Source organism: Geodermatophilus sp. SYSU D00758 (genome assembly GCF_054049955.1).
The window spans coordinates 1-112555 of the sequence record NZ_JBJGYK010000016.1; the positions used below are offsets into that span (position 1 = coordinate 1).

The following is a 112555-nucleotide window of genomic DNA, read 5'->3' on the forward strand; positions in this document are numbered from 1 at the left end:
CGCCACCGGCCACCACGGCCCCGCCACCGGCCACCACGGCCCCGCCACCGGCCACCACGGCCCCGCCACCGGCCACCACGGCCCCGCCACCGGCCACCACGGCCCCGCCACCGGCCACCACGGCCCCGCCACCGGCCACCACGGCCCCACCCGCGACCGAGACACCGGCGGAGACGGAGACACCGGCCACCACCGAGACACCGGCGGAGACCACCGCCCCGACCGGCACCCCCTGACCCGACGGGGCGCGCCTCCGGGCCGGGGACCCGCTCAGCGGCTGCGGTAGAGGCGGGTCGTGACGGGGAGGAACACCGCGGCCAGCCCCGCGGCGACCGCGAGGGACACGGCGACGGCCGTGCCGTCCGGCGTGCCGTCGACCAGGGACCGGGTCGCGGTGACCAGCACCGAGATCGGGTTGACGTCGACGAACGCCCGCAGCGGCCCGGGCAGCGTCGCCGGGTCGACGAAGACGTTCGACAGGAAGGTCAGCGGGAAGAGCGCGGTGAAGCCGGCGTTGAGCACCGCGTTGGGCGCCCGCAGGAGCAGACCCATCACCGTGAAGACCCAGGACAGGCCGAACGAGAAGACCACCACCAGCCCGAGGGCGGCCAGCGCGCCGGGCAGGCCGCCGTCCGGCCGCCAGCCCAGGACGAACCCCAGCACCAGGATGACCGTGCCGGCGATGACGTAGCGGACGCTGTCGCCGAGCAGCGCGCCCAGCAGCGGGGCCGGCCGCCACACCGGCAGCGAGCGGAACCGGTCGACGACCCCCTTGGTGAGGTCGGTGTTCAGCGTGACGCCCGAGTAGACGGTGGTGAAGAGCACCGACATGACGAGGATCCCCGGCAGCACGTACTGCAGGTACGCGCTGGTGGACCCGGCGATGGCGCCGCCGAACAGGTAGGTGAACATCAGCACGAACATCACCGGCGTCAGCGTGACGTCGAGCAACTGCTCGGGCACGTGCCTGATCTTCAGGATGCCGCGCCAGCCGAAGGTCAACGCGGTGGCCAGCCGGCCCGGCCGCGGCGGTCGCGGCGTCGAGGCGATGGCCCTCCGGACGGCGACGGTGTCCGTGGTGCCGGACGCGGCACTGGTGGCGGTCACGACGGCTGCTCCTCGGGGACGGGGGCCGCGTCGGCGGCCAGGTGGCCGGTGAGGGCCAGGAAGACCTCGTCCAGGCTCGGCCGGTCGAGGGAGAAGTCGGCGAGGGCCACCCCCGCCCGGGCCAGCTCCGCGACCCCGGCGGCGGCCCGGCCGGCGTCCTCGCAGGCGGCCGACAGGGCGGCGCCGTCCGGCTCCAGCACCACCGGGCCCACCGCCTGCTCGAGCACCCGGGCCGCCTCGGCGCGCTGCGCGGGGTCGATGAGCCGCACGTGCAGCGACCCGTTCCCGACCGAGGCCCGCAGCTGGCCGGGGGTGCCCTCGGCGATCACCCGGCCGCGGTCGATGACCACGAGGCCGTCGGCGAGCTGGTCGGCCTCCTCGAGGTACTGCGTGCAGAGCAGGATGGTCGCGCCCTCGGCGACCAGCGCGCGGGCGATCTCCCAGACCTGGGTGCGCGAGCGCGGGTCCAGGCCGGTGGTGGGCTCGTCGAGGAACAGCAGGGGCGGGGTCACCACCAGGCTGGCCGCGATGTCGAGCCGGCGGCGCATCCCGCCCGAGTAGTTCTTCACCAGCCGCCCGGCGGCCCCGCCGATGCCGAAGGCCTCGAGCAGCTCGTCGGCGCGGGCCCGCGCGGCGGCCCGGCCCAGACCGAGCAGCCGGGCGATCAGCACCAGGTTCTCCCTGCCGGTGAGCTCCTCGTCGACCGAGGCGAGCTGGCCGGTCAGGCTGATCGCGCCGCGGACGGCGTCGGCCTCGCCGACCACGTCGTGGCCGAGCACGCGCGCGCTGCCGGCGTCGGGCCGCAGCAGCGTCGCCAGCATGCGGATGGTGGTCGTCTTCCCGGCGCCGTTGGGGCCGAGGACGCCGTAGACCGTCTGGGCCGGCACCGCGAGATCCACGCCGTCGACGGCCCGGGTGGCACCGAAGGCCTTGACCAGCCCGGTGGCCTCGATGGCGAGATCACGTGGCACGGGGCATCCCCTCCTCGGCAGGGCCGTAGCGTCCTGCGACCCCCCGACAGAATCTGCGCGCCCGGGTGCCGGCACCGCCACCGGATTTCCGGCGGCCGTCCCCGGGACACGACACGTCCGTGCATCGTCTGCAAACTTGCATCGTGTGCAAGATCGAGGCACCATGCTCCCGTGACGAGCGGGCTCCGGGAGCGCAAGAAGGCCGCGACCCGCGACGCGCTGCACCGGGCGGCCCTCGAGCTGGTCGCCGACCGGGGGCTCGACGGCGTGTCGGTGGACGACGTCGCCGCACGCGCCGGCGTCTCCCCCCGCACGTTCTTCAACTACTTCCCGTCCAAGGACGACGCGGTGCTGGGCCTGGACCCGGCCGCGCCGGCGCGGCTGGCCGCGGCCTTCACCGCACGACCCGCCGCGGAGTCACCCCTGCAGGCCATGCGCGCCGTCCAGCGGGAGCAGGCCCTCGAAATGGCCGCCGACCCCGACGTCTGGCCCCTGCGCCTGCGGGTGGTCGAGGCCTCCGCCGTGCTCGTCGGCCGGCTGTCGGCCGGGTTCGCGGCGGCGGAGCGCGCCATGGCCGCCGCGATCGCCGAGCGCACGGGCACCGAGGCGAGCACCGACCTCTACCCGGGCCTGCTGGCCGCCACCTCGTCGGCCGTCATGCGCACCGCGCTGCACCGCTGGTTCTGCGGCGGGTTCCGCGAGCCGCTGACCGACCTGGTCGACGAGGCCTGGGACGTGCTGGCCGGGGGCCTGCCCGCTCCGCCGCGCTGAGCCGCACCTCCCCCGATCCCGGGCCGGACGACGTCGTCCGCCCGCCGCGCCCCGTGCCCGACCCTCCCGAGGAGACCTGCGTGTCCACCGCCGTCCCCGCGCCACCCGGCGCGGCCCCGCTCGTGCTCACCCGCCGGCGGATCAACGTCATCTTCTCCGCCCTGCTGGCCGGCATGCTCGTGGCCAGCCTCGACCAGACGATCGTCTCCACCGCGATGCCGACGGTCGTCGGCGAGCTGGGCGGGGTCTCGCACATGGCCTGGGTGACCACGGCCTACCTGCTCGCGAGCACCCTGGTCATGCCGGTCTACGGCAAGTTCGGCGACATCTGGGGACGGCGCAACCTGTTCCTCGTCGCGATCGCGCTGTTCACCGTGGCCAGCCTGGGCGCGGCGCTGGCCCCCGACTTCACCTGGTTCGTGGTCTGGCGCGGGATCCAGGGCCTGGGCGGCGGCGGGATGATGATCCTGTCGCAGGCGATCATCGCCGACATCGTCCCCGCCCGGGAGCGGGCCCGGTACATGGGGCCGATCGGGGCGCTGTTCGGGCTCTCGGCCGTCGCCGGGCCGCTGGTGGGCGGGTTCTTCACCGACTCGGCCTCCCTCGGCTGGGAGTGGTGCTTCTGGATCAACCTGCCGATCGGCGTCGCCGCCTTCGTCATCGGCTGGTTCGCCCTCACCCTGCCGCGGAAGCGGAACACCGGGCGGCTCGACTACCCGGGCATCGCGCTCCTGTCGGCGGCGACCACGTCCCTGGTGCTGTTCAGCGACCTCGGCGGCAGCGACGGCTGGAGCGAGCCGCGCACGCTCGCGCTGCTGGCCGGCTTCGTCGTCTCGGCCACGCTGTTCGTGCTCGTGGAACTGCGCGCCGAGCAGCCGATCATCCCGATGACGCTGTTCGGCAACCGCACCTTCGTCATCACCACGGCCCTCGGCGCGGCGGTCGGGCTCGGCATGTTCTCGGCGATCGCGTTCATGCCGACGTTCCTGCAGATGGCCTCGGGCATGTCCGCGGCCGGGTCCGGGCTGCTGATGACGCCGATGGTCGCCGGGATCATCGTCACCATCCAGGGGTCGGCCGGCGTCATCGTGCGCACCGGCCGGTACAAGGCCTTCATCGTGACCGGGGTGCTGGTCATCGGGGCCACGACGGCCTGGATGACGACCCTCTCCGGCGGGACGTCGCTGTGGACGGTCGGCGTCATGTTCTTCTGCCTGGGCGCCGGGCTCGGGCTGATCATGCAGAACGTCGTCCTGGCCGCCCAGAACGCGGTCGCGGCCGGGGGCATCGGCGCGGCCACCGCCACGAACAACTACTTCCGCGAGGTGGGCGCGACGCTGGGCGTCGCCGTCTTCGGCACGCTGTTCACCAGCCGGCTGGCCGAGAACCTCACCGGCGCGCTCACCGCGAACGGCGAGCAGGCCGTCGCCGCGGGCATCACCTCACCGGACACCCTCGTGCCCTCGGCGGTCGAGGCGGCCGGCGAGCCGCTGCGCAGCGCGATCGTCGACGCCTACGCCGGCGCGCTGGCCCCCGTGTTCGGCTACCTGCTGCCGTTCCTGGCGGTCGCGCTGCTGCTCGCCCTGGTGCTGCGGGAGCTCCCGCTCTCCGACGTGGCCGGGATGGTGGCCCGGGGCGAGGCGGTGGACGGCACCACCGCTCCGACCGCGAGCCCGGCCGCGGTGGACGGGGTGGACCGGGTCGTCGCGCTCGAGGACGGGCGCGGTCCCGACCGGGACGACGACCCGCGGGGAGCCGGCGTCCCCGCGTAGGACGCCGTCCGGCGCCGGCCCGGGACCCCACCGGTCCCGGGCCCGGGCCGCCGGCCGAGCCTCCACCCGCAGGCCCCGGCCGCGACGATGCTCACGAGCAGCAGCACGGCGGCCCACAGCCGCGGGTCGCCGTGGTCCAGCTGCGCCCGGTAGCGGGCCAGGACGGCCAGCTCCAGGGCGCCGAAGACGGCGTAGGCCGCCGCCGGCCCCCGCAGCCGGGCGAGATCCCGCTCGCGGACCACGAGGGCGGCGGCCACCCCGAAGGCCAGCAACCACGACCCGACCACCTGCGCGGACAGCGGCGTGAGGTCCCACGGCAGCACCCCGGTCACCAGCGTGGTGTGGTGGTGCTCCCCGAGCCCGCCGACGAACAGCACCGCACCGGCCGCGCCCAGGACCGCGCCCTGCACGGCGACGGCCCGGGCGAGCCAGGCCGGCATCGGCCGGACGACCGCGCCCGGCGCGGCGGCCCCGCTCCCCCGCCGGACGGCCTCGCTGCCCTGCCGGACGGTCACGGCCAGGCAGGCCACCGGGACGGCGAGGTAGACCCCCAGCCACAGCCACGCGGCGAACCGCGCGACCGGCCCGCCGTCGGCCAGGCTGAGCCGGTGGGCGTGGTGCACCGAAGCGCCCAGCACCAGGGCGGTGAAGACCCCGACGGTGAGCACGGTGACCCGGACCCGGTCCCACGACCGTTCCCGCAGCGCCACGGCCGACAGCAGGCAGCCCGCGGCGTAGGCCGCCCCCAGGAAGGCCGCCGTCATCTGCATGTGGATGGGCCAGGCGAACTCCTCGTGCGCCTGCGCCGGCCGCAGCAGCAGGGCGACGACGGCGAGCGCGGTCAGCCCGACGAAGGCCCCCAGCAGGACCCGGGTGCCGGCGAGCACCCCCACCCGCTCCGGGGTCGACGCCGCCGGCCGGGACGGCGCGGCGCACGGGCAGGCTGGAGTCATGGACGACCTCCGGACGACGCCGCCCGCCGGTCGCGGCGGGCACCCGGCCCCCCGGCCGGGTCGCCCGTGAGCGTGCCGCGGTCCGTGGCGGCGGTCATGACCAGAACTGACCATCTTCGGCGGCCGGCACACGGCAGCGCGCTGTCCCGAGGCGGCCGGCGAAGCACCGGCCCGGCCGACCCGCGCTCCCGCGGGGCGCAGCCGCTCGGTGGCGCCCCCGGTCGACGCGCCGGGGCGCGGCCGAGCTCGACCTCCACGCCGGGGTCGATCACACGTGGCTCGGGGTGACCGACGCGGCGCGCCAGGCGGTCGACCGCACGCTCGACGTCCGGCGCCGCCGCCTCGGCCTGCCCCGCCCACGGAGGGAGGACGTCGACCGGTGAGGGACCTACCGGACCGGCGAGCCGGTCCGTAGCCTGCGCCCAGCGGTCCCCGCGCGCCGTCGGGGCCCGTGACCGGGGGCACCCCCGTCCGCGCCGCGGGCCTGGGAGCATCGAGGCGGGGGTGCACGTGTCCCGGCCCGGCCGGTGGGGCACCCTCGCACCGGCGGCGGGAGAGGAACCCCGCGCCGGCTCGACAGTGCAGGAGTGGACGAGGGACATGCCGCAGGGCACCGTGAAGTGGTTCGACGCAGGCAAGGGGTTCGGTTTCATCGAGCCCGATGACGGTGGAGCCGACGTGTTCGTGCACTTCTCCGCCATCGCCGACACCGGGGGCTACCGCAGCCTCGACGAGGGGCAGCGGGTGGAGTACGAGGCCAGCCAGGGCCAGCGCGGCCCGCAGGCGGACACCGTCCGGCCGACCGGTGAGGCGCCGGCCCGCCCGGCCGGCGGCCGCGACCGCGGGCAGGGCGGCGGCTCCGGGGGCGGGACCACCGGCACCGTGTCCTGGTTCAACGCCGAGAAGGGCTTCGGCTTCATCACCCCGGACGACGGCGGACCCGATGTCTTCGTGCACTTCTCCGCCATCGCCGACACCGGCGGCTACCGCTCGCTCGACGAGGGCCAGGCCGTGCAGTACGAGGCCACCCAGGGCCAGCGCGGCCCGCAGGCCGAGAACGTCCGGCCGCTCGGCGGCGGCTCGGGCGGCGGCTACGGCGGGCGCGACAGCGGCTCGCGCGGCGGCTACGGCGGCGGCCGGGACTCCGGCGGCTACGGCGGCGGCCCGCGCGGCGGTGCCCGGCGCCCGGCCCCGCGCGGCGGCGGCGACCGCGTCGGCGGCACGGTGAAGTGGTTCAACGCCGAGAAGGGCTTCGGCTTCATCTCCCCGGACGACGGTGGGGACGACGTCTTCGTGCACTTCTCCGCCATCGCCGACACCGGCGGCTACCGCTCGCTCGACGAGGGCCAGCGGGTCTCCTTCAGCCCGGCCCAGGGGCAGCGCGGCGTGCAGGCGGAGGCCGTCGAGCCGGAGTGACGGCCTGACCGGGGGCCGGCCCCGACCCGGCCCCGTCACGTCGCGGCAACGGCGGCGGAACGGGGCCGGGTCACGCTGGGGGCAGGTGGTCGACGGCGGGCGGACTGGGAGGGCGCGTTCCGGGGTAGGGACGCACCACCTCAGGGACGTCGGCCTCAGCCACCGGCCCCGTACCCCGCCGGAAGGCAACCATGACCGCTCACGCCCCCCTCCCCGACCTCGACCGCTCGATCCTGGACGCGTTCCGCGCCCTGGCCGACCTCCGCCGCCGCTTCGACTCCGCGCCGTGCGGCGAGGACGCCCTGGCCTGCGAGGTCGCCGAGGCCAGGGTCAACGAGCTGCTCGACCTCCGGTGGTCGCTCCGCCGCGCGCCCGAGGCCGAGCTCGCCGCCCCGGCCGCCTGAGCTCCGCCGCGCGGCTCCCGCACCCCGCCCGTCCGCCCGGCTGCCGCGCCCCGCCCGTCCGCCCGCCTCCCCGCTCTGCCAGGGTCTGGCGGGGACGGGAGGTCGGCGGGTGGCGGAGCGGGGTTTCCGGGCGGGTCTGCGGGACGGCGCACCCTACGGGGGCGCGGTGTTCGTGCTGGCCGTCTCCTTCGGGGTGGTGGCCACCGACCTCGGCATGCCCCCGCCGGCGGCGGTGGTGATGTCCGCGGTCGTGTACTCGGCCTCGGGCCAGCTCGCCGCGATCGGCATCGTCGGTGCCGGCGGCGGGCTCATGGCGGCCGCCGGCGCCGCGGCGCTGGTCAGCTCGCGGTTCCTGCCGATGGGGCTGGCGCTCGGTCCCTCGCTGCGGGGCAGCCGGGCCCGGCGGGCGCTGGAGGGCCAGGCGACCGTGGACGCCTCGTGGGCCATGGCCGCCCGCGGCGACGGGACCTTCGACCGCGAGTACCTGTTCGGGCACTCCGCGGCGCAGTACGTGCTCTGGGTCCTCGGGACCGTCCTCGGCGTCGTCGTCCCGGCCTCGGTCGACGTGCGGGTGCTCGGCCTCGACGTGGTCTTCCCCGCCTTCTTCCTGGCGATCCTCGCCGGAGAGGTGCGCGACCGGCTGCGCCTGGCGGTGGCCCTCGCCGGAGCGGCGATCGCGCTGGCCCTGGTCCCGGTCGCCGCACCCGGGCTGCCCGTGCTCGCGGCCAGTGCGGCGGCGCTGGCCGGGCTGCGGAGGGCCCGGTGACCGCGGGGACGGCGTGGCTGCTGGTGTTGCTCTGCGCGGTCGTGCTGGTCACCATCCGGGGGGCCGGCCCGGCGCTGACCGGGGCGCGGCAGCTGCCGCCGGCCGCCGTCCGCGTCGTCGTGCTGCTGTCGTCGGCGCTGCTCGCGGCGCTGGTGGTGACCGCGGCCCTGGCCGACGGCAGCGAGTGGCGCATCGGGGCCGACACCGCCGGTGTCGCGACGGCCGGGGTGCTGCTCTGGCGGCGGGCACACGTGCTGGTCGCCGTCCTCGCCGCCGTGCTCGTGACCGCCGGGCTGCGCGCCCTCGGCGTCGACTGACCGAGGGCCCCGCGGCTGTCGGGTGATGTGCGGTCCGGGCGCGGATCCGACGAACGCTGCGCCACGAGCGCACACCGCCGCCGGCCGGGGCCGGGGCGGGAGCCGGCTCAGGCCTCCGGCGTGCGCACCGAGGGGTGGGGCACCGGCCGGACCTCCCGCGCGCTGTCGAGCCGGTGCCCGCCGTCGCACACGAGCGCGAGGTGGACCGGCTCACCGCAGTCGCGGTGGCGCAGCTCCAACGGGGCCACGCCGTCCTCGGCGAGGTAGCGGTCGCCCCACTCCATGAGCGCGACGAGGGCCGGGTAGAGGTCGACGCCCTTGCGGGTGAGCCGGTACTCGTGGCGCTGGCGCTCCCCCTCGGCCTGGTAGGGCACCCGCCGGAGCAGCCCCTGGTCGACGAGGGTGGCCAGCCGGTCGGTGAGGACCGCCCGCGGCGCACCCAGGGTGCGCTGCAGGTCGGCGAACCGGCGGACGCCGAGGAAGGCCTCGCGCAGCACGAGGAGGCTCCACTTCTCCCCCACGATCGCCAGGGTGCCGGCGACCGAGCACCGGGACCGGTCCCACCGCGCCTCGCTCATGCCCCCAGTCTACGACGCTGAGTTCACTTGACGAACTCACTCGACCGGGGCAGGGTTCATCTCACGAACCCAGGAGGTCGGGATGGACATCGCGGTGGCGACCAGGCCGGTGCGACCCGAGGACGCCGAGCCCTTCCGGCGGTTGTGGGGGCGGCTCTCGCCCGACACGGTGTACCGCCGCTTCCACGCCCCGCTGCGCTGCCTGCCGGCGGGCTGGCTGCACCGGCTGGTGCACGTCGACCACGACCGCCGCGAGGCCCTCGTCGCGGTCGTCGGTGGGGAGGTCGTCGGGGTGGCCCGCTACGACCGCTCGCCCGCCGACCCGGCCACCGCCGACCTGGCGGTGGTGGTGGAGGACGCCTGGCAGGGCGTCGGGGTGGGCCGCCAGCTGCTCGCCGAGCTGACCGACCTCGCCGCCCGCCGCGGCATCGCCACCCTGACCGCCAGCATCCAGGCGGACAACGAGCGCGCCCTGGGCCTGGCCCGGCGGCTGCTGCCCGCCGCCTCCCTCACCCCCGACGACGGGGTCCAGGCCCTGCGCAGCCCCGCCGTCCGCAGCACCGCACCCACCCCGGCGCCGACGCCCGTCGGTGCCTGACCCGGAGGTCCGACCATGTCCCGCCTGCGCACCACCCTCAGCGCCCACCGCCGCGACCGCGCCCGGCTCCGCGAGGAGCGGGCCCTCGAGCGCTTGGCGGCCACCGCGCCGACCCTGGAGTCCGCCCACGAGCTGCGCACCCTCGCCACCCGCCGCTGAGCGCGGCGGGCCCACCCCGCGGGGCCGGGCGCGAGCGCCGCGGCCGGCCACCGCGGCCGGCCACCGCGGCCGGCGACCGCGGCCGGCGACCGCGGCCGGCTACCGGGGCCGGCGCAGCTCCCGGTAGACCCGCGCGAGGTCGGGCAGCTGGAAGTGCGCGTTCAGCCCGCTCGGGTTGGGCGCCACCCACGTCTCGGCCCCGCCGACCCGCTCCGGCTGCCGGCCGAGCACCGCCCGCGGCCGGCCGAAGCCGGTCCGGTACGCGGTGATGCCCAGCACCGCCAGCACGCGCGGGCGCCAGGTCCGCACCAGCAGCTCGAGCAGCTCGGCGCCCTCGGCCAGCTCGGCCGGGGTCAGCTCGGCCGCGGTGCGGGTCGGCCGGGCGACCAGGTTGGTGACCCCCAGCCCGTAGCGCGGCAGCTCGGCGTCCTCCTCGGGTGCCAGCCGCCGCGGGGTCAGCCCGGCCAGGTGCAGCGCGGGCCAGAAGCGGTTGCCCGGCCGGGCGAAGTGGTGCCCCACCTCGGCCGAGCGCAGCGAGGGGTTGATGCCGCAGAAGAGGACGTCGAGGTCCGGCGCCACGATGTCGCGCAGTGGCTTGCCCGGGACGCTCACCCGCGCGCCGTCACCGCCGCCACCACGGCGGGCGCGACCGCCTCGGCGACGCGCTGCAGCTCCTCGTCGGTCCGGTCCTGCACCGGGTGCGGCACCAGGACCACCGGCGCCGGGAAGCCGAGCGACTCCCCCTGCACCCGGGCGGCCTCGGCGAAGACCTCGCTGGCGAGGAACACCCCCACCACGCCGCGGGCCTCGAGGTCGGCGATGTCGTGCACACTGCACGACGTGCACGAGCCCTAGTCGGCCAGTGCCTCGATGACCACCTCGCACCGCTCGGCGATCTCCTGCCGCAGGTCCACCGGCGCCGGCCGGGCGAAGGTGGGCTTGCGGAAGCGCAGCACCCGCGCGCCCTCGCGCTCCAGCAGCTCGGCCAGCCGGTCGAGGACGACGTCGCCGCGGGCCTTGGAGATGTCCAGCAGCCCCACCGTCCGGCCCGCCAGCCCGTCGGGCCGCGGCAGCAGCTGCCGGGACGCCGGCGCCCGCTCGCCGGTCGGGTCGAGGACCGTCCTCATGTCCGTACCTCCCTGGTCACGGGCGCGCTGCCCGACGTCCCGGACACCCAGCCGCCGATGACCGCGCTGAACAGCCCGGCGTCCCCGCCGGCGTGCGCCACCAGCAGCCCGCCGGGCCGGAACTTCGGCAGCTCGTCGGCGCCCGCCCCGGCCGGCATCCCCTCGGCCATGCCCCCGGCCCCGCGCACCAGCTCGCCGACCGGCAGGGTGAGCAGCTGCTCCAGCTCGCCCACCAGGCGGGGGCGGTCCCAGCCGGCCTCGCGGAACAGCCGGCCGTGCTCCGGGGAGACCACCAGCAGCGCGTCGAAGGCCAGCACCAGCTTGGGGTGGGCGACCGTCCGCAGGCAGGCGGCGAAGGTGCGGGCCAGCGACCCCGGGTCCCGGCTGAGCTGGTCGACGACCGGCTGGACCCCGGCGCCGGCGAACACGGTGACCGCGTCGCCGGGCACCCCGAGGTCGGCGGCCAGCGGGGCGAACGGGCTGCCCTCCTCGCGCTCGGCGAAGCAGAAGGTGTACTTGCCGGGGTTGCCCAGCGTCGCGCGGTCCACCTCGCCGGGCCGGCCGCCGCCGACGTTGCGGACGACGAGCTGCAGCGCCCGCCCGATCGTGGCGTTGGCCCGGTTGCCCTGCCCGAGGGCGTTCACCCCGCTGTTCATGCCGATCCGCCGGGCGACCCGGCCGTTGACGACGACGACGGGGCCGGAGAAGTAGGTGGTGGCCAGCAGCCCGTGCAGGGCGAACTCCTCGGCGCACGCGGCCTCCACCGCGGCGAGCACCACCGGCAGGTACTCCGGGCGGCACCCGGCCATCACCGCGTTGACCGCGACCTTCTCGACGGTGCACGGGACCTGGTCGGGCGGGACGACGGCCACCACCTCGCCCGGGTCCCGCGACGTGCCGCGCAGCATCGCCAGCACCCGCTCCGGGGTCGGCGGGACGACGGGCAGCCCGTCGGTCCAGCCGCGGGCGAAGGCCGCCTCGTGCTCGTCCTCCCGGTCGGCGAGCTCCACCCGCCGGCTGGCCAGGCCGTCGCCGTAGCGCGCCTCGAGCGCGTCCACCCGGTCGGGGTCCACCGACAGGGACCCGCAGCCGGGCCGGTGCTCGGGCAGCCCCGGGCCCAGCCCGGTCACCCCGGTGAGCTCCTCCCACTGGGGCCGGCTCCAGCCGACCACCCGGGCCGTCTCGGCGCCGCCCTCGACGCGCAGCAGGGTCGGGACGGTCTCCACCCCCAGCCGCCAGGACAGCTCCAGCGAGGTGTCGTCACCGGGGAACCAGCCCGGGTCGTCCTGGCACCAGACGGCGGCGCCCAGGTCGCGCAGCACCGGCTCGACCAGCACGCACGTCGGGCAGTCGCGCTTGACCACGGCGACCAGACCGTCGGGCAGCTGCACGGGCCGACGCTAGCGCCCGGGACCGGTCGCGCACGACCCGCCCCGGGAGGTCTTCCGCCGCGCGCCCCGCGCGGCCAGGGTCGGTGGATGACCGTCGACGAGCGACTGCGCGAGCTGGGCATCGAGCTGCCCGGGCCGATGGCCCCCGGGGGCACCTACCGGCCGGTCGCCCGCGCCGGGGACCTGCTGTTCGTGTCCGGCCAGGGCCCGGTCCTGCCCGACGGGGGCCTGGTCACCGGGAAGGTGGGCCCGGGCGGGCTGGGCCTGGACGCCGCGCGGGGAGCGGCCCGCCTCACGGGGCTGCAGGTCCTCGCCGTGCTGCGCGCCGAGCTGGGCGACCTCGACCGGGTCGTGCAGGTGGTCAAGCTGCTCGGCATGGTGAACAGCGCCCCGGGCTTCACCGCGACCCCCGCGGTGATCGACGGCTGCTCGGACCTGCTGGTCGAGGTCCTCGGCGACGCCGGCCGGGGCGCCCGCTCGGCGGTGGGCGTGGCCGCGCTGCCCTTCGACATCGCCGTGGAGGTCGAGGCCGTCGTCCTCGTGCGCTGACCGCGGCACGCGGTGGTTGGCTACGGGTATGGACGACGCCGTTCTCGCCCAGCTCATCGACGCCCTGCCCGCGGGCACGGTCCTCACCGAACCCGACCTCACCGAGTCCTACCGGAACGACTGGACCCGCTCCCCCGCCGCCGGCCGCCCGGCGGCCGTGGTCCGGGCCGGCTCGGCCGCCGACGTGCAGGCCGCGGTGCGCTGGGCCGCCGAGCACCGGGTCCCCGTGGTGCCCCGCGGAGCCGGCAGCGGGCTCGCCGGCGGTGCCACCGCGGTCGAGGGCTGCCTGGTGGTCAGCACCGAGCGGATGACCGCGGTCGAGGTCGACCCGGTGCAGCGGATCGCCGTCGCCGGGCCGGGCGCGCTCAACGTCGCGGTGAAGGAGGCCGCCGCCGTCCACGGCCTGTGGTACCCTCCGGACCCCGGCTCGTTCCGCATCAGCTCCATCGGCGGCAACGTGGCGACCAACGCCGGCGGCATCTGCTGCGTGAAGTACGGCGTCACGACCGACTACGTCCTGGGCCTCGACGTCGTGCTCCCCGACGGCCGGCTGGTCACCCTGGGCGGGACGACGGTCAAGGACGTCGCGGGGCTGCCGCTGCTGAAGCTGTTCGTGGGCAGCGAGGGCACCCTGGGCGTGGTCACCCGCGTCGTCCTCCGGCTGCTGCCCGCCCAGCCGCCGGCCGCCACGCTGGTCGCCTGGTTCGACACCCCGCAGCAGGCCGGGGCCGCCGTGGCCGCGATGGGCGCGCGGGTCCGCCCGGCGATGCTCGAGCTCATGGACCGCGCCACGGTCAACGCCGTCGAGGACTTCCGGCCCCTGGGCCTGGACCGCACCGCCGGCGCGCTGCTGGTCGGGCAGTCCGACGCACCCGGCGCCGCCCGCGCCGAGGAGGTCGAGGTCATGGCCGCCTGCTGCCGGGAGGCCGGCGCGCGCGAGGTGCTCAGCACCGACGACCCCGCCGAGGGCGACATGTTCCTGGAGGCCCGCCGGGCGGCCGGGCCGGCCCTCGACGCCCTCGGCGCCTTCATGGCCGAGGACGTCTGCGTGCCGGTGCACCGCGTCCCCGACGTCCTCGACCGGATCGCCGACCTGGCCCGGCGGCACGGCCTGGACATCCCGGTCTTCGCCCACGCCGGCGACGGCAACCTGCACCCGGCGATCCGCTACGAGCCCGGCGACCCCGACTCGGTGCGCCGCGCGGAGGCCGCCTTCGCCGACATCATGCGGGAGGCGATCGCCTGCGGCGGCACCGTCACCGGCGAGCACGGGGTCGGGCGCACCAAGCGGGCCGCGCTGCCCGAGCAGCTCGGGCCCGACCTGCTGGAGCTCAACCGCCGGGTGCGCGCCGCGCTGGACCCGCTGGGGATCATGAACCCCGGCGCCCTCTGCTGACCCGCGACCGGGGCGGGGCCGGCATGGCGGGGGCGGGGACGGGTCCGGCCGGGGGACCGGGCCGGAGCGCCGCGCTGCGGCGCGCCGTGGCGGCCGAGCGCCCGGCCCTGCTGCGCACGGCCTGGCTGCTCACCGGGGACGCCGACCGCGCCGAGGAACTGGTCCAGGTCGCGCTCGCCGGGGCGGTCTCCCGCGGCCGGCTGCCCGAGGGGGCCGCGCTGGAGGCGCTGCTCGACGCCGCGGCCGGCCGGCGGGCGCGGGCCGGGCAGGTGCTGGTGCCCGCGGACGACGGGCTCCCGGGCGACGTGGGGGACGGCCCGCTGGCGCGGGTGCTGCCCGACCTCCCTCCGCAGCAGCGGGCCGGCGTGCTCGACCGGGCGGCCGCCGGTCCCCGCGCGGGGCCGGCACGGTGGCGGCTGTCCGACGAGGCCGCGGTCGCCGACGTGCTCCGCCGGCGCCGCCGCACCCGGCGCCGGCGGGCCGGCGTCGCGGTGGCGGCCGTCGCCGCCCTGGCGGCCGCTGCCCTGCTGGTCGCCCCGGAGCGGGGTGCCCCGCCGGGTCCTCCCGCCGCGGCGACCCCGTCCGGCCCGGCGACGTCGTCCGCACCGCCGGACCCCGCCGTGCCGGTGCTCGCCGGCCCGACCCGCGGCTCGCTCTCCGGGGACGCGGCCTTCCTCGCCGCCGTGCGCGAGGCCGACTGGGGGGCGCGGGTGGCGCCGCCCCCGGACCGCCGCACCGTCGTGTTCGCCGGCGACACCCCGCACGGCCGGGCGGTCCTCCTGGTCGGCCGGGTGGACGACGACCTGCGCGGGGTGTGGCTCACCGGGCCGCCCGGCGCCGCCCCCGCGGAGCTGTCCCCGTTCCAGCCCCCGGCGCTGGGGCCCGGCCGGCCGGCCCCGCTGCTGCTCGGCGGGCCCGGGCCGGCGTCGCTGGTCGTGGTGGCCGCACCCGGTGACGCGGTGGAGGTCTCCGACCGGCTGCAGGTCGGTCCGCGCGGCACGGTGCGGCGCACCTACCGGCCGGTGGCCGACGCGTCCGGCGTGGCCGTCGTCCCGGTGACCACCACCGGCGGCGGGACGGGCGCGAGCGTGCGCGTGACCCGGGAGGGCCGGGAGGTGTGGCGCTCGGGCGTGAGCGGGCCCCGGGAGCTGCCGCCGCCGGAGGCGCCCGCCCTGGATCCGCTGCGGCCAGGCGTCCGGCCGGCCGAGCGGGTGGTCGCGCAGGCCCTGCGCGAGGTCGCCGTCCCCCTGGGGGTGGAGCCCGAGGCGCTGCAACCGGTCCTGCTCTGGGCCGGTCGGCTGCCGCTCGACGAGGTCCCCGGGACGGCGGTGGTCCTGGTGGGCCGCAGCCCCGGCGGCGGGCTGGTCGTGACCACCTGGGCGGGGCAGGTGGGCCCCTCGGGTGCCGGCCGTGCGGTGCCCTGCGGCGTGCACACCCCGCCCGGCAGCGCGGAGGTCTCCCGGCTGGTCGTCGCCCGGGTGTGCGATCTCTCCGAGCCCGAGCGCGAGCCCTCCTCCGCGGGGCGCTGGCTGGTGGTCACCGCGCCGGCCGAGTCGGCCTCCGTCGCCGTCCTGGACCGGCGCGGGGCCGTGCTCACCACCGCAGCCCTGGAGGCCGGCAGCGCGGCCCTGCCCCTGCCGGAGGGGGCGCGCACGGTGCGCACCCGGGACGCCACCGGGGCCGCCCTCGTCGAGGTGCCGGTCGCCGCCGCCCCGCTGGCCCCGTTCGGCGACTACGGGTCCAGCCCGGCCCGGTGAGCCCGCCCGGGAGCACTCGAGGCACAGGGAGCTCTTCCTGCGTATCCGGGCCCGCGACGGGTGGAAAGCTTCCTATGCCGCGGGCGGGTGCCGCGGGCGGGTGCCGCGGGCGGGTGCCGCGGGCGGCGCGGGCGCTCAGCGCCAGCGGTACTCCAGCTCCGGGCGGCCCGTGCCGCCGTACCGGGGGGCGCGCTCGACCAGCCCGGTGTCGGCGAGGTACTCCAGGTAGCGCCGGGCCGTGATCCGCGAGGCGCCGATCACCTGCCCGGTCTCGGCCGCCGACAGCCCGTCCCCGGCGCGGACCGCGGCCACCACCGCGTCCAGCGTCTCCCGCCCCATCCCCTTGGGCAGCGGCGCCGCGCGGGAGGGGCGCACCGCGTCGAGCACCCGGTCCACCTCGTCCTGCCCGGCCGCGTCACCGCCGCCGCGCAGCCGCGCCCGGTACTCGGCGTAGGCGAGCAGCCGGTCGCGCAGCGCCGGGTAGGTGAACGGCTTGAGCAGGTAGCCCACCACGCCGTGCGCCGCGGCCGCGCGCACGGTGGACAGCTCGCGCGCCGAGGTCACCGCCAGGACGTCGACGTCCGCGCCGGCCGCGCGGATCCGCCGGCACAGCTCGATGCCGTGCGTGTCGGGCAGGTTCATGTCCAGCAGGACCAGGTCGACCGGGCCGCGCGCCAGCGCCTCGAGGGCCTGCGCGCCGGTGGCGGCGACCGCCGTCGCGGCGAACCCGGGGGTGCGGGCGACGCAGGCCCGGTGCGCCTCCGCGGCGACCGGCTCGTCCTCCACCACCAGCACGGAGATCACGACCCCGGAGGTCACGGCGCCGCCCCGGCCGGCGACCGCAGCGGCAGGGTCACCCGGAACTCCGCCCCGGGCCCCGGGCGCACGGTCAGCTCGCCCCTGTGCCGGCGCACCACCGCGGTCACCAGCGCCAGGCCCAGCCCGTGCGGCGCGCCGTCGGCGGCCTTCGTCGTCCAGCCGCGCCGGAAGACCCGTTCGAGGTCGGCCGCCGCGATGCCCGGGCCGGTGTCCTCGACCCGGACCTCCAGCACCCCCCCCGGTCACCTCGAGGCCGACCTCGACCTCCCGCGGCGGGTCGCCGGCGAGCGCGGCCTCGATCGCGTTGTCCAGCAGGTTGCCGACCACCGTGACCAGGTCCCCGCCGGGCAGCCCGGTCGACCCGACGGTCCCGGCGTCGATCTCCAGCCGCACCCCTCGCTCGGCCGCGGTGGCCGCCTTGCCGAGCAGCAGCGCGGCCAGCACCGGCTCCTCGACCGCCGAGACGACCCGGTCGGTGAGCTCCTGGGCGGTGCGCAGCTGCTCGGTGGCGAACTCCACCGCCTCGTCGGCCCGGCCGAGCTCCACGAGCGAGACCGTGGTGTGCAGCCGGTTCGCCGCCTCGTGGGCCTGCGCGCGCAGCGACTCGGCGAAGGAGCGCACGCTGTCCAGCTCGCCGGTCAGCCGCTGCAGCTCGGTGCGGTCGCGCAGGGTCACCACCGTGCCACCGCCGGCGCCGGAGGGCGGGGCCTGGCTGACCACGAGCACGCGGCTGCCGGTCAGGTGCACCTCGTCGACGGCGGTGCGGCGGCTGGCCAGCACCTCGGCCAGCTCGGCGGGCAGGCCCAGCTCGGTGACCCGGCACCCGGTCGGGTCCCCGGGGAGGTCGAGCAGCCGCCGCGCCTCGTCGTTGACCAGCTGCACACGGGCGTCGGCGTCCACCAGCAGCAGGCCCTCCCGGACGGCGTGCAGCACGCCGTGGTGGTACTCGACCATCCGCGCCAGCGCCTCCGGGGAGAGCCCGTGGGTCTGCCTGCGCAGCCGGCGGGCCAGCGCCCAGCTGCCCAGCGCGCCGGCGGCCACCGTCGCCGCGGCGGTGCCCGCGATGCCGGGGACGGCGGCGGCCAGGTCCCGGCCGATCGCCTCGACGGTGACCCCCGCCGACACCAGCGCCACCACCTCGCCGTCGGCGCCGAACACCGGGCCCGTCGTCCGCACCGAGGGCCCCAGGGTGCCGGTGTAGGTCTCGGTGAAGGTCCGGCCGGCCAGCGCCGGGGCGATCGTGCCGAGGAACGGCCGGCCGATCTCCGCCGGGTCGGGGTGGGTCCAGCGGGTGCGGTCGGGGGCCAGGACGGTGACGAAGGAGATGCCGGTGTCGGTGCGGACCTGCTCGACGTAGGGCTGCAGCACGGCGGTCGGGTCCGGGCCGGTCGCCGCCTCGACCACCAGCGGCGAGTCGGCGATGCTCTCCACGACCGCCACGGTCTGCTCCTCGGCCGTGTCACGCACGGCCTCCCGCGCGTCCAGCCAGGCCACCACGGTCATCGCCAGGACGAGGACGCCGACGACCGCGGCCTGCAGCACCAGCAGGCGGCGGGCCAGGCTGGTCTCCCGGGGCCGGGGGCCCGCCGGAGGGCGCGGGTCCCCCGGAGGGTGTGGACGGGCGGAGGCGGGCACGCAGCGAGTGTCCCGCGCCGCCGCGCGCGGGGCGTGAACGGAATGAACGCATCCGTGACCGCGGTCACCGCGTCCCGCACCGTGATCTGCGTCGCCCTCCCGGTCGACTCCCCGCAGCCGATCCCCAGGAGCTCCCATGGCCCACCCGACGGCGGTCGCCCGGCGCGACCGCACCCACTGGCTCTACCTCGCGGTGATCGCCGCGGTCCTCGCCGGCATCGGCGTCGGCCTGCTCTTCCCCGACGTCGCCGCCGGGCTCAAGTGGATCGGGACGGCGTTCGTCGGCCTGATCAAGATGATCATCGCGCCGGTCATCTTCTGCACCATCGTGCTGGGCATCGGCTCGATCCGGCAGGCGGCCAAGGTCGGCCGGGTCGGCGGGCTGGCGCTCGGCTACTTCCTGCTCATGTCGACGGTGGCGCTGGCCATCGGCCTGGTGGTCGGCAACGTGCTGCACCCGGGCGACGGGCTGCAGATCTCCGAGGACCTGCGCGGCGAGGGCGCCGAGCTGGCGGCCACCGCGCACGAGAGCGGCGGGACGACGGACTTCCTGCTGGGCCTCATCCCGACCACGCTGCTGTCGGCGCTCACCGACGGCTCGGTGCTGCAGGCGCTGCTGGTCGCGCTGCTCGTCGGGTTCGCCATCCAGGCGATGGGCCCGGCCGGTGAGCCGCTGCTGCGCGGTGTGGGGCACCTGCAGAAGCTGGTCTTCCGCATCCTCGCCATGATCATGTGGGTGGCGCCCGTCGGCGCCTTCGGGGCGATCGCCGCCGTCGTCGGCGAGACCGGCGTCGACGCGCTGAAGAGCCTCGCGGTGATCATGCTGGGCTTCTACGCGACCTGCGTCCTGTTCGTGGTCGTCGTGCTCGGCCTGCTGCTGCGCCTGGTCACCGGCGTCAACCTCTTCAGCCTGCTGCGCTACCTGGGCCGGGAGTTCCTGCTCATCGTGTCGACCTCCTCCTCGGAGACCGCGCTGCCCCGGCTCATCGCGAAGATGGAGCACGCCGGCGTGAGCCGGCCGGTCGCCGGGATCGTCGTCCCGACCGGGTACTCGTTCAACCTCGACGGCACCGCCATCTACCTGACGATGGCCTCGCTGTTCATCGCCACGGCGCTGGGCGACCCGCTGTCGGTGGGCGAGCAGGTCGGCCTGCTGCTGTTCATGATCGTCGCCTCCAAGGGCGCGGCCGGCGTCACCGGCGCGGGCCTGGCCACCCTGGCCGGCGGGCTCTCGGCGCACCGGCCGGACCTGCTCGACGGCGTCGGGCTCATCGTCGGCATCGACCGGTTCATGTCCGAGGCCCGGGCGCTGACCAACTTCGCCGGGAACGCGGTCGCCACCCTGCTGGTCGCCACCTGGACCCGCGAGCTCGACCGCGAGCAGCTGTCGGCCGCGCTCTCCGGCAGCGCCCCGTTCGACGAGGCCACCATGCTCGACGACCACGGCGCGACGCCGCCCCCGGCCTCGGGCACCAACGCCGGCCCGGGCGACCGGGACGCCGCGGCCGAGGAGCGGGAGCTGGCGCAGGCGTCGCTGCGCTGATCGGGACCACCCGCGCGGGCCGGCACCGGGGCACCGGTGCCGGCCCGCGCGCGTCTACGGGGCCCGGCGCGGGGGCAGCGGCACGGTCCGGAGGTCCTCGGCCACGACCAGGTCCCCGTCGAAGACGGCGGCCGCCTCGTCGCGGAACGCCCGGGGGTCGGGGTAGCGCTGGGAGAAGTGGGTCAGCACCAGCCGGCGCACCCCGCACTCCGCGGCCACCGCGGCCGCCTGGCGCGCGGTCAGGTGGCCGTACTCGTGGGCGAGGGCGGCGTCCTCGTGCAGGAACGTGGCCTCGACGACGAGCAGGTCCGCGCCGTCGGCCAGGGCGTGCACGCCGTCGCAGAGGCGGGTGTCCATCACGAAGGCGAACCGCTGGCCCGGCCGCGGCGCGCTGACCTCCTCCAGGCGCACGGTCCTCCCCCCGGTGTCGAGCACCCCCGCGCGCTGCAGCCGGCCGACGTCGGGGCCGGCGACGCCCGCCGCGGCCAGCCGGTCGGGCAGCATGCGGCGGCCGTCCGGCTCGACCAGGCGGTAGCCGACGGCGTCGACCGTGTGGTCCAGGCGGCGCGCCTCCAGCACGGGCGGACCGGCGTCCAGGACGCCGTCCCCCGACACCGGCTCGGGCCGCAGGTCGGTGACGTCGCGGAAGGACGACGCGGCCAGCAGCCGGTCGAGGAAGTGCCGCCCGGACGCCGGGGAGTGCACCGGCACCGGCCGCGTCACGCCGTCCAGCGACATCCGCTGCACCACGCCCGGCAGGCCGAGGCAGTGGTCGCCGTGGAAGTGGGTCAGGCAGATGCGCGTGACCGCGCTGCTCGGGACGCCGGCGAGCAGCATCTGCCGCTGCGTGCCCTCCCCGGGGTCGAACAGCAGCCCCTGCCCGTCCCAGCGCAGCAGGTACCCGTTGTGGTTGCGCGTGCGGGTCGGGACCTGGCTGGCGGTGCCGAGGACGACGAGCTCGCGGACCGTCACCCCGCCGACCGTAGGCGGGCGCGTAACGTCCCGCCGCCGCGGCAGACCACGACCGCGTGACCCTCATCGAGATCCCCGACCGGGCCGCGGCGGCCGCCACCCGGGAGAGCTGGCACCGGGTGGCCGAGCACGTCCTCGCGGCCGGCCAGTACGCCGCCGCCGGGACGATCCGGCTGCGCCCCGTCCCCGGCGGCCTCGGCACCACGGCGGGCGTCGACGGCCGGCAGCTCGCCGTCGTCGGTGCCCGGCTGGTGGTCACCGGGCCGGGCGGCCGCACGGAGGCGCCGCTGACCACCCTGCGCGAGGTGGCCACGGCCGCCGGCGTCCGGCCCGGCCTGCGGGGCAGCTACACCCCCGCGACCCCGCTCGACCTCGACGCGCCGCTGCCCGTGGACCCGCCGGCGGCCGCCGCCCTGGCCGCCTGGTTCGCCCTCGGCGACACCGCCCTGCGCCGGCTCGCCGCCGCCCTCGGCAGCCCGCAGGAGCCGGTGCTGTGGCCCGAGCACCTCGACCTCGGGATCGCGCACGACGCGGTGGACTACGGCGTCTCCCCCGGCGACGACGCCGTCCCGGAGCCCTACGTCTACGCCGGCCCGCACGAGGGGCCGCCCGCCGACCCCGACGTCGACCGCGACTTCTGGACCGCGCCGTTCGGGGCCGCGCGGACCGCCGCGCAGGTGGCCGGCGCCGACGAGGCCGTCGACTTCCTCCTCCAGGCCAGAGCACGCATCGCCAGAGCACGCACCGCCAGAGCACGCACCGGCAGAGCACGCACCGGCAGAGCACGCACCGACAGGAGCAGGTCATGAAGGGACTGCAGGGCAGGACGGCGCTGGTCACCGGCGGGAGCTCCGGGATCGGCCAGGCCATCGCCGTCCGGCTGGGCCGGGAGGGCGTCGACGTGGCGATCAACTACGTCGGCCCGCCGCAGGGCGCCGAGGAGACCCGGGAGGCCATCGAGCACGGGGTCGAGATCTGCGTGAAGGAGATGTCGGCCGCCGGCACCCGGCCGGTGCTGGTCGCGGCCGACGTCTCCCAGGAGGACCAGGTCGCCGCGATGTTCGACCGGGTCCTCGGCGAGTACGGCCGCGTCGACCTCCTGGTCAACAACGCCGGCATCCAGGTCGCCGCCGACAGCGACGAGCTCGACGCGGCCGCCTTCGACCGGGTCCTGGCGGTCAACCTGCGCGGGGCGTTCCTGTGCAGCCGGCAGGCCATCCGGTCGTGGCTGGGCGCCGGGGCCGGCGGCGCGATCGTCAACGTCTCCAGCGTCCACCAGGTCATCCCGAAGCCGCGGTTCCTCGGCTACTCCGTGTCCAAGGGGGGCATGCAGAACCTCACCCGCACGCTGGCGCTGGAGTACGCCGCCCGCGGCATCCGGGTCAACGGCGTCGGCCCCGGCGCCACCGTCACCCCGATCAACCGCTCCTGGGTCGACGACCCGGTCAAGCGGCGCATGGTGGAGGGCCACATCCCGATGCGGCGGGCCGGCGACGCCGAGGAGATGGCCGCGGTCACCGCCTTCCTGTGCTCCGACGAGGCCGCCTACGTCACCGGCCAGACCCTGTTCGTCGACGGCGGGCTGACCCTCTACCCGTCGTTCGAGACGACCTGGTCCTCGGAGTGAGCACGGTGCAGGTCCCGCCGTCCGTCGCGGAGCGGACGGCGGGGTGGTTCCCCTCGCGGTGGGGTCCGGACGACGAGGCCGGCGCGCTCAACGAGATCACGCCGGCGACGGTGCTGGCGGCGGTGTCGCTGGTCCGCACCGGCCGGGTGCTCGACCTGGCGCACGTGCTGCACGCCGGGGTGCCGGCCTTCCCCGGTCGCACGTTCCGCTCCTACCTGACCACGAACGCGCACTCGGTCAACCGGCGCCGGCCGGGCGGCACCCCGGACGGCTGGGGCCGCAACGCGGTCAACTGGGTCGTCGAGCAGGTCACCGCGACCCAGCAGATGGGCACCCACCTGGACGCCCTCAACCACCTGCAGGTCGGCGACCGCACCTACAACGGCCACCGGGTCGGCGACATCGCCGAGGAGCACGGCACCAACCGGCTGGGCGTGGACACCCTCCCCCAGGTCGTCACCCGCGGGCTGCTGCTCGACGTGGCCGCGGCCCGCGGCGTCGAGGCGCTCGGGCCCGGCGACGTGCTCACCGTCGCCGACGCCGAGGCCGCGCTCGGCGACCGGCGGCTGCGGCCCGGGGACGCCGTGCTGTTCCACACCGGCTGGGGCCGGCTCTGGGACGACGACCCGGCCGGCTACGGCGGCGGCGAGCCCGGGCCGGGGCTGGAGCTCGCGGAGTGGCTGGCCGGGCACGGGGTCGCGCTGACCGGGTGCGACACCTGGAGCTACGGGCCGGTGCCGGCCGAGGACCCCGACGAGCCGTTCGTCGTCCCGCAGACCCTCAACGTCCGGCACGGCGTGGTCGTGCTGGAGAACCTGCGGCTGGCCGAGGCGGCCGCCGCCGGGCTGCGCGAGTTCTGCCTCGTGGTCAGCCACGCCAAGCTGCTCGGCGCCACCGGCGCCTGGGTCACCCCGCTCGCGATCACCTGAGGAGAGGTCCGCCATGAGCGAGCACGCCGACGTCGTCGTCATCGGGTCGGGCGCCGGCGGTGGTGCCGTCGCCTGGGCGCTGGCCCCCACGGGGAAGAAGGTGCTGCTCCTCGAGCGCGGCGACCGGCTGCGCCGGGAGCCGCAGAACTGGGACCCCGAGGCGTTGTGGGCCGACAAGCGCTACGCCAACAGCGGGCAGTGGACCGACGGCGCCGACGGCCGCCGCTTCACCCCGAAGCAGCACTACTACGTCGGCGGGAACACCAAGTTCTACGGCGCCGTCCTCTACCGGTTCCGGGAGCGCGACTTCGGCCCGGTGCGGCACGTGGACGGCGTCTCCCCGGCCTGGCCGATCACCTACGCCGACCTCGCGCCGTACTACGACCGCGCCGAGGCGCTGTACCAGGTGCACGGCACCCGAGGCGAGGACCCGGACGACCCCCCGGCGAGCGGGCCCTACCCGTGGCCGGCGATCAGCGACGAGCCGCGGATCGCCCAGCTGCGCGCCGACCTCACCGCGGCCGGGCTGCACCCGTTCTCGCTGCCCAACGGCATCCTGCTCGACGAGGCCCGGCCGCACCTGTCGGCCTGCATCCGCTGCGCGACCTGCGACGGGTTCCCGTGCCTGGTCAACGGCAAGGCCGACGCGCAGGTGATGACCGTCGAGCCCGCGCTGCGGCACCCGAACGTGACGCTGCGGACCCGCGCCCGCGTCGTCCGGCTGGAGACCGACCCCACCGGGCGCAGCGTCTCGCGGGTGGTCGTGGACCGGGACGGCGAGCGGGAGGAGTACACCGCCGACGTCGTCGTCCTCGCCGCCGGGGCGATCAACTCCGCGGCGCTGCTGCTCGCCTCGGCCTCGGACCGGCACCCGGCCGGCCTGGGCAACGGCTCCGGGCACGTCGGCCGGCACCTCATGCTGCACAACAACTCGGGGCTGGTGGCGTTCTCGAGGACGCCGAACCCGACGCGGTTCCAGAAGACGCTGGGGGTCAACGACTTCTACTGGTCCGACCCGTTCGACCCCGACTGGCAGTACCCGGTCGGCTCCATCCAGATGAACGGCAAGAGCGACGCGGTGCTCATCGGCTTCGACGTGCCCGACGCCCGGGACCCGGCCGACCTGGCCCGGCACTCGATCGACTTCTGGCTGACCACCGAGGACCTGCCCCTGGACGAGAACCGGGTGACCGTCGACCGCGACGGGCGGATCAGCCTGCGCTACACCCGCACCAACGCGGCCGAGGTGGCCCGCCTGCGGATGCGGCTGGAGGGCCTGCTCGACGGGATGCGCTGCGAGTCCGACGTGTACGAGAACCGCACCTACGCCGGCGGCCAGCTCGGCATCGGCGGTGTCGCGCACCAGAACGGGACCGTCCGCTTCGGCCCGGACCCGGCCGAGGCGCCGCTCGACCTGGACTGCCGGATGCACGAGGTGGACGACCTCTACGTCGCCGACTCCTCGTTCTTCGTCTCCAGCACGGCGGTGAACCCGACGCTGACGATCGTCGCCAACGCCCTGCGGGTGGCCGACCGGATCGCCGAGCGGCTGGGCGCCGGCGAGACGGCCCGCGCCGTCCCGCCGCCGCGGGTGGAGCCGGAGGTGGCCGTGCGGGCCTGACCCGGAGCGAGGGCTCCGCCTAGTCCTCGATGACGTCCAGTCCCTGCTGCCGCAGCCGCGCCAGGTGATCCAGCATCCCCTCCACCAGCTCCGGGTCATGCCCCTGCCAGCTCTCCACCTCGCCGACGACACGCAGCGGGTGACGGGTGCGGTAGGACTGGGTGGGGTTGCCGGGGAATCGCTTGTCGGTCACGTTGGGGTCGTCCTCGAAGGGGCCCAGGGGCTCCACGACGTAGATGCGACCCCGCTCCCCGTCCCCGGCCAGCGCTGCCGCCAGTTCCGCTCCCCAGGCGGCCGTGTCCACGAGGGCGGCGAAGTAGACGTGGTTCGAGACCCGGCCCTCCTGGAAGTTCGAACCGTGGCCGGGGACCAGCTCGTCGCCGACCTCGAGCGCGGACCTCGTCCCGTGGTAGAAGGGTCCCCCGACGTGCTCGCAGCGCTCATAGGTCACGGGGGCACGGGTGCTGCTGGTCTCGCCCATCGCCGTCCTCTCCTCAGCCGTCGCGGTCGCGGGGGTGCCCTGGGTGAGTGAGCCGCTCGAGGGCAGCCGGCCGGCTCACCGTGCGGACGGGTGTCCGAGCGGGCCGTCCGGCCACACCGACGATCCGGCCGGCTGGTCCTGCCTCGGGGAGGAGCGCCTACCCGTCGCCCTGCCGGCTCACCACCTCGGTGATCCAGATCGGCGCGTACGGGGACGTGCAGTTCGGGGGCGTCGGGTAGTCCTTCAACACCTCCAGGCGCTTGCCGATCTCGATCGCCCTGGCGCGGTGCTCGGCGTGCCCGATGCCGATCCGGGCCAGGCAGTGGTTCACCGCCCACTGCAGGCGATCGGGGGCGTCCCCCATCTCCGCCTCGATGACGTCGAGGAGCCCGGGGAGGTCGAGACCGTCGGGCTTCTTCGCCACCCGCTCGGTGGTCAGCGCCCAGCCGGCGCTCGCGACCACCGGGTCCGGGTCGGCGGACCAGGCCCGGCGCAGCTCCTCGGCGTGCGGGCTCTTCGCGACCACGTGGTTCACCAGCCAGTCGTGCACCTTGGGGGTCCGCGCCCGGCGCAGCATGGTGTCCAGCTCGTCCGCCCGAGCACCTTCGGACGGCAGGTCAGGATCGCCAGCAGGCGCGCCGCGGAGTCACCGGTCGCCCACAGGTCGCGCGCGAGCTCCGGCTGGGTCTTCAGCCGCTTGGCCAGCGCGCGCAGGCTGCCCGGGTTCACGCCGTGGTCGTCGCCGTGCCGTGCGTTGACCTCGCGGATCCTGGGGTCCTCGAGCGCGGCCAGCTCGGCCATCACCTCGGCCACCGCCGCCCCGCACACCGCCGTCCGCACCAGCTCGGCCTCCTCTCCCCGCGCATGGAACCAGCCCCCCACGACGGTTCTCGGTCCCCCGCTCGCCGACCGCACCGCGCCACGTCCCCGCGGGAACGCCTCCGCGGGAACGCCTCCGCGGGAACGTGGGCAAGTCCGAGGCCTTGCCGACGTCCCCGCGGAGGCGTCCGGTGGTCCGGAGGAGGGCCCACGCGGTCGACCCGGCCGTGGCATCGGCCGGGTCGAGCCGCGCGCCGGGGCTCAGCGGAACTGCATCGCCACCCCTCGCGGCGCCCCCGGCTCGGCGGCGGCCTCGGTGGACGGCGTCCGCCCCAGCAGGCCGAGCGCCAGCGCCGGGTAGACCAGCACCGAGAGCAGCCCGGCGCAGACCAGCGCCGCACCGGTCACCGGCTCCAGCCGGCCGGTGGCCTCCCCGATCTGCACCGCGGTCACCAGGAACGGCAGGGAGGTGGCCTGCAGCAGCCCGACGGCGGCGGCGCCGCGCCACCCCAGGGCCCGCGCGTGCAGCAGCGCCGGCAGGCCGCGCACCAGCAGCAGCACGGCCAGGAACACCGGCACCCGCAGCAGCGCCGACGGCTCCTCGACCAGGCCGCGCAGGTCCAGCCGCACCCCGCTGCTGACGAAGAACACCGGGATCAGGAAGCCGAACCCGATCGCCTCGAGCTTGACGCGGAAGCGCGGGTGGCCCGCCGAGTCGCGGTCGAGGAGGCCGACCAGGGCGCCGGCCAGGAAGGCGCCGAGCAGCAGCTCGAACCCCACCCGCTCGGCGAGGACGACGAAGGCGAACAGCAGCACGACGACCAGCCGCACCCGGATCTCCGCCGTCGTGTCCTGCAACCGCACCAGCACCTCCCCCAGGCGCATCGACGTGCCGACCCGGCCGAGCACGACCGCGAGGACCGCCACCAGGACGCCGGAGCCCACGAGCACGGCCGCCGTGGTCCCCGCCCCGCCGCCCGAGGTCGAGAAGAGCAGGGTCAGCAGGACGATGGCGGAGAAGTCGGCGACCGAGGCGCCGGCGACGACCGTGCGGCCGACCGGCGAGGCCACCTGCCCGGCGTCCTTGAGGACCGGGACGACCAGCCCCAGCGCGGTGGCGGTCAGGGCCACGGCGAGGAACGTCGGGGAGGCCGTCCAGCCCAGCGCGCCGGTGCCGAGGCCCGCGACCAGGGCGAGCCCGGCGCTGAGCAGGTAGCCGGCGCCGGCCAGGCCGAGGGACCACCCGCGCAGGCCGCGCAGGTCGATCTCCAGGCCGGCCAGGAGCAGCAGGAACGCCAGGCCGGTGACGGACAGGACGGCGACCGGCAGGTCGACCTCGACCCAGCCCAGCACCGAGGGCCCCAGCACCACCCCGGCGACGATCTCCAGGACGACGGCGGGCACCCGCAGCCGCGGCGCCCAGCCGAGCGCCAGGGGCACGAGGGCCGCCACCGCGGTGACGACGAGCAGGTTGCCGAACGAGACGTCGGGCACGACGGGCCTCCGGTCAGGCGTCGAGCGCCTCGAGGGCGTGCAGCCACACCTCGGAGACGGTCGGGAAGGAGGGGACGGCGTGCCGCAGCTCGGCCACGGGCACCCGCCCGGCGATCGCGACGGTGGCCGAGTGCAGCAGCTCCTGCACACCGCTGCCGGTCATCGTCACGCCGACGAGCACGTCACGGGCGGCGTCGACCACCAGGCGGGTGGTCCCCTCGGCGCCGTCGGCCAGGACGTACGCGCCGGGCACGTCGGCGAGGGCCACGTCGACGACCCGCACCGCGAGTCCGCGGGCGCGCGCCCCCTCGGCGGTCAGCCCGACCGCGCAGACCTGCGGGTCGGTGAACGTGACCCGGGGCACCACGTCACGGCTGGCCCGGTCGGTGAGGTCGCCACCGGTGAGCGCGGAGGCGGCGACCCGCGCCTGGTACTTGCCCATGTGGGTGAAGGCCGCCAGGCCGGTGCAGTCCCCGACGGCGTACAGCCAGCCCCCCGGCACGCCGGTGGCGCGCATGCGCTGGTCGACCTCGATCGGGCGGCCGGGGGCCAGGCCCACCGTCTCCGATCCGACGTCCGCGGTCGCGGGCCGGCGGCCGACGGCGACCAGCAGCTCGTCGGCGGTCACCGCCGTCCCGTCGGAGAGCGTCGCGGTCACCGGGCCGTCGGACCCGGCCCGTGCGGCGGACACCACGAGCGTCCCCAGGCGCACCGCCACCCCCTCGCGGGTCAGCGCGGCCAGCACCTGCTCCCCGGCGAACGGCTCCTCGCGCGGCAGCAACCGGGACGTGCCCTCCACGACGGTGACCTCGGCCGAGCCGAGCCGGCGGAACGCCTGCGCGAGCTCCAGGCCCACCGCGCCCCCGCCCATGACCAGCAGCCGCGCCGGGACCTCCTTGGCCGCGGTCGCGGCGCGGTTGTCCCAGGGGCGGACGTCGGCCAGCCCGGGCACCGGGGGCAGGACCGCGCTGCTGCCGGTCGCGAGCACGACCGCCCGCCGCGCAGCCAGCGCCGGGCCGCCCGCCACGGCCACCCGCCGGGACCCGACCAGCCGGCCCGTACCGCGCACCAGCCGCACGCCGTGGTCGGCCAGCCAGCGCTGCTGCCCCGCGTCGTCCCAGTGCGCGGTCATCAGGTCCCGGCGGGCCAGCGCGGCGGGGACGTCGACCGGCCGGTCCCCCGCGGCCGCGGCCCCGGGGACCCGGCGGGCGGCGGCCAGGACGTCGCCCGGCCGCAGCAGCGTCTTGCTCGGGACGCACCCCCAGTAGGAGCACTCGCCGCCGACCAGCTCCCGCTCGACCAGCACGGTGGACAGGCCGCGCTGGGCGCACCGGCCGGCCACCACCTCCCCGGCGGGGCCGCCGCCCACCACGACGACGTCGACCTCCTGCACCGCAGCGGACACGGGGACCTCCTCGGGTTCGGTGACCCCTGGTCGCGTCAGCGGGCGAGGGCGTTACGCGTAACGGCGGCCGGTCCCCGCACGACAGGGCGCACACCACCGCCGTCCGCCCGGGAGACCCCATGAGCTCCACGCCCGTCGCCGACCACGCCTTCCTCTCCGACCGGCACTCCAGCGCCCTCGTCGACCGCGCGGGATCGGTCGAGTGGCTCTGCTTCCCGCGCTTCGACAGCGCGTCGGTGTTCGGCCGGCTGCTCGACGACGACGCCGGCCACTGGTCGGTGCACCCGGCGGGCGAGTGGCGCTCGAGCCGCCGGTACGCCGGGCGCTCGCTGGCCCTGGAGACGACCTTCACCACCACCGGGGGCACCCTGGTGCTCACCGACGCCCTCGGCCTCGGCCCCGACAACGGCGGGCACCGGCTCGGCCGGGACGTGCCGCACGTGCTGGTCCGCCGGCTGGCGTGCACGGACGGCGAGGTCGAGGTGGACGTCGACTACCGGCCGCGGCCCGAGTACGGCCTCGTCGTCCCGCTGCTGTCCTCCGTCGACGGCGGGGTGACCGCCCGGGGCGGCGCCGACTGGCTGGTGCTCACGCTCCCCGGCCGGGTGCTCATCGCCGCCGGCCGGGCCCGCGCCCGGCTGCGGCTTCGGGCCGGCGAGGTCGTCCACCTGGCGCTGCAGCGCAGCACCCTGGGCGACGCCGTCTCCGCGCACGTCTGGGCGCAGGAGGACCTCGCGGCCCTGCTCGACCGCACCCTCGCCGACTGGGAGTCCTGGTGCGACCTGCACCAGGCCTACGACGGGCCGTGGGCCGACCTGGTGCACGCGAGCGGCCGGGTGCTGCAGGGGCTGTCGTACCAGCCGAGCGGCGCGGTCGTCGCCGCGGCCACGACCTCGCTCCCGGAGGGGGTGGGCGGCGAGCGGAACTGGGACTACCGCTACGCCTGGGTGCGCGACGCCAGCTTCACCATGGAAGCGCTGTGGGTGGCCGCCTGCCCGGACGAGGCCGAGGACTTCTTCGCCTTCGTGACCACCGCCGGCGCCGGTGGGGTGGGGCCCGAGCAGTCGCTGCAGATCATGTTCGGCGTCGCCGGGGAGCACGACCTGACCGAGCGGACCCTGGGCCACCTCCGCGGCTGGCGGGGCAGCCGGCCGGTGCGCGTGGGCAACGGCGCCTGGGACCAACGGCAGGTCGACGTGTACGGCGAGCTGCTGGGCGCGGCCGCCCGGCTGGCCGAGCAGCTCGCGTCCCTCGACGAGGACACCCGGCGCTTCCTGGTGGCCTGCGCCGACGCCGCCGCCGTGCGCTGGCGCGACCGCGACCAGGGCATCTGGGAGGTGCGCGGCGAGCCGCAGCACTTCCTCTACTCCAAGGTGATGTGCTGGGTCGCCCTCGACCGGGCCGTCACCCTTGCCGCGGTGCTGGGCGCCGAGGACCGGGTGGACCGCTGGAAGCGGACCCGGGACGAGATCGCCGCGACGGTGCTCGAGCAGGGCTGGTCGGAGGAGGCGCAGGCCTTCACCCAGTACCCGGGCACCACCGCGCTGGACGCCTCGAACCTGATGATGCCCATCGTCGGTTTCCTGCCCGCCGACGACCCGCGGGTCCTGGCCACGATCGACGCCATCGCCGACCGGCTGACCGACGAGCGGGGGCTGGTCTACCGCTACCGCACCGACGACGGCGTCGACGGGCTGGCCGGTGAGGAGGGCACCTTCCTGCTGTGCACCTTCTGGCTGGCGCAGGCGCTGGCGATGTCCGGCCAGGTCGAGCGGGCACGGGAGGTCTTCGCCCGGGCGGCCGGCTACGTCAGCGACCTCGGCCTGCTCGCGGAGGAGGTCGACGCCGGCACCGGTGAACTCCTCGGCAACTTCCCGCAGGCGTTCAGCCACATCGGCCTGGTCAACGCCGCCTGGGCGATCGACCAGGCCGAGCGGGCGCTGCACGGGACGAAGGTCCGGTGACACCCGGCGGCGCGGCCGGCATCCTGGGACGGTCCTCCCGGCCGATCGCGTGGAGGCCGCGCATGACCGAGCCGCCCCGCCCGCGCCCGGCGCCGCCCGGCCCCGCCTCCGCGGGCCCGGGGACCGAGCGGTCCGGCGCCCCGCCCGTCGGCGTGGCGGTCGCCGCCACCCGTCCCGGTGGCAGCGACGACCAGGCCGGGCTGCTGGCCCGGCTCCGCGCGGGCGACCAGCGGGCCTTCGCCGAGCTCGTCGACACGTGGTCCCCCGTCATGCTGCGGGTGGCGATGCTGCACGTCTCCTCCCGGGCGTCGGCCGAGGAGGTCGTGCAGGAGACCTGGCTGGCGGTGGTCCGCCAGCTCGACCGGTTCGAGGGGCGCTCCTCGCTGCGGACCTGGGCCTTCCGCATCCTGGAGAACCTGGCGCGCACCCGAGGCCGCCGGGAGGCCCGCACGCTGCCCTGGTCGGCGGCCTTCCCGGGGGACGGCGAGGGCGACCGCGGCGGGCCGACGGTCGACCCGGCCCGCTTCCGCGGCCCCGGTGACCGCTGGCCGCGGCACTGGACCGACGCCGGCGCACCGGTCGCCTGGGAGCCCCCGCCCGAGGACGCCGCTGTGGCCGCCGAGGTGCGCCGCGAGCTGCGCGCCGCCCTCGACGAGCTGCCCCCGCGGCAGCGCGCGGTGGTCGAGCTGCGGGACGTCCTCGGGCTCTCCTCGGACGAGGTGTGCGCCCGGCTCGCCCTGACCCCGGGCAACCAGCGCATCCTGCTGCACCGGGGGCGGGCCCGGCTGCGGGCCCGCCTCGAGCGGCTGTACCGGGGCACCACGGAGGGAGACGGCGGTGGGTGAGCCGCAGCGCCCGGGCGGGTCCGGGGACGGGGCCGTCCTCGAGGTGGCCTGCCAGGAGTTCGTCGAGCTGGTCACCGAGCACCTCGAGGGCGCGCTGCCCCCGGCGGTGGAGCGGGCGGTCGTCGAGCACCTGGCGCTGTGCGACCCGTGCGTGCAGTACCTGGCGCAGGTGCGCGCCACCACGGCCGCGCTGGCGCAGCTGCCGCCGCCGACGCTGCCGGAGCCGGTGCGCGACCGGCTGCTCGACCTGTTCGCCCGCCTGCACCCGCCCACCGCCGGACCGTGACCCTCCCGCTCGGGGTGTGACCTCGGTTACGTTCAGGGCCTTTAGTCCCTGAACCGAGGAGAGCACATGGACAGGCTGCGCTTCGGCACGTTCCTCGCCCCGTTCCACCCCGCCGGCGAGAACCCCACGCTGGCCCTGCAGCGGGACCTGGAGCTGGTCGAGCACCTCGACCGGCTGGGCTACGACGAGGCCTGGATCGGCGAGCACCACTCGGCGGGGACGGAGATCATCGCCTCCCCGGAGATCTTCATCGCCGCGGCCGCCGAGCGGACCCGGCACATCAAGCTCGGCACGGGCGTCACCTCGATCGCCTACCACAACCCGCTGTGGGTGGCCGAGCGCATGGTCCTCCTCGACCACCTCACCCGAGGCCGCACCATGCTCGGCTGCGGGCCGGGCTCGCTGCCCACGGATTCGATGATGCTGGGCCTCACCCCGACCGACACCCGCGAGCTGCTCGAGGCCGACCTCGACATCATCATGCGGCTGCTGCGCGGCGAGACGGTGACCGAGAAGACCCGCACGCACGAGCTGATCGACGCGCGGCTGCACCTGCGGCCCTACTCGGAGCCGTGCTTCGACATCGCCGTCGCCGCGGTCGCCTCCCCGACCGGGCCCCGGATGGCCGGCCGGCACGGCATCGGGCTGCTCTCGATCGGGGCGACCCTGACCAAGGACGGCTTCGACGCCCTCGCCCACCACTGGAACGTCGTCGAGGAGCGGGCCGCCCACTTCGGGCAGAGCGTCTCCCGGCGCGACTGGCGGCTGGTCGGGCTCATGCACGTGGCCGAGACCCGCGAGCAGGCCTACGACGACGTCCAGTACGGCATCGAGACCTGGTTCCGCTACTTCCAGAAGACCGCGGCCTTCCCCCAGATGGCCGTCGAGGGCGGCGACGCCAAGGAGATGATCGACTTCATCAACGAGGCCGGCATCGGCGCGATCGGCACCGTCGAGGACGCCCGCGCGCAGGTCCAGCGGCTGTGGGACCAGTCCGGCGGCTTCGGGGCCATGCTCCTGCTCGGCCACGAGTGGGCCGACCCGCAGGCCACGAGGCGCTCGTGGGAGCTCATCGCCCAGCACGTCATGCCGCACTTCCAGGGCGGGGCCGTGTCCCACGCGCAGCAGACCCTCGCCGCCAAGGAGTGGGCGATGGGCAAGCGGGAGGACTACGCCGCCGCGCAGATGCAGGCCGTGGCGACGATGACCGAGCGCTACGAGAAGGAGAAGTCGGGCCAGGCCTGAGCAGCGGTGACGGCCGGGTGGGGACCTCCCCGCCCGGTCCTCCCCCCGCCGGGGCGCCGGTCGGGACGCCGGTCAGCCGTGGGCCGCGTGGCCGTGGGCGTGCAGGTGGTCGTGACCGGGCGCCCGGGAGCGACGCCGGTCGCCGTCCTCCCGGTCGCCCGCCTCGTCACCTGCGTCGTCACCCGCGTCGCCGTGCTCGTCGGCGGGCTCGTCGGCGGGCTCCTGGTCGCCGTCGGGCTCGTGGTCGCCGCCGTCCCCCGCCCCGCGCCGCAGGTCGGCCACGCCGAGCGCGAGCGCCACGGCGACGCCGGCGAGCGCCGCGGCCAGCCCGGCGGCGGCCGCGGTCGGGTAGTCCTCCCCGGTGGCGCCGAGCACCACGTAGTAGAGCCCCGGCAGGGCCGCCGTCCCGATGGCGCCGCCGAAGCGCTGCGCGGTCTGCAGACCGCCCCCGGCCGAGCCGGCCAGCCGCACCGGCACCTCGCGCAGCGTCATGGTGATGTTCGGCGAGATGACCATCCCGCCGCCCAGGCCCGCGAGGAGCAGGGCCGGGGCCACCGCCCACCCCAGCGCCCCCTCGGGCACGGCGACCAGGACCGTCACGACCGCGCCGAGCCCGACCAGGACGCCGGTGAGCCCCACCACGGTCAGCCACCGCCCGAACCGCTCGACCAGCCGGCCGGCCACCACCGCCGAGACCGCCGAGCCCAGCGCGAACGGGGTGACGGCCAGGCCGGACTGCAGCGGGGTGAACCCCAGGCCGGTCTGGAAGAACAGCGCGAAGACCAGCCAGATGCCGCTGAAGCCGACGAAGTAGGCGGTGGCCAGCGCCGCGCCGATGCCGTAGCCGCGGGTGCGGGTCACCAGCCGCGGGTCGAACACCGGCTCGCCGCCGCGGGCCACCACCCGGCGCTCCCACGTGGCGAACCCGGCCAGCACGGCGACGCCGACCGGGAACAGCCACCACAGCGCGGCCAGCCCCCCGGCCTCCGCGCGGACCAGCGGCAGCAGCAGGGCCAGGGCGCCGGCCCCGAGCAGCAGCACCCCGCCGGCGTCCACCCGGCCCGGCCGGCCGGTGCCGCCGCGGGGCAGCAGCCGCCACGCCAGCACGAGGGCCACCACGCCGATGGGCACGTTCACGTAGAAGATCCACCGCCAGCCCCCCGGGCCGTCGGCCAGCCGGAGGATCAGCCCGCCGAGCACCGGCCCGATCGCCGTCGACAGGCCCACGGTGGCCCCGAAGAGGCCGAACGCCTTGCCCCGCTCGCCGCCGCGGAACAGCTGCTGGATCAGGCCGGAGTTCTGCGGCGCGAGGCACCCGGCCGCCACCCCCTGCGCCAGGCGCGCGGCGACGAGCAGCCCCACGGTGGGCGCGGCGCCCGCCGCCGCGCTGCAGAGCACGAACAGCGCCAGCCCGACGAGGAACATCCGCCGACGGCCGAAGGCGTCCCCGAGCCGGCCGGCCGTCACCAGCACCAGCGCGAAGGTCAGCGCGTACCCGGAGACCACCCACTGCACGGTGGCCGGCGAGGCCGCGAGGTCCTGCTGCAGGGAGGGCAGCGCCACCGACACGATGCTGACGTCGAGCAGGCTCATGAACCCGGCGACGAGGGTGACCGACAGCGCCCGCCAGCGGCGGGGGTCGGGCCGGTAGGTGTCCGGATCGGCCTCGGCGGGTGCGTCGCGGGTGGGCGGCCGAGCCGTCACGGGCGTCTCCAGACGTGCAGGGGTGGTGAACTCCCGGTGGCTACCCGCCCGGCCCGGTCCTGCACCGCGGGGCAGATGACCTCCGGCACTACCGGGCCGGGGCCGGGCGGCGGGACGCTCGGCGGCACCCGCCCGCTCTCGGCCGTCCCCGGGAGGACCCATGAGCTCGCTGCGCCGCACCCTGGTCACCGGCGCGCTGGCCGGTTACGTCGCCAGCCGCACCATGGACGCCGTCACCGGCGTCTTCCACGCCCGCCAGAGCGAGGCCTCCCGCAAGCGGGAGGAGGAGATCGCCCCCGGCGGCACCCTCGTCCAGCTGGGCCGGCAGCTCGGCGCGGCCACCGGGCGGGACCTCGACGACGCGGCCGCGGGCCGCGTGGGCCTGGCCGTCCACCGGACGTTCGGCACGACCTACGGGGTGCTGGCCGCCCTGCTCGCCCGGCGCGGGCTGCACCCGGTCGCCGCCGGGCTCGCCGTCGGCGCGGCCGCCTGGGTGGTCGTCGACGAGGGGACGGCGCTGCCGACGATGACCGACTACCCCCTGGTCAGCCACGCCCGCGGGGTGGTCGGGCACACGACCGTCGGGCTGACGATCGGCACCCTGCTGGCCCTGACGGCCGACTGACCGCCCGGCGGTCAGCCCCTCGTGCCGGGCCGCTCGGCCAGCGGCAGCAGCACCTGGAAGCGGGTCTCCCCCGGCCGCGAGCGCAGCCGGAGGTCGCCCCCGTGCCGGCTGACCACGATCCGGTAGGCGTAGTCCAGCCCCAGCCCGGTGCCCTTGCCGAAGGGCTTGGTGGTGAAGAACGGCTCGAACACCCGCCGGCGCAGCTCCTCGGGCACGCCGGGCCCGGTGTCGACCACCTCGACCAGCGCGCAGTCGCCGTCCCGGCCGGTGCGCAGGGTCAGCGTGCCGGTGCCGTCCCCGTCGTCCCCCGCCATGGCGTCGAGGGCGTTGACCACCAGGTTGGTCCACACCTGGTTGAGCTCGGCGGCGAACGCGGGCACGGCCGGCAGCGAGCGGTCGTACTCCTTCACCACGGTGACGCCGGGCGGGATCTTCGAGCCGAGGACGAGGAGGGTGGCGTCCAGCCCCGCGTGCAGGTCGGTGGGCTGGTGCGGCGCCCGGTCCACCTGCGAGTACTGCTTGGCGGCGTCCACCAGGTTCGAGATCCGCGCCGTGCTCTCGATGATCTCCACCAGGAGCGACTCGGTCTCCACGGTGTAGGACAGCCAGCGCAGCGCCGGCTCCAGGGAGCCCTCGTCGACCGCGCCGGCCACCCGGTCGAGGTCGTCGGGGCCGAGGCCGGCGGGCACGAAGACGGCGGCGAGCTCCCAGGCCCCGCCCACGCCGTGGTCGGTGATCCAGTCGGCGAGCTCGTCCTCCCGGTCCGAGCGCTCCAGCGCGGTGAGCTCGGGGGCCCCGGCCACGCGGGCGACGAGCTCCTCCTGCAGCCCGGTGAGCGCGCGCATCACCCCGCCGTCCAGCTTGCCCGCCGACAGCAGCGCGAGCTTGTGCCGCATGCCCGCCACCCGCTCGCGCAGGGCCGCCGCCGCCCGCGACGCGGCGGCGGCGGGGTTGTTCAGCTCGTGGGTCAGCCCCGCCGACAGCTTGCCCAGGGCCAGCAGCCGTTCTCGCTGGGTCACCAGCTCGGAGAGGTTGCGCTGCCCGAAGAACAACCCCTCCAGGAGGTGCACCGCCATCGGGTACCACCGCCGGAACACCTCGGCGAAGCCGGCCGCCGGCAGCGCCAGCACCCGGACGTCGGTGACGGCGCGGACCGTCGCCGGGTACACCTGCTCGATGCGGTCGCCGACGTAGAACTGCACCGCGCCGGAGTAGACGCCGCGCTGGGAGGAGCGCACCGTCTCGACCTCGGTGCCGCCGACGGTGCGGACCATGCTGATGGTCCCGTCGAGGAGCACGTGGAAGCACTCGGCCGGGGCGCCCTCGGTCGAGATCTCCGCCCCCTCGGCGTAGTCCACGACGTCGGCGTGCGAGGCGACCCAGTCCAGCTGCTCGTCGTCGAGGTCGGCGAAGAGGAACAGCTCCCGCAGCGCGGCCGGGGCGAGCCGGGCCTCCGCCGCCGTCACCGCTCCCCCAGGTACCGGTGCACGAGGGTAACGGCCATCGCGCCCTCGCCGACCGCCGAGGCGACCCGCTTGACCGACTCGGCCCGCACGTCCCCGGCGACGAACACCCCGGGGAGGCTGGACTCCAGCAGGTACGGGTCCCGGTCGGGTGCCCAGCCCGGCGGGCGCCGGCCGCCGACCACCAGCGCGGGGCCGGTGGGCACGAAGCCGCGCTCGTCGCGGACGACGGTGCCGTCGAGCCACCCCGTGCGCGGCGCCCCGCCGATGAAGACGAACAGGTGGCCGGCCCGGACGGTCTCGCGCTCGCCGGTGGCGGCGTCGGCGAGGGTGACCGCCTCCAGGTGCCCGTCGCCGTGCGCGGCGGCCACCGTGGTGCAGGTCCGCACCGACACGTTGGGCAGCGCGGCGAGCTGGTCGACCAGGTACGCCGACATGGACGCCTCCAGCGACGGGCCGCGCACGAGCAGGCACACCGACCGGGCGTACCGGGAGAAGAAGACCGCCGCCTGGCCGGCCGAGTTGGCCCCGCCGACGATGTAGACGTCGCGGTCGGCGCACTCGGCGGCCTCGGTCATCGCCGAGCCGTAGAAGACCCCCCGGCCGGTGAGGTCGTCGGCACCGGGGACGCCCAGGCTGCGGTAGGAGACACCGGTGGCGAGGACGACGGCGTGCGCGCCGATCCGCCGGCCGTCGTCGAGCCGGAGCACCCGCTTGGGCCCGTGCGCCTCCAGCGACACCACGTCGCGGGCCAGCAGCAGCTCGGCGCCGAACTTGACCGCCTGCCGGCGGGCGCGGTCGGCGAGCTGCCCGCCGGAGACGCCGTCGGGGAAGCCCAGGTAGTTCTCGATCCGGCTGCTCTGCCCGGCCTGGCCACCGGTCGCCTCCCGCTCGACGAGCACGGTGCGCAGCCCCTCCGAGGCCCCGTACACCGCCGCCCCGAGCCCCGCCGGGCCGCCCCCGACGACCACCAGGTCGTAGAACTGCTCACGGGGGTCGACCGCCAGCCCGGCCACCGCGGCGAGCTCGGCCTCGCTGGGCGCGACCAGCACGCGGGCGTCGGGGGTCACCACCACCGGGAGCTGCTCCGGGCCGGCGCCGGCCGCCTCGAGCAGCCGCCGGCCCTCGGGTTCCTCCACGCTGTACCAGCGGTACGGGACGGCGTTGCGGGCCAGCAGGTCGCGGGCGCGGGCCGAGGGCGCCGACCAGCGGTGCCCGACCAGCTTCACGCCGTCCGCCGCGGGGTCCGGGGTGGACCGCCAGGTCTCGATCATGGCGTCGACGACCGGGTACAGCTTCTCCTCGGGCGGGTCCCACGGCTTGAGCAGGTAGTGGTCGACGTCGACCACGTTGATCGCGGCGATGGCCGCGTCGGTGTCGGCGTAGGCGGTGAGCAGCGCCCGGCGGGCGCGCGGCACCAGGTCCATCGCCTGCTCGAGGAACTCGATGCCGTCCATCCCGGGCATGCGGTAGTCGGCCAGCAGCGCCGCCACCGGGTCGCCGCGCAGGGTCAGCTCGCGCAGCGCGTCCAGCGCCTCGGCGCCGGAGGAGGCGCGCAGCACGCGGAACTCCTCGCCGTACCGGCGGCGCAGGTCACGGGCGACCGAGCGGGAGACGCCGGGGTCGTCGTCCACGCTGAGCAGCACCGGCTTGGGCATGGGTCCTCCTGTCGCACCGCCGGCCGCGCCGGCGGCAGGCCGGGCCGCGCGGGCGGCCCGGGGGGTGACGGCCCGCGGACGGCGTCGGCCGCGGCGACGGCCACGCTAGACCCGGCCACGGCCCACCGACAGCCCCGCGGACCCGCCCGCGGTCAGGGGCCGGTGACCGGCTCCGGGAACTGGGCCCGCACCGCGTCCATGTCCAGGCTGCGGACGGTGGCGATGAGCAGGTCCACCGAGTCCCCGGGCAGCCACCCCGGCTCGGCGAAGACCGTCACGCCGTCGCGGAAGACCATGAGCGTCGGGGCGGCCCGGACCCCGACCCGCGCGGTGAGGTCGGCCTCCGCCTCGGTGTCGACCGTGGCGAACAGCAGGTCGGGGTGCCGCCGTGCGGCGGCGTCGAAGACGGTCGCGAAGGCCCGGCTGGAGCCGGACAGCTCGGTGCGGAAGTCGACCAGCACGATGCCCGGCCCGTCGACGGTCGAGGTGAAGTCCTGCGCGCCCAGCGCGACGGTGCCCATGCGCCCCTCCCGGTGACCGACCCCCACGGCTCCCCTCCTGGTGACCGGCCTCCATGGAACGCCCCCGCGGCCCCCGCGTCGACCCGGGGCGGATGCGCGGGCACCTTCCCGTCGCGCCCCGCCGTCCCTACGGTGGGCGGCGGACCCACGACGGAGGCCGGCGATGACCGCAGCGATCGACCCTTCCGTGCCGCCGAGCGGCACCGGGTGCGTGGAGTGCGAGGAGCTCGGCGGGTGGTGGTTCCACCTGCGCCGGTGCGCGGCCTGCGGGCACGTCGGCTGCTGCGACTCCTCGCCGTCCCGGCACGCCCGGGCGCACGCGGCCGAGGCCGGGCACCCGGTCGTCCGCAGCTTCGAGCCCGGCGAGGCCTGGTTCTGGGACTTCTCCGCCGAGCGGGCGGTCCGCGGCCCGGACCTGGCCCCGCCGCTGTCCCGGCCGGTCGAGCAGCCCGCGCCGGGTCCGGCCGGGCGGGTCCCCGCCGACTGGCGCTCCCGCCTGCACTGAGACCGCCTGCACCGAGACCGCCTGCACCGAGACCCCCGCCCGCCGTGAACTGCCGCGCGCGCTCCGCTTGCCTCTCCCGGGGTCACGACCATGATGGGGGTACCGTCCGGACCCCCGGGCGGGAGCACCGCCGAACCGGTGGGCCGGCGCGCCACGGCCGTCCGCCGGGCGGCCGAGCACCTGGGGGAGCCATGGCCCGTCCCCGCCCGGCCCGCACCGGGGAGCGTCCCGCGTGACCGCCATCGCGCCCCGGCCGATCGTCAGCCGCCCGGCCGGCGCCGAGCCGGCCGGCAAGGGCGGTCGGCTGTCGAACCTGCTGCGGACCACCGACCACAAGACCATCGGCCTGATGTACCTGGCCACGTCGTTCTTCTGGTTCGTGATCGGCGGCCTCATGGCCATGCTGATCCGCGGGGAGATCGCCCAGCCGGGGCTGCAGTTCCTCTCGCCCGAGCAGTACAACCAGCTGTTCACCATGCACGGCACGGTGATGCTGCTGTTCTTCGCCACGCCGCTGTTCTTCGCCTTCGGCAACCTGATCATGCCGCTGCAGATCGGCGCGCCGGACGTGGCGTTCCCCCGGCTGAACAGCTTCTCCTACTGGCTGTTCCTCTTCGGCAGCACGATCGCCGTCTCCGGGTTCTTCACCCCCGGCGGCGCCGCCGACTTCGGCTGGTACGCCTACACCCCGCTGTCCACCGTCGTGCACAGCCCCGGCCCGGGCGGGGACCTGTGGATCGCCGGCCTGGCCGTCTCCGGCCTGGGCACCATCCTGGGGGCGGTCAACTTCATCACCACCATCGTCTGCCTGCGGGCGCCGGGGATGACGATGTTCCGGATGCCGATCTTCTGCTGGAACACCCTGGTCACCAGCCTGCTGGTGCTCTTCGCCTTCCCGATCCTCACCGCCGCTCTCTTCGCCCTGCTGGCCGAGCGGCAGCTGGGCGCGATGGTGTACTCGGACGAGATGGCCGGGCCGATCCTCTGGCAGCACCTGTTCTGGTTCTTCGGCCACCCCGAGGTCTACATCATCGCGCTGCCGTTCTTCGGCATCGTCACCGAGATCATCCCGGTGTTCAGCCGCAAGCCGCTGTTCGGCTACAAGGGCATGGTCGGGGCGACGCTGCTGATCGGTGGCCTCTCCCTGGCGGTCTGGGCGCACCACATGTACGCCACCGGCGCGGTGCTGCTGCCGTTCTTCGCGTTCCTCACCTACCTGATCGCCGTGCCGACCGGGATCAAGTTCTTCAACTGGATCGGCACCATGTGGCGGGGGCAGCTGAGCTTCGAGACGCCCATGCTGTTCTCGATCGGGTTCCTGATCACCTTCCTGCTGGGCGGCCTGACCGGCGTCCTGCTGGCCTCCCCGCCGCTGGACTGGCACCTCAACGACACGTACTTCGTCGTCGCGCACTTCCACTACGTCGTCTTCGGGACCGTGGTCTTCGCCGCCTACGCGGGGGTCTACTTCTGGTTCCCGAAGATGTGCGGCCGGATGATGGACGAGCGGCTCGGCAAGCTGCAGTTCTGGATGGTGTTCGTCGGGTTCCACGGCACGTTCCTGGTGCAGCACTGGCTGGGCAACGAGGGCTACCCGCGCCGGTACGTCAACTACCTGCCCACCGACGGCTTCACGACGCTGAACACGATCTCCACGATCTTCAGCTTCGTGCTCGGGGCCTCGATCATCCCGTTCCTCTACAACGTCTGGAAGTCCTGGCGCAACGGTCCGCTGGCGCTGCGGGACGACCCCTGGGGCCACGGCAACTCGCTGGAGTGGGCGACCTCGTCGCCGCCGCCGCGGCACAACTTCACCGAGATCCCGCGGATCCGCTCCGAGCGCCCGGCGTTCGAGGCCCACTACCCGCACATGCTCGACCGGCTGGAGGCCGAGAAGCACGTGGGCAAGCGGCACGATCCCTTCGGCGGGGTCAGCGAGATGGGGCTGACCTCCGGCCGGCGCAGCGGGTCCGAGGACCCGGACCCGACATGAGCACCGGCCGACGGGTGCGCGCGGCCGGCGCCGCCCGGCCGGCGCGGCGACCGGCGGACGGCGCCCGGGACCGGCGTGCCCGGGTCCCCCGGGGGACCGACGAGGAGGTGCTCGCCGCGCTGCGGGACGACCTCGAGCGCGAGGACCCGTCCTTCCGGCACGCGGGCCAGCGGCTGGTCCGCGACCGCTGCCGCCGGATGCTGGCCACGGTGGTCGGCGGGTGGATCGCGGCCGTGGTCCTCGCCTTCGCGCTGGGGCCCCGGGTGGTCGCGCTCCTGGCCGTGCTCGTCCTGGGCGTCCCCCTGCTGGTGGCCGGGGCCCGACGGGGGGACGGCGTCCCGCGGGAGCGGTCACCGGGAGCCGGGTGACCCGTCGGAGCCCTCCAGCCGGCCGGCACCGGCCGGGACCGGGACCAGCCGGCACGGTCCGGTGGGCGGCCGGGTCGCGGTGGCCCGGAGCAGCTCCCCCAGCCCCTGCGCGGCCACGGCTGCGCGCTGGCCGGCCGGCTCGCCCCGCAGGAGGGTCGCCGCGGCGAGCAGCAGCTGCAGGCCGGCCGAGGCCTCCAGGTTCAGGTGCACCGGCAGCGGGATCCGCCGCAGGAGGCCGCCGGGGTAGCGGGTGAGCAGCGCGTCGGCCAGCCCCAGGGCCCCGAACGCGCCCAGGAGCCGGCGGGTCCGGGGCGACCATCCCAGCAGCCACGGGACGGTGAGCAGCGCCGGGGCGGTCAGGTGGTCCAGGACGGCGTGCAGCCCGGCCGGCAGCCGCCCGCCCGGGGTCAGCGGGTCGTCGGCGCCGGGCCGGGGGACCACCACACCGTCGGCACCGGGGACGAGGTCGCCGGTCAGGAAGCCGTGGACCAGGCGGGCGGTGACGGCCGGCGCCGTCCAGTGCACGTTGTGCGCCGCCCCCTCCACCACGACCAGCCGCCCGTCGGGCAGGAGGGCGGTGAACCGCTCGGCCCAGGCCTGCGACAGCGTCTGGTCGTACTGCCCGCGGACGACGAGGGTCGGCGCCTGCACCCGTGGCAGCCGCTGCTCGATCGGGTCGTCCACGGTCCGGACCAGTTGCTGCAGCACCCGCAGGAACCCCGCCGAGAGGTACTCCAGCTGGACGACCGGCTGCAGCGAGGGCGCCTCGAAGGCCTGGTTGCGCAGCACCCGCGGGTACTGGCGCAACGGCGAGCGGTAGGCGGGGTCCGGTGTCGGGCCGCCGAGCACCAGCCGGCCGACCCGCTCCGGTGCCCGGGCGGCGAGCTCGACGGCGACCTGGACCCCGACGGAGTTGCCGTAGAAGGACGCCCGGTCCACGCCGACCGCGTCGAGCCAGGCGGTGAGGTGGCCGGTCTGCTCGGCGACGTCGGGACCCCCGGGCCACGGCGTCCCGGCCGCCCTCGGGGAGCGGCCGAAGCCCGGCAGGTCCGGGGCGAGGACCCGGTGCCCGAGAGCGGCCAGACGGCGCCCGAGCGGGACGAGGTGGCGGCTGGACAGCCCGAGGCCGTGGACGAGCACGACCGGCTCGGGGCTCCTCGCGTGCCCCGGCCAGGTGCGGGCGTGCACCCGGCCGACCGCGGGGACGTCGGTGCACAGGTGCCGCGGGGCGGGGCCGGCGGGGGTGCGGAGCGGGGACACGGCGGACTCCCGGGGATGGCCGGCTCGGAGCCGGCGCCGGCCGCCCGGGGCTGGACGTCCTGCCACCTTGCCCGGCACCGGCCGTGGCCACACCTCCGGCCGTGCCGCCGCTCCGCGGATCAGCGCAGGTGCTGGTCCAGGAACCGCAGCACGCGCCCCCAGGCGTCCTCGGCTGACGGGTGGTGGTAGCCCACCCCGGCGACGCGGGCCAGGACGGTCAGCGGGCCGGCGTTGTGCCGGTTCATGAACGAGTGCCCGGCGTCCGGGTACTCGCGGACGTCGTGCGGCACCCCGTGCTCGGTGAGCGCCGCCTCGACCCGCGCGGCGGCCCCCCGCAGCGACGGGTCCCGCCGCCCGTAGCTCGCCACCACCGGGCAGGCACCGGCCAGCACCGCGGCCGGGTCGTCGGGCAGCGGCCCGTAGTGCGGCGCGGCGACGTCGAAGCCGCGGGTGGCGGCCAGGAGCGCGAACCCGCCGCCGAGGCAGAAGCCGAGGACGCCGACCCGGCCGGTGCAGTCCTCCCGGCCGGCCAGCCAGGCCCGCGCCGCGTCGAGGTCACCGAACGCCGGGCCCTCACGCCGGGACAGGTCGGCGAACACGCGCCGCAGGCAGCGGAACCCGCCGGCGGAGAGCAGGTCCGGGGCGACGGCGAGGTAGCCGGCCGCGGCCAGCCGGTCGGCGTGCTCCCGCACGTCGTCGGTCAGCCCGAACACCTCGTGCACGACCACGACGCCGGGCCACGGGCCCGCCCCGACCGGCGGCACCGCCAGGTGGGCGCGCAGCTGCGGAGCGCTGGCCCCGCCCGGGATGGCCGTCTCGGGCACGCGGGCCTCCTCGTCTCACCGGTCGCTCGCCCGGACGCTAGCCCCGCGGGAGGCCGGCGGCAGCCCGGCGCGGCCGGTGGCGCCCCCGCCGGCGCCCCGGGTCGCCCGGCGCAGCGGGTCAGCCGGTGAAGGCGCCGGTCTCGGCCAGCCGGGACGGCGTCACGGTCTTCAGCCGCGCGACCGCGTCGGCCAGCGGCACCAGCTCGATCTCCGTCCCGCGCAGGGCGACCATCTGCCCGTGCCGGCCCTCGTGGGCGGCGATCGTCGCGTGCAGGCCGAAACGGGTGGCCAGCACCCGGTCGAAGGACGTCGGGGTGCCGCCGCGCTGCACGTGGCCGAGGACGGTCGTCCGCACCTCCTTGCCGGTGCGCCGCTCCAGCTCCTCCCCCAGCTGCTGGGCCACGCCGGTGAACCGCCGGTGGCCGTACTCGTCCACGCCGCCGTCCCGCACGAGCATCGTGCCCGGCAGCGGGTGCGCCCCCTCGGCGACGACGCCGATCACGTGGGTGTCCCCGCGGGCGAAGCGCTCCTCGACCACCTTGGCGACCTCGGCGACGTCGAAGGGTTCCTCGGGCACCAGCGTCAGGTGCGCCCCGGAGGCCAGGCCGGCGTGCAGGGCGATCCAGCCGGCGTGCCGGCCCATCACCTCGACCAGCAGCACCCGCTGGTGGGACTCCGCCGTCGTGTGCAGCCGGTCGATGAGGTCCGTGGCGATGCTCACGGCGGTGTCGAAGCCGAAGGTGAGGTCGGTGCAGTCGATGTCGTTGTCGATCGTCTTCGGGATGCCGACGACCGGGACCCCCGCCTCCGAGAGCAGGTGGGCGGCGGTGAGCGTGCCCTCGCCCCCGATCGGGATGAGCACGTCGACGCCGTGCCGGGCGAGCACGGCCTTCATCTCGGGCAGCTCGTCGCGCAGCCGCTGCGGGGCGACCCGCGCCGAGCCCAGCGTCGTCCCCCCGCGGGTGAGCAGGCCGTCCACGGCGGCGACGTCCAGCGGGGTCGTCCGGTTCTCCAGCAGGCCGCGCCAGCCGTCGCGGAAGCCGACGACCTCGCTGCCGTAGTGCGCCGTCGAGCTGCGGACGACGGATCGGATGACGGCGTTGAGGCCGGGGCAGTCGCCGCCGCCGGTCAGGATGCCGATGCGCACCGGCTGCTCCTCGGGATGTGGTGGGCCGGGTCCCCGCGACCATACGTCATGACGACATGACGACGCGCCCGTCGGGGTGGTGCGTCGTCCCTCTCGTCGCCCATCTCACGGCGCGTCCGCCCCGCCGGTCCCGGCCGCCCCGGCAGCAGCCGGACCCGGTGCACCCCCGCGGCGGTCAGCCCACCTCGGTGACCCCGGCGGCGTGCCGGCGGGCGAGCTCCCGGTAGATGCCGGGGTTGCCGTCCACCCAGCGGGCCGCCCCCTCGGTGAGCGGGCCGCGCACCCGGGCCGGCGTGCCGAGCGCCACCGTCCCGTCGGGGACCTCCGCGCCGGGCGGGACGAGGCTGTGCGCGCCGACGAGGGCCCGCCGGCCGATCCGGGCGCCGTCCTGCACGGTCGCCCCGTTGCCCACCAGCGCCTCGGCGCCGACCACCGCGCCGTGGACGACGCACATGTGCCCGACGGTGGCGCCCGGGCCGATCTCGGTGACCGGGTCGTCGCCGCCGTGCAGCACCGAGTTGTCCTGGACGTTCGCCCCGGCCCGGACGACGATCCGGCCGAAGTCGGCGCGCAGCACGGCGCCGTACCAGATGGAGGCGCCGGCCTCGACGACGACGTCGCCGACGAGCGTCGCGGTGGGGGCGACCCACGCCTCCGGGTGCACCTGCGGGGACCGGCCCTCGAAGCTGAACAGCGGCACCGGGGCAGCCTAGGTGGCGCCCGTCCGGGGCCGGGACGGGCGCCTTTGCGATCGCGTGACGGTCCGTTGCACCCGCCCCCGGGGCTGGATCCCGGCGGGCCGGGGCCGTCAGGGTCGACGCGTGGTAGCCGTGTGGATCCATTCAGTGCACAACCTCCACTGCCCGGAGTGCGGGCGGCGACTGGTGCAGCGGGCCGGCCGCTACGAGGTGCCGGCCCGCCCGCACCCGGTCTACGTCGGCGAGGTGGGCACGCTGCGGTGCCCGGAGCGCCACCCGCTGCCCGACCGCGAGGCGCTCTACGCCCACCGGGACGAGCTGGGCGTGCCCTGGCAGGCGCCGGTGCGGGAGGTCGCCCCGCCGCGCTGAGCCACCCCGGCCGGGCGCCCCGCCGGGCGGCCGGGACCGCGTGCGACGATCCCTGCCCGTGCGGCAGCGGGGTCCCGGGGGCATGCCCCGCGAGGTCGGCGTCCTGGCGGTGGTGGCCTTCGTGGTCGCCCTCGGGTTCGGCATCGTCGCGCCGGCCATCCCGCTGTTCGCCCGCTCCTTCGGGGTGGGCACGACCGCGGTCGGCCTGGCGGTCAGCGCCTTCGCGTTCTTCCGGTTCGTCTCCGCCTTCGGCGGCGGCAGCCTGGTCGAGCGCTTCGGCGAGCGCACCGTGCTGGCCACCGGTCTGGTCACCGTCGCGGTCACCACCGGCGCGGCCGGGCTGGCCGGCTCCTTCCCCCTGTTCCTGGCACTGCGCGCGGCCGGCGGGGTGGGCAGCGCGATGTTCACCGTCTCGGCGCTGTCACTGCTGCTGCGGGTCGCGCCGCCGGACCAGCGCGGCCGGGCCGCGGCCACCTGGCAGGGCGGCTTCATCCTCGGCGGGATCGCCGGGCCGGCCGCCGGCGGCCTGCTCGCCGAGCTCTCCCCGCGCCTGCCCTTCCTCCTCTACGCCGGGTTCCTCCTGGTGGCCGGTGCGGTCAGCACGCTGTTCCTGCGCGCCACCGCGGGCGCGGAGGGCACCGGGCCGGCCGACGCCGCGACGACGGCCGAGCCCCTGCCGCTGGCCCGGGCGCTGCGCTCGCGGCTCTACCTGGCCGCGCTCGCGGCCAACCTCGGGGTCGGCTGGGTGCTGTTCGGGGTGCGCAACTCCCTGGTGCCCCTCTACGTCACCGAGGAGCTCGGCCGGACCGTGGCGTGGGCCGGCGCCGGGCTGCTGGCCGGGTCCCTGGCGCAGGCGCTGGCGCTCCTGCGGGCCGGCCGGCTGGCCGACACCTGGGGCCGGCGCCCCTCGCTGGTGCTCGGCGCGGCGCTGGGGACCGGCTCGATGGCCGTGCTCGTGCTCCCGCCGGCGCTGTGGGCGTTCCTCGCCTCGATGGCGGTCTTCGGGCTGGCCGCGGCCCTGCTGGCCAGCGTGCCGGCCGCGCTGGTCGGCGACGTCAGCCCCGCCCGCGGCGGCCGGGTGGTCGCGGTGTTCCAGATGTCGGCCGACCTGGGCGCGATCATCGGGCCGCTGGCGGCCGGGTGGCTCACCGACGCGGTGTCGTTCCAGGCGGCGTTCGCGCTGAGCACCGCCGTCCTGGCGCTGGGGCTGGCCGGGGCGCTGGCGCTGCCCCGTCAGCCGCGGGACGCCGTCGTCCCGCCGTCCCGGTAGGCCGGCGACCGGCTCGCCCCGCGCGGGCCGCCCGCGGTGAGCAGCGGCAGGGCCCGGCGGGGCACCAGCTCCGACAGCGCCACGACGCTGGTGGAGCGGACCACGCACGGCGAGCGGCCCAGGCGCACCAGCGTCTCCTGGAGGGCGGCGTGGGAGGCGGCGGCGATCCGGCACAGCACGTCGCCGGCGCCGGTGGTGGCGTGCGCCTCGAGCACCCCGGGGATCGCCCGCAGGTCGGCGGCCACCTCGTCGAGCGCGCCCTGCGCGATCTCCAGGGTCACGAAGGCCTGGACGGCGTAGCCCGCCGCCGCCAGGTCGATGTCGGGGCCGTACCCGGCGACCACACCGGACTCCTCCAGCCGCCGCAGCCGGGCCTGCACCGTCGCGCGGGCCACGCCCAGCCGGCGGGACAGCTCCAGCACCCCTGCTCGGGGCTGCTCGGTGAGGGCGGTGAGCACCGCCAGGTCGAGCGCGTCGAGTTCGGCCACCGCGGTCCTCCGTGATCCCGGGCTCGTGTGCAGACCGGACAGCCCGGTGCGCCCCACGTCCGCCGAACTGGGCGGGATGGCCAGCTCGGTCCATCCATCTTGCCCACCTGTGCGGCAGGGAGGTGTCCTGGGTAGCGGATCGAGCACCGCGCCCACCGGACGGAGGACCCCATGAGTCTCGACGGCACCCTGAACGACACGCTCAACGACCAGGAGCGACTGGCCGAGCTGAGCATGGAGCAGCTGCGCCAGCTCGTCGGCCTCGTCGAGCACGACGACTCGACCGACCCCTTCCCGGTGAGCGGCTGGGACGCCCTGGTGTGGGTGGTCGGCAACGCGGTCCAGACCGCGCACTTCTTCCAGTCGGCCTTCGGCATGGAGCTGGTCGCCTACTCGGGCCCGGAGACCGGCAACCGCGACCACCACGCCTACGTGCTGCGCTCGGGCGCCGCGCGGTTCGTGGTGCAGGGCGCCTACGACCCGGCCAGCCCGCTGGCCGACCACCACCGGCGGCACGGGGACGGCATCGTCGACATCGCGCTGTCGGTGCCCGACGTCGACCGGTGCATCGCCCACGCCCGCGCCCGGGGCGCCACCGTGCTCGAGGAGCCGCACGACGTCTCCGACGAGCACGGCACGGTCCGGCTGGCCGCGATCGCCACCTACGGCGAGACCCGGCACACGCTGGTGGACCGCTCCCGCTACGCCGGCCCCTACCTGCCCGGCTACGTCGCCCGGTCGTCGTCCTTCGTCAAGCGCGCGGGCGCCCCGAAGCGGCTGTTCCAGGCCGTCGACCACGTGGTCGGCAACGTGGAGCTCGGCGAGATGGACCGCTGGGTCGACTTCTACAACCGCGTCATGGGCTTCACCAACATGGCCGAGTTCATCGGCGAGGACATCGCCACGGACTACTCCGCCCTGATGAGCAAGGTCGTCGCCAACGGCAACCACCGGGTCAAGTTCCCGCTCAACGAGCCGGCGATGGGCAAGAAGAAGTCCCAGATCGACGAGTACCTGGAGTTCTACGGCGGCCCGGGCGCCCAGCACGTCGCCCTGGCGACCAACGACATCGTGACCACCGTCGACGCGATGACCGCCGAGGGCGTGGAGTTCCTCGCCACCCCCGACTCCTACTACGAGGACCCGGAGCTGCGGTCCCGCATCGGCACCGTGCGCGTCCCCGTCGAGGAGCTGCAGCGGCGCGGCATCCTGGTCGACCGCGACGAGGACGGCTACCTGCTGCAGATCTTCACCAAGCCGACCGGCGACCGGCCCACCGTGTTCTTCGAGCTCATCGAGCGGCACGGCTCGCTCGGCTTCGGGAAGGGCAACTTCAAGGCGCTGTTCGAGGCGATCGAGCGGGAGCAGGAGCGGCGCGGGAACTTCTGAGCGCCCACCCCGGGCGGCGTCGTCACGCAGCGTGAGACCCGCCCGGGGTGTCCGGCCGGCGGTTGGTTCCGGAACGGTCACGCCTCTAGCGTGTCGGCGTCCGGACGGGTCGTTCCGTCACCGACTGGTGGCACCGGCCGGACGCCGCCGAACCCCGGCGCCGGCCACGCCGCCGGAACCGGGGACCGGGGACCCACCGCAGTCCTGGGGTGAAGCTCGCCGCGGCCCTGACCGGCCGCGGCGGCCGGGCGCCTTCCCGCCCGAACCCGTCAGCTAACCCGGTAGGCGGCCGCGGAAGAGAGGACAGCTCCCCCGGCCATGGCGCGAGTGCCCGCCCCTGCCCGCCGTCCGTCCGCCCCCCGGGTCCTGGTGGGCCTCCTCGCCGCCGGCGGGCTGGCCCTCACCCCCCTGCCGGCGCTCGCCGCCCCCGACGACCCCGCCACCTCCGCCGAGGCCGCCGCGCTGGTCGCCGACCGCGCCCACCGGCTCGAGGTGGTCACCGAGGAGTTCAACGAGGCCCGGGAGCGGCTCCGCGCCGCCCAGGGAGCCGCCGAGCAGGCCGCCGCGGAGGTGGTCGCCGCCGAGGCCGCGGTCGCCGACGCGCAGGCCGCCGTGGACGCGGCGCGGGCCGCGCTGGCCGAGGCGCAGGAGCGGGTGCGGGCCGTCGCCCGCGGCGCCTGGACCGGCGACCGGCTGGTGCCGCTGTCGGCCATGCTGACCAGCGACTCCCCGGAGGAGGTGCTGGACCGGGTCGGCACCCTGCAGACCATCGCCGACCACAACAACGGCGTGCTCGCCGGTGCCGAGCGGGCCGGGCGGGACGCCGACCGCGCCGCCGGCGACGCCGACCGCGCCGCGGCCGAGGCCGACCGCGCCGCCGCGGAGGCCGAGCGCACCCGGACCGAGGCGCAGCAGCTGCTGGACCGGGTGAGCGCGCAGCAGGCCGACCTGGACCGGCAGGTCGCGGAGTTCCGGGCCGAGTACGACCGGCTGGCCGCCGAGGAGCAGGCCGCGGCGCAGGCCGCGGCCGAACGGCACGCCGCCGAGCAGGCCGCCGCCGAGGCCGTGGCCGCCGAGCAGGCGGACGAGCAGCAGGCAGCCGCGCCGGCTCCCTCGGGTGGGGGCGGGTCGGCCGCCCCCGCCCCGGCGGCGCGGGCGGCCGCGCCGCCGGCCCCCGCCGCGGCGCCGGCACCCGGGAGGGCGGCGCAGGTCGCCGTGGACACCGCGATGGCCCAGATCGGCGACCCCTACGTGTGGGCCGCCGCGGGGCCGGACGCCTTCGACTGCTCGGGCCTGGTGCAGTACGCGTTCGCGGCGGCCGGCATCGCGCTGCCGCACTCCAGCCGCATGCAGTCGCAGCTGGGCACGCCGGTCGCCCGCTCGGCGCTGCAGCCCGGCGACCTGGTCTTCTTCTACAGCCCGGTGAGCCACGTCGGCATCTACATCGGCAACGGGCAGATGGTGCACGCCTCCACCTACGGCCGGCCGGTGAAGGTGGCCTCCGTGGACGCGATGGGCGGCTACAACTCCGCCCGCCGCGTCGCCTGACCGCACCGCCCGACGCCGCGGCCGCACCGGGCCCCGCGGCCCGGGTCCGGCGCAGCCCGGGACCCCCGCATCCCGGGTACGCGAGACCCCGGGCACATCGCACCCCGGGCACGTCACACCCCGGGCACGTCGCACCCCGGGCACGTCGCACCCCGGGCACGTCGCCCCCGGGATCGCGCGGGCGGACCGGCGGCCACCACGACCCCCGCGCAGCCCCGTGTCGTCCACCCGCGGCCGGTGCCACGGCGGCCGCGGTTAGGCTCGGGGCACGTCAAACCCTGAGCACCTTCTCGGTGGGAGGCCCCGTGGACGACGACGCCCGCACCCGAGCCCCGGACGACGCGCCCGTGGAGGGCACGGCCCCGGAGACCGCCGTCACCGGCAACCGGGTGACCGGCGCCGAGGGCTCCTCGGTCCGCGAGGTCCGCGCCCGGGTCGCCCGGCACCTGGTCGGCCGGGAGCGGGAGCTGGACCTGCTGCTGGCCGCGGTGTCGGCGGGCCGCGACGTCCTGCTGGAGGGCCCGCCCGGGACGTCGAAGACGACGCTGCTGCGCTCGATCACGCTGGAGTGGGGCATCCCGCTGGTGTTCGTCGAGGGCAACGCCGACCTCACACCGACCCGGCTGGTCGGGCACCACAACCCGGCCCGCGTGCTGCGCGAGGACTACACCGAGGACAACTTCGTGCCCGGCCCGCTGGTCGAGGCGATGCGCTCGGGCGGGTTCCTCTACGTGGAGGAGTTCAACCGGGCGCCCGAGGACACCCTCAACACGCTGCTCACCGCGATGGCCGAGCGGCGGATCGCCGTCCCCCGGGTCGGCACGGTCACCGCGCTGCCCACCTTCCGGGTGGTCGCCTCGATGAACCCCTACGACAACGTGGGCACCACCCGGCTGTCGACGTCGGTGTACGACCGGCTGTGCCGGCTGTCCATCGGCTACCAGGACGCCGAGGCCGAGCGCGGCATCGTGGGCCGTCGCACCGGCCTGGAGTCGCCGCGGCTGGTCGCCGACGCGGTGGCGCTCACCCGGGCCACCCGGGAGCGGGACGACGTCCGCCAGGGCAGCAGCGTGCGCGGGGCGATCGACCTGGCGCTGGTCGCCGCGCAGCTGGCCGCCATGCGCGGGGTGCGGCTGCCGGACGCCCCGTCGGTGCAGCCCCCGCGGGACCTGCCCGAGGAGTACACCGCCGTCGTCCTCGACGCGCTGCTGCTGGCCCTCTCCGGCCGGATCTTCCTCGACGAGGCGCTGGAGGCGACCGCCGAGGCGGTGCTGCGGCAGGTCTGGGAGGACCACTTCCTGCTCTCCCCCGCGGCGGCCCAGCCCGGTTGAAGGGCGGTCGAGGCCGACTCGCCGGTGACCCGCCGCGGCTCGGGCGGGCAGGCCTCGGGGATGCGCCCGCTGCGGCGGCGCCCCAAGCAGCTGACCGCGGAGCCCTCGCTCTACCGGCCCTCGGCCGGCGGCGGCGGGCTGGCGCTCTCCTCCGGCGACCGCCGGCGCGGCGGACCGGCCGTGCACCGGCCCGCGGGCACCGCGCGCGGCACGACCGACGAGCCGGCCGAGCTCGTCCCGCTGGCCGACCTGGCCGCGCCCGGCACGGACGACGGCCAGGTGCGCCGCCGCGCCCGGGAGATCGCCCGCCGGCTCGCCGTCACCCACCCACCGCGCGACCGGCGGGCCCGCCGGGGCCTGGGTGAGCTGACCAGCCTGCGGTGGAGCGGGGGGTCCGACGAGCTGGACCTGGAGCGCACCCTGGAGGCGGTCGCCGGGACGCCGGTACCCGAGGACGAGGACGTCGTCGTCCGCGAGCGGGTGCGCCGGCGGCGCTCGGTGGTGCTGGTCGTCGACGTCTCCGGCTCCATGCGCGGCGAGCGGGTCCGCACCGCCGCGGCCACCGTCGGTGCGCTGGCCGGGGAGCTGGGCCGCGACCGGCTGGCCGTGGTGGCGTTCTGGTCCGACGCCGCGGTCCTGGTGCGGCTCGGGGAGACCATCGACCCGCTCGCGGTCCTCGACCTCCTGGTGCGGGTGCCGGCGCAGGGGCTGACCAACGTGTCCTTCGCGCTGGAGACCGCCGCGGCCCAGCTGTCCGGGGTGCCCCCACGCGACGCCCGGGTGCTGCTGCTGTCGGACTGCGTGCACAACGCCGGGCCCGACCCGCGGCTGGTCGCCGCCCGGCTGCCGCGGCTCGACGTCCTGCTGGACACCTCCGGGGAGGACGACGTCGACCTCGGCCGCGACCTGGCCCGGGTCGGCCGCGGCCGCTGCCGGCTGGTGCGCGGCCACCGCGACGTGGCCACCGCGCTCACCGCTGTCTTCGGCGACTGACCGACCGGGCGCTCAGTGCCCGAAGGCCTCGGCCAGCCACCAGGACGGCTCGTCGGCGGCCACCTTGGCGTCGAGGAACAGCGGCCGGGACCGCGGGCCGGACAGCCAGCGCGCCACCGGCTCGAGGTCGCGCTCGGCCCGCACGACGTGGGCCTCGAAGCCGTGGCCGCGGGCGACGGCGGCGAGGTCGGCGTCCGGGAAGCGCACGGTGTCCAGCGGGTGCCCGTCGGGCCCGAAGTGGTGCACCTCGGCGCCGTAGGCGGCGTCGTCGTAGACCACCACGACCAGGGGCAGCCCGAGGCGCACGACGGTCTCCAGCTCCGAGGCGCCCATGAGCGCACCGCCGTCGCCGAGGGCGGCCACGGTCAGCCGGTCCGGCCGGGCCAGCGCGGCCCCGATGGCGGTGGCCAGGCCGAGGCCGACCGACTGGAAGGCCTGGGTGAACACCGACCCGTCGGCGTCCGGGACGTCGAGGAAGGCGCTGGGGTAGCCCATGAAGTTGCCGGAGTCCACCGCCACCAGGCGCTGCTCGGGCAGCAGGTCGTCGAGGGCGATGGTGAGGGTGCGGGGGTCGATCCGGTCGGCGTGCGCCGCGGGGGTGAAGGGGACGTCGCGCCAGCGCACCCCCGCGGCGAGGCGGTCGGCCAGCTCCGGGGAGCGGTAGCCGGGGCGCGCCGTCCCGAGGACGGCGGTCACCGCCTCCGCCGTCCTGCGGACGTCGCCCACCACGCCGGCCTCCGCCGGCTGGTTCCGCCCGAGGGCCCCCGCCTCGAGGTCGACCTGGGCCACCCGGGTGCCCGGGCCGACCAGCCGGCCGTGCCGGGTGGTCCACATGGTCAGCGAGCAGCCCCAGGCCACGAGCAGGTCCGCGCCCCGGATCAGCTCGGCGGCCAGCGGGGAGGCGAACCCGCCGGAGGTGCCCAGCGACCACGGGTTCCCGGCGAAGAGCCCGCGGGCGACCGCCGAGGTGGCCAGGAGGGCCCCGCACCGGTCGGCGAGCTCCTCCAGCGCCGCCCGGGCGTGCCGGGCGCCGCGGCCGGCGACGAACACCGGGCGGGCGGCCGTCTGCAGCACCGCGGCCAGCCGGTCGACGTCCGCCGCGGTCGGGGCGAGCAGGGCCGGCGCGGGCACCACCGGGTCCGTGGCGCCGTGCGGGACGTCGTCCACCTGCACGTCGAGGGGCAGGTTGAGCAGCACGGTGCGGCGCTCGCCCACCGCGGTCGCGACCGCCGCGGCGACGTCGGCCAGCGCCGTCGCCGCGGAGGAGACCCGCCGGGGCACCGCGCCGACCGCCGCGGCCAGGCCGGTCTGGTCGACGGCGAAGTTGGACAGCGGCGAGGTCGCCTCGGCGGCCAGGACGACCAGCGGGGTGCGGCTCTTGGCGGCCTCGGTGATGCCGGTGAGGGCGTTGGTCAGCCCGCACCCCTGGTGCACGCTGAGCACCCCCGGGGTGCCGCTGGCCCGCGCGTAGGCGTCGGCCATGGTGGCCGCGCCGCCCTCGTGCCGCGCGGCGACGAACCGGGCCCCGGCGGCCACCATGGCGTTCGTGACGGCGAAGTTGCCCGAGCCCACGACGCCGAACACGGTGTCCGCACCGTGGCGGACCAGCGCCGCGCCGACCGCCTCGGCGACCGTCGGCACGGCTCAGCCCCGCTCGACGAACGCCAGCACCCGCGCCGGCGACCCGGAACCGCCGACGATCGGCAGCGGGGCGGCGACCAGCACCGCGCCGGTCGGCGGGAGCAGGGCCAGGTTGCGCAGCTGGGTGAGCCCGTACTTGCCGCTGCCCATGAGCGCGGCGTGGCAGGGGAAGGGCGGGTCGAAGCCGCCCGCGGCGCCGGCATCGGTGCCGACGGTCTCGACGCCCAGGCCGATCACCGGGGCCTCCTCGGCCAGCCAGCGGGCGCACGCCGGCGAGACCCCGGGGGTGTGCGGCCCGCTCTCGTCGGCGTTGAGGAACCGCTCCTGGGAGTCGCTGCGGGCGTCCCACCCGGTGCGGTAGAGCAGCCAGCCGCCCTCGGGCAGCGGGCCGTGCTCGGCCTCCCAGGCGCGCACGTGGTCGACCTCGAGCAGGAAGTCGGGGTCGGCGGCGGCCTCGGCGGAGAGGTCCAGGACGGCGGCCGGCCCCACCAGCCGGGCCGGGGCGATGGAGGCGACGTCCTCGCCGTCCCGGCCGGTGACCCAGTGGTTCGGCGCGTCGAGGTGGGTGCCGGTGTGCTCGCCGGTGCGGATGTCGTTCCAGTACCAGGCCGGCCCCCGGTCGTCGTAGCGGGAGAGCTCGGTCAGCTCGAAGCGGGCGGTCTGGGCGAACTGCCCCGGCAGCGCGATGACCGGGGTCCCCGACGACAGCGGCGCGGTGAGGTCGACGACCTCGACGCGGCCACCGGCCAGGGCGGCGGCGAGCTCGGGCAGGACGGGCATGGCGGTCCCTTCGACGGCGGGCGGGGAGGGTCAGCCAACCACGGCGTCCGCCGCGCCGGACCTGGTGCGCGACACTGCCCCGGTGACGACCACCGTGCAGCTGCGCCGCTACACCATCGAGCCGGGCCGGATGGCCGACTTCCTCGCCTGGTTCCCGACCCTGCTGCCGGTGCGGGCGTCGTTCGGCTTCCGGGTGGTCGCCGCGTTCGCCGACGAGCCGAACGACGCGTTCGTGTGGGCGGTGGAGCACGACGGCGACGAGGCCGAGTTCCGCGCGGTCGAGGAGGAGTACAACGCCTCTGCCGAGCGGGCCCGCGCCTTCGAGACCTTCCCCGGCTGCGTCACCGGCCAGCTGAACTCGTTCGTCTCCCGGGTCGGCTGAGCCCGGGCCGGCGGGGCCGCGCGCCGGCCCGGACGTCCCCCTCGCGGGTCCTCCGTCTTCGAGTGCCATGGCACTCCGAGACGGAGGACGGCGGACCCGGGGAGCGGCGCCCGGACGGCCCTGCGGTGGCCGCTGACGCCGGCCTCAGGCCGGCTGCGGCGCCCGGTTGTCGAACAGCGCGATCCCGGCGGCGGTGTTGGACGCCGGCACGAAGTAGGAGCTGTGCACCTTGGTGACCCGCTCGTCCATGGCCCCGCGCATGATCAGCCACATGATCAGCTCGATGCCCTCGGACCCGGCCTGGCGGATCAGCTCCTCGCGGGACAGCGCCGCCAGCCGGGCCGGGTCCTTCTCGATCGCCTCCATCCACATGGCGTCGAACTCGGGGTTGATGAACCCGGCCCGCGACCCGGCCAGCTGGTGGGACATGCCGCCGGTGCCCAGCAGCGCCACCTTCTGCTCCTTCGGGTAGCTGCGGATCGCCCGGCCCAGCGCCTGGCCGAGGGCGTAGCAGCGGGCGGCGGTGGGCTGCGGGTACTGGATCACGTTGACCAGCAGCGGCACCACCGGGCACGGCCAGGCCTCGCCGGGGTCCGGCGTCCACACCGACAGGGGCACGGTGAGGCCGTGGTCGACGTCCAGCTCCTGGAAGACGGTGAGGTCGAAACCCTCGTCGACCAGGCTCTCCAGCAGGTGCAGCGACAGGTCGGCGTCCCCCACGACGTCGGGCACCGGCCGCCGGCCGAAGCCCTCGTCGGCGACCGGGTAGTGCTCGGCGGTGCCGATCGCGAAGGTGGGGACGACGTCGAGGTCGATGCCGTTGGCGTGGTCGTTGTAGACGACGACCGCCACGTCGGGGCGGTGCTCGGCCAGCCAGGCGCGGGCCGGGGCGTAGCCGTCGAACAGCGCCTTCCAGTTCGGGTCCTCGGTCTTCCCGCGGTCCATCGCGGCCCCGATCGAGGGCACGTGCGAGGTCGCCAGACCCCAGACCACCTCAGCCATCCCGCCGTCCTCCCGTGTCCCGTCGCCCGCCGGTGTCCCGTCGCCCGCCGGCCCGCATGGCCGCCACGAACTCCTCCTCGGTCATGCCGGTGAACACACCGCCGAGGTACTGCATGGACCGGCCGTCCATCATGGCCAGCTTGTAGACGTAGAAGATGCTCCCGCCGAGGTCGATCATCGCCTGCCAGTCCCGGTCGAGGACGGCGCGCTCCTGCTCCGGCGTCAGGCCGAACTCGCGGCAGTAGGCCGCCTCGTCGGCGAGGAACCGCGTGCGGTTGGCCTCCGACCGCAGGGTCATGAACATCTTGTTCATCCGCAGGCCGCGGCGGCTGGTCTGCCCGTCGAAGACCGGCGTCCCGGGCAGGTCGAACCGGCTGCCGGCCGGCGTGTCAGTGCTCATCGGGCGGGTCCTCCTCAGCGGCGCCGGGCTGCCGGTGCTCGTGCTCGTCGAGCCACTCCCACAGCTGGCGCGGGTGGGCGCTGGACCGGGTCAGCCCGCACCAGCAGGTGCCGAGCATCTCACCGTCGTGCTGGCGGAAGGAGATGCGCAGCTCCCGGCGGGCCGGGGCGGTCACGTCCGCTCCTGCGGGTGCTGGGCGAGGGCCTCGACGTGCACGTCCAGCCACGGCGACATCGGCAGCGACACCAGCGCGTCGTGGAGCGCGGCGGCGTCCGGGGCCTCGTAGAGGCCGATGGTGGCGTTGCGGCCCGGCACCCGCCAGAGCCGCTTGAGGATCCCGGCGGCGCGCAGCTCCACGGCCCGGGCCCGCTCGGCGGCGCGCAGCTCCTCGCGGCGCTCGGCCGGCGTCTCCGGGGGCAGGCGGTTCTCGGAGCGGACGAGGAACTCCACGGGGTCTCCAGGGGTCGCGGGGTGGCGGCGGTCAGCGGGCGATCTCGAGCAGGGCGTCGGCCAGCGCCTTCGGCGCGGTGACCATCGCCTCGTGCCCGGTGTCGAGCTCGTGCACCGGCCAGCCGCGGGCGCGGGCGCGGTCGGCCTGGGCGGCGAACACCCGCATCCAGGTCACGCACTCGACGAACGCGGCCGGCACCCGCTCGGCGGCCCCGGTGAGCCGCAGCGGATCGGTGTAGGTCTTCCACGGGTGCGGGGTGAGCTTGGGGGTGAGCCAGTCGACGTCGGCCTGGTCGGTCACCCCGAGCACCGAGAGCCTGCGCACCGGGACCAGCCAGCCGAACCCCTGCTGCTCGGCCGACTCCGCCCAGTGGTGCTCGACCTGCTCGGGCAGCAGGTCGCGGGCGGCCTCGCCGTCCGCGCCGACGAACGCGTCGAGGTACACCCGCCGGGCGACGGCGTCCGGCCGCCGGTCGGCGACCGCGGTGACGACCTGCCCGGCGTAGCTGTGCCCGACGAGGACGACGTCGTGCAGGCCGAGGACGTCGAGCAGCCGGACGACGTCCTCGACGTGGGTGTCGAGCCCGACGGTGGGCGCGAGCAGGTGCGCCCGCTCCGACAGCCCGGTGAGCGTGGGGGTGTGCACGTCGTGGCCGGCCGCGCGCAGCAGGGGGGCGACGCGGTCCCAGCACCAGCCGCCGTGCCAGGCCCCGTGGACGAGGACGAAGGTGCTCATGCCTGCCCCGCCGGCTCGGGGCGGGCGGCCGGGGCCTGCTCGCGGGCGGTGGCCGCCGGGCGCTGCGGTCGGGCCGGCCGGGCCGGGGCCTCCCCGCGGGCGGCGGCCTCGGCGCGGGCCATCTTGTCCAGCAGCCGGCGGCCGCGGATGCCGGCGACGTCGGAGCGGATGCTCGACTCGACCATCCCCGGGTCGGTGGCCACCATGACCTCCTGGACCTCCAGGGCGTCGATGTCCTCCTGCATGACCGCCAGCTGCTGCTGGAGCTGGAACTCCGACAGCCCCCGGTCCTCGATCCTGTAGTCCCGGCCGAGGGCGAAGAAGTCGTGGGTCTCCGTCGCGGTGGCCGGGGTCATCCCGTAGAAGACCTTCATGTGGAAGCCCTCGGGCTCCTCGGTCCCCGTGGGGGCGATCCGGATGTTGAGGACGAACGTGCCGGGGGCGAAGAAGTCGCCGTCCTGCCAGCGGTCGATGTCGGTGGTGACCCCCATCGAGGACCGGTAGAACGGCGGGGCCTCGATGCCGATCATGTGCCGGATGAACGACACCCGGTTGCCCTCCCCCACGACCTCGATCGGGGTGGCGGCGACCGCGGCGTTGCCGATCGAGGTGGGGTGCAGGAACGTCTCGTGGGTGAGGTCGAGCAGGTTCTCGACCAGCAGGACCTGGCGGGCCTTGAGCGGGACCACGCCCTTGACGTGGGTCCAGCCCTCGTCGGCCAGCCAGGGGAGGTCGGGGACGTCGGCGGGGTCGGCCTGCTCGGGGTCGCCGGGCCAGATCCACACCACGCCGTGCCGCTCGACGACCGGGAAGCGGTGGACCCGCGCGTTCTTGGGGACGTCGGGCTGCTCGGCCACGCCGATGCAGGTCCCCTCCCCGTCGATCCGGTAACCGTGGTAGTTGCACGTGATGACGTCGTCGTCCCCGAGCCGGCCGAGGGACAGCGGGTAGCGGCGGTGCGGGCAGCGGTCCTCGACGGCGTTCGCGGTGCCGTCGGAAAGCCGGTAGAAGCACACCGGCCGGCCGCAGATCCAGCGCTGCAGCAGGGTGCGGCCGACCTCGTCGGTCCAGGCGCCGATGTACCAGCCGTTCATGACGATCGGGTTGGCGCTCATCTCGCAGCCTCCTGCCGCCGGTGTCGGGGTCGCCGGGCCGGTTCCGCGACGACGGGCGCGGGCGGTGACCGCGCTCACGTCACGGTAGGCATCGTGCGCGCGCCTGCGGATCGGCGCGATGTCGCCACCGGCCCGCGACGGATGTCGCGGTCGGCCGGGGACAGCGCTCGACCGGTGTGCATGCAGCGGACCAGGGACCGCTGGGTGGCACCGGTCCGAGGGAAGCCCCTGGCCGGTACTCCGGTCATCGGAGTAATCTGCCCGCCGTGCCATCGCGCCGTCGCCTGCAGGAGCCGTCGTTCCTCGTCCTGACCGCGCTGGCGTCCGGGCCGCAGCACGGCTACGGGATCCTCAAGGACCTGGAGACCCTCTCCGCCGGCTCGGTCCGGCTGGGGGTAGGGACGCTGTACGGGGCACTGGACCGCCTGGCGCGCGAGGGCCTGGTCGAGATCGATCGCGAGGAGGTCGTGGGTTCCCGGCTGCGGCGCTACTACCGGCTCAGTGCGAGCGGCGCCCGCGTACTGGCGGCGGAGGCCGCGCGGCGCCAGGAGCAGGCGGGGACCGCCCTGCGACGCCTCGGCGCGATCCGGGGCCCGGCGTGAGGCGGACCGGCCCGGGGCGGGCCCACGGCGCGCGTGACGACGGCGGTGCACTCGAGCGCTCCTACCGTCGCCTGCTGCGCTGCTACCCCGCCCACTACCGCCGGCAGCGCGAGGAGGAGATGCTCGCGGTCCTCCTCCAACGAGCCGGCAGCAACCGGCGACGGCCCGGCCTGACGGAGGCGGTGGACCTGGCTCTGGGCGGGGCCCGGGTGCGCTGGCGCGACGCGCTGACCGCGATCCGGACCCGTCCCGGCCGGGCCGCCGCCGTCGCCGTGCTGGCGATGGGCCTGCTGGTGGCCCTTGCGCCGGCAGGGCCTGCGGTGCCCGGCCCCGGAGCGGCCGTCCTGCCGCCGCGCCTGCCCGGCTACTCCTACCTGACCGGGAACGCCTCCGACTCCCCACCGGGGCGGGCCGTCGCCCTGTACCAGCAGGGCTTCGGCGTGGAGTTCATGGACTTCCCCCATGCGGTCGTGGTCGGTGCCTCCGGGGCCGTGCGCCGCCTCGACCTCGCCGAGCACCGAGCCGGCGCGGCGACCCAGGGCGATCCCACGGCGATGCTGCTGTCCCCCGACGGCACCCGGGTGGCCGTGGGCGTCTACGACGACGCCCACCCCGACGTCGCGGTCCAGCACCTGGTCACCGGGGTCGTCCGCAGCTCGGCCGTGGGACCAGGACGTGCCGCCGTGCCGGTCGCATGGTCCCCCGACGGGGGCACGCTGCTCGTGGTCGTGCCGACCGAGCCCCACGACCCCTATGGCGGCCTGGTTGCAGCGGGTCCGCGCGGGCGCGCCGTGCTCCTGGACGCGGCCACCGGCGGCGCGCGGCCGCTGGAGGTGCCCGGTACCCCCCACCAGGTGGCCGCCGCAGCCTTCTCCCCGGACGGTGCCCACCTCGCGGTGCAGGACCCCGGCGGGACCGTGACCATCCTGGACCTGCGCGGAGGGCCGGCACGCGCGTTGGGACCGGCTGCGCCGCTGGCCGGGTCGGCGGCGTGGTCACCGGACGGCGCCCTGCTGGCCACGGAGGCGACCTGCACCGGCTTCCTCGCCGTGTCCGGCGGCCCGGTCCCGGCGTGCGTGCACCCCGGGCCCGGGGGATGGCACGAGTTCGTGGGATGGCACGGGCCCCGCAGCGTCGCCCTCTCGGTCATCCGGTCACCGGACGGGCAGGAGACCGACCCCAGCCCTGTCGTCGCCGTGGACGTGGTCAGCGGGCAGCGCCAGGAGCTGACCGCCGTCCCGACGGCTGACGCCAACTACCAGGTCGCCCGCCTCCAGGTGCCGGCGGCCGTCCTGGGCGCCGAGGGGCCGGCCGCGCCGGTCGCCTGGGAGATCGACCGCGGGCGGTGGCCGCTGCCCCTGCGCCTGGCCGCGGCCGCCGCCGCTGCGATGCTCGCCCTCGCGACAGCGGCGGGCACCGACCGCCTCGTGAGGTGGGCCCGGGCGCACCGGGCGGCCCGCGCGGCGACCGGCTGACCGGGCTCCCCCCAGGCCCGCGGACTCGTCCGCCCGACCCGCGCGCAGCGGCCGACCACGAGCGGGGGCTCCTGGCGAGGTCACCCCGGCGGGGGGACCAGGCCCTCCTTGATCGCCAGCAGGGCGGCCTGGGTGCGGCTGGCCAGCCGCAGCTTGCCGAGCACGTTGCTCACGTGGGTGCGGGCGGTGCGCTCGCTGATCACCAGCCGGTCGGCGATCTCCCGGTTGGAGTGGCCCCGGGCGACCAGCGCCAGCACCTCGCGCTCCCGGTCGGTGAGCGCGCTCAGCCCGTCGCGGGGCGCGGCCATCCGGCGGGCCAGCTGCCGGGCCACCGCGGCGTCGAGGTGCACCTCCCCCGCTGCGGCCGCCCGGATCGCGGTGGCCACCTCGGCGGGGTCGGCGTCCTTGAGCACGTAGCCGGCCGCCCCGGCGGCCAGCGCCGCGTGCACCCGCTCGGCCTCCCCGAAGCTGGTGAGGACGACCACCCGCACCGACGGGTGCGCCCGGGTGATCGCCGCGGTCGCCGCGACGCCGTCCATAAGGGGCATCTGCAGGTCCATGAGGACGACGTCGGGCAGCGGCTCGCCGGTCGCCGCCCGGCGCGCCAGCAGGTCCACCGCCTCCTGCCCGTCGGCGGCCTCCCCCAGCACCCGCATCCCCGGGACGGCGGTGACGTAGGCCTGCACGCCGCGGCGCACCACCGCGTGGTCGTCGACCAGGACCAGCCCGATGCCGGTCACCGCGGCGCCCCGGGCAGCTCCACCTCGACCCGCCAGCCGCCGCCCGGGCGGGGACCGGCGACCAGCCGGCCGCCCCAGCGCTCGGCCCGCTCCCGCATCGACACCAGCCCCAGCCGCCCGGGACCGGCCGGGACCCCGGCGCCGCGGCCGTCGTCGTCCACCGTGATCCGCGAGCCCCCGCCGGGCAGCGCGGCCAGCGCCACCCGCGCCTCGGACGCCCGCGCGTGCTTCACCACGTTGTGCAGCGCCTCCTGGACGATCCGGTACAGGTCCTCCTGCACGTCCACCTCGACGTCGGGCTCCCCGCCGTCGTCGGCGACCACCTCGACCGCCAGGCCGGTGCGGGCCTCGACCCCGGCCGCGTGCGCGCGCACCGCCTCGGCCAGCCCGTGCTCGGCGAGGTCCAGCGGCCGCAGCTCGAACACCAGCCCGCGCAGGTCGGCCAGCGCGCTGGCCGCCAGCGCGGCCAGCTCCCCCGCCGCGCTGCGGACCGCCGCCGGGTCGGGCCCCGGCCGCTCCAGCGAGGCCCGCAGCGCCTCGGCCTGCATGCGCATCGAGAACACCTGCTGGACGGCGGAGTCGTGCAGGTCCCGGGCCAGGCGCCGGCGCTCGTCGGACTGCGCCCGCGACCGGGTCTGGGCCAGCAGCGCCGCGGTGTCGATCGCGACGGCCGCCGACCCGGCCATGGCCTCGAGGAAGTCCAGGGAGCCGGGCCCGGGGTCCTCCCCGGGCACGTAGTAGGCGTTGATGACGCCCAGCGCCCGGCCGCGCACCACCATCGGCATCGAGACGAAGCTGTCCCAGTCGGGTCGGGCCATGATCTCGTGCAGCGGCGCCCACCGGGGGTCGCCGAGGATCGCCGCCCGCCGGTGCGGGACGACCACCGCCCGCCGCCGGTCGAGCGCGTCGGTGAACCGCACCGCCGCCCCCCGCGCGCGGCAGGCCGCCAGCCGCGCGGTGAAGTCCGCGGCGTCGCCGAACCCGGCCATGCCCAGCACCCGCACCTCGTCGTGCGGGTCGTCCAGCGCCAGGATCTGCACCGCGGCGATCGAGGCGGTCATCGCGATCTCCCGCGCCACCGCGTCGAGGGTGGCCCGCAGGGACCCCGCGTCGGCGACCGAGGTCGCGGCCCGGATGATCGCGGTGAGCCGCTCCTGCTGGCGCACGGAGTCGGTGACGTCGGCGAACCAGACCGCGACCCGGCCGTCGGCCAGCGGGTGGGCGCGGTACTCGAGGTCCCGCCGCCGGCCGTGCGGTGCCGCCCAGGCGACCCGCCCCCGGCCCGTCGCGAACGGCAGCGCGCTGCCGGCGGGGACGCTGCCGGCGGGGACGCCGAGCACCGCCGCGCCGGCCGCGTTCACGGTGAGCAGCCGGCCCGCCGGGTCGGTCACCGCCAGCCCGTCGGCGCAGACGTCGACCAGCGCGCGGAGCACCCGGTCGTCGGCGGGCGGGTCGGCCACCGGTGCGCTCAGCCGATCCGCCGGGTCTCGACCGCGACCGGCACCTCGACCACCCGCGGCCCGCTCGCCGCGCCGACCGCCTTGAGCTCGGCGGTCAGCTCCTCGGCGCTGCCCACGCGCACGGCGGGCACCCCGTAGCCGGCCGCCACCGCGGCGGCGTCCAGCCCGGGCAGCTCCAGCCCCGGGACACCGCTGACCCCGAGCTGGCCGACGAACCCCGACAGCGCCCCGTACACCCCGTTGGCGAGCACCACGAAGGTCACCGGCAGGCCCAGCTGCGCGGCCGTCCAGAGCCCCTGGACGCCGTACTGGAACGCGCCGTCCCCGAGGACGGCGACCACCGGGCGCGAGGGGTCGGCCAGCGCGACCCCGACCGCGGCGGGCAGCCCGAAGCCGAGCCCGCCGGCCGCGGGGAAGAAGAACCGCCGGGCTCCGGCGAGGTCCAGGTGCGCCCAGAACTGGCCGGTGTTGGACGTCGACTCGTTGACCAGCCGGACGCCGTCGGGCAGCCCGTGCAGCAGGGCGGTGAAGACCGCGTCGGCGGGGAACGGCGCGCCCGCGGGTTCGACCGCGGGCGCGCGCTCGGGCGCCGGCCGGGGCGGGCGGGGCGGTGCGTCCCCCAGGGCGGCCAGCAGCTGCCCCGCGGCGGTGCCGACGTCGGCGACGACGGCGTCCCCGAACGCCGCCCGCGCCGCCGACCCCGGGTCGCTGCCCACCGCGACCAGCTGCGCCCCGGCCGGCAACCAGGGCCCGGGCACCTGGGCGTGGTAGCGGAACACCGGGGCGCCGAGCACCAGCACCTGGTCGGCGCCGGCCAGCGCGCCGCCGACCCCGCCGATGCTGGCCGGGAGCACGCCGTGCCAGAGCGGGTGGCGGGTGGGGAACGGGCAGCGCGGCGGGCTCGGCGCGGTGAACACCCGGGCCTGCAGCCGCTCGGCGAGGCCGACCACCCGCGGCAGCACCCGCTCGTCGTCGGCCTCGGGGCCCACGACGAGCACCGGCTCGCGGGCCGCGGCCAGCCGGCCGGCCAGCTCGGCCAGCAGCTCCGGGTCGAGGGCGCCGGCGGCGCGCACCCGGCGGCCGGCCAGGTGGGCGACCTCGTCGTCCCCGACCGGCTGCGCCCAGTCGTCCAGCGGGAGGGAGACGAACACCGGGCCGGTCGGCGGCAGCACCGCCCGGTGGACGGCCTCCGACAGCGCGCGCGGCACGTCCTGCGCCCGCGCCGGCTCGAACGACCACGTCACCTGGGGCTCGGGCACCCGGGTCATCGCCGGCTCGGCCAGGACCGCACCGAGCCCGCTGAGCGCCCGGGACTGCTGGCCGGCGGTGACCACCAGCGGCGTCCCCGACGCCCGCGCGTTGGCCAGGTTGCCCATCGCGTTGCCCAGCCCGGCGGCCGAGTGCAGGTTCACCAGCGCCGGGCGGCCGGTGGCCTGGGCATACCCGTCGGCCATCGCCAGCACCGCGCCCTCGTGCAGCCCGAGCACGTAGCGGAAGTCGGCGGGGAAGCCGTCGAGGAAGGGCAGCTCGTTGGAGCCGGGGTTGCCGAAGACGGTGGTCAGCCCCCAGGTCCGCAGCAGGTCGTGCACGGTCTCGCGGACGGTGGTCACGGCGTCCTCCTGTGGGCGGTCGTCCCCGGGCTGTCCCGGCAGGCTAGCCCCGCCGCCGGCGGCCCGCGGCCGGCCACCGGCCGGTCGTGGGGTACAACCGGCACCCGCACCCCGACCCGCGACAGGAGGCCCGGCCTGGACCGCCGACCCGCCGACGACCCCGGGGCCGGGCCCGCCGCGGGGCCCGCGCCCCCCTCCCCCGCGCTCGTCCCCGTGCTGGTCCTGCTCGCCACGGTGGTGGCGGTGACCAGCAGCGTCGGGGCGCCGCTCATCCCGGCCGTCGCCGACCGGTACGACGTGCCGCTGCACGCCGCCCAGTGGTCGCTCACCATGCCGCTGCTGGTCGGGGTGGTGGCGACCCCCGTGCTCGGCCGGCTCGGCAACGGCCCCCGCCGCCGGGCCGTCGCGCTCACCGCCCTGGTCCTGGTCGTGCTGGGCGGCGTCCTCACCGCGCTACCGCTGCCCTTCGGCGCCTTCCTGGCCGGCCGGGGGCTGCAGGGCTTCGGGCTCGGCCTCATGCCCCTGCTCGTCGCCACCGCCCGGGACGCGCTGCCCGCCCCCCGCGCCGCGCGCACCATCGCGGTGCTGTCGATCACCGTCGTCTCCGGCGTCGGCCTGGGCTACCCGATCGCCGGGGCCGTCGCCACCACCGCCGGGACGGCCGCCGCGTTCTGGACGGCGACGGCCGTCTGCGCCGGCGCCCTCGCCGCCGCGGCCGCGGTCCTGCCGCCGGCCGCCCCCGTCGCGCCGCGGCGCTTCGACCTGCCGGGCGCGCTGCTGCTCGGCGCCGGGATCGCCGGCGCGCTGGTCACCCTCGGCGAGGGCGGCTCCTGGGGCTGGTCGTCGGCGCGGGTGCTCGTCCTGGGCACGGCCTCGCTCCTGCTGCTGGCCGCCTGGGTCGCCGTCGCCCTGCGGGTCCGCGCCCCGCTCATCGACCTGCGGCTGGCCCGCGGCCGGCTGCCGGCCGCCGGGCACGTGACGGTGCTGCTCATCGGCCTGGCGAACTACCTGCTGCTGGGGTCGGTCCCGACGCTGGCGCAGGCACCGGCCGGCAGCGGCCCGGGGCTCGGCGCCTCCGGGCTGGTCGCGGGGCTGCTGCTGCTGCCGTTCTCGCTGGCCGGCATGCTCGCCGGCCCGCTGTCGCGCCGGCTCGGGGAGCGGGTCCGCCCGCGGTCGGTGCTGGCCACCGGTGCGCTGCTCGTGGCCGCCGCCCAGGCCCTCTTCGCCGTGCACCGCGCCGACCTGTGGACCCTGGCGGCCGTCACCGCGGTCACCGGGCTCGGGGTGAGCACCGTCTTCGCCGCCGCCGCCGGGCTGGTCGTGGCCTCCGTCCCGCCGCGGGAGACCGGCAGCGCCATGGCGCTCAACCAGGTGCTCCGCTACGCCGGCTTCTCGGTCGGCAGCGCCCTGACCGGGACCGTCCTGGCCGCGGCGACGCCTACCGGCGGCGGGCTGCCGGCCGGCGGCGCCTACACGGTCATCGGCGCCGTCGGCAGCGGCACCGCCCTGGTCGCGGCGCTGGCGGCCTGGCTGCTCGCCGGGCGGGGCACGGACCGGGACAGGGCCGGGACCCCCGCCCGCCCCGGACCCGACCAGGCCGCCACCCCGGGGCCCGGCGCGCGGGGCGGCCCGGGGCGGCGGACCGGTCCGCCGGGTGCGCAGGCGCTTGCGTAACGTCCGGGAACGGTCCCCGCCCGGGGCCACCCGTCCCCGAGGAGCACGCCCATGTCCCGCCCCGCCGCCCCGGACGCCGGCGCACCCCCCTGGTTCGACCGCGCCCTGGCGCGCGCGCCGGAGCACCGCGAGGTCGAGGTGGCCGGCGCGCGGGTGCACTACCGGGCCTGGGGGGACGGCGACGCCCCCGGGCTGGTGCTGGTGCACGGCGGCGCCGCCCACTCGGGCTGGTGGGACCACGTCGCCCCGCTGCTGGGCTCGCACCGCGTGGTCGCGGTGGACCTCTCCGGTCACGGCGACAGCTCCTGGCGCCCGGAGTACACGATGTCCCTGTGGGCGCAGGAGGTGCTCGCGGTGGCCGCCGCCGAGGGGCTCGACCGCCCGGTGGTGCTCGGGCACAGCATGGGCGGCTGGGTCACCCTCACGGCCGCGGTCGAGCACGGCCCGACCCTCGCCGGCGCCGCGGTCATCGACTCGCCGCTGGCCGCCCGGCCACCGGAGGAGTCCCGCGCCGGCGGCATCGCCCGCACCCACCGGGTGTACGCCGACCCCGGGGAGGCGGTGGCCCGGTTCCGCACGCTGCCGCCGCAGGAGGAGTACCTGCCCTACGTCATGGCGCACGTGGCCCGCGGGTCGCTGCGCGCCGCGGAGGGCGGGTGGACGTGGAAGTTCGACCCGGGCTTCTTCGGCCCGCGGCCCGACCTGCGCGACGTGCTGCCCCGGCTGGCCACCCCCGCCGCGCTGTTCCGCTGCGAGCGCGGGCTGGTCGGCCCGGGCATGGCCGCGGAGATGGCCGGGCTGGCCCCCGCCGGGCTGACCGTCGTCGACCTGCCGGAGGCCGGGCACCACCCGATGCTCGACCAGCCCCTGGCCCTGGTCACCGCGGTCCGCACGCTGCTGGCCCTCTGGCCGGACCGGTGAGCGGCGGACCGCCCTGGCCGGCCGCCGGCTGACCGCGCCGAACGCGGGCCGACCGGCGCCGGACGCGGGCCGACCGGCGCCGGACGCGGGCCGACCGGCGCCGGACGCGGGTTGACCGGCGCCGACGCGCCGGGCCACGATGACCGGGCCGGTCGCCGGCCGCGGCCGGGCGGCTGCTCCCCGAGGACGGCGGGACCATGACCGACACGCAGACGATCACCGTGCCGCACCTCGGCGGCTCGACCATCGGCTACCGGACCAGCGGGCCCCTCGACCCGGCGCTGCCGACGCTGGTCCTGGTCAACTCGTTCACCACGTCCGTCGAGCTCTTCCGGCCGCAGTTCGCCGACGAGGAGCTCACCGCGACCGCCAACCTGCTCGCGCTGGAGCCGTACGGCCACGGCCGGACCCGCGCCACCTGGGCCCAGTTCACCTACTGGGATTCCGCGATCGCGGACCTGCAGGTCCTCGAGGCGCTCGGCATCCGCGAGGCGTTCGTCCTGGGCACCTCGCAGGGCGGGTGGGTGGCGGCCCGCATGGCGGTGCTGGCGCCCGGCACCGTCCGCGGCATCGTCCCGCTGGGCACCTCGATGGACTCCGAGAGCCAGCGCAGCCGGGACCTCGGGTGCTGGGACGGCGTCGGCTTCTGCACGCCGGCCATCGACGCGCTCGCCGGCAGCGTCGGCGAGGACTGGGTGATCCCGGACGAGCTCGTCGACGCCGTCCTCGCCGAGGGCCTGGGCGAGGACGTGCCCCCCGCCGAGCGGGAGTTCTGGCACGCCGCGCACCGGGAGAACTACACCGGGGACGCCGGGCGGCAGCGCCTGCGGCTGAGCAGCATCAACCTCCGCGACCGCGACGGGCTGCACGGCCGGCTCGACGGCGTGCGGTGCCCGGTCCTGTGGATGCACGGCACGGCCGACCCGGTCTACTCGGTCGAGAACGCCGAGGACGAGATCTCGCTGTTCGTCAGCAGCCCGCACGCGGAGCTGCGCGTCGTCGACGGCGGCCGGCACTTCCTCAGCGCCTCGCACCCCGGGGAGGTCGACCGCGCCACCGTCGGGTTCATCCGCCGCTGGACGCAGCAGTAGCACCCGGCGGGGGCGCCCGGCCCGCGCCGGCTACGCGACCCGGACCGCCGAGACGTCGAACTCCACCTGGATGCGGTCGCTGACCAGCACGCCGCCGGTGTCCAGCGGGGTGTTCCAGGTCAGCCCCCACTCGCTGCGCTTGATGGCCAGCGCGCCCTCGAAGCCGACCCGGGTGTTGCCGAACGGGTCCTTCGCCGAGCCGGTCAGGGTGAAGTCGACCGCGACCGGCCTGGTGGTGTCCCGGATCGTGAGGTCCCCGGTGACGGTGTAGACGTCGTCCTCGACCTGCTCGACGCCGGTGGAGACGAAGACGATCTCGGGGTACGTCGTGACGTCCAGGAAGTCCGCCGAGCGCAGGTGCGCGTCCCGGTCCGGCTGGCCGGTGTCGATGCTCTCGGTCCGGATCCGCAGGGTCACCGAGCTCGCCGCGGGCTCGACCACGTCGAGGTGCGCGGTGCCGGCGAACTCGGTGAACGCCCCCCGCACGGTGGTGACCATGGCGTGCCGGGCGCGGATGCCGATGCGGGTGTGCGCGGCGTCGACCTCGTAGTCGCCGGTGACGTCGGCGAGCGCGGTGGTGGCCGCGTCGAAATCGGTGGGGTCCGCGTCAGGTGCCCGGTGCTTGCCCACGGCTCGACCCTCCTTCCCCCAGGTGTGCTCCCGACATCCTGACGGATCGTCTGCGGCCCGCCACCGCAGGGGGTCCCTCAGGCTGGGGCCAGGCCGGCGTACACCTGCAGCGCGTTGCCCCCGAGCACCAGGCCGACGACGTCCTCGGGCAGCCCGAGCGAGGCCACGGCGCGGGCGTTGGCCGCCTGCCCGGGGACGCCGGGCCAGTCGGTGCCGTAGATCCACCGGCGGGCCAGCCGGCCGAGGTCGAAGCGGGCGTAGTACTCGGGCAGCCGCTTGGGCGGCAGGCCGGAGAGCTCGATCCACACGTTGGGACGCGACACGGCGAGGAACGCCGCCGCGTCGTACCACCAGCCGCGGCCCCCGTGGGCGAGCACGACCTGCAGGCCGGGGAAGTCGCGGAGGACGGCGTCCAGCGTCTGCGGGTCGGCGAAGGCGTTGGTCGAGCCGGGGAAGCTGCTGGTGCCGCAGTGCACCACCAGCGGCACCCCCCGCTCCACCAGGACGGCGTAGGCCGGGTACATGGCGGCGTCGTCGGCGCGGAAGCCGCCGTGCACCGGGTGGATCTTCAGCGCGGCCGCCCCGGCGTCGAGCTGGCGGGTCAGCTCGCGGGCGATCGGGAAGTGCAGGTGCGGGTTGACGTTGGCCACCGGCCGGAAGCGGCGCGGGTCGTGCTCGACGATCGGCAGCAGGTCGTCGAAGAGCTGGTAGCCGGTCGCCTTGGGGCTGTACTCGCAGAACAGCAGGGCGACGTCGACGCCCTCGGCGGCGAAGACCCGGGCCAGCGCCGCGGGGTCCGGCGTGCCGTCGGACCGCCAGACCTCCTCGAGGATGCCGGGCCGGCCGAACTGCCGGGCCCACTCCACCCAGGCCGGCGCCAGCGACGGGAGCAGGGGGACGTGCACGTGCGCGTCCACGAGGAGGTGACCGTCGAGCACGTCAGGCATCCTGCCCGGGCGGCCGGAGGAGCACCTGCGGGGGCGGTGGCTCGGCGGCGAGCAGCGCGACGAGGTCGGCGCGGCGCTCCCGGACGGCGGCCTGGTTGACGTAGCCCTTGTCGGTGATCTCCCCGGCGTCGAGCTGGGCCGGCTCGGTGAGCAGCAGCAGCCGCTCGACGTGCTGGGAGGACCCGCTGCTCCCGGCCGCCAGCCGCGCCAGGGCCGTCCCCAGCTCGGCGCGCAGGCCGGCGTCCGGCACGCCGTCGGGGCCGACCCGGCCGGCGGCGTCCGGCGCGGGCCAGGCCAGGGCGGTGACCCACGGACCGTCCTGCCCGCAGATCACCGCGTCGGCGAGCAGGCCCCGCGCCGCCGAGAGCAGGGCGGGGCGCAGCGTGCCGACGCTGACGAACGTGCCGGTCATCAGCTTGAAGTCCTCGGCCGTGCGGCCGCGGAAGACCAGCCCGGCGGCCGGGTCGTCGGGGTCGGCCAGGGCGACGGCGTCCCCGGTGCGGAAGAAGCCGTGCTCGTCGAAGGCGGCCGCGGTGAGGTCGGGGTGGCGGTGGTAGCCGGGGGTGACGTTGGGCCCCTTCACCCGCACCTCGTACCTCGGACCCACCCCTTGCGCCCCGGCGACCTCGGCCCCCACCGGCACCAGCGCCAGCTCGACGCCGGGCAGCGGCACCCCGAGCACGTCGCTGCGGGTGATCGGGAAGTGCGCGCTGGTGGCCGCGGGGCTGGTCTCGGTCAGGCCCCACGAGGTGGTCATGACCATGTCCGCGCCGTGCGCGGCGGCCAGCGCGGTCATCCGGTCCCACAGCTGCTGGGGCAGGGCCGCGGCGGCGAAGAAGGCGAAGCGCAGCCGGTCGAGGAACGCCGCCGCCGCGGCGCGGTCGCGCTCGAGGTGCGGCAGGAGCGCGGCGTACCCGGCCGGCACGTTGAAGAAGAGGGTGGGGCGCGCGTCGGCGAGGTTGCGCACCGTCCGCTCCACCAGCGCGGGGGCCGGGCGCCCGTCGTCGATCCACAGCGTCCCGCCGTGGGTCAGCACCAGGTTGAGGTCGTGGCTGCCGCCGAAGGTGTGGCTCCAGGGCAGCCAGTCGAGCAGGACCGGCGGCTCCTCGGCGAGGAACGGCCAGACCTGGCGCAGCTGCTGCTGGTTGGCGCTGAGCATCCCGTGGGTGGTGAGCACGCCCTTGGGCGACCCGGTCGACCCGGAGGTGAACAGGATCTTGGCGACGTCGTCCCGCGCCAGCGCCGCGCAGCGGCGGTCCACCTCGGGCGTGGGGTCGGCCCCGAACTCCCCCGGATCGGTGCCCAGCGGCCCCAGCACGGCCCGCCTCCCGGCCCGGTCCCCGGTCACGGCCTCGACCGCCCGCGCGAAGGAGGCGTCCTCGGCGACGACCAGGCCGGGGTCGACCAGGTCGGCCATCGCGCGCAGCTTGGCGTGGTCGGAGCTCTGCAGCGAGTAGGCGACGCTGGTCGGGACGACGGGGGCGCCGACGGTCATCGCCGCCAGCGCCACGGTGAGGTGCAGCCGGCTGTTGCCCGACAGGACCAGCACCGGCCGGTCGGCCAGCCCCCGGTCGAGCAGGCCCTGCGCCAGCCGGTCGGCCTGCGCGCGCACCTCCCCCCACGTCGAGCGGGCCCACCCGCCGTCCGGACCGCGCTCGGCGACCAGCAGCCGGTCGGGGTGGGCCTCGCTGCCGGCCCGGAAGGAGTGCACGACGCTGGCCGGGTGGTCGGCCAGCGGCTCGGCCGAGCGGAGCAGCAACCGGCCGTCGCCGGGCCGCTCGGCCTCGATCCGCGGAGGAGCGAACGTCTGCACGCCCATGACGACTCCCGTCCCCGAGCCACGACCGCCGCGGCGAATGTCCTGCACGGGCGGCGCAGCGGTCAAGGACGCCTGTAGGACGTCAGCGGAACCGGCGGAAGTCCGGCGTCCGCTTCTCGGCGAAGGCCCGCGCGCCCTCCATGCCCTCCTCGCTGTGGACGAACTGCTCCAGGCCGTCGAAGGCCAGGTGCGAGATGCCGCCGAGGTGGTCGCTGTCGGCGTTGAACGAGTGCTTGAGGAACCGGATGGCGGTCGGCGAGTAGGAGCCGATCTTGCGGGCGTACCCGCGGGCGGTCTCGAGCAGCTGCTCGCGCGGGACGACCTCGTTGACCAGGCCCCAGCGCTCGGCGGTGGCGGCGTCGTAGCGGTCGAGCAGGAACCAGATCTGGCGGGCCCGCTTCTCCCCCACCACGCGGGCGAGGTAGGCGGTGCCGAAGCCGGCGTCGAAGCTGCCGACCCGCGGCCCGGACTGCGCGAAGGTGGCCTCCTCGCAGGCCACGGTGAGGTCGCAGAGCACGTGCAGCACGTGGCCGCCGCCGATCGCGATGCCGTTGACCGCGGCGATCACCGGCTTGGGGATGTCGCGGATGATCCGGTGCAGCCGCTCGATCTCGAACGTCCCCCACTCGGTCTCGCCGTACCCGCCGGTCTCGGCGCGCTCCTTGACGTCGCCCCCGGTGCAGAAGGCGCGCTCGCCGGCCGCGGTGAGGATGACGGCGGCCACCCGGCGGTCGGCCCAGGCGTGCTTGAAGGCGGAGATCAGCTCGTCCACCGTCCGGCCGCGGAAGCTGTTCATCCGCTCCGGCCGGTCGATGGTGATGACGGCGTGGTTGTCCTCCTCCACCTCGTAGTGGACGTCGGTGAACTCCTCGGGCCGCACGGTCGCCCCCTCTGTCGGCGGTATGTCGCCATGTTGACGGTCGTCACGAGGGGCTGGCAAGCTCGCCGCCGTGCCCGCCCGCCGCTGCCTGGTCACGGGTGCGGGGCGCGGCATCGGTGCCGCGGTCGCCCGCCGGCTGTCCGCCGAGGGCCACGCGGTCGCGCTGGTCGCCCGCACGGCGCCGGAGCTCGAGGCGCTGGCCGCGCGGCTGCCGGGCCCGTCGCTCGTCGTCCCCGCCGACCTGACCGACCCGGGCACCGCGGACGCCGTCGCCGACCGGGTGGAGCGGGAGTGGGGCGGCCCGGTCGAGGTGCTCGTGCTCAACGCCGGCAGCGCCGTCTCCGCGCCGCTGGCCCGCACCACCGACGAGGACTGGGCCCGCATGCTGGAGGTCAACCTCACCGCGCCGTTCCGGCTGCTGCGCCGCGTGCTGCCCGGCATGGCCGAGGCCGGCTGGGGGCGGGTGGTCGCGGTCGCGTCCGTGGCGGCCAGGCGCGGGGACCCCTACGTGGCCGCCTACACCGCGAGCAAGCACGGCCTGCTGGGCCTGGTGCGCTCGGCCGCCGCGGAGGTGGCCGGCCGGGGGGTGACCGTGAACGCGGTCTGCCCGGGCTACGTCGACACCCCGATGACCGACCGCACGGTGGCCGGGATCAGCGCCGCCACGGGCCGCACCCCGGAGCAGGCGCGCGACGCGCTGGCCCGCAAGCAGCCGATCGGCCGGCTCATCACCCCCGAGGAGGTGGCCGACGCCGTGCTGCTGTGCGTGGCGAGCGCGGCGGTGACCGGGCAGGGCATCAACGTCGACGGAGGGGCGGTGCAGTCGTGAGCGGACAGGTGCGTGAGCATCGCGGCGAGGGACGAGCGAGGAGCGGAGCGCCCCGCGGGAGCGAACCGGAGGCATCGTGAGCCTGGAACGGGTCGACCCGCCGGAGCTCGCCCGGCCGTCGGGCTTCGCGCACGCCGTGGTCGCCGGGCCCGGGCGCCTGGTGTTCCTCGCCGGGCAGACGGCCATGGACGCCGGCGGGCGCATCGTCGGGGACGGCGTGGTCGCGCAGTTCGAGCGGGCGCTGGGCAACCTGCTCACCGCGCTGAGGGCCACCGGCGGGGAGCCCGGGCACCTGGCCGCGCTCACCGTGTACGCCGTCGACCTCGCCGACTACCGGGCGCACGCCCGCCAGATCGGCGCCGTGTGGCGCCGGCTGGTGGGCGAGGCGTACCCGGCGATGGCCGGGATCGGGGTGGCCCGGCTCTGGGACGACGAGGCGCTCGTCGAGGTGCAGGGCACCGCCGTCCTCCCGGCCTGACCGCGACGCCCCCGGCCTGGCCGCGACGCCCTCCCGGCGGCTCGACCGCGCCCCGCCGGCCCTGGTCACCACCGCGGGTCCTACGTCTTCGAGTGCGGTTGCACTCGCAGACGTAGGACCCGCGGCGAGACGGAGGACGCGCGGCGGACCCGGTGCGTCGCGCGGCCGCCGGGGGACGTGGTCGGCACCGGGCCGCGCCCGGGGCGGCGTCCGGCGGGTCGCTCAACCCTCGATCAGGGCTCGGGCGCGCTCGGCGGCCGGGGCGGCGAGGCGCTCGCGCAGCCGCGCGAAGAGGTCCGCCGCCCGCGCGCCGTTCCAGTCGGCCGGCAGCAGGTCCAGCGGCAGCCCGGGGTCGGCGTAGGGCAGGGCCCGCCAGTCGGTGAGCAGCCGGACGTAGTCGGGGAACGCCCGCACGGGGTCGGGCCGCCCGGTCCCGGCGTCGGCGCCGGCGTGCCGGTCGAGGAACCCCGCGTACCGGTCGTGCAGCGCGTCGAGGTCCCACCAGCGCGCGACGGACCGGCGGGCGGAGTCCCCGGGCACGCAGGCCCGGGTGAACAGCTCCACGTACCCGGCCAGGCCGCGCCGGCGCAGCACCTCGGCGGCCTCCTCGGCCAGGTGACCGGGGGCGATCCACACCCCCGGCGCCACCGTGCCGAAGCCCAGCCGGGTCAGCTCCGCGCGCAGCCGGTGCCGCCGCTCGCGCTCGGACTCCGGGACCGAGAACACCACCAGCAGCCAGCCGTCGGAGGGCTCCGCGCGCCGCCGGGCGAAGATCCGCGCGTCGCCGTCGGCCAGCACCTCGCGGGCACGGTCGGTCAGCGCGTAGCCGGCGACGTCGGACTCCCGCCGGGCCTCGAGCCACCCCCGCCGCTTGAGCCGGGACACCGACGAGCGGACGGCGGGCTCGTCCACCCCGAGGTCGGCCATCAGCCGCACCACCGCGGCCACCGAGAGCCAGCCGCCGCGCTCGCGGGCGTAGAGCCCGTACAGCGTCACGATCAGCTGGCGCGGCTGCAGCCCCGCCCCGGCCGGCGCGGTCGCCTGCTCGACGGCGGTCACGGCGACACGATAGACGGCGCCCCGTCGCCATGGCGCGGTGTTGACTCCCGTCACCACAGCGCCATACTTGTCGCACGGTGTGGCCCGGATCACCCCGCCCTCCCAGGGAGGCCCCGACATGACGGTGCACGCCCCGACCCTCACGCCCTCCGCGCACGTCGACACCTTCTGCCGGGACAACCTGCCCCCGCCGGAGACCTGGCCGGTCCTCGACCTCGGCGACCTCGACCACCCCGAGCGGCTCAACTGCGCCGTCGCGCTGCTCGACGCCACGATCGACCGGCTCGGCGCCGACCGGCCGTGCCTGCGGACCCCGGCGGGCGACACCTGGAGCTACGGCGAGCTGCGCGACCGGGCCGACCGGATCGCCGCCGTCCTCGTCGAGGAGCTGGGCCTGGTGCCGGGGAACCGCGTGCTGCTGCGCGGGTTCAACGAGCCCTGGCTGGTGGCCTGCTGGTTCGCCGTGCTGCGCGCCGGCGGCGTCGTGGTGACCACGATGCCGGCCCTGCGCGCCGGGGAGCTGGCCACGATCGGGGAGATGTGCCGGCCCGCCCTCGCCCTGTGCGACGCCCGGCTGATCGAGGACCTCGAGCGGGCGGCCGTGCCGGGCATGGCCACCGTCCCGTTCGGCGTCGACGACCCCGGCGACCTCACCGCCCGCGCCGCGGCCCGGCGGGGTGCGCCGCCGGCCCCGGTCGACACGGCCGCCGACGACGTCGCGCTGCTGGCCTTCACGTCCGGCACGACCGGCAAGCCCAAGGTGACCATGCACTTCCACCGCGACGTCCTGGCCATCGCCGACACGTTCGGCGCCTGCGTGCTGCGCCCCGAGCCCGAGGACGTGTTCACCGGCACCCCGCCCCTGGCGTTCACCTACGGCCTCGGCGGGCTGGTCGTCTTCCCGCTGCGCGTCGGGGCCAGCGTGCTGCTGCTCGAGCGCGCCGCCCCCGACCAGCTCGCCGACGCGATCGCCGACCACGGCGTCACCGTGCTGTTCACCGCGCCGACGGCGTACAAGGCGATCGTCGCCGGCGGGAAGGCCGACCGGCTGGCCGGGCTGCGCCGGGCCGTCTCGGCCGGTGAGAACCTGCCGGCGGCCACCTGGCACGCCGTGCACGACGCCACGGGCCTCCGGGTGATCGACGGCATCGGGGCCACCGAGATGCTGCACATCTTCGTCTCCGCGGCCGACGACGACATCCGGCCCGGCTGCACCGGCCGCGCCGTCCCCGGCTACACCGCCGTGGTGCTGGACGACGACGGCGAGCCGGTGCCCGACGGCACCGAGGGCCACCTCGCCGTACGCGGGCCCACCGGCTGCCGCTACCTCTTCGGCGACCGGCAGGAGTCCTACGTCCGGCACGGCTGGAACCACACCGGCGACACCTACGTCCGCGACGCCGACGGCTACTTCACCTACCGGGCGCGCACCGACGACATGATCGTCTCGGCCGGGTACAACATCGCCGGCCCCGAGGTCGAGCAGGCGCTGCTCCAGCACCCCGCCGTGGTCGAGTGCGCGGTGGTCGGCGCCCCGGACCCCGACCGCGGCACGATCGTCAAGGCCTTCGTCGTCCTCGATCCCGAGCGCACCGGTGAGGTGACGCCCGAGGAGCTGCAGGCCCACTGCAAGCGGGTGATCGCCCCGTACAAGTGCCCGCGGGCCGTCGAGTTCCGCACCGAGCTGCCGCGCACGGCCACCGGCAAGCTGCAGCGGTTCCGGCTCCGGTGAGCGGCACCGGGGGGGACGGCATGCGGATCGCGGTCGTCGGCGGCGGGCCGGGCGGGCTCTACCTCGCCGCGCTGGTCAAGCAGCTCGACGCCGCGCACGAGGTCACCGTCTGGGAGCGCAACGCCCCCGACGACACCTTCGGCTTCGGCGTCGTGTTCTCCGACGAGACCCTCGGCGGCATCGAGCACGCCGACCCGGCGGTCTACCGGGAGATGGAGCGGCACTTCGCCCGCTGGGACGACATCGACGTGCACCACCGCGGCCGGGTCACCACCTCCGGCGGCCACGGCTTCGCCGCCATGAGCCGCAGGGAGTTGCTCGGCATCCTGCAGCGGCGCTGCGCCGACCTCGGCGTGACGCTGCACTTCCGCACCGAGGCGCCCGACGTCGAGCGGCTGCGAGCCGAGCACGACCTGGTGGTGGCCGGCGACGGGGCCCGGTCGGCGGTGCGCACCCGCTACGCCGAGGTGTTCCGGCCCACCCTGGAGACCCGCAACTGCCGCTACATGTGGCTGGGCACCGACCTGGTCTTCGAGGCCTTCAAGTTCTACGTGGAGGAGACGCCGTACGGCGTCATGCAGATCCACGGCTACCCCTACGACCGCACCGGCAGCACCTTCATCGTGGAGATGCACGAGGACGTCTGGCAGCGCGCCTTCGCCGACGTCGCCGCCCTCGACCTGCCGCCCGGCGAGAGCGACACGAAGTCGATCGCGCTGGTCGAGCAGCTGTTCGCCGGCGTCCTCGACGGGCACCGGCTGTTCGCCAACAACTCGAAGTGGCTGAACTTCCTCACCCTGCGCAACGAGACGTGGCGGCACGGCAACCTGGTGCTGCTCGGCGACGCGGCGCACACCGCGCACTTCTCCATCGGGTCGGGCACGAAGCTGGCGATGGAGGACGCCCTCGCCCTGGCCGCCTGCCTGCACGAGCAGCCCGACGTGCCGACCGCGCTGGCCGCCTACGAGGAGGAGCGCCGGCCGGTCGTGCTCTCCACCCAGCGCGCCGCCCAGGCCAGCCTCGAGTGGTTCGAGGAGATCGGCCGCTACGTGCACCAGGACCCCGAGCAGTTCGCGTTCAACATCATCACCCGCAGCCGGCGAGTCACCCACGACAACCTGCGGCTGCGCGACCCGGAGTTCGTCGCCGCCGTCGACGCCTGGTTCGCCCGCAGTCAACCCCGGCCGGTCGAGCCCCGGCCGCCGATGTTCCACTCCTTCCGCCTCGGCGGCCTGGAGCTCGCGAACCGGGTCGTGGTCTCGGCGATGGACATGTACTCCGCCGCCGACGGCCTGCCCACCGACTTCCACCTCGTGCACCTGGGCAGCAAGGCGCTCGGCGGCGCCGGGCTGGTGATGACCGAGATGGTCTGCGTCTCCCCCGAGGGGCGGATCACCCCCGGCTGCACCGGCCTCTACACGCCCGAGCAGGAGGCCGTCTGGGCCCGCGTGGTCGACTTCGTGCACTCGGCCTCCGACGCGCGGATCGGCGTGCAGCTCGGTCACTCCGGCCGCAAGGGCTCCACCAAGCTCATGTGGGAGGGCATCGACGAGCCGCTGCCCGAGGGCGGCTGGGAGGTCGTCGGCCCCTCCGCGGTGCCCTACTCCCCCGCCAACGCCGTCCCCCGTGAGCTCACCGAGGACGACCTGGCCGCGATCCGGCAGCAGTTCGTCGACAGCACGCACGCCGCGGCCCGGGCCGGGTTCGACGTCCTCGAGCTGCACTGCGCGCACGGCTACCTGCTGTCGTCCTTCATCTCCCCGCTGGCCAACCACCGCACCGACCGCTACGGCGGGCCGCTCCCGAACCGGCTCCGCTACCCGCTGGAGGTCTTCGACGCCGTCCGCGCGGCCTGGCCGGCCGACCGGCCGATGACGGTGCGCATCTCGGCCACCGACTGGTTCGAGGGCGGCACCGACGTCGACGACGCCGTGCGGGTCGCCCGGGCGTTCGCCGAGCACGGCGCCGACGGCATCGACGTCTCCACCGGCCAGGTGGTCAAGGGCGAGCAGCCGGCGTTCGGGCGCAGCTACCAGACCCCCTACGCCGACCGGATCCGCAACGAGGTGGGCCGGGAGCTCGGCGTCGCGGTCATCGCAGTGGGTGCCATCTCCAGCTGGGACGACGTCAACTCCATCCTGCTCGCCGGCCGTGCGGACCTCTGCGCGCTGGGCCGCCCGCACCTCTACGACCCCCAGTGGACCCTGCACGCGGCCGCCGACCAGGGGTACGCGGGGCCGGGCGTCACCTGGCCGGCGCCCTTCCGGGCCGGCAGCCGACCCCCGCAGACCGGCCGCAGCGACGGGCCGCGGCCGCGGCTGGAGCTCATCCGGCGCGGCACGACCGGGACGCGGCATGCACGCTGGCGCCCGTGACCTCGTCCCCCGGTCCGGGTTCCCTCGCGGTCCGCCTCGGCGGGCCGGCGCTGTTCGTGCTCCTGTGGAGCACCGGGTTCGTCGGCGCCAAGTACGGGCTGCCCTACGCCGAGCCGTTCACCTTCCTCGGCGTGCGGCTGGCGCTGGCGGCCGTGCTGCTCGCCGGGCTGGCGCTGGTCCTGCGCTCGGCCCGGCCGACCTCGCGCACCCAGCTCCGGCACGCCTCCGTCGCCGGCCTCCTGCTGCACGCGGGCTACCTGGGCGGGGTCTTCTACGCCATCTCCGTGGGCGTCCCGGCCGGCGTGTCGGCGGTGGTGGTGAGCCTCCAGCCGGTGCTGGTCGCCGTCCTGGCCGCGCCGCTGCTCGGCGAGCGGGCCACCGCCCGGCAGTGGGCCGGCCTGGTGCTCGGCGTGGCCGGCGTGGCGCTCACCGTCGGGCCGGGCGTGCTCGGCGCCGACGCCGCGACCGGGCCGCTGCCGGTGACCGGCCTGCTGGCCTGCGCCGTCGGCCTCGCCGCGGGCACCGCCGGCACGCTCTACCAGAAGCGGCACGGGGACGCCGTCCCGCTGGTCTGGGGAACCGCGGTGCAGTACACCGCCGCCGCGGCACTGCTGCTCCTGCTCGCCGTCGCCACCGAGGACATGACCATCCGCTGGACGGCCGAGTTCGTCGCCGCGTTCGCCTGGCTGGTCGTCGTCCTCTCCCTCGGAGCGGTGCTGCTGCTCCTGTACCTGCTGCGCCGCGGCACGGCCGCCGGCGTCTCCAGCCTCTACTACCTGGTGCCGCCGGCCACGGCCCTGGAGGCCTGGCTGCTGTTCGGCGAGCGGCTCTCGGCGGTGTCCCTGGCCGGCATCGCCGTGACCACCGCCGGCGTGGCCCTCGTGGTCGCACCGGTCCGGCGCCGGACGCCGGCGGCACCGGCGCCCGCGCCGCGCGGTTGACGGCGACCGGCCCGGGCGACAGAGTCCGCCCCGGGGGCCGCACCCGACGACGAGGAGGGGCCGCGATGGCCGAGCAGTTCGTCCTGCAGCACGGCGCGTGGCACGGCGGGTGGTCCTGGCAGCCGGTGGCGAGCCGGCTGCGGGCGGCCGGGCACCGGGTGGTCGCGCCCACCAGCCCCGGCCTGGGCATCGACGACGACCCGCGCGGGGTCACGCTCGGCGACTGCGTCGACCACCTCGTCGACGTCGTGGAGCGCTCCGGCCTGGACGACGTGACGCTGGTCGGCCACAGCTGGGGCGGCTACGTCATCGCCGGCGCGGCACCGCGGCTGGCCGGGCGGCTGTCGCGACTGGTCTTCTGGAGCGCCTTCGTGCCCGAGGAGGGCCGCAGCCTGGTCGACGAGGTGCCCCCGCCCTACCGGGAGCTGTTCGGCGGGCTGGCCGCCGCCTCGGGCGACGACACCGTGCTGCTGCCGCTGGAGATCTTCCAGGAGGCGTTCATGCAGGACGCCGACCCCGCGACCGCGGCCGTCGTCCACTCGGTGCTGCGCCCGCAGCCCTACGCGACCTTCACCGAGCCCGCGGTCGGCGGCACCGCCTACCGCGACCTCGGCGTCCCGATCGACTACCTGCTCTCGGTGGAGGACATCGCGCTGCCGGAGGGCGACTTCGCGTGGGCGCCGCGGTTCCCCGAGCGCTGCGGCGCGACGGTGGTGGAGCTGCCCGGCAGCCACGAGTCGGTGTTCACCCGGCCGCAGGAGCTGGCCGACGGCCTGCTCCGGGTGGCCAGCGGCTCCACCGTGGGGTGACAGCGGGGCACCGCGACCGCACGATGGGACCGGCCAGCGCAGACGACCGAGGAGCGGCGATGACCGACCGACCGGGGGTCCCCGCGAGCGAGCTGTCCGACGAGGAGCTCGAGCGGCAGGGCGTGCACGCCCACGCGATGCGGCACTGGGTGTTCCTCCACGGCACCGCCGAGCAGTTCCGCACGCACACCGAGCGGATGCTGGAGCTCGAGCAGGAGTACCTGCGCCGGCACCCGCAGCGCACCTGGCAGGGCTCGGGCGGTGCGGCGGGCGCACCGTCGCGCGACGACCGGATCCGCGACCTGGTGCAGACCTTCTCCCGCGCGGTCACCGCCCTGCTCGACGAGGAGCCGGCCCCCGCGCCGCACCGCCAGCGGGTCGACCCGGAGCAGGCGCAGGCCGCGCTGCTGCGGCGCTTCGCCGCGGCACCGGGCGGCCGCCTGCACAAGCTGGAGGCCCACCAGATCGCCCGCCAGCTCGCCCCGGACAGCCACCTGGTCGCCCGTCTGTACCGGCAGGACCCGCCGCTGCTGCAGGCCGAGCGGGACATGCGGGTCCTCACCGACGCCGGCCGGGCGTGGCTGGAGCGCCACCCCGTGCCGGCGTGAGCTCAGCGGCCCTCGGTCAGCTCGTCCCAGGCCCGCTGGGCGCGCGGCGCCCACCCGGCGTGCCGCTCGCGGAAGACCTCCGCCGCCCGGTTGCCGCTCCACCGCGGGGGCAGCAGCTCGCGCGGCAGCCGGGGGTCGAGCAGCGGGAAGCGCCGCCACTCCTGCACGAGGCGCACCTGCGCCACCAGCGCCTGCCGGTCGGTGCGCGGGCGGCGCCGGCCGACCAGGTCGAGGAAGTCCTCGTAGCGGCGCTCGATGGCGTCGAGGTCCCAGGCGGTGCGGGCCAGGGTGCGCTCGTCGCCGACCGCCCCCGCGGTCGCCACGAACGACCAGCTGCCGGCCAGCAGGCCCAGCTCGTCGAGGACCCGGCGGGCCTCCTGCTCGCGGTCCACCCGCGGGGTCACCCACGTGCCGGCGTCCAGGCAGCCCAGCCCCGCCCAGCCGAGCTGGGTGCGCAGCCGCTGGCGCAGCGCCCGGTTGTTCTCCGGCACCCCGACGGTGAGCACCAGCCAGCGGCCGTCCCAGGGCCGGTCGCCGGCGGCGAAGCCGTAGATCCGCTCGGTGCCCTCGCGCAGGAGCCGGGTGCCCGCGGCGGTGAGCGACCACCGCGTCTCCCGCCCGATCCGGCTGGCCGCGATCCAGCCGCTGTCGGCGGTGCGCATGATCGCCTGGCGGGCGGCCTTCTCCGCGACGTCCAGGTCGGCCAGCAGCTCGATGAGGCTGGCGGTCCAGACCGGGCGCCCGCCCGGCAGCACGAACTCACCGAGCACGGTGAGCAGCAGGCTGCGCGCGCTCGCCGCCCCCAGTTCCTGCCGGCGCGTGACGAACGGACCCTCCACGACCTCCACGGGCTCATGGTGGCACCCCGTGCCACCGCCGACGGCGGGCCCGGGCCGGTGGAGGCGCAGGTCACGACTCGGACTCGTCCGGTCCCGAGCCGGATGTGACTGTTGACACAGTCCGAACGGGTGCTACAGGCTCTGTCGCCACCAGGCGTGTCGCTGTAGCACGTCGCGACCTCACCGGAGAGTGCCCATGCGACAGCACCGTGCATCCCGCCCCCTGGGTTCCCGCCTCCTCGGCAGTGCCGGCGCCGGCGTCCTCGTCACCGCCCTCGCCGCCTGCGGCGGCGGCAGCCTCGGTGGGGACGACGGTGGCGGCGCGGGCGAGGAGGGCGGCACCGTCCGCGTGGGCCTGGTGATCCCGCAGGCGGGCGTCTACACCCCGCTGGGCGAGGACATGCAGCAGGGCTGGGAGCTCTTCCTGGAGCAGAACGGCGGCGAGCTCGGCTGCTACACCGCCGAGACGGTGACCGCCGACGAGGGCGAGGGCCCCGACACCGGCGTCCCGGCCGTCCAGCGGCTGCTCACCGAGGGGAACGTCGACGCCATGGTCGGCATCGTCAACTCGGCGACCGCGCTCGGCGTCGCCGAGCAGGTCACCGAGGCGCAGACCCCGCTCATCGTCGCCAACGCCGGCGCGGAGGCGGTCACCCAGGACGCCGCGAGCGACTACGTCTGGCGGTCGTCGTTCACCAACAAGCAGATCGCCGCCGCCATGGGCGAGCACCTGGCCGCCGAGGGGATCGGGCCGGTCTACGTCCTGGCGCCGGACTACGCCGCGGGCCAGGAGGTCGTCGAGGGCTTCACCGAGGCCTACACCGCCGGCGGCGGCACGATCGCCGGCCAGGCCCTCACCCCCTTCGGCACCACGCAGGACTTCCAGCCGTTCCTCTCGGCCATCCAGCCCTCGGGCGCCGCGGCGACGTTCGTCTTCTACGCCGGCGGCGAGGCGGTGAGCTTCGTGCAGCAGTACGACTCCTTCGGGCTGAAGGGCAGCGTGCCGCTCTACGGGTCCGGCTTCCTCACCGAGGGCAGCGTGCTCGACGCCCAGGGCCAGGCGGCCACCGGCGTCCGGACGACGCTGCACTACTCGACGCAGCTCGACAACGAGGCCAACCAGGAGTTCGTGCAGGCCTACCAGGACGCCTACGGCGAGCGCCCGACCGTCTACGCCGTGCAGGCCTACGACGCGGCGAACGTCCTCGACCGGGCGCTCGAGGCCTGCGAGGGGCTCGAGGGCGAGACGATCGTCGAGGGCCTGGACGGCGTCGGCACGGTCGACGACAGCCCGCGCGGGCCCTGGGAGTTCGTCAACCAGACGCCGGAGCAGAGCATCTACCTGCGCGAGGTCGCCGAGCAGGAGGGCACCCTGCTCAACACCGTGGTCAGCGACCTGGGCGTCTACCCCCAGCCGTGACCGGACGCCGGGGGCCGCGGGCGGACGAGCCCCCGCGGCCCCCGGTCTCGCGCAGAGGAGTCCCCCGATGATCGGCTGGTTCGACGCCAACCTGGTCAGCATCCTCAACGGCTTCGCCATCGGCTCGCTGCTGTTCATCCTCGCCGTGGGCCTGTCGATCGTCTTCGGGATGATGGACGTGCTCAACCTCGCCCACGGCGCCTTCTTCCTGGTCGGCTCCTACCTGTCGGTCACCTTCCTCGCGGGGGCCTCGTGGGGCGGCTTCCTCACCGCGCTCGGCGTCGCCGCGCTCGTGGGCCTGCTCGCCGGCGGCCTGCTCTCGGGGATGACCGAGCCGCTGGCCCGGCGGCCCATCCTGGACCAGGCGCTGCTGACCCTGGGCATCTCGCTGATCGTCGCCGAGGTGCTCTCGATCGTGTACGGCAACGACGTCCGCTCGGTGCGCCCGCCGCCGGGGCTCCGGGGCAGCGTCGACGTCGCCGGCGACGCCTACCCGACCTACCGGCTGCTGCTCATCGGCATCGGCCTGGCGCTGGCGCTGGTCGTGTGGCTGGTCGTGGAGCGCACGTCGATCGGCGCGCTCGTGCGGGCCAGCGTCGCCGACCGCGAGATGGTCTCGGCCATGGGGATCGACAACCGGAAGGTGAAGGTCGCCGTCCTCGGCCTCGGGTCGGTGCTCGCCACCGTCGCCGGCGTGCTCGCCGCGCCGGTCTACGGCGCCCGGCCGGGGCTGGACGAGACGATCCTGCTCCTGGCCCTGGTGGTCATCGTGATCGGCGGCCTCGGCTCGATCCGCGGCGCGCTCATCGGGGCGCTGGTCATCGGGCAGGTCGAGTCGCTGGGGCGGGCGCTGCTGCCCGACCTCGCCTCCTTCATCCTCTTCGGCACCCTGGCGCTGGTGCTGGTCATCAGGCCCCGTGGACTCTTCGCCGGGAAGGTGGCCCACTGATGTCCGTGGACAGCCCCCCTGCGCCGACCGGGGGCGCGACCGCGGCCGCCGCCCCCGCGCCGCGACGGCGCGGGTCCCGCCCGCTGGCCGCCGTCCTCGGGCTGGTGCTGCTGGCGGTGCTCGCGGCCGTCCCGCTCTTCGTCGACCCGTTCGGCACGAACACGCTCTCCCGGATCCTGGTCTTCGCGCTGTTCGCCATGAGCCTGGACCTGCTGGTCGGCATCACCGGCCTGCCCTCGCTCGGCCACGCCGCCTGGTTCGGGATCGGCGCCTACACCGCCGGGCTGGTCGCCGAGCACTGGACGGCCGAGGGCGTGGTCACCGTGCTCCTGGCCGCGGTCGCGGGCGCGGTCGCCGCGGCGGCGACCGGCTGGCTGGCGGTGCGCAGCAGCGGGGTCTTCTTCCTCATGCTGACGCTGGCCATCGGCGAGCTGGTCCACCAGCTGGCGCAGTCGGCCGACACGGTGACCGGCGGCTCCAACGGCCTGTTCGGCATCCCGTCGATCCGGGTGGCCGGCACCCCGCTGACCCTGGCCGGGTACGTGTACTGGTTCGTCCTGGCCGTGGTGCTGCTCGGGGCGCTGGGGCTGTGGCTGGTCTCCGCGTCCCCGTTCGGGGCGGCGCTGCGCGGGATCCGCGACAACGAGGCTCGGATGCGCTCGCTGGGCTACACGCCGTTCCGCTACAAGTACGCCGCCTTCGTGCTCGCCGGGGGCTTCGCGGGCCTGGCCGGCGGGCTGTTCGCCGGGCTGGTGCGGATCGTCAACCCGAGCGACGCCGGGTTCTCCACCAGCGCGCTCCTGCTGCTCGCGGTCATCCTCGGGGGCGCCGGCACGCTCTGGGGCCCGGCCCTGGGTGCCGCCGTCGTCGTCCTGGTCCGCGACACCTACGGCCCGACCCTGGAGGGCCACGGCCCCCTGCTGCTGGGCGTCGTCTTCGTGCTGGCCGTCTACCTGCTGCCCCGGGGGGTGGCCGGCCTCGCGGGGGTCCGGGCCCGCCGGCGTCCCGCCCGGGAGGGGTCGTCGTGACCGCACCGCTGCTGTCCCTCTCCGGCGTGACGCGGTCGTTCGGCGCGCTGAGGGCGGTGGACGACGTCAGCCTCGACGTCCCCGCCGGCGCCCGGCACGCGCTCATCGGTCCCAACGGGGCGGGCAAGAGCACCCTGTTCAAGCTGGTCACCGGGGAGATGCCGGTGACCGCGGGGCGGATCCGGCTCGGCGGGCAGGACGTCACCCGGCTCTCCGAGCCCCAGCGGGCCCGGCGCGGGATCAGCCAGACGCTGCAGCACTCGAGCCTGTTCCTGTCGCAGACCGTGGAGCAGAACGTGCTGCTGGCCGCCCAGCGCCGGCACGGGTCCCGGCACTCCCTGGTCCCGCGCCGGCAGGCCGCCGCCCGGGAGCGGGCCCGGGCGCTGCTGGCCGACGTCGGGCTGGCCGACCGCGCGACCGTGCCCGTCGCCGCCCTCTCCCACGGCGAGCGCCGGCAGGTCGAGGTGGCCCTCGCGCTGGCCTGCGACCCCACCCTGCTGCTGCTCGACGAGCCGGCCGCCGGGATGTCCCCGGCCGAGAGCGCCCGGCTGGTCGAGCTGCTCCGGGCGCTGCCGGAGTCGGTGACGCTGGTGGTCGTCGAGCACGACCTCGACGTCGTGTTCGCCCTCGCCCGGTCGGTGACCGTGCTGCACCTGGGCCGCGTCCTGCTCACCGGGACACCCGACGAGGTCCGCGGCAACACCGCGGTGCAGGAGGCCTACCTGGGCACCGGCCGGGAGGCGCTGTTCCTCGACGGTGCGGGCCCCACCCGCCAGGAGGTGGGCTGAGTGCTCGAGGTCCGGGGGCTGCGATCGGGCTACCGGCGCAGCACGGTGCTGCAGGGGGTCGACCTCGACGTCGGCGCGGGCCGGGTGCTGGGGCTGCTCGGCCGCAACGGCGTCGGCAAGACCACCCTCGTCCACACGCTCATGGGGCTGGTGACCGCCACGGCGGGGACGGTGCGCATCGACGGGCGGGACGTCACCGGCCGCCGTCCCGACGTCGTCGCGCGGGCGGGCGTGGCCCTGGTGCCGCAGGGCCGGCGGGTGTGGGCGCCGCTCACGGTGACCGAGCACCTGGACCTCGCCGCGCGCCGCGGCCGGGGCGCCGGCCCCTGGGACGTGCCCCGGGTGCTGGAGCTGCTGCCCCGGCTCGGCGAGCGGCGCCGGCACGCGGCCGGGCAGCTCTCCGGCGGCGAGCAGCAGATGCTGGCGATCGCCCGGGCGCTGCTCACCAACCCGCGGCTGGTGCTGATGGACGAGCCCTCCGACGGCCTGGCCCCCGCGGTGGTGGACCTGATCGGCGGGGCCATCGGCGGCATGAAGGCCGAGGGGGTGACGCTGCTGGTCGTCGAGCAGGACCTGCACCTGGCCTTCGCCGTGGCCGACGACATCGCGGTGATGGACAAGGGCCGCATCGTGCACCGGGCCTCCACCCGGGAGTTCCGCAGCGACAGCTCGGTCGCCCACAACCTCCTCGGCGTGGCCTGAGCCCCGCCGCTCCCACGCGGGAAAGGAAGCCATTCCCCCGTCACGAGCGCCCGGACGCGGGTATAGCTCCCTTTCCGCGCCCCCCGCCCCGCCCGCCCGCACCCGGTCCCGGCGCCATGATCGCGGGGGTGCGCGAGCGCCCTCAGTAGCGGTGGTGCTCCGGGGCGACGTACCCGCCGGCCTCCTCCGCGCCCGGCCCGAGGTCCGAACCGCCGCCGGCCGCCCCCTCGTGCCCGCGCGCGGCGGCCCGGGCCCGCTCGGCGTCGTAGCGGGCCCGGCGGTCGTCGTCCGGCGGCTGCGCGCGGCCGGTGCCGGGCCGGCCCTCCTGGCGCTGGCCGGTGTCCCCGGGGACCACCCGCTTGCGCAGCCGCCCCTCGTCGTCGGCGGCGAACCCGCGGGCCCGGAACCAGGCGGTCACCCGGTCCCGGTCGGGGTGGGTGTCCCGCACCACGTTCACCACGTAGTTGAGCCCGCGGGCGGCCGCCTCCTCCTCGAGGCGGGCCAGCACGAAGGCGCCCACGCCGCGCCCGCGGGCCGCCTCCTCGACCGCCAGCAGGATCTCCGCGTCGCCCCACACGTCGTCCAGCCAGCCGTAGCCGACGACCCGCCCGGCGTCCTCCGCCCGCCACCAGTCGCCGGGCAGCCGCTCCCCCGGCCGGCGGGCCTCCGTGCGGAACACGCCCTCCGGGACGCCGGCGAACAGCCGCTCCCGGTCGGCGTCCCACCGCGGGTCGCCGTCGCGCACCCACTGCAACCGCGTCGCCTGCACGTCCGTCGCCGTCATCGCCGTCCTCCTCGGGCTGGGCTGGTGCGCCCAGCGTGGCACCGCGACCGGCGATCCGGGCCGCATCGCGGCGCACGTCTACACTCTCCCTGCCTCTTGCACGGGGTCGTGTAGCACGTCAGGATGGGACGGAAGCCCGTGGCGCCCGCGGGCCCGCGATCCCCCTGGAGGCACCGTGACGACCCTCGACCACCGTGCGACCGACGGGACGACGGAACCCGGGACGACGACCGAGGGCCCCGGGCCCGCTGCCGAGCCCGCGGCCACCACCGAGGTCTCCTTCGACACCTCGCCCGAGCAGTACCGGCACTGGCGGCTGTCGGTGGACGGCGAGATCGCCACCCTCACCCTCGACGTGGCCGAGGACGGCGGCATCGTGCCCGGATACGAGCTGAAGATGAACAGCTACGACCTGGGCGTGGACATCGAGCTGCACGACGCGGTGCAGCGGATCCGCTTCGAGCACCCCGAGGTCAAGGCGGTCGTCGTCGCCAGCGCCAAGGAGCGCATGTTCTGCGCCGGCGCGAACATCAAGATGCTGGCCGCCTCCCCGCACGCCTGGAAGGTGAACTTCTGCAAGTTCACCAACGAGACCCGCAACGGCTTCGAGGACGCCAGCGCCCACTCCGGCCTGCCCTTCGTCGCGGCGGTCAACGGGACGGCGGCCGGTGGCGGGTACGAGCTGGCGCTGGCGTGCGACCAGATCGTGCTGGTCGACGACAACTCCTCGGCGGTCTCGCTGCCGGAGGTGCCGCTGCTCGGTGTGCTGCCCGGCACCGGCGGGCTGACCCGCGTGGTCGACAAGCGCGGGGTGCGCCGCGACCTGGCCGACGTCTTCGCCACCACCGCCGAGGGCATCCGCGGCCGGCGGGCGGTCGAGTGGCGGCTGGTAGACGCCACCGTCAAGGCCCGCGACTTCGACGCCGAGGTCGCCCGCCGCGCCGCCGAGCTGGCCGCGACGTCGACCCGGCCGGGGGCCGGCGCGCAGGGCGTGGCGCTGACCCCGCTGCGCCGGGAGACCGACGGCGACACCACCCGCTACGACCACGTGCGCGTGGTGCTGGACCGGGACTCGGGCACCGTGACGATCACCGTCCTCGGCCCGGACGCCGTCCCCGGCAGCGTCGAGGAGCTGCAGCAGCAGGGCGACGCGGCATGGCTGCTGGCCGCCACCCGGGAGCTGGACGACGCGATCCTGCGGCTGCGCACCAACGAGCTGGCGATCGGCACCTGGCTGCTGCGCACCGAGGGCGACCTCGGCACGGTGGCCGCCTACGACGAGTTCCTGCTCGCGCACCGCGACCACTGGCTGGTCACCGAGACCACCGGTTTCTGGCGCCGCACGATGAAGCGGCTGGACACCACCAGCCGCAGCCTGTTCGCGCTGATCGAGCCGGGCTCCTGCTTCGCCGGCACCCTGGCCGAGATCGCCCTCGCCGCCGACCGGCAGGTCATGCTCGAGGGGCAGTTCGAGGACGACGAGGACCCGAAGCCCCCGGCGGCGATCCGGCTGGACGAGTTCAACACCGGGCTGCTGCCCATGGGCAACGGCCTGTCCCGGTTGCAGGTCCGCTTCCTCGGCTCGGCCGACGAGCTCGCCGCCGCGGAGGCCGCGGTCGGCCGCGACCTGCTCGCCGAGGACGCCGCCGCGCTGGGGCTGGTCACCGCCACCCCGGACGACATCGACTGGGAGGACGAGGTCCGCCTGGTCGTCGAGGAGCGGGCCAGCTTCTCCCCCGACGCGCTCACCGGCATGGAGGCCAACCTCCGCTTCGCCGGCCGCGAGACGCCGGAGACGAAGGTGTTCGGCCGGCTCACCGCCTGGCAGAACTGGATCTTCCAGCGGCCCAACGCCGCTGGCCCGGAAGGAGCCCTGCGCCGGTACGGCACGGGCAAGCGCGCCGACTACGACAGGAAGCGGGTCTGACCATGACCACCACCGAGAGCAACCCCACCGACGGCACGGTCACCGGCGAGGCCCCCACCCCCACCGGGCCGCTGTCGCGGATCGACTACAGCGAGCGGATCCCGAACAACGTCAACCTGGCCGGCGACCGCAAGCTGCAGCGGGCGCTGGAGGGCTGGCAGCCGAAGTTCCTCGACTGGTGGAAGAACCTCGGGCCCTCCATCCCCACCCACGACGTCTACCTGCGCACCGCCATCGCCGTCGGCCGCGACGGGTGGGCGCACTTCGACCGGGTGCCGATGGAGCAGTACCGCTGGGGCATCTTCCTCGCCGAGGCCGACCCCGACCGGAAGGTCAACTTCGGCCAGCACAAGGGCGAACCGGCCTGGCAGGAGGTGCCCGGCGAGTACCGCTCGGACCTGCGCCGCCTCATCGTCGTCCAGGGCGACACCGAGCCGGCCTCGGTCGAGCAGCAGCGCCACCTGGGCATGACCGCGCCGTCGCTGTACGACATGCGCAACCTCTTCCAGGTCAACGTGGAGGAGGGCCGCCACCTGTGGGCGATGGTCTACCTGCTGCACGCCTACTTCGGGAAGGACGGCCGCGAGGAGGCCGAGGAGCTGCTCAAGCGCAACTCCGGTGACTACGACTCCCCGCGCATCCTCGGGGCGTTCAACGAGGAGACGACCGACTGGCTGTCGTTCTTCATGTTCACCTACTTCACCGACCGGGACGGCAAGTACCAGCTGGGCACCCTCAAGGAGTCCGGCTTCGACCCGCTGGCGCGCACCTGCGAGTTCATGCTCAAGGAGGAGGCGCACCACATGTTCGTCGGGACGACGGGCGTGCAGCGCACCGTCCAGCGGACCGCGGAGCTGACGAAGCAGCACGGCACCGACGACATCTGGGAGCACGGCGGCATCCCGCTGTCGGTGATCCAGAAGTACCTGAACTTCCAGTACTCCGTCTCGATGGACCTCTTCGGCTCCGAGACCTCCTCCAACGTGGCCGGCTACTACACCGCGGGCCTGAAGGGCCGCTGGATGGAGACCCGCCGCAAGGACGACCACCAGCTGCACGACCTCACCATGGAGGTCCCGGTCATCCAGGACGGGAAGCTGGCCACCAGGACCGTCCCGATGCTCACCGCGCTCAACCTCGACCTGCGCAACGAGTACGCCGCCGACTGCGAGAACGGCGTGCGGCGCTGGAACCAGGAGCTCGAGGACGCCGGCCTGGAGCAGCGGCTGTACCTGCCGCACCAGGGCTTCAACCGCAAGGTCGGCGCCTTCGCCGGGCACCACGTGAGCCCGCACGGCGAGATCCTGGACGACGCCGCCTGGGAGCGCTCGGTGGGCGACTGGCTGCCCACCGAGGAGGACCGCGCCCGGGTCGCCGAGCTGATGGTCCCGCACTACGAGCCCGGCGACTTCGCCGGCTGGATCGCGCCCCCGTCGGTCGGCATCAACTCCCTGCCGGTCGAGTACGACTACGTCCGCTTCTAGAAGGACCCCCGTGCCCCCCGGCACTCGCAGGCTCGTCCCGGGCCCCTGCACGGGGGGCCGCACGGGGGCCGGAAGGGGGCCGTTCCAGCACGTCACCAGAAGGGCTGAGCAGCGTGGCCACCCTCGACACCGTCGCACCCCCCGCGCCGACCCCGCCGTCGGCCGAGCCGTTCAACGCCGCCGAGTGGCTGGTCACCCGGCACGCCCGCGCGGCCCCCGACCGCCGGGCCATCACCGCGATCGACCTCGACGGCAGCGTCCGCACCCTGAGCTACGGCGAGCTCGACGCGGCGGTCACCGCGTTCGCCGCCGCGCTGGTCGCCGCCGGTGTCCGGCCCGAGGAGCGGCTGCTGCTGTGCATGGGCGACACCCCCGAGCTGGTGACCGCCTTCCTCGCCGGGCTGCGGATCGGTGCGGTCCCGGTGCCGGTGAGCACCATGCTCAAGCCCCGGGACATCGCGGTGCTGGCCGCCGACAGCCGGGCCCGCCTGGTCGCGCTGTCGGCGGAGTTCGTCGACCTGGCGCCGGCCGTCGGGGGGCTGCGCGACCTCGCCGACGTCGTCGTCCTCACCGACGGCCCGCTGCCGGACGTCGCCGGGACGCGCGTGCGGTCGTGGGCGGACTTCCTCGCCGCCGGGGCCGGCTCGCGGGACGCCGTCGCCGAGCCCTACCCGACGATCGCCGACTCGCCGGCCTTCTGGCTCTACACCTCCGGCACCACCGGCACGCCCAAGGGCGCGATGCACCGGCACGGCTCGCTGCGCGACACCGCGGAGACCTACGCCCGCGACGTGCTGGCCATCGGCCCCGACGACGTCACCTTCTCGGTGGCCAAGTTCTTCTTCGCCTACGGCCTCGGCAACACCATGACGTTCCCGTTCTCCGTGGGCGCGGGGACCGTCCTCGACCGCTCCCGGCCCAGCCCCGCCGGCACGCTCCGGGTGCTGCAGGAGCTGCGGCCCACGCTGTTCTTCGGCGGGCCGACCTTCTACGCCGCGCTGCTGGCCGCCGGTCTGCCCGAGGACGCCTTCGCCTCCGTCCGCGCGTGCGTCTCGGCCGGCGAGGCGTTCCCGGCCGCGCTGTTCGAGCGCTTCACCGACCGCTTCGGCGTGGAGATGCTCGACGGCATCGGCTCCACCGAGATGCTGCACATCTTCATCAGCGGCCGGCCCGGCCGCACCCGCGCCGGCGCCACGGGCGAGATCGTCGCCGGCTACGAGGCGAAGATCGTCGACGACGACGGCGTTCCCGTCCCCGACGGCACTCCCGGGCACCTGTACGTGAAGGGCAGCTCCGCGGCCACCGGCTACTGGCAGCGCACCGCGGTGACCCGCCGGGTCTTCCAGGGCGACTGGGTGCGCACCGGCGACACCTACGTGCGCAGCCCCGACGGCTACTACACCTCCCTCGGCCGCACCGACGACATCATCAAGGCCGGCGGCATCTGGGTCTCCCCGACCGAGGTGGAGGAGCGGCTGCGCCAGCACCCCGACGTCGCGCAGGTGGTCGTGGTCTCCCTCCCCGACGCCGACGGGCTGGACAAGCCGGTGGCCTGCGTCGTCCTCGGCCCCGGCGGGGCGGCGACCAGCGAGGACCTCGTCGCCTTCTGCCGCGAGGGGCTGGCCGCCTTCAAGCGGCCCCGGCACGTGCTGCTGTTCGACGAGCTGCCGACCACGGCGACGGGCAAGCTGCAGCGGTTCCGGATCCGCGAGCTGGCGCTCGAGCAGCTCGAGGGCGCCGCCCGGCCGGACAACGTGGGCGGGCCGGTGTGAGGGACGTCGACCCGCGCGCCCGCCCCTCCGGACCGCCCGCCGACCGGGCCCCCACCGACTGAGGAGAACCCCGTGCCGTACGTCATCGGCGCCGAGTGCATCGACACCACCGACATGTCCTGCGTCGACGAGTGCCCGGTCGACTGCATCTACGAGGGCGACCGCAAGCTCTACATCAACCCCAAGGAGTGCATCGACTGCGGCGCCTGCGAGCCGGTCTGCCCGGTGGAGGCGATCGCCCAGGACCGCCGGGTCACCGAGGAGAACGAGCCGCACATCGACGACAACCGGCGCTTCTTCGTCGAGCCGCTGCCCGGCCGCGACGCCCCGCTGGGCAGCCCGGGCGGGGCCTCGAAGGTGGGGAAGGTCGGCGTGGACACCGAGCTGGTCGCCGAGCACCCGTGAAGGTCGTCCTCACCCTCTCGGCCGACCAGACCGCGGTCGCCGCGGAGGCCCGCTCGGCCGAGGACGCGGGGTACGACGGCGTGGCGACCGGGGAGCACCTGTTCTTCCACGGCCCGGTGGCCAACGGCTTCGTGACCCTGGCCGCCGCGGCCGGGGCCACCAGCCGCATCCGGCTGCTGAGCTCGCTGACCGTCCTGCCGCTCTACCCGGCGGCGCTGGCGGCCAAGCTGGCCACCACGCTGGACCGGGTCAGCGGCGGCCGGTTCGACCTCGGCGTGGGCGTGGGCGGTGAGCACCCACCGGAGTTCGTGGCCGCCGGCGCCGAGGTGTCCGAGCGCGGGGCCCGGGCCGACGAGGCTCTGGAGGTCCTCCGCGCGCTGTGGGCCGGCGGCCCGGTCGACGTCAGGGGGCGGTTCACCCACGTCCCCGGTCTGGCCCTCGACCCGCCGCCGGTGCAGCCGGGCGGCCCGCCGGTGTGGATCGGCGGGCGCAAGGACGCCGCGATCCGCCGCGCCGGCCGGTTCGGCGACGTCTGGATGCCGTACATGTACACGCCCGAGCAGCTCGCCGGCAGCCTGGCCGAGGTCCGCCGGGCCGCGGAGGCCGCCGGCCGCGACCCCGCGGCGGTCCGGGGCGCGGTGTTCTGCTGGGGCGGGGTCGACGAGGACGCCGCCCGGTCCCGGCGGCAGGTGGTCGAGACCGTCAGCGCGGTCTACCGGCAGGACTTCGACCGGGTCGCCGACCGCTACCTGCTGCACGGCGACCCCGACCGGGTGGCCGCCCGGGCCCGCGAGTACGCCGACGCCGGTGCCGGGACCCTCGTGTTCTCCCCCGTCGGCGAGGGCGCCGACCGGGCCCGGCTGGTCGACCTCCTCACCCGGGAGGTGCTGCCGCGGCTGCACGACCTGCCGTGACCCGGAACCGTGCACACCGCATCGCTGCGCGCGACACTGGGAGGATGACCGCCGAGTCACCGGGGCAGCAGGCCGCGGTCCGGGCGGAGGAGGCCGGGCAGCGCGCGCACGAACTGGCCGAGCGGCTCGTCCGCATGGCCGCCGAGCACTCCTCCACCCCCGTGGACGCCGAGCAGGCGCAGCAGCGGGCGCGGGAGGCCGTCGACCGGGCCCGGGCCGCGCACGACCGTGCCGTCGCCGGGCACGAGCGCGCCGCACGGAGCCACGAGGCGGCCGCGCTGACCCACGAGCGCGCCGCCGACTCGGGCACGGGTGACGTCGCCGAGCACCGCCGCCGGGCCGCCGAGCACCGGCGGGAGGCGGCAGCGGACCGGGCCGCCGCCGCCCGGGACGCCCTGCACCGGCCAGCCGGCACCTGAGGGGGACTTCTCGTGAACCATCCCGCCGACCGCGTCGACGCCCTCGCCGCGCTGGCGGACCTGCAGGTGGCCCACGAGGAGCTGCGGGTCGCCGAGGAGGAGCTGCGCAGCCAGCAGGACCAGATCACCCAGCTGCTGGAGCAGTTCGAGAGCGAGCGCCGGTGGCGCAGCACGCTGGCCGCCGGCGTGCCGGTCCCGATGTGCACGACCGACGGCGCGGGCAAGATCATCTCCGCCAACCCGGCGCTGGCCGACGCCGTCCGGGTGCCCCTGTACCGGCTCCCCGGCAAGCCGCTGAGCGTCTTCCTCGACCCCGGCGACGTCGGGGCCTTCCGCGGTGCGGTGGGGGCCCTGGCCTCCGGCCAGGACACCGACCGCCGGGTCCCGGCGGTCCTGCGCGGCCGGGACGGGGCCCGCCGTGCGATCGACCTCTACGGCTTCGTCGACGTCCCCGGGACCGCCATGAGCGGGCGGGTGCAGTGGGTGCTCCTGCTCGGGGGGGCGGCGGGCGACGGACGCGGCCCGGACCCCGGGTCGGTCGAGCTCGTCGCCGCGCTGACCGAGCTGGCGGGCCTCCCCCTGTCCTCGGACGACCAGCAGGCGCTGCTCACCCGCATGGCCGTGCTGGTCCAGAACGCGGTCCCCACGACCGACGCGGTCAGCATCACCCTCGGCACCCCGGAGGCGCCGCAGCGGCTGGGCAGCGACTCGGCCGCCGCGCAGCGGATGGACGGGTTGCAGCTCGAGGCCGCCGAGGGGCCCTGCTGGCAGGCCTACGCCACCGGCGAGGTGGTCGTCACCGGCGACGTCGCCGAGGACCCCCGCTGGCCGCGGCTGGCCGGGGTGGCGGCCGGCGAGCCGGTGCGCAGCGTGGTCGCCGTCCCGCTCGTCGAGGACGGGCGGACGACCGGCGTCCTCAACGTCTACTCGGGGCGGGAGGACGCCTTCGCCACCGACGGCCGGCAGGTCGCCGAGCTCATCGCCACCGCCGTGAGCGGGGTGCTGGCCAGCGCCGCGGAGCGGCAGGCGATGCGCGACCTGGCGGCCAACCTGGAGAAGGCGCTGACCTCCCGCGCGGTGATCGACCAGGCCAAGGGCGTGCTCATGGCCCGCCTCGGGGTCAGCGCCGACGAGGCGTTCACCCGGCTGGTGGCGCTCTCCAACCGGATGAACGTCAAGCTGCGCGACCTGGCCCGGCTCGTGGTCGAGGGCCACGCCGACGAGGTGGTGAGCGCCGCGGCCCGGCACTGAGCGGCCCGGCACCGAACGGCCCGGCACCGAGCGGCCCGGCGGTGAGCGCCGCGGCCCGGCACCGGGCAGCGGCCTCAGGCGCCGATCGGGTCCATGACGACGACGGCGCCGCCCTCCTCGCCGTCGGCGGGCGAGAAGGCGGTCACGGTCACCCGCACCCGCACCGGACGGCCCCGGCGGTTGACCGCGTCGACCTCGACGGTCTCGTGGGCGGGATCGTCCCCGGCCACCCGGCGGCGCACGAGCGGGTGCAGCGCCGACACCGGTAGCCCGATGTCGAGGTTGAGCAGGTGGCGCCCGACCACCTCGTCCTGCCGCAGACCCCACAGGTCCTGGGCGGCGTCGTTCCACACCAGCACCCGGAGGTCCGGGTCGACCACGACCACACCGGCGCGGAAGCTGCTGAGCACGCCGTTCATGAACCGGTTGACCGCCTTCACCTCCTCGGTGGAGGCGCGCAGCTCCTCGTTGGTGGAGTGGAGCTCGTCGTTCATCGACTGCAGCTCCTCGTTCATGGTCTCGAGCTCCTCGTTGGTGGACTGGAGCTCCTCGTTGGTGGTCTCCAGCTCCTCCACCGTGGACTGCAGCTCCTCGTTGGTGGTCTCCAGCTCCTCGTTGGCCGACTGGAGCTCCTCGTAGGCGGTCTCCAGCTGCCGGTTGGCGAACTCGAGCTCCCGCTGCAGCCGCCGGTACCGGGTGACGTCCTCGAAGACGACGGTGGTCCCGAGGGCCTTCCCGTCGTCGCGGAAGATCGGCACGACCTGGACGTCGAAGACGGCCGGCTCCTGGCCCGGGCGGCGCCGCTCCACGCCGCGCAGCCACAGCGGGCGGCGGGTCTGGGTGGCCTCGGCGATCGAGGAACGCAGCTCGACCGGCCGGTAGGAGATCTCCAGGTCCTGGAGGGGACGGCCGACGTCGCGCGGGTCGACCCCGAGCACCCGTTCGGCCTGGTGGTTGACGACGGCCAGGCGGCCCTCGCTGTCCAGCGCGAGCTGGGCGGCCGGGCTCGACAGCAGCGCCTCCTGCCGCAGCCGGGCGAGGTCCTCGGAGCCGGCCGCCGTCACCGGCCGCACCGGGGCGACGGCGGTCCGGCGCTCGGGGACCGGGCCGCCGTCCCGCTTGCGGAAGAACCGGCGGGTGAGGTCGACCGGCGCGAACAGCTGGTCGTGCGCCAGCAGCATCTCGGCCTTGCCCAGGAAGAGCAGGCCGCTGGGGTCGAGCGCGTAGTGCAGCCGGCCGAGGATGCGCGCCTGCGTCTCGGCGGTGAAGTACATGAGGGTGTTGCGGCACAGCAGCAGGTCGATGTGCGAGATCGGCGCGTCCTGCACCAGGTCGTTGCGACCGAAGATCACCGAGCGCCGCAGGTCCTTGCGGAAGGAGTGGCGCGTCCCCTCGGGCACGAAGTAGTCCCGGACCTGCGCCGGCGTCAGGCCGGCCAGCTCGCGCTCGGTGTAGAGCGCCGCCCGGGCGTGGGCGAGGGCCTCCTCGTCGACGTCGGTGGCGTAGATCTTGACGCGCGCCCGGAACTCCTCGACGCCCAGGGCGTCGGCCAGCAGGATGGCCAGGCTGTAGGCCTCCGGACCGGAGGCGCAGCCGGCGCTCCAGACCCGGATGGTCGGCCCGGCGGCGGCGAGCACGTCGGCCAGCAGGTCGTCGCGCAGGTGGTCCCACGCCGGGCGGTCGCGGAAGAAGCTCGTGACGTTGATCAGGATGGTGTTGAACAGCGCGGTGAACTCGTCGGGGTGGACCTCGAGGTGGTCCTGGTAGTCGCCGAAGGAGGCGATCCCGGCGTCGGCCATCCGACGCCGCACCCGGCGGGCCAGGCTGGGTCGCTTGTAGCCGGTGAAGTCGAAGCCCCGGCGCTCCCGCAGGTAGAGCAGCAGCGCCTCGAACTCGGGGTCCGGGCCCTCCCGGACGCCGGGCGCCTCCCGCCCCTCGGCGTCGTCCAGGCCCGGCAGGTCGTCGTCCTCGAGCGGCGGCTCGGCCACGGGTCAGACCTCCTCCACCCGGTCGGGGGGCACGTCCTCGCCGCCGAGCCGGCCCTCGGAGAGCAGCCGCCGCAGCAGCGCGGCGGCGCCCTGCGCCTCCTCGTGGCGGCGCCGGAACCGCGCCGCGCTGTGCGGGTGCCCCTGCGCCGCGGCCCGCTCCTGCATGTGCGCGCTCAGCGTGGCCCGCTCCTCCAGGCCGCGCAGCGCCATCCACAGGGCCCCCTCCAGCGCGTGCGCCTGCTCCACCGACAGCGCCTCGGGCGACCAGGCGTGCCCGACCCGGCAGCGGTAGCGCTCCATCCCGCCCTCGCGGATGGCGAACAGGGCGCCGTGGCAGGTCGGGCAGCCGAACCCCGAGGGCGTCCCGGGGCGGTCGTCGGCCTGCATCGCCCGGTCGTCCATGCCGGCCATCGCGGTCTCCGTCTCCATGAGCGCCGAGGGGGCGGGCGGGTCGGCGTCGGCGGGCTCGCCGACGAGCCGGGCGAGCAGGGCGCCCATGGCGGCGACGGGCACGGAGTGCTCGGCTCCGCCCGCCTCCAGGGCGTGCGCCGGCATGCTGGCGTACATCGCGTCGTCCGGGTGCTGCACCACCCCCACACCGCCCCGGGTCCGCACCGCGACCATCCCCGCCGCCCCGTCGTCCAGCGCCCCGGAGAGGACGACGGCGACCACCCGGGGACCGGCGGCCACGGCGGCCGAGCGGAACAGCACGTCGACCGCCGGCCGGTGGCCGTTCTCGCTGGGGCCGCGGGTGAGGGCCACGTGCCCGTCGGACACCATGAGGTGCCGGTCGGGGACGGCGACGGTGACCGTGCCCGGTTCCAGCGGCCGCCCGTCCTCCGCCGGCCGCACCGGCAGCGCGCTCGCCCGGGCGAGGACGGAGGCCAGCGCGCTGCGGCCGCCCGCGGGCATGTGCAGCGCGACGAGGACCGCCGCCGGCAGGCCGGCCGGCAGGCCGGCGAGCAGGTCCCGCAGCGCCTCGACCCCGCCGGCCGAGGCGCCGACCACCACGAGGTCCCGACGGATCGTCACCGAGTCCACCCATCCGCTCGTCGTCCGCGGCAGCCGCGAGGTCGGCGTCCGCGGACGCTGCCAACCTAGTCGCCACGCCGCGTCGCCGGGGCCGTCCCCTCCGGGGGATCTCGTCACCGGGCGTGTCGGCCCGTGCACTGCTACCGTGGCGCCGGGTCGAAGCCCCGGCCCGACGTGCACGAACGCGTGCGCCGCGCCGGGGCGGTCCCCGGCCCGGCGCCACACGGGGGACCCACTCATGCGACCGTCCGGCCCACCGCCGCGCACCCTGCCACGCACGCTCACCGTCTCGGTCGACCTGCGGGCCGGCCGGGTGGAGCTGCGCGGGGACCTCGACCGCCTCACCGCCCACCACCTGCTCGACGCGCTGGTCGCCCTGGGGCTCACCCCGCACCCCGTCTGGACCGTCGACGCCGCGCACCTCGGCTTCTGCGACACCGGGGGCCTGCGGGCGGTGGCGCAGGCCGCCGCCCGCGCCGGCGCGGCAGGGCGGGGGCTGCGCGTCACGGGGGCGCGCCCCTTCCTGGCCCAGGTCGTCGGGCTCGCGGGGCTGGGCGACCTGCTCGCCGGCGGGCCGCCGGCTCCCCCGGGGCCCGCAGCGGCCGTGCCCACGGCGCGGGTCCCCGGGGAGGTCAGGGGCTGAGGACCAGCCGGGCGGTCGCCGTGCCCGCGGCCTGCTCGTCCCAGGCGGCGGCGACGTCGGCGAGCGGCCGGACCTCGTGCGCGACCGTCATCCGCCCGGCGGCGGCCACCTCGGCCACCGCGGTCAGCGCGCCGGCCCGCTGCTGCGGGGTCAGCGCGTTGTTCGTGTAGCCGAGCACGTCGGCCGAGCGGCTGCGCAGCACGGCGGAGGAGAGCTCCGCGGTGTCCCCCGCGGCCCCGCCCAGGTTGACCAGCCGGCCGCCCTCGCCCAGGACGCGGCTCGCCGCGGTCGCGGGGACGCCGAACACCGGGTCGAGCACCACGTCGAACCGGCCGCCGGCCGCCTCCGCGAGGCGGGCGGCCAGGGCGTCGGCGTCCCCGGTCAGCGGGACGACGGCGTCCGCCCCCGCCGCACGGGCCCGGTCCTCGCCGGGGCCGGGCCGGCAGGCGGCCACCACCCGGCCGGCCCCGAGCTCCCGCGCGGCGGCGACGCCGGACTGGCCGACCGCGCCGCCGGCACCGAGCACGAGCACCGTCTCGCCCGGGCGCAGCCGCCCGCGCCAGGTCAGCGCCATCCAGGCCGCCACGGCCGACAGCCCCAGGGCCGCCAGCGCTGCGTCGTCGACGGCGGCCTGCACCGGCACCACGTCGGCGTCCGGCACGGCGCAGAGCTCGCCGAGGCTGCCGTCGCCGGGTGCCATGCCCGCCGAGGTGGCGAACCAGACCCGCGTGCCGGGGGCGACCCGCGCCGAGTGCTCGACCACCCCGACGCCCTGGACGCCGGGGACGTAGGGCGTGGCCGGCCGGCCGAGGTACGACGTCCCGGAGGCGCACAGCAGGTCCAGCGGCACCACCGGCGCGGCGGTGACGCGGACCAGCGTGCGCCCCTCCCCGGCCGAGGGGTCCGGGTGGTCGGCGTGCGCCGGCGGCTGCCCCGGCGTGGTGAGGACGGCGGCGCGCACGGTCAGGTCGCGATGTCGGGGTAGGGCAGCGTGATGCCGTCCATGGCCCGGGCGTAGGCCTTCTGGTACTCCAGCGGGCCGTGGTCGCGCTCGAACATCGCGATGAACAGCGTGAGCGTGAGGAACGGGTGGGCGCCCATGCGGAACAGCGTCACGTGGTCGTGCTCGCGCAGCGCGCGCCGCTCGTCCTCGGTGAACTCCAGCCAGGTGCTCTTCTCCGCCGGCGTGCAGTTGAGCAGGGTGTTGGCCATCTCGGCCTCCCACCACTCCACGGTGCCGTCGGGGTCCTCCCGGTAGCGCTCGACCAGCTCGGGGTCGCGGTCGACGGTGAACAGGAACTTGTCCAGCAGGTACTTGCTCATGCCCCCGCCTCCGCCGTGTCGCCGGGTCCGGCCGGCACGCCGTCCGGGTACCAGGTGAAGTAGGCCTCCATGGTGTGGAAGAGGTCGAGGGTGTCGACGTGGTCGGCCTTCTGACCGTCGCCGGCGACACCCATCATCAGCATGAAGTCCATGAACCCGTGGGTGGCGTTGCCCGGGGCGTGCAGGCTGTCCAGGCTCACCTCGGCCAGGCAGCCCGCGATGTCGCCGGAGGCGATCCACTCGACGGCCTTGCGGTCGAACTCGGGGTCGGGGCCGTGCTCGCCGAACTGGCGGGGGCCGCCGAGCTCCAGTGACAGGTGCCCGGTGCCGATGATCGCCACCCGCTGGTCGCTCTCCCAGGACTCGACCATCTCGCGCAGCGCCCGGCCCAGCTGCACGAACCGCTTCGGCTGCGGCAGGGGCGGGGCGAAGATGTTGGTGTAGACCGGCACGATCGGCAGGTCGGCCTGCGGCCGCAGCGTGATGATCGGGCAGGTGATGCTGTGGTCGATGCGCAGCTCGTTGCTGAACGCCAGGTCGAAGTCGCGGTCCAGGCCGTCGCGCAGGATGTGTGCGGCGAGCTCCTCCTGGCCCCGCAACCGCATCCGCGGCAGGCCGAACTCGCGCTCCTCGTTGTACCAGTTGGCGTCGAACCAGGGCGCCTTGCCGACGAGGAACTGCGGCATGTTGTCCAGCCACAGCTGGTGGAAGTGGTCGCTGCCGACCATGACGAGCACGTCGGGCTCGGCGCGGGTGAGCGTTTCCCGGAACCGCTCGATCTTGGCCACCCACTCGTCGGCGAACGGCGGCCGGTCGGCCCCGGTCGAGGTGCTGGCCCGGTAGTAGAAGGGGTGGTGGGTGGACGCGATGACCGCGGCGACCTCAGCCATGACGACCTCCATCGGCGTCGGTGTCCCGGGGGAACGGGTCGGGGGTGTAGGGGTCGGGGGCGACCGACCGGTTGGCCAGGTCGACCGAGAGGAACACGTCGTTGGCCACCGGGGAGCGGATCTCCTCCGCCAGCTGGCCGATCAGGCCCGCGGTGCGGGCCAGCAGCGCGAAGCCCCGCAGCAGCTCCAGCGGCAGCCCGAGGTCGGCGAGGGCGGCGCCGCAGACGCCGGCGCCGTTGAGCGGCAGCGTCCGGCCGAGCACCTGCGGGTGCACCCGGCCGATGGCGGTGAACAGCGCCAGGTGCGGCCCGGTCAGCCCCTCCTCGGCGGCGATCTCCAGCAGCCGCGGGGTGCGCGGGTCGCCGTCCTTGTGCACGTGGTGGCCCAGGCCCGGCACGAACCGCCCGGCCGCGCGCTGCGCGGTGACCGTCTCCAGCGCGAGGGCGTCCCAGCCGGCGTCGTCGGCGGGCAGGCCGCCCTCGACCGAGGTCAGGACGTCGTGCAGGAACCGGCCGCAGTCCTCGGTGACCCCCAGGAAGCGGGACCCCCCACCCAGCAGGCCGGCGGCCAGCGCCCCCTGCACCGAGTCCGGCGCCGACAGCCAGGTGAGCCGGGTGACGATCGCCGTGGGCGTGAACCCGTGGTCGGCCAGGGCGGCGAGCACCGCCTCGAAGACCCGCGTCTCCCCCGGGGTGGGCCGCCGCTGCGTGGCCAGCCAGAACGCCAGCTCCCCGAAGCCGACGCGGCCCATGACGTCGCGGGCCAGGTCGTGCCCCAGCAGGGTGATCGACTCCCGGCTGGAGGCGCCCAGCGCGGTCGGGTAGACCGGCCGCCCGCCGCTGCCCGCGTCCGCCTCCTGCCGCTCGCCGCTCACCGCGCACCCGCCTGCGGCTCGCGCAGCCAGCGGCGGATCTCCGCGCCGTGCTCGTCGAGGGCCGGCGGCGGCAGCCGGTAGCTCGCCGCGCTCTCGGAGAACCGGATCGGGTTGCGGATCGAGGGCACCGCGACGTCCCCCGCCCCGGCGGTCACCACCGGGTCGAGCCCGACCTCCTCGGCGAAGGCCACGCCCTGGTCGACGGTGTTGATCGGCCCGCACGGCACGCCGGCGCCGATGATGTCGCGGAACCACTCCTGCTTGCCCCGGGTGCGCAGCCGCTCGACCAGCAGCGGCCGCAGCTGGTCCCGGTTGGCGGTGCGGTCCTCGTTGTGCAGGAACCGCGGGTCGTCGGCGAGCTCGGGGACGCCGAGGACGTCGCAGAGCTTGCGGAACTGCCCGTCGTTGCCGGCGGTGACGATCAGCTCCCCGTCGGCGCACGGCAGCGGCTCGTAGGGGAACAGGCTCGGGTGGCTGTTGCCCATCCGGAACGGCACCACCCCGCCGGCGACGAACGCGCTGGTCTGGTTGACCAGGCCCGAGAGCGCCGAGGCGAGCAGGTTGACCTCCACGTGCTGGCCCCGGCCGGTCTCCTGCCGGGCGTGCAGCGCCGACAGGACGCCGATGGTGGCGTGCAGCCCGGCCATCACGTCGAACACGGCCACGCCGGCGCGGTACGGGTCGCCGCCCGGGTCGCCGGTGAGGCTCATCAGCCCGGAGATGGCCTGCACGATGAGGTCGTAGCCGGGCAGGGACGCGCCCTCCGGCGCGCTGCCGAAGCCGCTGATGGAGGCGTAGACGATGCCGGGGTTGGCGGCGGCGACGGAGTCGTAGTCCAGGCCGAAGCGGGCCAGGCCGCCGGGCTTGAAGTTCTCCACCAGCACGTCGGCGCGGCGGGCCAGCTCCTGCGCGGCGGCGGCGTCGTCGGGGTCCTTGAGGTCCAGGGCCACCGAGCGCTTGTTGCGGTTCACGCCGAGGTAGTAGGTGGAGACGCCGTCGCGGACCGGCGGGGCCCAGGTGCGGGTGTCGTCACCGCGCGGGCCCTCCACCTTGACCACCTCCGCGCCGAGGTCGGCGAGGAGCATGGTGCTGTACGGCCCGGCCAGGATCCGCGAGAAGTCGGCCACGAGGAGGCCGGCCAGCGGCCCGCGCGGCCCGTCGTCCCCCGGTTCGCCTGCTGCCGTCATCGGTGCGCGCTCACCCCTCGTTCCTCGACTGCCCGCCGCCAGGCGGACGCTCGTCCGGATCCATCTCAGTAGCGTGCGCCACGGCTGTCAACCCGGCCCCGGCCGACGTCGCACTTGACACGTGGCGCGCACCACAGCATCGTGCCGGGGCATCCGGGTGCCCGCTGTGCGGACAGCGGTCCGGCACCGGGACGACGACGCCCCAGGAGGAGACGCATGAGCCAGCCCGCGAGCCCCACCCCCGAGGCCGGCCGGCCGCTGGTCTTCCGCGGCGGCACGGTCCTCACCATGGACGACGCCTGCACCGTGCTCACCGACGCGGACGTGCTCGTGGTGGACGACCGGATCGCCGCCGTCGGCCCGCGGTTGGAGGTCCCCGAGGGCACCCGGGAGATCGACGCCTCCGGCGGCATCGTGATGCCGGGCATGGTCGACACCCACCGGCACATGTGGCAGACCGCGATGCGCGGCTACGGGGCGGACTGGACGCTCACCCAGTACTTCGTCTGGTACTACCTCGAGCACGGGAAGAAGTTCCGCCCGCAGGACATCGCGGCCGGCAACCGGCTGGCCGCGCTCGAGTCGCTCGACGCCGGCGTCACCACCACCGTCGACTGGTCGCACAACCTGCAGAGCGTCGACCACGCCGAGGCCGCCCTGGAGGCGCTGCGCTCGGTGCCCGGCCGGTTCGTCCTGGCCTACGGCAACATCCAGGCCGGCCCGTGGGAGTGGACCGCCGACCCGGCCGTCCGCTCGTTCCTCGAGCGGCTGCGCGACGAGCGCGACGACATGATGGGCGTGCAGATCGCCTTCGACGTCACCGGCGACCCGGCCTTCCCGGAGCGGGCGGCGTTCGAGGTCGCCCGCGAGCTCGGCCTGCCGGTCACCACCCACGCCGGGGTGTGGGGCGCGACCAGCGACACCGGCATCCAGCAGATGTACGACGGCGGCTTCATGACGCCGGAGACGACCTACGTGCACGCCGCCACCCTCACCCGGGACAGCTACCAGCGCATCGCGGCCACCGGCGGGTCGATCTCGATCTCGACCGAGTCCGAGTGCAGCGCCGGGCAGGGCCACGCCCCCACCGAGCAGGTGCTGCAGTACGGCATCCCGGTGTCGCTGTCGATGGACACCAGCGTGTGGTGGAACGGCGACATGTTCTCCGCGATGCGGGCCACCCTGAACGCCGACCGCATGGCCGAGCACATGGACGCCCACCTCAAGGGCGAGACCATCACGCACCTGCGGCTGCGGGCCAAGCAGGTCGTCGAGTGGTGCACCCGGGGCGGGGCGCACGCCATCGGCCGGGACGCCGACCTCGGCAGCCTCGAGGCGGGCAAGAAGGCCGACGTCGTCCTGGTCAAGAACGAGCACTCGCCGGTCTCCTTCCCGCTGCTCAACCCGCTGGGGCACATCGCCTTCCAGGCGCAGCGCGCCGACGTGCACACCGTCGTCGTGGACGGCCGCGTGGTGAAGCACGACCACCGGCTGGTCGGCGTCGACCTCGCCGCCTCGCGCCGGGAGATCGAGGACACCATCGGGTACCTGCGCGCCGAGTGCGGCGAGGAGGTCTGGCAGGCGGGGATGTTCCCCGACATGCCCGAGGCCGAGGCCGCGATCCTCGACAACCCGTACCAGTACACCGACTTCAAGGACGAGTCGAAGCGGGCCGGCGGCGAGGAACGCGTCCTCGGCCGCTGACCGGACCCGGGGCGCCGCACCTGCCGCCCCCGGTGCGGCGTCCCGGCCCTCCCGAGTGGGCACCCACGGGGTGAGGGCCGGGGGCCCGGCCGGGGACGGCGGAGCGGCCGGGGGCCGGGCGGTGGAGAGGAGGGACGCCATGGCGGGGCGCGGGAACGGGCCGGACTTCGTGGAGGCGCTGGCGCGCGGGCTGGACGTGCTGGCCTGCTTCGACGCCGGGCACCCGCGGATGAGCCTGACGGAGGTGGCGACGAAGGCGGGGCTGGCCCGGCCGACCGCCCGGCGGCTGCTGCTCACGCTGGAGGAGCTGGGCTTCGTGCGCTCCTCGGGCGGCACCTTCGCGCTGACGCCGCGGGTGCTGTCGCTGGGGATGGCCTACATCGGCGCGCTGGGGCTGTGGGACATCGCCCGGCCGCACCTGGAGGAGCTGGTCGCGCAGACCGGCGAGTCGTCGTCCATGGCGCAGCTCGACGGGTCGGACATCGTCTACGTGGCCCGTGTCTCGGTGCCGAAGCTGATCGCGCTGCGGGTGGAGATCGGCACCCGGTTCCCGGCCGCGCAGACCTCGCAGGGCAAGGTGCTCCTGGCCGCGCTGCCGCCGGAGGAGCTGGACGCCACCCTGGCCCAGCCGAGCCGGTCGGGGCTGCCCCCGTACATCGGGCGCGCCCCCGCCCAGCTGGCCGAGGAGCTGACCGCGGTCCGGGCGCGCGGCTGGGCGCTGGCCGACGAGGAGCTGGCGCCGGGGGTGCGGTCGGTCGCCGTCCCGGTGCGGGACGGCAGCGGCGCGGTGCGGGCGGCGGTGAACGTGACGGTGCACGCCGCGGAGACCTCGACCGAGCGGCTGCTGGCCGAGCACCTGCCGCGGCTGCTGCGCACGGCCGGGGAGATCAGCGCGGAGTGGGCGCTGTGGCAGTCCCGGCCGCACGTGGAGGCCGGCCGGGTGGGCGGCACCGCGAGCGCCTAGCCCTACCCGGCCGGGTCGGCCAGCCACGCCAGCAGGCGGCCCCGCGACCAGCAGCGGCCGACGGCCTCGGCCTGACCCGTCGACCGGCCGGCCGGCGTCAGGCCGAGGGTGCTGTGGCCGGAGGCGCGGCGGTCGCCGAGGGTCGGGACCCCCGGGGCCACGCCCACCCCCTCCACGGAGACCCACACCACCGCCCGGCCGGCCGCCGCGTCGTCGAGGCGGTGCAGGAAGCGCAGGCGCCGTTCGGGCGGGAGCCGCGCCAGCGCCCACGCGGTGGTCACGACCGGCAGGGCGCCTGCGGGGACCCGGGCGACGGCCTCGGGCAGCAGGTCGACGGCGTCCCCCCGCAGCAGCACCGGGGGTTCCGCGGCCACCAGCGCCGCCGCCGCCGCGAGCGCCGCGGCCCGCTCCGGCCGGTCCGGCGGCAGGCAGGCGCGCAGCCACCGCGCGTCCTCCGGGTCGGTCAGGTCCACCGGGTCGGGGTCGACGCCGATCCGGGCCGCGACGTCGGGCACCGGGCGCGCCGGGACCGGCCGGTCCCCGACGACCGAGCACGACAGCTGCACGGGGGACGACGGGTCGCCCAGGGAGCGCCCGCCGCCGTCCGTGCGGTGGCCGTAGGTGATGCCGACGCGGTCGACGTGGACGTCGAGGCCGGCCGAGGCCGCCACGGCGACCAGCCCGACCGCGTCCGCGCCCGCCCGGCGGGCCGCCTCGGCGACGGCCGGGTACAGCACGGCGCAGCGGTCGGGCTCCGACGTCCGCGGCCGCCGGCGCGCGGCGGTGGCCGCGACCGCGTCGGTCATCGTCAGCAGCGTGCCGACCGCCGCGCCGGCGGCGGCGTCGCCGTCCCCGGCCGCGTACGCCGCGGCGAGCGCGGGGGCGCGCCCGGCGAGGGCGAGGTCGTGCAGCGCGGCGAGGACCACCGCGGGGTGCCGCCGGCGCGCGGGCACCGCCTCGAGGGCGTGCAGCGCCTCCCCGGACCTACCCAGCGCGACGGCGACGCGCCCGTGCAGCGGCGAGGTCCCGGCGGCGTCGGACCCGCCGAAGCGCCGGTAGACCTCGCCGAGGGTGCGGCCCCGGGCAGCGGGGTGCCCGGCGCGAGGTCCCCCCGCACCGGGCACCCCGGTCACCGCACGGGTCAGAGCAGCTCGAGGACGGTGGCGTTGGCCTGGCCGCCGCCCTCGCACATCGTCTGCAGGCCGTACCGGATGCCGTTGTCGCGCATGTGGTGCACCAGCGTGGTCATGATCCGGGCGCCCGAGCCGCCGAGCGGGTGGCCCAGCGCGATCGCCCCGCCGTTGGGGTTGAGCGCCTTGGCGTCGGCGCCGATGTCGGCCAGCCAGGCCAGCGGCACCGGGGCGAAGGCCTCGTTGACCTCGAAGGCGCCGATCTCGTCGATCGACAGCCCGGACCTGCGCAGCGCCTTCTCCGTGGCCGGGATCGGCGCGGTGAGCATGATGACCGGGTCGGCGCCGGCCAGCACCGCGGTGTGCACCCGGGCGATCGGCGTCAGGCCCAGCTCGCGGGCCCTCTCGCTGGTCGTCATCAGCAGTGCGGCCGCGCCGTCGGAGATCTGCGAGGAGTTGCCGGCGGTGATGACCCCGCCCTCGGGCTTGAACACCGTCTTCAGCCCGGCGAGCACCTCGGTGGTCGTGCCCTCGCGGATGCCCTCGTCGGCGCTGACCACGGTGCCCTCCGGCGTGCGCACCGGGGCGATCTGGCCCTCGAAGCGGCCCTCGGCCCGCGCGGCGGCGGCCTTCTCGTGGGAGGCGACCGAGTACTCGTCGCACTGCTGGCGCGACAGGCCCCAGCGCTCGGCGATCATCTCCGCGCCGACGCCCTGGTTGGGCCGCACGCCGCCGTAACGGGCGGAGAAGCGGGCGCCGAACGGGTCGGCGCCGGCGGAGGAGGAGCCCATCGGCACCCGGGACATCGACTCCACGCCCCCGGCGACCACGACGTCGTACTGGCCCGACACCAGGCCCGCGGCGGCGAAGTGCACCGCCTGCTGCGAGGAGCCGCACTGCCGGTCGACGGTCACCCCGGTGACCGTCTCGGGCCAGCCGGCCGCCAGCGCCGCCGTCCGGCCGATGTCGAAGGTCTGCTCGCCGACCTGGGAGACGCAGCCCCACACGACGTCCTCGACCACCGCGGGGTCGACCCCGGTCCGCTCGACGAGGGCGGTGAGCACGTGCGCGGACAGGTCGGCCGGGTGCACCCCGGAGAGCCCGCCGTTGCGCTTGCCGACCGGCGTGCGCACCGCCTCCACGATCACTGCGTCCTGCATGTCCCGTCCTCCCGGTCCTCGTCGGCACCGCCGCTGGTGTCGTCCCGACCACATTCGCACGTCGGCGCCCGGGTGCGCACTCACCCCTCCGCCTAGGATCGCGCTCCGTGGGACAGCCGGGAGCACAGCAGGACGCCGCCGCGCTCGTGCGCCGCTACTGGGACGGGCTGTGGAACCGCCGCGATCTCGGGGTGATCGACGAGCTGATCGCCGAGCCCTACGTGCGGCACTCCTCGGCCGGGACCCGGTCGCTGTCCCGCGCCCAGTTCCGCCGGGAGGTCTGCGACTCCTGGCAGCTCCTGCACGACCCGGCCACCACCGTCGACGACCAGGTGGCCGCCGGTGACCGGGTGTGGACCCGCGCCACCACCACCGGCGTCAACCTCGACACCGGCGAGACCTCCGTCGTCACCTGGCTGGTGGTGCACCGCGTCCAGGACGGCCGGATCGCCGAGTCCTGGAGCGCGACGCTGCCGGGCGTGGACTGGCGCTAGCGGGTCAGCCGAGGTCGCGCAGCCGGTGGGCCGCGGCGACCCGGCGGCGGCTGCGGAGGGCGAACAGCAGCACGACGAGGACGACGCCGGCGCCCATGCCCAGCAGCGTCCAGCGCAGCCCCACGGCGTCGGCGAGCAGCCCCAGCGGCAGTGCCGCGATGCCGAAGGCCCCGAAGCTCAGCATGACCAGGCCCTGCACCCGGCCCTGGTACTCGAGATCGGACAGGGCGAGCAGCTGCGACTGGTTGGTGGTCTGGAAGGCCAGCATGCCGGCGCCGACGAGCAGGAGCGCGACCACCGCGAGCGCGGCCGAGGGGACGAACGCCAGCGCCACCAGCGCCAGCCCGAACACCACCCCGGAGACGACGAGCACCCGGGTCTCGCGGGACCGGGAGGTCCGCCGTCCCATGAGCAGCCCGGCGGCCACGCCGCCGACCGCGGACGTCGCCGAGAGCACGCCGTAGCCGGCCGAGCCGAGACCGAACAGGTCGGCGGCGATGGTCGGCATGAACGCCAGGTAGGGCATCCCGAGCATCGTGACCCCGATGCCGCACAGCACCAGCGCGCCGAGCGTCGGGTGCCGCCGCACGTAGCGGACCCCGTCGACCAGCTCGCCCAGCGGCGAGCGGTCCGAGGGCTCCCCGCGCCGCCGGCCGGGGGGCAGCGCCCCGGTCAGCAGCAGGCCGACGGCGGCCAGGCCGGCGCTGGCGAGGAAGACCGCCGCGGTCCCCCAGGCGGCCGCCCCGATGACCACGCCGGCCAGCGCGGGGCCCACCACCCGGCTGGCCTCGGTGTTGACCAGCAGCAGCGAGACCGCCTGGGGCACCGAGCCGCGCGGCACCAGCTCGCTGAGGAAGGCCATGCGCGCCGGGTTGAACAGCGCGAAGCCGATCGCCTGGAGGACGCCGGCGACCAGCAGCATCCAGTACTGGACGACGTCCGCCAGCACCGCGACGCCGATCCAGGCGCTGGAGCCGGCCAGCACGAGCACCGAGAGCTGCAGCACCAGCCTCTTGGGGAGCCGGTCGGCGGCCACCCCGCCCCAGGGGGTGGCGATCAGCAGCGCCACCCCGAAGGAGAGCAGCACCCCGCCGAGCGCCGCGTTGGAGCCGGTGAGCCGGTAGGCCAGCCACGAGCGGGCGATGGCCTGCCCCATGACGCCGAGGAAGATCGCGGCGGCGTTGAGGTACAGGACGAGGTAGCCGCCGGTGCGCAGCAGGCCGAGCGCGCCGAGCGGCGGTGGTTCCGCCGGGACGGCCGAGCCGGTGCCCGGTGCGGTCTCCGCGCTCATGCCTCCCCCGCGCCGGCGCGCCTGCGGCGGGTCAGCGCCCCCGCCAGACCGGCGCGCGCTTCTCGGCGAAGGCGGTGGCGCCCTCGCGGGCGTCCTCGCTGGCGAAGACCGGGCCGACCAGCTCCCCCTGCCGGGA

Annotated in this window: 110 protein-coding genes, 1 pseudogene and 1 riboswitch (1 of these 112 cut by a window edge); of the genes and pseudogenes, 59 read left to right on the forward strand and 52 right to left on the reverse strand. The window is 76.2% G+C overall.

Annotated elements, in window-relative coordinates:
* The 3 genes from ACI8AC_RS13315 to ACI8AC_RS13325 form a co-directional block, all read right to left on the reverse strand.
* Positions 1–229: hypothetical protein (locus ACI8AC_RS13315; protein ID WP_456898260.1), on the reverse strand; the 229-nt coding region annotated here is incomplete at its 3' end.
* A 41-nt stretch (positions 230–270) separates the two neighbouring features.
* Positions 271–1107, reverse strand: a complete 837-nt coding sequence (locus ACI8AC_RS13320) for an ABC transporter permease (RefSeq protein ID WP_456898261.1) — start codon at positions 1105–1107, stop codon at positions 271–273.
* Positions 1104–2078 (reverse strand): ATP-binding cassette domain-containing protein, encoded by a 975-nt coding sequence (locus ACI8AC_RS13325; RefSeq protein WP_456898262.1) that lies wholly within the window; start codon positions 2076–2078, stop codon positions 1104–1106. Before ACI8AC_RS13325 ends, ACI8AC_RS13320 begins: the two co-directional genes overlap by 4 nt.
* Positions 2079–2249: 171 nt before the next feature.
* On the opposite strand from ACI8AC_RS13325, the gene ACI8AC_RS13330 reads away from it, so the two are divergent.
* The 6 genes from ACI8AC_RS13330 (at position 2250) to ACI8AC_RS13355 (ending at position 8477) form a co-directional block, all read left to right on the forward strand.
* Complete coding sequence (locus tag ACI8AC_RS13330) at positions 2250–2849, forward strand: TetR/AcrR family transcriptional regulator (protein WP_456898263.1); 600 nt, start codon at positions 2250–2252, stop codon at positions 2847–2849.
* An 80-nt stretch (positions 2850–2929) separates the two neighbouring features.
* Positions 2930–4621 (forward strand): DHA2 family efflux MFS transporter permease subunit, encoded by a 1692-nt coding sequence (locus ACI8AC_RS13335; protein ID WP_456898264.1) that lies wholly within the window; start codon positions 2930–2932, stop codon positions 4619–4621.
* A gap of 1553 nt (positions 4622–6174) precedes the next feature.
* The gene (locus tag ACI8AC_RS13340) at positions 6175–6990 is read left to right on the forward strand and encodes a cold-shock protein (protein WP_456898265.1); all 816 of its coding nucleotides are present in this window, start codon (positions 6175–6177) and stop codon (positions 6988–6990) included.
* A gap of 191 nt (positions 6991–7181) precedes the next feature.
* Positions 7182–7394, forward strand: a complete 213-nt coding sequence (locus tag ACI8AC_RS13345; protein ID WP_456898266.1) for a hypothetical protein — start codon at positions 7182–7184, stop codon at positions 7392–7394.
* A 109-nt stretch (positions 7395–7503) separates the two neighbouring features.
* Positions 7504–8160, forward strand: a complete 657-nt coding sequence (locus tag ACI8AC_RS13350) for an AzlC family ABC transporter permease (protein ID WP_456898267.1) — start codon at positions 7504–7506, stop codon at positions 8158–8160.
* A complete protein-coding gene (locus tag ACI8AC_RS13355; protein WP_456898268.1) occupies positions 8157–8477 on the forward strand; it encodes an AzlD domain-containing protein in 321 nt (106 codons plus the stop codon). Before ACI8AC_RS13350 ends, ACI8AC_RS13355 begins: the two co-directional genes overlap by 4 nt.
* A gap of 107 nt (positions 8478–8584) precedes the next feature.
* Here the strand turns inward: ACI8AC_RS13355 and ACI8AC_RS13360 are convergent, their stop codons facing one another.
* Entirely contained in the window at positions 8585–9055 is a 471-nt protein-coding gene (locus ACI8AC_RS13360) for a winged helix-turn-helix transcriptional regulator (protein WP_456898269.1), read from the reverse strand.
* 82 nt (positions 9056–9137) lie between these two features.
* Between ACI8AC_RS13360 and ACI8AC_RS13365 the strand changes: the two genes are divergently transcribed.
* On the forward strand, positions 9138–9653 hold the full coding sequence (locus ACI8AC_RS13365) for an N-acetyltransferase family protein (protein WP_456898270.1): 516 nt from the start codon (positions 9138–9140) through the stop codon (positions 9651–9653).
* Between the two features lie 15 nt (positions 9654–9668).
* Positions 9669–9812, forward strand: coding sequence for a hypothetical protein (locus tag ACI8AC_RS13370; protein ID WP_456898271.1), 144 nt, complete (start codon positions 9669–9671; stop codon positions 9810–9812).
* Between the two features lie 99 nt (positions 9813–9911).
* Here the strand turns inward: ACI8AC_RS13370 and mug are convergent, their stop codons facing one another.
* The 3 genes and pseudogenes from mug to ACI8AC_RS13385 form a co-directional block, all read right to left on the reverse strand.
* Positions 9912–10424 (reverse strand): G/U mismatch-specific DNA glycosylase, encoded by a 513-nt coding sequence (gene mug / locus ACI8AC_RS13375; protein WP_456898272.1) that lies wholly within the window; start codon positions 10422–10424, stop codon positions 9912–9914.
* Positions 10421–10939, reverse strand: a pseudogene (locus ACI8AC_RS13380) (UGSC family (seleno)protein). Before ACI8AC_RS13380 ends, mug begins: the two are co-directional and overlap by 4 nt.
* A complete protein-coding gene (locus tag ACI8AC_RS13385) occupies positions 10936–12330 on the reverse strand; it encodes a thioredoxin family protein (RefSeq protein WP_456898273.1) in 1395 nt (464 codons plus the stop codon). Before ACI8AC_RS13385 ends, ACI8AC_RS13380 begins: the two are co-directional and overlap by 4 nt.
* 87 nt (positions 12331–12417) lie before the next feature.
* On the opposite strand from ACI8AC_RS13385, the gene ACI8AC_RS13390 reads away from it, so the two are divergent.
* From ACI8AC_RS13390 to ACI8AC_RS13400, 3 genes are all read left to right on the forward strand, one after another.
* Positions 12418–12879 (forward strand): RidA family protein, encoded by a 462-nt coding sequence (locus ACI8AC_RS13390; RefSeq protein WP_456898274.1) that lies wholly within the window; start codon positions 12418–12420, stop codon positions 12877–12879.
* A gap of 28 nt (positions 12880–12907) precedes the next feature.
* Complete coding sequence (locus ACI8AC_RS13395; protein WP_456898275.1) at positions 12908–14275, forward strand: FAD-binding oxidoreductase; 1368 nt, start codon at positions 12908–12910, stop codon at positions 14273–14275.
* 86 nt (positions 14276–14361) lie between these two features.
* Entirely contained in the window at positions 14362–16032 is a 1671-nt protein-coding gene (locus ACI8AC_RS13400) for a hypothetical protein (RefSeq protein ID WP_456898276.1), read from the forward strand.
* A gap of 135 nt (positions 16033–16167) precedes the next feature.
* Here ACI8AC_RS13400 and ACI8AC_RS13405 read toward each other — a convergent pair whose 3' ends face one another.
* Positions 16168–18486, reverse strand: a complete 2319-nt coding sequence (locus tag ACI8AC_RS13405) for a response regulator (protein ID WP_456898277.1) — start codon at positions 18484–18486, stop codon at positions 16168–16170.
* 136 nt (positions 18487–18622) lie between these two features.
* Here ACI8AC_RS13405 and ACI8AC_RS13410 point away from each other — a divergent pair, with 136 nt between their 5' ends.
* On the forward strand, positions 18623–20029 hold the full coding sequence (locus tag ACI8AC_RS13410; protein WP_456898278.1) for a cation:dicarboxylate symporter family transporter: 1407 nt from the start codon (positions 18623–18625) through the stop codon (positions 20027–20029).
* A gap of 54 nt (positions 20030–20083) precedes the next feature.
* Here the strand turns inward: ACI8AC_RS13410 and ACI8AC_RS13415 are convergent, their stop codons facing one another.
* A complete protein-coding gene (locus ACI8AC_RS13415; protein ID WP_456898279.1) occupies positions 20084–21001 on the reverse strand; it encodes a ribonuclease Z in 918 nt (305 codons plus the stop codon).
* 56 nt (positions 21002–21057) lie between these two features.
* Here ACI8AC_RS13415 and ACI8AC_RS13420 point away from each other — a divergent pair, with 56 nt between their 5' ends.
* From ACI8AC_RS13420 to ACI8AC_RS13435, 4 genes are read left to right on the forward strand one after another with little or no spacing between them, the layout of a single operon-like run.
* On the forward strand, positions 21058–21810 hold the full coding sequence (locus tag ACI8AC_RS13420) for a hypothetical protein (RefSeq protein WP_456898280.1): 753 nt from the start codon (positions 21058–21060) through the stop codon (positions 21808–21810).
* Complete coding sequence (locus ACI8AC_RS13425) at positions 21807–22628, forward strand: glucose 1-dehydrogenase (protein ID WP_456898281.1); 822 nt, start codon at positions 21807–21809, stop codon at positions 22626–22628. Before ACI8AC_RS13420 ends, ACI8AC_RS13425 begins: the two co-directional genes overlap by 4 nt.
* Entirely contained in the window at positions 22625–23557 is a 933-nt protein-coding gene (locus tag ACI8AC_RS13430) for a cyclase family protein (protein ID WP_456898282.1), read from the forward strand. Before ACI8AC_RS13425 ends, ACI8AC_RS13430 begins: the two co-directional genes overlap by 4 nt.
* Positions 23558–23570: 13 nt before the next feature.
* Entirely contained in the window at positions 23571–25178 is a 1608-nt protein-coding gene (locus ACI8AC_RS13435; protein ID WP_456898283.1) for a GMC oxidoreductase, read from the forward strand.
* 19 nt (positions 25179–25197) lie between these two features.
* On the opposite strand, the gene arr is transcribed toward ACI8AC_RS13435, so the two are convergent.
* From arr to ACI8AC_RS13460, 5 genes are all read right to left on the reverse strand, one after another.
* The gene (gene arr, locus ACI8AC_RS13440; protein ID WP_456898284.1) at positions 25198–25659 is read right to left on the reverse strand and encodes an NAD(+)--rifampin ADP-ribosyltransferase; all 462 of its coding nucleotides are present in this window, start codon (positions 25657–25659) and stop codon (positions 25198–25200) included.
* Between the two features lie 157 nt (positions 25660–25816).
* Positions 25817–26236 carry a DNA alkylation repair protein gene (locus ACI8AC_RS13445; RefSeq protein WP_456898285.1) on the reverse strand — a complete coding sequence of 140 codons (420 nt, stop codon included), beginning with the start codon at positions 26234–26236 and terminating at the stop codon, positions 25817–25819.
* The gene (locus tag ACI8AC_RS13450) at positions 26191–26499 is read right to left on the reverse strand and encodes a DNA alkylation repair protein (RefSeq protein WP_456898286.1); all 309 of its coding nucleotides are present in this window, start codon (positions 26497–26499) and stop codon (positions 26191–26193) included. The genes ACI8AC_RS13445 and ACI8AC_RS13450 overlap by 46 nt, the downstream gene beginning before the upstream one ends.
* 240 nt (positions 26500–26739) lie before the next feature.
* Positions 26740–27972 carry a cation:proton antiporter gene (locus ACI8AC_RS13455; protein ID WP_456898287.1) on the reverse strand — a complete coding sequence of 411 codons (1233 nt, stop codon included), beginning with the start codon at positions 27970–27972 and terminating at the stop codon, positions 26740–26742.
* A gap of 13 nt (positions 27973–27985) precedes the next feature.
* Positions 27986–29377: a dihydrolipoyl dehydrogenase family protein gene (locus ACI8AC_RS13460; protein ID WP_456898288.1), complete on the reverse strand. Its 1392-nt coding sequence runs from the start codon at positions 29375–29377 to the stop codon at positions 27986–27988.
* A 119-nt stretch (positions 29378–29496) separates the two neighbouring features.
* Here ACI8AC_RS13460 and ACI8AC_RS13465 point away from each other — a divergent pair, with 119 nt between their 5' ends.
* The 4 genes from ACI8AC_RS13465 to ACI8AC_RS13480 all read left to right on the forward strand — a co-directional run bounded on the left by ACI8AC_RS13465 (position 29497) and on the right by ACI8AC_RS13480 (position 33717).
* The gene (locus tag ACI8AC_RS13465; protein WP_456898289.1) at positions 29497–31341 is read left to right on the forward strand and encodes a glycoside hydrolase family 15 protein; all 1845 of its coding nucleotides are present in this window, start codon (positions 29497–29499) and stop codon (positions 31339–31341) included.
* A 62-nt stretch (positions 31342–31403) separates the two neighbouring features.
* Positions 31404–32186 (forward strand): RNA polymerase sigma factor, encoded by a 783-nt coding sequence (locus tag ACI8AC_RS13470; RefSeq protein ID WP_456898290.1) that lies wholly within the window; start codon positions 31404–31406, stop codon positions 32184–32186.
* Positions 32179–32472, forward strand: a complete 294-nt coding sequence (locus ACI8AC_RS13475; protein WP_456898291.1) for an anti-sigma factor family protein — start codon at positions 32179–32181, stop codon at positions 32470–32472. The genes ACI8AC_RS13470 and ACI8AC_RS13475 overlap by 8 nt, the downstream gene beginning before the upstream one ends.
* A gap of 66 nt (positions 32473–32538) precedes the next feature.
* Positions 32539–33717 carry an LLM class flavin-dependent oxidoreductase gene (locus ACI8AC_RS13480; protein WP_456898292.1) on the forward strand — a complete coding sequence of 393 codons (1179 nt, stop codon included), beginning with the start codon at positions 32539–32541 and terminating at the stop codon, positions 33715–33717.
* 72 nt (positions 33718–33789) lie between these two features.
* On the opposite strand, the gene ACI8AC_RS13485 is transcribed toward ACI8AC_RS13480, so the two are convergent.
* Positions 33790–35421, reverse strand: a complete 1632-nt coding sequence (locus ACI8AC_RS13485; protein WP_456898293.1) for an MFS transporter — start codon at positions 35419–35421, stop codon at positions 33790–33792.
* 160 nt (positions 35422–35581) lie between these two features.
* Between ACI8AC_RS13485 and ACI8AC_RS13490 the strand changes: the two genes are divergently transcribed.
* Positions 35582–36046 (forward strand): hypothetical protein, encoded by a 465-nt coding sequence (locus tag ACI8AC_RS13490; protein WP_456898294.1) that lies wholly within the window; start codon positions 35582–35584, stop codon positions 36044–36046.
* A gap of 11 nt (positions 36047–36057) precedes the next feature.
* On the opposite strand, the gene ACI8AC_RS13495 is transcribed toward ACI8AC_RS13490, so the two are convergent.
* From ACI8AC_RS13495 to ACI8AC_RS13505, 3 genes are all read right to left on the reverse strand, one after another.
* Positions 36058–37512, reverse strand: a complete 1455-nt coding sequence (locus ACI8AC_RS13495; protein ID WP_456898295.1) for an ATP-binding protein — start codon at positions 37510–37512, stop codon at positions 36058–36060.
* Entirely contained in the window at positions 37509–39167 is a 1659-nt protein-coding gene (locus ACI8AC_RS13500) for an FAD-dependent oxidoreductase (RefSeq protein WP_456898296.1), read from the reverse strand. The genes ACI8AC_RS13495 and ACI8AC_RS13500 overlap by 4 nt, the downstream gene beginning before the upstream one ends.
* A 152-nt stretch (positions 39168–39319) precedes the next feature.
* A complete protein-coding gene (locus ACI8AC_RS13505; protein ID WP_456898297.1) occupies positions 39320–39688 on the reverse strand; it encodes a thioredoxin family protein in 369 nt (122 codons plus the stop codon).
* A gap of 163 nt (positions 39689–39851) precedes the next feature.
* Here ACI8AC_RS13505 and ACI8AC_RS13510 point away from each other — a divergent pair, with 163 nt between their 5' ends.
* The 3 genes from ACI8AC_RS13510 (at position 39852) to ACI8AC_RS13520 (ending at position 42554) form a co-directional block, all read left to right on the forward strand.
* Positions 39852–40193 (forward strand): UBP-type zinc finger domain-containing protein, encoded by a 342-nt coding sequence (locus ACI8AC_RS13510; RefSeq protein ID WP_456898298.1) that lies wholly within the window; start codon positions 39852–39854, stop codon positions 40191–40193.
* 232 nt (positions 40194–40425) lie between these two features.
* Positions 40426–42186, forward strand: a complete 1761-nt coding sequence (gene ctaD, locus ACI8AC_RS13515; protein WP_456898299.1) for an aa3-type cytochrome oxidase subunit I — start codon at positions 40426–40428, stop codon at positions 42184–42186.
* Positions 42183–42554, forward strand: a complete 372-nt coding sequence (locus ACI8AC_RS13520) for a hypothetical protein (protein WP_456898300.1) — start codon at positions 42183–42185, stop codon at positions 42552–42554. The genes ctaD and ACI8AC_RS13520 overlap by 4 nt, the downstream gene beginning before the upstream one ends.
* On the opposite strand, the gene ACI8AC_RS13525 is transcribed toward ACI8AC_RS13520, so the two are convergent.
* The 4 genes from ACI8AC_RS13525 to ACI8AC_RS13540 all read right to left on the reverse strand — a co-directional run bounded on the left by ACI8AC_RS13525 (position 42537) and on the right by ACI8AC_RS13540 (position 46485).
* The gene (locus tag ACI8AC_RS13525; protein WP_456898301.1) at positions 42537–43814 is read right to left on the reverse strand and encodes an alpha/beta fold hydrolase; all 1278 of its coding nucleotides are present in this window, start codon (positions 43812–43814) and stop codon (positions 42537–42539) included. The two genes, ACI8AC_RS13520 and ACI8AC_RS13525, sit on opposite strands and share 18 nt — an antisense overlap.
* Positions 43815–43933: 119 nt before the next feature.
* Positions 43934–44638: a dienelactone hydrolase family protein gene (locus ACI8AC_RS13530; RefSeq protein ID WP_456898302.1), complete on the reverse strand. Its 705-nt coding sequence runs from the start codon at positions 44636–44638 to the stop codon at positions 43934–43936.
* Between the two features lie 118 nt (positions 44639–44756).
* Positions 44757–45785 carry an ATP-dependent 6-phosphofructokinase gene (locus ACI8AC_RS13535; RefSeq protein ID WP_456898303.1) on the reverse strand — a complete coding sequence of 343 codons (1029 nt, stop codon included), beginning with the start codon at positions 45783–45785 and terminating at the stop codon, positions 44757–44759.
* A gap of 175 nt (positions 45786–45960) precedes the next feature.
* A complete protein-coding gene (locus tag ACI8AC_RS13540) occupies positions 45961–46485 on the reverse strand; it encodes a gamma carbonic anhydrase family protein (RefSeq protein WP_456898304.1) in 525 nt (174 codons plus the stop codon).
* Positions 46486–46606: 121 nt separating this feature from the next.
* On the opposite strand from ACI8AC_RS13540, the gene ACI8AC_RS13545 reads away from it, so the two are divergent.
* Complete coding sequence (locus ACI8AC_RS13545; RefSeq protein ID WP_456898305.1) at positions 46607–46852, forward strand: hypothetical protein; 246 nt, start codon at positions 46607–46609, stop codon at positions 46850–46852.
* 82 nt (positions 46853–46934) lie between these two features.
* A complete protein-coding gene (locus tag ACI8AC_RS13550) occupies positions 46935–48122 on the forward strand; it encodes an MFS transporter (RefSeq protein ID WP_456898306.1) in 1188 nt (395 codons plus the stop codon).
* Here the strand turns inward: ACI8AC_RS13550 and ACI8AC_RS13555 are convergent.
* Positions 48086–48610, reverse strand: a complete 525-nt coding sequence (locus ACI8AC_RS13555) for an Lrp/AsnC family transcriptional regulator (protein WP_456898307.1) — start codon at positions 48608–48610, stop codon at positions 48086–48088. The genes ACI8AC_RS13550 and ACI8AC_RS13555 overlap by 37 nt on opposite strands.
* A 171-nt stretch (positions 48611–48781) precedes the next feature.
* Between ACI8AC_RS13555 and hppD the strand changes: the two genes are divergently transcribed.
* The 4 genes from hppD to ACI8AC_RS13575 all read left to right on the forward strand — a co-directional run bounded on the left by hppD (position 48782) and on the right by ACI8AC_RS13575 (position 53871).
* Entirely contained in the window at positions 48782–49999 is a 1218-nt protein-coding gene (hppD, locus tag ACI8AC_RS13560; protein ID WP_456898308.1) for a 4-hydroxyphenylpyruvate dioxygenase, read from the forward strand.
* Positions 50000–50169: 170 nt separating this feature from the next.
* Positions 50170–50287, forward strand: a riboswitch (cyclic di-AMP (ydaO/yuaA leader).
* Positions 50288–50317: 30 nt separating this feature from the next.
* The gene (locus ACI8AC_RS13565) at positions 50318–51547 is read left to right on the forward strand and encodes a C40 family peptidase (protein ID WP_456898309.1); all 1230 of its coding nucleotides are present in this window, start codon (positions 50318–50320) and stop codon (positions 51545–51547) included.
* 305 nt (positions 51548–51852) lie between these two features.
* The gene (locus ACI8AC_RS13570) at positions 51853–52878 is read left to right on the forward strand and encodes an AAA family ATPase (protein ID WP_456898310.1); all 1026 of its coding nucleotides are present in this window, start codon (positions 51853–51855) and stop codon (positions 52876–52878) included.
* 24 nt (positions 52879–52902) lie between these two features.
* Positions 52903–53871 (forward strand): vWA domain-containing protein, encoded by a 969-nt coding sequence (locus ACI8AC_RS13575; protein WP_456898311.1) that lies wholly within the window; start codon positions 52903–52905, stop codon positions 53869–53871.
* A gap of 12 nt (positions 53872–53883) precedes the next feature.
* Here the strand turns inward: ACI8AC_RS13575 and ACI8AC_RS13580 are convergent, their stop codons facing one another.
* On the reverse strand, positions 53884–55512 hold the full coding sequence (locus ACI8AC_RS13580) for a thiamine pyrophosphate-binding protein (RefSeq protein ID WP_456898312.1): 1629 nt from the start codon (positions 55510–55512) through the stop codon (positions 53884–53886).
* Between the two features lie 3 nt (positions 55513–55515).
* On the reverse strand, positions 55516–56292 hold the full coding sequence (locus tag ACI8AC_RS13585) for a cyclase family protein (RefSeq protein ID WP_456898313.1): 777 nt from the start codon (positions 56290–56292) through the stop codon (positions 55516–55518).
* Between the two features lie 82 nt (positions 56293–56374).
* Here ACI8AC_RS13585 and ACI8AC_RS13590 point away from each other — a divergent pair, with 82 nt between their 5' ends.
* On the forward strand, positions 56375–56674 hold the full coding sequence (locus ACI8AC_RS13590) for a hypothetical protein (protein WP_456898314.1): 300 nt from the start codon (positions 56375–56377) through the stop codon (positions 56672–56674).
* Positions 56675–56818: 144 nt separating this feature from the next.
* Here the strand turns inward: ACI8AC_RS13590 and ACI8AC_RS13595 are convergent, their stop codons facing one another.
* From ACI8AC_RS13595 to ACI8AC_RS13620, 6 genes are read right to left on the reverse strand one after another with little or no spacing between them, the layout of a single operon-like run.
* The gene (locus tag ACI8AC_RS13595; protein ID WP_456898315.1) at positions 56819–57676 is read right to left on the reverse strand and encodes a class III extradiol dioxygenase family protein; all 858 of its coding nucleotides are present in this window, start codon (positions 57674–57676) and stop codon (positions 56819–56821) included.
* Positions 57669–58076, reverse strand: a complete 408-nt coding sequence (gene ligA, locus ACI8AC_RS13600) for a protocatechuate 4,5-dioxygenase subunit alpha (RefSeq protein ID WP_456898316.1) — start codon at positions 58074–58076, stop codon at positions 57669–57671. The genes ACI8AC_RS13595 and ligA overlap by 8 nt, the downstream gene beginning before the upstream one ends.
* Positions 58066–58251, reverse strand: coding sequence for a hypothetical protein (locus ACI8AC_RS13605; protein WP_456898317.1), 186 nt, complete (start codon positions 58249–58251; stop codon positions 58066–58068). Before ACI8AC_RS13605 ends, ligA begins: the two co-directional genes overlap by 11 nt.
* Entirely contained in the window at positions 58248–58526 is a 279-nt protein-coding gene (locus ACI8AC_RS13610; protein ID WP_456898318.1) for a muconolactone Delta-isomerase family protein, read from the reverse strand. The genes ACI8AC_RS13605 and ACI8AC_RS13610 overlap by 4 nt, the downstream gene beginning before the upstream one ends.
* 31 nt (positions 58527–58557) lie before the next feature.
* Positions 58558–59262 carry an alpha/beta fold hydrolase gene (locus tag ACI8AC_RS13615; protein WP_456898319.1) on the reverse strand — a complete coding sequence of 235 codons (705 nt, stop codon included), beginning with the start codon at positions 59260–59262 and terminating at the stop codon, positions 58558–58560.
* The gene (locus ACI8AC_RS13620) at positions 59259–60377 is read right to left on the reverse strand and encodes a Rieske 2Fe-2S domain-containing protein (RefSeq protein WP_456898320.1); all 1119 of its coding nucleotides are present in this window, start codon (positions 60375–60377) and stop codon (positions 59259–59261) included. Before ACI8AC_RS13620 ends, ACI8AC_RS13615 begins: the two co-directional genes overlap by 4 nt.
* A 266-nt stretch (positions 60378–60643) precedes the next feature.
* Between ACI8AC_RS13620 and ACI8AC_RS13625 the strand changes: the two genes are divergently transcribed.
* A complete protein-coding gene (locus ACI8AC_RS13625) occupies positions 60644–60979 on the forward strand; it encodes a PadR family transcriptional regulator (protein ID WP_456898321.1) in 336 nt (111 codons plus the stop codon).
* A complete protein-coding gene (locus tag ACI8AC_RS13630; RefSeq protein WP_456898322.1) occupies positions 60976–62454 on the forward strand; it encodes a WD40 repeat domain-containing protein in 1479 nt (492 codons plus the stop codon). Before ACI8AC_RS13625 ends, ACI8AC_RS13630 begins: the two co-directional genes overlap by 4 nt.
* Positions 62455–62534: 80 nt before the next feature.
* Here the strand turns inward: ACI8AC_RS13630 and ACI8AC_RS13635 are convergent, their stop codons facing one another.
* From ACI8AC_RS13635 to mdlC, 3 genes are read right to left on the reverse strand one after another with little or no spacing between them, the layout of a single operon-like run.
* Entirely contained in the window at positions 62535–63194 is a 660-nt protein-coding gene (locus tag ACI8AC_RS13635; protein WP_456898323.1) for a response regulator transcription factor, read from the reverse strand.
* The gene (locus ACI8AC_RS13640; RefSeq protein WP_456898324.1) at positions 63191–64654 is read right to left on the reverse strand and encodes a histidine kinase; all 1464 of its coding nucleotides are present in this window, start codon (positions 64652–64654) and stop codon (positions 63191–63193) included. The genes ACI8AC_RS13635 and ACI8AC_RS13640 overlap by 4 nt, the downstream gene beginning before the upstream one ends.
* A gap of 8 nt (positions 64655–64662) precedes the next feature.
* Complete coding sequence (gene mdlC / locus ACI8AC_RS13645) at positions 64663–66264, reverse strand: benzoylformate decarboxylase (protein ID WP_456898325.1); 1602 nt, start codon at positions 66262–66264, stop codon at positions 64663–64665.
* A 213-nt stretch (positions 66265–66477) separates the two neighbouring features.
* Between mdlC and ACI8AC_RS13650 the strand changes: the two genes are divergently transcribed.
* From ACI8AC_RS13650 to ACI8AC_RS13660, 3 genes are all read left to right on the forward strand, one after another.
* Complete coding sequence (locus ACI8AC_RS13650) at positions 66478–67938, forward strand: MFS transporter (RefSeq protein WP_456898326.1); 1461 nt, start codon at positions 66478–66480, stop codon at positions 67936–67938.
* A gap of 51 nt (positions 67939–67989) precedes the next feature.
* The gene (locus ACI8AC_RS13655) at positions 67990–68859 is read left to right on the forward strand and encodes an alpha/beta fold hydrolase (RefSeq protein WP_456898327.1); all 870 of its coding nucleotides are present in this window, start codon (positions 67990–67992) and stop codon (positions 68857–68859) included.
* A 197-nt stretch (positions 68860–69056) separates the two neighbouring features.
* Complete coding sequence (locus ACI8AC_RS13660) at positions 69057–69950, forward strand: alpha/beta fold hydrolase (protein ID WP_456898328.1); 894 nt, start codon at positions 69057–69059, stop codon at positions 69948–69950.
* A gap of 30 nt (positions 69951–69980) precedes the next feature.
* Here ACI8AC_RS13660 and ACI8AC_RS13665 read toward each other — a convergent pair whose 3' ends face one another.
* From ACI8AC_RS13665 to ACI8AC_RS13680, 4 genes are all read right to left on the reverse strand, one after another.
* Positions 69981–70580: a YceI family protein gene (locus tag ACI8AC_RS13665; protein ID WP_456898329.1), complete on the reverse strand. Its 600-nt coding sequence runs from the start codon at positions 70578–70580 to the stop codon at positions 69981–69983.
* A gap of 77 nt (positions 70581–70657) precedes the next feature.
* Positions 70658–71518: an amidohydrolase family protein gene (locus tag ACI8AC_RS13670; protein ID WP_456898330.1), complete on the reverse strand. Its 861-nt coding sequence runs from the start codon at positions 71516–71518 to the stop codon at positions 70658–70660.
* A 1-nt stretch (position 71519) separates the two neighbouring features.
* Entirely contained in the window at positions 71520–73346 is a 1827-nt protein-coding gene (locus tag ACI8AC_RS13675) for an AMP-binding protein (protein ID WP_456898331.1), read from the reverse strand.
* Between the two features lie 82 nt (positions 73347–73428).
* A complete protein-coding gene (locus ACI8AC_RS13680) occupies positions 73429–74226 on the reverse strand; it encodes an enoyl-CoA hydratase-related protein (RefSeq protein WP_456898332.1) in 798 nt (265 codons plus the stop codon).
* A gap of 70 nt (positions 74227–74296) precedes the next feature.
* Here ACI8AC_RS13680 and ACI8AC_RS13685 point away from each other — a divergent pair, with 70 nt between their 5' ends.
* Positions 74297–75055, forward strand: a complete 759-nt coding sequence (locus ACI8AC_RS13685; RefSeq protein ID WP_456898333.1) for an SDR family NAD(P)-dependent oxidoreductase — start codon at positions 74297–74299, stop codon at positions 75053–75055.
* A gap of 76 nt (positions 75056–75131) precedes the next feature.
* On the forward strand, positions 75132–75533 hold the full coding sequence (locus ACI8AC_RS13690; RefSeq protein WP_456898334.1) for a RidA family protein: 402 nt from the start codon (positions 75132–75134) through the stop codon (positions 75531–75533).
* A 222-nt stretch (positions 75534–75755) separates the two neighbouring features.
* On the opposite strand, the gene ACI8AC_RS13695 is transcribed toward ACI8AC_RS13690, so the two are convergent.
* Positions 75756–76592 carry a PaaX family transcriptional regulator gene (locus ACI8AC_RS13695; RefSeq protein WP_456898335.1) on the reverse strand — a complete coding sequence of 279 codons (837 nt, stop codon included), beginning with the start codon at positions 76590–76592 and terminating at the stop codon, positions 75756–75758.
* Between the two features lie 118 nt (positions 76593–76710).
* On the opposite strand from ACI8AC_RS13695, the gene ACI8AC_RS13700 reads away from it, so the two are divergent.
* The 5 genes from ACI8AC_RS13700 to ACI8AC_RS13720 all read left to right on the forward strand — a co-directional run bounded on the left by ACI8AC_RS13700 (position 76711) and on the right by ACI8AC_RS13720 (position 83057).
* Entirely contained in the window at positions 76711–78324 is a 1614-nt protein-coding gene (locus tag ACI8AC_RS13700) for an AMP-binding protein (protein ID WP_456898336.1), read from the forward strand.
* Positions 78321–80699: a bifunctional salicylyl-CoA 5-hydroxylase/oxidoreductase gene (locus ACI8AC_RS13705; protein ID WP_456898337.1), complete on the forward strand. Its 2379-nt coding sequence runs from the start codon at positions 78321–78323 to the stop codon at positions 80697–80699. The genes ACI8AC_RS13700 and ACI8AC_RS13705 overlap by 4 nt, the downstream gene beginning before the upstream one ends.
* Positions 80696–81640 (forward strand): DMT family transporter, encoded by a 945-nt coding sequence (locus ACI8AC_RS13710; RefSeq protein WP_456898338.1) that lies wholly within the window; start codon positions 80696–80698, stop codon positions 81638–81640. Before ACI8AC_RS13705 ends, ACI8AC_RS13710 begins: the two co-directional genes overlap by 4 nt.
* A gap of 65 nt (positions 81641–81705) precedes the next feature.
* A complete protein-coding gene (locus tag ACI8AC_RS13715) occupies positions 81706–82449 on the forward strand; it encodes an alpha/beta fold hydrolase (protein WP_456898339.1) in 744 nt (247 codons plus the stop codon).
* 59 nt (positions 82450–82508) lie between these two features.
* Positions 82509–83057 carry a DUF6158 family protein gene (locus ACI8AC_RS13720; RefSeq protein ID WP_456898340.1) on the forward strand — a complete coding sequence of 183 codons (549 nt, stop codon included), beginning with the start codon at positions 82509–82511 and terminating at the stop codon, positions 83055–83057.
* Positions 83058–83059: 2 nt separating this feature from the next.
* Here the strand turns inward: ACI8AC_RS13720 and ACI8AC_RS13725 are convergent, their stop codons facing one another.
* The gene (locus tag ACI8AC_RS13725; RefSeq protein WP_456898341.1) at positions 83060–83905 is read right to left on the reverse strand and encodes a PaaX family transcriptional regulator; all 846 of its coding nucleotides are present in this window, start codon (positions 83903–83905) and stop codon (positions 83060–83062) included.
* A gap of 187 nt (positions 83906–84092) precedes the next feature.
* Between ACI8AC_RS13725 and ACI8AC_RS13730 the strand changes: the two genes are divergently transcribed.
* From ACI8AC_RS13730 to ACI8AC_RS13750, 5 genes are all read left to right on the forward strand, one after another.
* Positions 84093–85316 (forward strand): ABC transporter substrate-binding protein, encoded by a 1224-nt coding sequence (locus tag ACI8AC_RS13730; protein ID WP_456898342.1) that lies wholly within the window; start codon positions 84093–84095, stop codon positions 85314–85316.
* A 67-nt stretch (positions 85317–85383) separates the two neighbouring features.
* On the forward strand, positions 85384–86265 hold the full coding sequence (locus ACI8AC_RS13735; RefSeq protein ID WP_456898343.1) for a branched-chain amino acid ABC transporter permease: 882 nt from the start codon (positions 85384–85386) through the stop codon (positions 86263–86265).
* Positions 86265–87293, forward strand: a complete 1029-nt coding sequence (locus ACI8AC_RS13740) for a branched-chain amino acid ABC transporter permease (protein WP_456898344.1) — start codon at positions 86265–86267, stop codon at positions 87291–87293. The genes ACI8AC_RS13735 and ACI8AC_RS13740 overlap by 1 nt, the downstream gene beginning before the upstream one ends.
* Positions 87290–88081 (forward strand): ABC transporter ATP-binding protein, encoded by a 792-nt coding sequence (locus ACI8AC_RS13745; RefSeq protein WP_456898345.1) that lies wholly within the window; start codon positions 87290–87292, stop codon positions 88079–88081. The genes ACI8AC_RS13740 and ACI8AC_RS13745 overlap by 4 nt, the downstream gene beginning before the upstream one ends.
* Positions 88082–88783 (forward strand): ABC transporter ATP-binding protein, encoded by a 702-nt coding sequence (locus ACI8AC_RS13750; protein ID WP_456898346.1) that lies wholly within the window; start codon positions 88082–88084, stop codon positions 88781–88783.
* A gap of 142 nt (positions 88784–88925) precedes the next feature.
* Here the strand turns inward: ACI8AC_RS13750 and ACI8AC_RS13755 are convergent, their stop codons facing one another.
* Positions 88926–89567 carry a GNAT family N-acetyltransferase gene (locus tag ACI8AC_RS13755; protein WP_456898347.1) on the reverse strand — a complete coding sequence of 214 codons (642 nt, stop codon included), beginning with the start codon at positions 89565–89567 and terminating at the stop codon, positions 88926–88928.
* 175 nt (positions 89568–89742) lie between these two features.
* On the opposite strand from ACI8AC_RS13755, the gene boxC reads away from it, so the two are divergent.
* The 7 genes from boxC to ACI8AC_RS13790 all read left to right on the forward strand — a co-directional run bounded on the left by boxC (position 89743) and on the right by ACI8AC_RS13790 (position 97739).
* Positions 89743–91494 carry a 2,3-epoxybenzoyl-CoA dihydrolase gene (gene boxC / locus ACI8AC_RS13760; protein WP_456898348.1) on the forward strand — a complete coding sequence of 584 codons (1752 nt, stop codon included), beginning with the start codon at positions 89743–89745 and terminating at the stop codon, positions 91492–91494.
* A 2-nt stretch (positions 91495–91496) separates the two neighbouring features.
* Complete coding sequence (boxB, locus tag ACI8AC_RS13765; protein ID WP_456898349.1) at positions 91497–92978, forward strand: benzoyl-CoA 2,3-epoxidase subunit BoxB; 1482 nt, start codon at positions 91497–91499, stop codon at positions 92976–92978.
* Between the two features lie 113 nt (positions 92979–93091).
* Positions 93092–94750: a benzoate-CoA ligase family protein gene (locus ACI8AC_RS13770; RefSeq protein ID WP_456898350.1), complete on the forward strand. Its 1659-nt coding sequence runs from the start codon at positions 93092–93094 to the stop codon at positions 94748–94750.
* A gap of 72 nt (positions 94751–94822) precedes the next feature.
* Positions 94823–95155 (forward strand): ferredoxin, encoded by a 333-nt coding sequence (gene fdxA / locus ACI8AC_RS13775; RefSeq protein WP_456898351.1) that lies wholly within the window; start codon positions 94823–94825, stop codon positions 95153–95155.
* Complete coding sequence (locus ACI8AC_RS13780) at positions 95152–96069, forward strand: LLM class flavin-dependent oxidoreductase (RefSeq protein WP_456898352.1); 918 nt, start codon at positions 95152–95154, stop codon at positions 96067–96069. The genes fdxA and ACI8AC_RS13780 overlap by 4 nt, the downstream gene beginning before the upstream one ends.
* A 44-nt stretch (positions 96070–96113) precedes the next feature.
* The gene (locus ACI8AC_RS13785; RefSeq protein ID WP_456898353.1) at positions 96114–96488 is read left to right on the forward strand and encodes a hypothetical protein; all 375 of its coding nucleotides are present in this window, start codon (positions 96114–96116) and stop codon (positions 96486–96488) included.
* A gap of 12 nt (positions 96489–96500) precedes the next feature.
* On the forward strand, positions 96501–97739 hold the full coding sequence (locus tag ACI8AC_RS13790) for an ANTAR domain-containing protein (RefSeq protein WP_456898354.1): 1239 nt from the start codon (positions 96501–96503) through the stop codon (positions 97737–97739).
* A gap of 74 nt (positions 97740–97813) precedes the next feature.
* Here ACI8AC_RS13790 and ACI8AC_RS13795 read toward each other — a convergent pair whose 3' ends face one another.
* Together ACI8AC_RS13795 and ACI8AC_RS13800 are read right to left on the reverse strand one after the other, a co-directional pair.
* Positions 97814–99727: a CheR family methyltransferase gene (locus ACI8AC_RS13795; RefSeq protein ID WP_456898355.1), complete on the reverse strand. Its 1914-nt coding sequence runs from the start codon at positions 99725–99727 to the stop codon at positions 97814–97816.
* A gap of 3 nt (positions 99728–99730) precedes the next feature.
* Positions 99731–100759 (reverse strand): chemotaxis protein CheB, encoded by a 1029-nt coding sequence (locus tag ACI8AC_RS13800; RefSeq protein ID WP_456898356.1) that lies wholly within the window; start codon positions 100757–100759, stop codon positions 99731–99733.
* 238 nt (positions 100760–100997) lie between these two features.
* Here ACI8AC_RS13800 and ACI8AC_RS13805 point away from each other — a divergent pair, with 238 nt between their 5' ends.
* On the forward strand, positions 100998–101402 hold the full coding sequence (locus tag ACI8AC_RS13805; RefSeq protein WP_456898357.1) for an STAS domain-containing protein: 405 nt from the start codon (positions 100998–101000) through the stop codon (positions 101400–101402).
* On the opposite strand, the gene ACI8AC_RS13810 is transcribed toward ACI8AC_RS13805, so the two are convergent.
* The 5 genes from ACI8AC_RS13810 to ACI8AC_RS13830 are packed head-to-tail and all read right to left on the reverse strand — an operon-like array spanning position 101392 to position 105676.
* Positions 101392–102363: a zinc-binding dehydrogenase gene (locus ACI8AC_RS13810; RefSeq protein ID WP_456898358.1), complete on the reverse strand. Its 972-nt coding sequence runs from the start codon at positions 102361–102363 to the stop codon at positions 101392–101394. The two genes, ACI8AC_RS13805 and ACI8AC_RS13810, sit on opposite strands and share 11 nt — an antisense overlap.
* A 2-nt stretch (positions 102364–102365) precedes the next feature.
* Positions 102366–102725 (reverse strand): hypothetical protein, encoded by a 360-nt coding sequence (locus ACI8AC_RS13815; protein WP_456898359.1) that lies wholly within the window; start codon positions 102723–102725, stop codon positions 102366–102368.
* Positions 102722–103615, reverse strand: a complete 894-nt coding sequence (locus tag ACI8AC_RS13820; protein ID WP_456898360.1) for a DODA-type extradiol aromatic ring-opening family dioxygenase — start codon at positions 103613–103615, stop codon at positions 102722–102724. Before ACI8AC_RS13820 ends, ACI8AC_RS13815 begins: the two co-directional genes overlap by 4 nt.
* Positions 103608–104489: a citryl-CoA lyase gene (locus tag ACI8AC_RS13825; RefSeq protein ID WP_456898361.1), complete on the reverse strand. Its 882-nt coding sequence runs from the start codon at positions 104487–104489 to the stop codon at positions 103608–103610. The genes ACI8AC_RS13820 and ACI8AC_RS13825 overlap by 8 nt, the downstream gene beginning before the upstream one ends.
* Entirely contained in the window at positions 104486–105676 is a 1191-nt protein-coding gene (locus ACI8AC_RS13830) for a CaiB/BaiF CoA transferase family protein (RefSeq protein ID WP_456898362.1), read from the reverse strand. The genes ACI8AC_RS13825 and ACI8AC_RS13830 overlap by 4 nt, the downstream gene beginning before the upstream one ends.
* 216 nt (positions 105677–105892) lie before the next feature.
* Between ACI8AC_RS13830 and ACI8AC_RS13835 the strand changes: the two genes are divergently transcribed.
* Positions 105893–107380, forward strand: a complete 1488-nt coding sequence (locus ACI8AC_RS13835; protein ID WP_456898363.1) for an amidohydrolase family protein — start codon at positions 105893–105895, stop codon at positions 107378–107380.
* 139 nt (positions 107381–107519) lie between these two features.
* Positions 107520–108344, forward strand: coding sequence for an IclR family transcriptional regulator domain-containing protein (locus ACI8AC_RS13840; RefSeq protein ID WP_456898364.1), 825 nt, complete (start codon positions 107520–107522; stop codon positions 108342–108344).
* 2 nt (positions 108345–108346) lie between these two features.
* Here the strand turns inward: ACI8AC_RS13840 and ACI8AC_RS13845 are convergent, their stop codons facing one another.
* Both ACI8AC_RS13845 and ACI8AC_RS13850 read right to left on the reverse strand, forming a co-directional pair.
* Positions 108347–109477 carry a DUF2332 domain-containing protein gene (locus tag ACI8AC_RS13845; protein ID WP_456898365.1) on the reverse strand — a complete coding sequence of 377 codons (1131 nt, stop codon included), beginning with the start codon at positions 109475–109477 and terminating at the stop codon, positions 108347–108349.
* 8 nt (positions 109478–109485) lie between these two features.
* A complete protein-coding gene (locus ACI8AC_RS13850; RefSeq protein WP_456898366.1) occupies positions 109486–110634 on the reverse strand; it encodes a thiolase family protein in 1149 nt (382 codons plus the stop codon).
* A gap of 107 nt (positions 110635–110741) precedes the next feature.
* Here ACI8AC_RS13850 and ACI8AC_RS13855 point away from each other — a divergent pair, with 107 nt between their 5' ends.
* Positions 110742–111128: an ester cyclase gene (locus ACI8AC_RS13855; protein WP_456898367.1), complete on the forward strand. Its 387-nt coding sequence runs from the start codon at positions 110742–110744 to the stop codon at positions 111126–111128.
* Positions 111129–111132: 4 nt separating this feature from the next.
* Here the strand turns inward: ACI8AC_RS13855 and ACI8AC_RS13860 are convergent, their stop codons facing one another.
* Positions 111133–112419: an MFS transporter gene (locus tag ACI8AC_RS13860; protein ID WP_456898368.1), complete on the reverse strand. Its 1287-nt coding sequence runs from the start codon at positions 112417–112419 to the stop codon at positions 111133–111135.
* Positions 112420–112450: 31 nt separating this feature from the next.
* Positions 112451–112555 carry the 3' portion of a crotonase/enoyl-CoA hydratase family protein gene (locus tag ACI8AC_RS13865; RefSeq protein WP_456898369.1) on the reverse strand. 660 nt of this gene lie beyond the right edge of the window, so only the last 105 of its 765 coding nucleotides appear in the window; its start codon lies beyond the right edge, outside the window; its stop codon occupies positions 112451–112453.

Bases quoted from the DNA above. Each gene is read 5' to 3' on its own strand.
- ACI8AC_RS13390 (WP_456898274.1), top strand. From the start codon at position 12,418: ATGACCGTCGACGAGCGACTGCGCGAGCTGGGCATCGAGCTGCCCGGG.
- ACI8AC_RS13585 (WP_456898313.1), bottom strand. From the start codon at position 56,292: ATGCCCGTCCTGCCCGAGCTCGCCGCCGCCCTGGCCGGTGGCCGCGTC.
- hppD (WP_456898308.1), top strand. From the start codon at position 48,782: ATGAGTCTCGACGGCACCCTGAACGACACGCTCAACGACCAGGAGCGA.
- ACI8AC_RS13815 (WP_456898359.1), bottom strand. From the start codon at position 102,725: ATGAGCAAGTACCTGCTGGACAAGTTCCTGTTCACCGTCGACCGCGAC.
- ACI8AC_RS13445 (WP_456898285.1), bottom strand. From the start codon at position 26,236: ATGCTGCGCCGGGCGCGGACCCCCAAGGTGCACGACTGGCTGGTGAAC.
- ACI8AC_RS13835 (WP_456898363.1), top strand. From the start codon at position 105,893: ATGAGCCAGCCCGCGAGCCCCACCCCCGAGGCCGGCCGGCCGCTGGTC.
- ACI8AC_RS13615 (WP_456898319.1), bottom strand. From the start codon at position 59,262: ATGAGCACCTTCGTCCTCGTCCACGGGGCCTGGCACGGCGGCTGGTGC.
- ACI8AC_RS13410 (WP_456898278.1), top strand. From the start codon at position 18,623: ATGGCCCACCCGACGGCGGTCGCCCGGCGCGACCGCACCCACTGGCTC.
- ACI8AC_RS13505 (WP_456898297.1), bottom strand. From the start codon at position 39,688: ATGGGCACCGTCGCGCTGGGCGCGCAGGACTTCACCTCGACCGTCGAC.
- ACI8AC_RS13715 (WP_456898339.1), top strand. From the start codon at position 81,706: ATGGCCGAGCAGTTCGTCCTGCAGCACGGCGCGTGGCACGGCGGGTGG.
- ACI8AC_RS13720 (WP_456898340.1), top strand. From the start codon at position 82,509: ATGACCGACCGACCGGGGGTCCCCGCGAGCGAGCTGTCCGACGAGGAG.
- ACI8AC_RS13470 (WP_456898290.1), top strand. From the start codon at position 31,404: ATGACCGAGCCGCCCCGCCCGCGCCCGGCGCCGCCCGGCCCCGCCTCC.
- ACI8AC_RS13660 (WP_456898328.1), top strand. From the start codon at position 69,057: ATGACCGACACGCAGACGATCACCGTGCCGCACCTCGGCGGCTCGACC.
- ACI8AC_RS13510 (WP_456898298.1), top strand. From the start codon at position 39,852: ATGACCGCAGCGATCGACCCTTCCGTGCCGCCGAGCGGCACCGGGTGC.
- ACI8AC_RS13735 (WP_456898343.1), top strand. From the start codon at position 85,384: ATGATCGGCTGGTTCGACGCCAACCTGGTCAGCATCCTCAACGGCTTC.
- ACI8AC_RS13395 (WP_456898275.1), top strand. From the start codon at position 12,908: ATGGACGACGCCGTTCTCGCCCAGCTCATCGACGCCCTGCCCGCGGGC.
- boxB (WP_456898349.1), top strand. From the start codon at position 91,497: ATGACCACCACCGAGAGCAACCCCACCGACGGCACGGTCACCGGCGAG.
- ACI8AC_RS13755 (WP_456898347.1), bottom strand. From the start codon at position 89,567: ATGACGGCGACGGACGTGCAGGCGACGCGGTTGCAGTGGGTGCGCGAC.
- ACI8AC_RS13805 (WP_456898357.1), top strand. From the start codon at position 100,998: ATGCGACCGTCCGGCCCACCGCCGCGCACCCTGCCACGCACGCTCACC.
- ACI8AC_RS13480 (WP_456898292.1), top strand. From the start codon at position 32,539: ATGGACAGGCTGCGCTTCGGCACGTTCCTCGCCCCGTTCCACCCCGCC.
- ACI8AC_RS13435 (WP_456898283.1), top strand. From the start codon at position 23,571: ATGAGCGAGCACGCCGACGTCGTCGTCATCGGGTCGGGCGCCGGCGGT.
- ACI8AC_RS13520 (WP_456898300.1), top strand. From the start codon at position 42,183: ATGAGCACCGGCCGACGGGTGCGCGCGGCCGGCGCCGCCCGGCCGGCG.
- ACI8AC_RS13820 (WP_456898360.1), bottom strand. From the start codon at position 103,615: ATGGCTGAGGTCGCCGCGGTCATCGCGTCCACCCACCACCCCTTCTAC.
- ACI8AC_RS13850 (WP_456898366.1), bottom strand. From the start codon at position 110,634: ATGCAGGACGCAGTGATCGTGGAGGCGGTGCGCACGCCGGTCGGCAAG.
- ACI8AC_RS13465 (WP_456898289.1), top strand. From the start codon at position 29,497: ATGAGCTCCACGCCCGTCGCCGACCACGCCTTCCTCTCCGACCGGCAC.
- ACI8AC_RS13740 (WP_456898344.1), top strand. From the start codon at position 86,265: ATGTCCGTGGACAGCCCCCCTGCGCCGACCGGGGGCGCGACCGCGGCC.
- ACI8AC_RS13860 (WP_456898368.1), bottom strand. From the start codon at position 112,419: ATGAGCGCGGAGACCGCACCGGGCACCGGCTCGGCCGTCCCGGCGGAA.
- ACI8AC_RS13730 (WP_456898342.1), top strand. From the start codon at position 84,093: ATGCGACAGCACCGTGCATCCCGCCCCCTGGGTTCCCGCCTCCTCGGC.
- ACI8AC_RS13595 (WP_456898315.1), bottom strand. From the start codon at position 57,676: ATGGCTGAGGTGGTCTGGGGTCTGGCGACCTCGCACGTGCCCTCGATC.
- ACI8AC_RS13830 (WP_456898362.1), bottom strand. From the start codon at position 105,676: ATGACGGCAGCAGGCGAACCGGGGGACGACGGGCCGCGCGGGCCGCTG.
- ACI8AC_RS13785 (WP_456898353.1), top strand. From the start codon at position 96,114: ATGACCGCCGAGTCACCGGGGCAGCAGGCCGCGGTCCGGGCGGAGGAG.
- ACI8AC_RS13500 (WP_456898296.1), bottom strand. From the start codon at position 39,167: ATGCCCAAGCCGGTGCTGCTCAGCGTGGACGACGACCCCGGCGTCTCC.
- ACI8AC_RS13840 (WP_456898364.1), top strand. From the start codon at position 107,520: ATGGCGGGGCGCGGGAACGGGCCGGACTTCGTGGAGGCGCTGGCGCGC.
- ligA (WP_456898316.1), bottom strand. From the start codon at position 58,076: ATGAGCACTGACACGCCGGCCGGCAGCCGGTTCGACCTGCCCGGGACG.
- ACI8AC_RS13365 (WP_456898270.1), top strand. From the start codon at position 9,138: ATGGACATCGCGGTGGCGACCAGGCCGGTGCGACCCGAGGACGCCGAG.
- ACI8AC_RS13360 (WP_456898269.1), bottom strand. From the start codon at position 9,055: ATGAGCGAGGCGCGGTGGGACCGGTCCCGGTGCTCGGTCGCCGGCACC.
- ACI8AC_RS13340 (WP_456898265.1), top strand. From the start codon at position 6,175: ATGCCGCAGGGCACCGTGAAGTGGTTCGACGCAGGCAAGGGGTTCGGT.
- ACI8AC_RS13370 (WP_456898271.1), top strand. From the start codon at position 9,669: ATGTCCCGCCTGCGCACCACCCTCAGCGCCCACCGCCGCGACCGCGCC.
- ACI8AC_RS13550 (WP_456898306.1), top strand. From the start codon at position 46,935: ATGCCCCGCGAGGTCGGCGTCCTGGCGGTGGTGGCCTTCGTGGTCGCC.
- ACI8AC_RS13655 (WP_456898327.1), top strand. From the start codon at position 67,990: ATGTCCCGCCCCGCCGCCCCGGACGCCGGCGCACCCCCCTGGTTCGAC.
- ACI8AC_RS13425 (WP_456898281.1), top strand. From the start codon at position 21,807: ATGAAGGGACTGCAGGGCAGGACGGCGCTGGTCACCGGCGGGAGCTCC.
- arr (WP_456898284.1), bottom strand. From the start codon at position 25,659: ATGGGCGAGACCAGCAGCACCCGTGCCCCCGTGACCTATGAGCGCTGC.
- ACI8AC_RS13565 (WP_456898309.1), top strand. From the start codon at position 50,318: ATGGCGCGAGTGCCCGCCCCTGCCCGCCGTCCGTCCGCCCCCCGGGTC.
- ACI8AC_RS13345 (WP_456898266.1), top strand. From the start codon at position 7,182: ATGACCGCTCACGCCCCCCTCCCCGACCTCGACCGCTCGATCCTGGAC.
- ACI8AC_RS13675 (WP_456898331.1), bottom strand. From the start codon at position 73,346: ATGGGCGTGCAGACGTTCGCTCCTCCGCGGATCGAGGCCGAGCGGCCC.
- ACI8AC_RS13700 (WP_456898336.1), top strand. From the start codon at position 76,711: ATGACGGTGCACGCCCCGACCCTCACGCCCTCCGCGCACGTCGACACC.
- ACI8AC_RS13490 (WP_456898294.1), top strand. From the start codon at position 35,582: ATGAGCTCGCTGCGCCGCACCCTGGTCACCGGCGCGCTGGCCGGTTAC.
- ACI8AC_RS13620 (WP_456898320.1), bottom strand. From the start codon at position 60,377: ATGAGCGCCAACCCGATCGTCATGAACGGCTGGTACATCGGCGCCTGG.